Annotated in this window: 99 protein-coding genes, 1 rRNA gene and 3 pseudogenes (2 of these 103 cut by a window edge); 49 read left to right on the plus strand and 54 right to left on the minus strand. The window is 65.8% G+C overall.

Going from position 1 to position 115,343, the window contains the following annotated elements; translation table 11 throughout:
• The 6 genes in view from JYG32_RS37370 to JYG32_RS37395 are tightly spaced (at most 26 nt apart) and all read right to left on the minus strand, a layout consistent with a single transcriptional unit that may run on beyond the window.
• Positions 1-840 carry the 5' portion of an NAD(P)/FAD-dependent oxidoreductase gene (locus tag JYG32_RS37370; RefSeq protein WP_213267736.1) on the minus strand. It extends 453 nt beyond the left edge of the window, so only the first 840 of its 1,293 coding nucleotides appear in the window; its start codon is at positions 838-840; its stop codon lies off the left edge, out of view.
• 26 nt (positions 841-866) lie between these two features.
• Positions 867-2,432: a DUF3138 family protein gene (locus JYG32_RS37375; protein ID WP_213267737.1), complete on the minus strand. Its 1,566-nt coding sequence runs from the start codon at positions 2,430-2,432 to the stop codon at positions 867-869.
• A gap of 21 nt (positions 2,433-2,453) precedes the next feature.
• A complete protein-coding gene (locus JYG32_RS37380) occupies positions 2,454-3,386 on the minus strand; it encodes an ABC transporter permease subunit (RefSeq protein ID WP_213267738.1) in 933 nt (310 codons plus the stop codon).
• Positions 3,383-4,366 carry an ABC transporter permease subunit gene (locus JYG32_RS37385; RefSeq protein ID WP_213267739.1) on the minus strand — a complete coding sequence of 328 codons (984 nt, stop codon included), beginning with the start codon at positions 4,364-4,366 and terminating at the stop codon, positions 3,383-3,385. The genes JYG32_RS37380 and JYG32_RS37385 overlap by 4 nt, the downstream gene beginning before the upstream one ends.
• Before the next feature lie 10 nt (positions 4,367-4,376).
• Positions 4,377-5,510 carry an ABC transporter ATP-binding protein gene (locus JYG32_RS37390; protein ID WP_213267740.1) on the minus strand — a complete coding sequence of 378 codons (1,134 nt, stop codon included), beginning with the start codon at positions 5,508-5,510 and terminating at the stop codon, positions 4,377-4,379.
• A gap of 11 nt (positions 5,511-5,521) precedes the next feature.
• A complete protein-coding gene (locus JYG32_RS37395; protein ID WP_213267741.1) occupies positions 5,522-6,643 on the minus strand; it encodes a polyamine ABC transporter substrate-binding protein in 1,122 nt (373 codons plus the stop codon).
• Positions 6,644-6,883: 240 nt separating this feature from the next.
• Here JYG32_RS37395 and JYG32_RS37400 point away from each other — a divergent pair, with 240 nt between their 5' ends.
• Together JYG32_RS37400 and JYG32_RS37405 are read left to right on the plus strand one after the other, a co-directional pair.
• Positions 6,884-7,717 carry a helix-turn-helix transcriptional regulator gene (locus JYG32_RS37400; RefSeq protein ID WP_213267742.1) on the plus strand — a complete coding sequence of 278 codons (834 nt, stop codon included), beginning with the start codon at positions 6,884-6,886 and terminating at the stop codon, positions 7,715-7,717.
• 159 nt (positions 7,718-7,876) lie between these two features.
• A complete protein-coding gene (locus tag JYG32_RS37405; RefSeq protein WP_213267743.1) occupies positions 7,877-9,049 on the plus strand; it encodes a porin in 1,173 nt (390 codons plus the stop codon).
• A gap of 158 nt (positions 9,050-9,207) precedes the next feature.
• Here the strand turns inward: JYG32_RS37405 and JYG32_RS37410 are convergent, their stop codons facing one another.
• The 5 genes and pseudogenes from JYG32_RS37410 to JYG32_RS37430 form a co-directional block, all read right to left on the minus strand.
• Positions 9,208-9,708 carry a hypothetical protein gene (locus JYG32_RS37410; RefSeq protein WP_213267744.1) on the minus strand — a complete coding sequence of 167 codons (501 nt, stop codon included), beginning with the start codon at positions 9,706-9,708 and terminating at the stop codon, positions 9,208-9,210.
• A gap of 229 nt (positions 9,709-9,937) precedes the next feature.
• A complete protein-coding gene (locus JYG32_RS37415; protein ID WP_213267745.1) occupies positions 9,938-10,393 on the minus strand; it encodes a sodium:proline symporter in 456 nt (151 codons plus the stop codon).
• 112 nt (positions 10,394-10,505) lie between these two features.
• Complete coding sequence (locus JYG32_RS37420; protein ID WP_213267746.1) at positions 10,506-11,168, minus strand: nitroreductase; 663 nt, start codon at positions 11,166-11,168, stop codon at positions 10,506-10,508.
• Between the two features lie 170 nt (positions 11,169-11,338).
• A pseudogene (locus JYG32_RS37425) lies at positions 11,339-12,324 on the minus strand (LysR substrate-binding domain-containing protein).
• Positions 12,325-12,396: 72 nt separating this feature from the next.
• Positions 12,397-12,663, minus strand: a complete 267-nt coding sequence (locus JYG32_RS37430) for a hypothetical protein (protein WP_213267747.1) — start codon at positions 12,661-12,663, stop codon at positions 12,397-12,399.
• A 473-nt stretch (positions 12,664-13,136) separates the two neighbouring features.
• On the opposite strand from JYG32_RS37430, the gene JYG32_RS37435 reads away from it, so the two are divergent.
• Together JYG32_RS37435 and JYG32_RS37440 are read left to right on the plus strand one after the other, a co-directional pair.
• Positions 13,137-14,291, plus strand: coding sequence for a branched-chain amino acid ABC transporter substrate-binding protein (locus JYG32_RS37435; RefSeq protein ID WP_174377978.1), 1,155 nt, complete (start codon positions 13,137-13,139; stop codon positions 14,289-14,291).
• An 87-nt stretch (positions 14,292-14,378) separates the two neighbouring features.
• Positions 14,379-14,681: an XRE family transcriptional regulator gene (locus JYG32_RS37440; protein ID WP_174377977.1), complete on the plus strand. Its 303-nt coding sequence runs from the start codon at positions 14,379-14,381 to the stop codon at positions 14,679-14,681.
• 88 nt (positions 14,682-14,769) lie between these two features.
• On the opposite strand, the gene ydiJ is transcribed toward JYG32_RS37440, so the two are convergent.
• A complete protein-coding gene (gene ydiJ / locus JYG32_RS37445; protein WP_213267748.1) occupies positions 14,770-17,817 on the minus strand; it encodes a D-2-hydroxyglutarate dehydrogenase YdiJ in 3,048 nt (1,015 codons plus the stop codon).
• A gap of 164 nt (positions 17,818-17,981) precedes the next feature.
• Between ydiJ and JYG32_RS37450 the strand changes: the two genes are divergently transcribed.
• Positions 17,982-18,872 (plus strand): LysR substrate-binding domain-containing protein, encoded by an 891-nt coding sequence (locus JYG32_RS37450; protein ID WP_152863283.1) that lies wholly within the window; start codon positions 17,982-17,984, stop codon positions 18,870-18,872.
• A 22-nt stretch (positions 18,873-18,894) separates the two neighbouring features.
• On the opposite strand, the gene JYG32_RS37455 is transcribed toward JYG32_RS37450, so the two are convergent.
• Positions 18,895-19,746 (minus strand): LysR substrate-binding domain-containing protein, encoded by an 852-nt coding sequence (locus JYG32_RS37455; RefSeq protein WP_213267749.1) that lies wholly within the window; start codon positions 19,744-19,746, stop codon positions 18,895-18,897.
• Positions 19,747-19,851: 105 nt separating this feature from the next.
• Between JYG32_RS37455 and JYG32_RS37460 the strand changes: the two genes are divergently transcribed.
• Complete coding sequence (locus JYG32_RS37460) at positions 19,852-20,499, plus strand: LysE family translocator (RefSeq protein ID WP_213267750.1); 648 nt, start codon at positions 19,852-19,854, stop codon at positions 20,497-20,499.
• Positions 20,500-20,554: 55 nt separating this feature from the next.
• Here the strand turns inward: JYG32_RS37460 and sfnG are convergent, their stop codons facing one another.
• Entirely contained in the window at positions 20,555-21,658 is a 1,104-nt protein-coding gene (gene sfnG / locus JYG32_RS37465) for a dimethylsulfone monooxygenase SfnG (protein WP_213267751.1), read from the minus strand.
• 35 nt (positions 21,659-21,693) lie between these two features.
• The gene (gene msuE / locus JYG32_RS37470) at positions 21,694-22,254 is read right to left on the minus strand and encodes an FMN reductase (protein WP_174377970.1); all 561 of its coding nucleotides are present in this window, start codon (positions 22,252-22,254) and stop codon (positions 21,694-21,696) included.
• 229 nt (positions 22,255-22,483) lie between these two features.
• Between msuE and JYG32_RS37475 the strand changes: the two genes are divergently transcribed.
• The 4 genes from JYG32_RS37475 (at position 22,484) to JYG32_RS37490 (ending at position 27,083) form a co-directional block, all read left to right on the plus strand.
• A complete protein-coding gene (locus tag JYG32_RS37475) occupies positions 22,484-22,852 on the plus strand; it encodes a hypothetical protein (RefSeq protein WP_213267752.1) in 369 nt (122 codons plus the stop codon).
• The gene (locus JYG32_RS37480) at positions 22,849-24,081 is read left to right on the plus strand and encodes an acyl-CoA dehydrogenase family protein (RefSeq protein ID WP_213267753.1); all 1,233 of its coding nucleotides are present in this window, start codon (positions 22,849-22,851) and stop codon (positions 24,079-24,081) included. Before JYG32_RS37475 ends, JYG32_RS37480 begins: the two co-directional genes overlap by 4 nt.
• Entirely contained in the window at positions 24,078-25,166 is a 1,089-nt protein-coding gene (locus JYG32_RS37485; RefSeq protein WP_174377964.1) for a sigma-54 interaction domain-containing protein, read from the plus strand. Before JYG32_RS37480 ends, JYG32_RS37485 begins: the two co-directional genes overlap by 4 nt.
• Positions 25,167-25,382: 216 nt before the next feature.
• On the plus strand, positions 25,383-27,083 hold the full coding sequence (locus tag JYG32_RS37490) for a dihydroxyacetone kinase family protein (protein WP_213267754.1): 1,701 nt from the start codon (positions 25,383-25,385) through the stop codon (positions 27,081-27,083).
• A gap of 177 nt (positions 27,084-27,260) precedes the next feature.
• Here the strand turns inward: JYG32_RS37490 and JYG32_RS37495 are convergent, their stop codons facing one another.
• The 13 genes from JYG32_RS37495 to JYG32_RS37555 form a co-directional block, all read right to left on the minus strand.
• Positions 27,261-27,710, minus strand: a complete 450-nt coding sequence (locus tag JYG32_RS37495; RefSeq protein WP_213267755.1) for a hypothetical protein — start codon at positions 27,708-27,710, stop codon at positions 27,261-27,263.
• A gap of 255 nt (positions 27,711-27,965) precedes the next feature.
• Positions 27,966-28,253, minus strand: coding sequence for a DUF1330 domain-containing protein (locus JYG32_RS37500; RefSeq protein WP_213267756.1), 288 nt, complete (start codon positions 28,251-28,253; stop codon positions 27,966-27,968).
• 270 nt (positions 28,254-28,523) lie between these two features.
• Positions 28,524-29,327 (minus strand): HpcH/HpaI aldolase/citrate lyase family protein, encoded by an 804-nt coding sequence (locus JYG32_RS37505; RefSeq protein ID WP_213267757.1) that lies wholly within the window; start codon positions 29,325-29,327, stop codon positions 28,524-28,526.
• A complete protein-coding gene (locus JYG32_RS37510; RefSeq protein ID WP_213268327.1) occupies positions 29,324-30,700 on the minus strand; it encodes an MmgE/PrpD family protein in 1,377 nt (458 codons plus the stop codon). Before JYG32_RS37510 ends, JYG32_RS37505 begins: the two co-directional genes overlap by 4 nt.
• Before the next feature lie 23 nt (positions 30,701-30,723).
• Entirely contained in the window at positions 30,724-31,902 is a 1,179-nt protein-coding gene (locus JYG32_RS37515; RefSeq protein WP_213267758.1) for a CaiB/BaiF CoA transferase family protein, read from the minus strand.
• Positions 31,903-31,914: 12 nt separating this feature from the next.
• Positions 31,915-33,078: an acyl-CoA dehydrogenase family protein gene (locus JYG32_RS37520; protein WP_213267759.1), complete on the minus strand. Its 1,164-nt coding sequence runs from the start codon at positions 33,076-33,078 to the stop codon at positions 31,915-31,917.
• 31 nt (positions 33,079-33,109) lie between these two features.
• Positions 33,110-33,970 carry an FAS1-like dehydratase domain-containing protein gene (locus tag JYG32_RS37525; RefSeq protein ID WP_213267760.1) on the minus strand — a complete coding sequence of 287 codons (861 nt, stop codon included), beginning with the start codon at positions 33,968-33,970 and terminating at the stop codon, positions 33,110-33,112.
• A gap of 96 nt (positions 33,971-34,066) precedes the next feature.
• Positions 34,067-34,873, minus strand: a complete 807-nt coding sequence (locus tag JYG32_RS37530) for a citryl-CoA lyase (protein ID WP_213267761.1) — start codon at positions 34,871-34,873, stop codon at positions 34,067-34,069.
• A gap of 40 nt (positions 34,874-34,913) precedes the next feature.
• Positions 34,914-35,783, minus strand: a complete 870-nt coding sequence (locus JYG32_RS37535) for a MaoC/PaaZ C-terminal domain-containing protein (protein ID WP_213267762.1) — start codon at positions 35,781-35,783, stop codon at positions 34,914-34,916.
• A gap of 9 nt (positions 35,784-35,792) precedes the next feature.
• The gene (locus JYG32_RS37540) at positions 35,793-36,590 is read right to left on the minus strand and encodes an enoyl-CoA hydratase/isomerase family protein (protein WP_213267763.1); all 798 of its coding nucleotides are present in this window, start codon (positions 36,588-36,590) and stop codon (positions 35,793-35,795) included.
• A gap of 14 nt (positions 36,591-36,604) precedes the next feature.
• Positions 36,605-37,729: a lipoate--protein ligase family protein gene (locus JYG32_RS37545; RefSeq protein ID WP_213267764.1), complete on the minus strand. Its 1,125-nt coding sequence runs from the start codon at positions 37,727-37,729 to the stop codon at positions 36,605-36,607.
• On the minus strand, positions 37,726-38,928 hold the full coding sequence (locus tag JYG32_RS37550; RefSeq protein WP_213267765.1) for a phenylacetate--CoA ligase family protein: 1,203 nt from the start codon (positions 38,926-38,928) through the stop codon (positions 37,726-37,728). Before JYG32_RS37550 ends, JYG32_RS37545 begins: the two co-directional genes overlap by 4 nt.
• 46 nt (positions 38,929-38,974) lie before the next feature.
• Positions 38,975-39,895, minus strand: coding sequence for an SDR family oxidoreductase (locus JYG32_RS37555; RefSeq protein WP_213267766.1), 921 nt, complete (start codon positions 39,893-39,895; stop codon positions 38,975-38,977).
• A 222-nt stretch (positions 39,896-40,117) separates the two neighbouring features.
• Between JYG32_RS37555 and JYG32_RS37560 the strand changes: the two genes are divergently transcribed.
• A complete protein-coding gene (locus tag JYG32_RS37560) occupies positions 40,118-41,020 on the plus strand; it encodes a LysR substrate-binding domain-containing protein (protein ID WP_213267767.1) in 903 nt (300 codons plus the stop codon).
• Between the two features lie 13 nt (positions 41,021-41,033).
• Here the strand turns inward: JYG32_RS37560 and JYG32_RS37565 are convergent, their stop codons facing one another.
• From JYG32_RS37565 to JYG32_RS37610, 10 genes are all read right to left on the minus strand, one after another.
• Positions 41,034-41,735, minus strand: a complete 702-nt coding sequence (locus tag JYG32_RS37565; RefSeq protein ID WP_213267768.1) for an ABC transporter ATP-binding protein — start codon at positions 41,733-41,735, stop codon at positions 41,034-41,036.
• Complete coding sequence (locus JYG32_RS37570) at positions 41,728-42,468, minus strand: ABC transporter ATP-binding protein (RefSeq protein WP_213267769.1); 741 nt, start codon at positions 42,466-42,468, stop codon at positions 41,728-41,730. The genes JYG32_RS37565 and JYG32_RS37570 overlap by 8 nt, the downstream gene beginning before the upstream one ends.
• Positions 42,455-43,411: a branched-chain amino acid ABC transporter permease gene (locus JYG32_RS37575; protein WP_213267770.1), complete on the minus strand. Its 957-nt coding sequence runs from the start codon at positions 43,409-43,411 to the stop codon at positions 42,455-42,457. Before JYG32_RS37575 ends, JYG32_RS37570 begins: the two co-directional genes overlap by 14 nt.
• On the minus strand, positions 43,408-44,289 hold the full coding sequence (locus tag JYG32_RS37580; protein ID WP_213267771.1) for a branched-chain amino acid ABC transporter permease: 882 nt from the start codon (positions 44,287-44,289) through the stop codon (positions 43,408-43,410). Before JYG32_RS37580 ends, JYG32_RS37575 begins: the two co-directional genes overlap by 4 nt.
• A 58-nt stretch (positions 44,290-44,347) precedes the next feature.
• Entirely contained in the window at positions 44,348-45,547 is a 1,200-nt protein-coding gene (locus JYG32_RS37585) for an ABC transporter substrate-binding protein (RefSeq protein ID WP_213267772.1), read from the minus strand.
• A 77-nt stretch (positions 45,548-45,624) separates the two neighbouring features.
• Positions 45,625-46,800, minus strand: a complete 1,176-nt coding sequence (locus JYG32_RS37590) for an ABC transporter substrate-binding protein (RefSeq protein ID WP_213267773.1) — start codon at positions 46,798-46,800, stop codon at positions 45,625-45,627.
• Positions 46,801-46,904: 104 nt separating this feature from the next.
• On the minus strand, positions 46,905-48,434 hold the full coding sequence (locus JYG32_RS37595) for a class I adenylate-forming enzyme family protein (RefSeq protein ID WP_213267774.1): 1,530 nt from the start codon (positions 48,432-48,434) through the stop codon (positions 46,905-46,907).
• A 183-nt stretch (positions 48,435-48,617) separates the two neighbouring features.
• Positions 48,618-49,430, minus strand: coding sequence for a hypothetical protein (locus tag JYG32_RS37600; protein WP_213267775.1), 813 nt, complete (start codon positions 49,428-49,430; stop codon positions 48,618-48,620).
• A complete protein-coding gene (locus JYG32_RS37605) occupies positions 49,427-50,545 on the minus strand; it encodes an acyl-CoA dehydrogenase family protein (protein WP_213267776.1) in 1,119 nt (372 codons plus the stop codon). The genes JYG32_RS37600 and JYG32_RS37605 overlap by 4 nt, the downstream gene beginning before the upstream one ends.
• Before the next feature lie 9 nt (positions 50,546-50,554).
• Positions 50,555-51,751 carry an acyl-CoA dehydrogenase family protein gene (locus JYG32_RS37610; protein ID WP_213267777.1) on the minus strand — a complete coding sequence of 399 codons (1,197 nt, stop codon included), beginning with the start codon at positions 51,749-51,751 and terminating at the stop codon, positions 50,555-50,557.
• 539 nt (positions 51,752-52,290) lie between these two features.
• Between JYG32_RS37610 and JYG32_RS37615 the strand changes: the two genes are divergently transcribed.
• The 7 genes from JYG32_RS37615 (at position 52,291) to JYG32_RS39385 (ending at position 58,803) form a co-directional block, all read left to right on the plus strand.
• Positions 52,291-52,770: a MarR family winged helix-turn-helix transcriptional regulator gene (locus JYG32_RS37615; RefSeq protein WP_174384155.1), complete on the plus strand. Its 480-nt coding sequence runs from the start codon at positions 52,291-52,293 to the stop codon at positions 52,768-52,770.
• Positions 52,767-54,881, plus strand: coding sequence for an FUSC family protein (locus tag JYG32_RS37620; protein WP_213267778.1), 2,115 nt, complete (start codon positions 52,767-52,769; stop codon positions 54,879-54,881). The genes JYG32_RS37615 and JYG32_RS37620 overlap by 4 nt, the downstream gene beginning before the upstream one ends.
• A 34-nt stretch (positions 54,882-54,915) precedes the next feature.
• Positions 54,916-55,128 (plus strand): DUF1656 domain-containing protein, encoded by a 213-nt coding sequence (locus tag JYG32_RS37625; RefSeq protein ID WP_039369242.1) that lies wholly within the window; start codon positions 54,916-54,918, stop codon positions 55,126-55,128.
• 1 nt (position 55,129) lies between these two features.
• Positions 55,130-56,125, plus strand: coding sequence for an efflux RND transporter periplasmic adaptor subunit (locus JYG32_RS37630; protein ID WP_213267779.1), 996 nt, complete (start codon positions 55,130-55,132; stop codon positions 56,123-56,125).
• Complete coding sequence (locus tag JYG32_RS37635) at positions 56,122-57,621, plus strand: efflux transporter outer membrane subunit (protein WP_213267780.1); 1,500 nt, start codon at positions 56,122-56,124, stop codon at positions 57,619-57,621. Before JYG32_RS37630 ends, JYG32_RS37635 begins: the two co-directional genes overlap by 4 nt.
• 189 nt (positions 57,622-57,810) lie before the next feature.
• Positions 57,811-58,236 (plus strand): TOBE domain-containing protein, encoded by a 426-nt coding sequence (locus JYG32_RS37640; protein WP_213267781.1) that lies wholly within the window; start codon positions 57,811-57,813, stop codon positions 58,234-58,236.
• Positions 58,237-58,314: 78 nt separating this feature from the next.
• Positions 58,315-58,803: a hypothetical protein gene (locus JYG32_RS39385; protein WP_249744917.1), complete on the plus strand. Its 489-nt coding sequence runs from the start codon at positions 58,315-58,317 to the stop codon at positions 58,801-58,803.
• Between the two features lie 213 nt (positions 58,804-59,016).
• Here the strand turns inward: JYG32_RS39385 and JYG32_RS37650 are convergent, their stop codons facing one another.
• The 3 genes from JYG32_RS37650 to JYG32_RS37660 all read right to left on the minus strand — a co-directional run bounded on the left by JYG32_RS37650 (position 59,017) and on the right by JYG32_RS37660 (position 61,781).
• Positions 59,017-60,177 (minus strand): formylglycine-generating enzyme family protein, encoded by a 1,161-nt coding sequence (locus JYG32_RS37650; protein ID WP_249744918.1) that lies wholly within the window; start codon positions 60,175-60,177, stop codon positions 59,017-59,019.
• An 8-nt stretch (positions 60,178-60,185) separates the two neighbouring features.
• A complete protein-coding gene (locus tag JYG32_RS37655; protein ID WP_174380730.1) occupies positions 60,186-60,857 on the minus strand; it encodes a TetR/AcrR family transcriptional regulator in 672 nt (223 codons plus the stop codon).
• A gap of 153 nt (positions 60,858-61,010) precedes the next feature.
• A complete protein-coding gene (locus tag JYG32_RS37660) occupies positions 61,011-61,781 on the minus strand; it encodes an SDR family NAD(P)-dependent oxidoreductase (protein WP_174380729.1) in 771 nt (256 codons plus the stop codon).
• Between the two features lie 246 nt (positions 61,782-62,027).
• Here JYG32_RS37660 and JYG32_RS37665 point away from each other — a divergent pair, with 246 nt between their 5' ends.
• From JYG32_RS37665 to JYG32_RS37690, 6 genes are all read left to right on the plus strand, one after another.
• Entirely contained in the window at positions 62,028-64,325 is a 2,298-nt protein-coding gene (locus JYG32_RS37665; RefSeq protein ID WP_213267782.1) for an arylsulfatase, read from the plus strand.
• Positions 64,326-64,871: 546 nt separating this feature from the next.
• Positions 64,872-67,316 carry an arylsulfatase gene (locus JYG32_RS37670; RefSeq protein ID WP_213267783.1) on the plus strand — a complete coding sequence of 815 codons (2,445 nt, stop codon included), beginning with the start codon at positions 64,872-64,874 and terminating at the stop codon, positions 67,314-67,316.
• Between the two features lie 455 nt (positions 67,317-67,771).
• Positions 67,772-69,295: a DUF1302 domain-containing protein gene (locus JYG32_RS37675; protein WP_249744919.1), complete on the plus strand. Its 1,524-nt coding sequence runs from the start codon at positions 67,772-67,774 to the stop codon at positions 69,293-69,295.
• A 43-nt stretch (positions 69,296-69,338) separates the two neighbouring features.
• On the plus strand, positions 69,339-70,721 hold the full coding sequence (locus JYG32_RS37680) for a DUF1329 domain-containing protein (RefSeq protein WP_213267784.1): 1,383 nt from the start codon (positions 69,339-69,341) through the stop codon (positions 70,719-70,721).
• Between the two features lie 149 nt (positions 70,722-70,870).
• Positions 70,871-71,599 carry an SDR family oxidoreductase gene (locus JYG32_RS37685; RefSeq protein WP_349631822.1) on the plus strand — a complete coding sequence of 243 codons (729 nt, stop codon included), beginning with the start codon at positions 70,871-70,873 and terminating at the stop codon, positions 71,597-71,599.
• 30 nt (positions 71,600-71,629) lie between these two features.
• Positions 71,630-72,880, plus strand: a complete 1,251-nt coding sequence (locus tag JYG32_RS37690; protein WP_213267785.1) for an NADH:flavin oxidoreductase — start codon at positions 71,630-71,632, stop codon at positions 72,878-72,880.
• Positions 72,881-72,899: 19 nt separating this feature from the next.
• On the opposite strand, the gene JYG32_RS37695 is transcribed toward JYG32_RS37690, so the two are convergent.
• Together JYG32_RS37695 and JYG32_RS37700 are read right to left on the minus strand one after the other, a co-directional pair.
• Positions 72,900-73,976, minus strand: coding sequence for a DMT family transporter (locus JYG32_RS37695; protein ID WP_213267786.1), 1,077 nt, complete (start codon positions 73,974-73,976; stop codon positions 72,900-72,902).
• Between the two features lie 506 nt (positions 73,977-74,482).
• Complete coding sequence (locus JYG32_RS37700; RefSeq protein WP_213268328.1) at positions 74,483-75,145, minus strand: ProQ/FinO family protein; 663 nt, start codon at positions 75,143-75,145, stop codon at positions 74,483-74,485.
• A gap of 757 nt (positions 75,146-75,902) precedes the next feature.
• On the opposite strand from JYG32_RS37700, the gene JYG32_RS37705 reads away from it, so the two are divergent.
• Positions 75,903-76,487, plus strand: a complete 585-nt coding sequence (locus tag JYG32_RS37705; protein ID WP_213267787.1) for a DUF2889 domain-containing protein — start codon at positions 75,903-75,905, stop codon at positions 76,485-76,487.
• A 100-nt stretch (positions 76,488-76,587) separates the two neighbouring features.
• Here the strand turns inward: JYG32_RS37705 and JYG32_RS37710 are convergent, their stop codons facing one another.
• Positions 76,588-77,079, minus strand: coding sequence for a flavodoxin family protein (locus JYG32_RS37710; protein ID WP_174380720.1), 492 nt, complete (start codon positions 77,077-77,079; stop codon positions 76,588-76,590).
• Between the two features lie 220 nt (positions 77,080-77,299).
• A complete protein-coding gene (locus JYG32_RS37715; RefSeq protein ID WP_213267788.1) occupies positions 77,300-77,935 on the minus strand; it encodes a TetR/AcrR family transcriptional regulator in 636 nt (211 codons plus the stop codon).
• An 83-nt stretch (positions 77,936-78,018) separates the two neighbouring features.
• Between JYG32_RS37715 and JYG32_RS37720 the strand changes: the two genes are divergently transcribed.
• The 4 genes from JYG32_RS37720 (at position 78,019) to JYG32_RS37735 (ending at position 82,903) form a co-directional block, all read left to right on the plus strand.
• Complete coding sequence (locus tag JYG32_RS37720; RefSeq protein WP_213267789.1) at positions 78,019-79,146, plus strand: MBL fold metallo-hydrolase; 1,128 nt, start codon at positions 78,019-78,021, stop codon at positions 79,144-79,146.
• A 1,499-nt stretch (positions 79,147-80,645) separates the two neighbouring features.
• Positions 80,646-81,209, plus strand: a complete 564-nt coding sequence (locus JYG32_RS37725; RefSeq protein WP_213267790.1) for a hypothetical protein — start codon at positions 80,646-80,648, stop codon at positions 81,207-81,209.
• Positions 81,184-81,879: a ParA family protein gene (locus JYG32_RS37730; protein WP_069750801.1), complete on the plus strand. Its 696-nt coding sequence runs from the start codon at positions 81,184-81,186 to the stop codon at positions 81,877-81,879. Before JYG32_RS37725 ends, JYG32_RS37730 begins: the two co-directional genes overlap by 26 nt.
• On the plus strand, positions 81,872-82,903 hold the full coding sequence (locus tag JYG32_RS37735) for a ParB/RepB/Spo0J family partition protein (RefSeq protein ID WP_213267791.1): 1,032 nt from the start codon (positions 81,872-81,874) through the stop codon (positions 82,901-82,903). Before JYG32_RS37730 ends, JYG32_RS37735 begins: the two co-directional genes overlap by 8 nt.
• A 92-nt stretch (positions 82,904-82,995) precedes the next feature.
• On the opposite strand, the gene JYG32_RS37740 is transcribed toward JYG32_RS37735, so the two are convergent.
• The gene (locus JYG32_RS37740) at positions 82,996-84,312 is read right to left on the minus strand and encodes a replication initiation protein (protein ID WP_174380715.1); all 1,317 of its coding nucleotides are present in this window, start codon (positions 84,310-84,312) and stop codon (positions 82,996-82,998) included.
• Positions 84,313-86,935: 2,623 nt separating this feature from the next.
• Here JYG32_RS37740 and JYG32_RS37745 point away from each other — a divergent pair.
• On the plus strand, positions 86,936-87,244 hold the full coding sequence (locus JYG32_RS37745) for a DUF4148 domain-containing protein (protein ID WP_174380737.1): 309 nt from the start codon (positions 86,936-86,938) through the stop codon (positions 87,242-87,244).
• Between the two features lie 179 nt (positions 87,245-87,423).
• Here the strand turns inward: JYG32_RS37745 and gcvA are convergent, their stop codons facing one another.
• Positions 87,424-88,329, minus strand: a complete 906-nt coding sequence (gene gcvA, locus JYG32_RS37750) for a transcriptional regulator GcvA (RefSeq protein ID WP_213267792.1) — start codon at positions 88,327-88,329, stop codon at positions 87,424-87,426.
• A 140-nt stretch (positions 88,330-88,469) separates the two neighbouring features.
• On the opposite strand from gcvA, the gene JYG32_RS37755 reads away from it, so the two are divergent.
• The 3 genes from JYG32_RS37755 (at position 88,470) to JYG32_RS37765 (ending at position 92,285) form a co-directional block, all read left to right on the plus strand.
• Positions 88,470-89,768, plus strand: coding sequence for an adenylosuccinate synthase (locus JYG32_RS37755; protein WP_213267793.1), 1,299 nt, complete (start codon positions 88,470-88,472; stop codon positions 89,766-89,768).
• A gap of 299 nt (positions 89,769-90,067) precedes the next feature.
• Positions 90,068-91,009 (plus strand): LysR family transcriptional regulator, encoded by a 942-nt coding sequence (locus JYG32_RS37760; protein WP_174380711.1) that lies wholly within the window; start codon positions 90,068-90,070, stop codon positions 91,007-91,009.
• A gap of 304 nt (positions 91,010-91,313) precedes the next feature.
• Entirely contained in the window at positions 91,314-92,285 is a 972-nt protein-coding gene (locus JYG32_RS37765) for a sulfonate ABC transporter substrate-binding protein (RefSeq protein WP_213267794.1), read from the plus strand.
• A gap of 181 nt (positions 92,286-92,466) precedes the next feature.
• Here JYG32_RS37765 and JYG32_RS37770 read toward each other — a convergent pair whose 3' ends face one another.
• Complete coding sequence (locus JYG32_RS37770) at positions 92,467-93,180, minus strand: dienelactone hydrolase family protein (protein ID WP_213267795.1); 714 nt, start codon at positions 93,178-93,180, stop codon at positions 92,467-92,469.
• Between the two features lie 322 nt (positions 93,181-93,502).
• Complete coding sequence (locus JYG32_RS37775) at positions 93,503-93,814, minus strand: DUF4148 domain-containing protein (protein ID WP_174380708.1); 312 nt, start codon at positions 93,812-93,814, stop codon at positions 93,503-93,505.
• Between JYG32_RS37775 and JYG32_RS37780 the strand changes: the two genes are divergently transcribed.
• Positions 93,801-93,968, plus strand: coding sequence for a hypothetical protein (locus tag JYG32_RS37780; protein WP_174380694.1), 168 nt, complete (start codon positions 93,801-93,803; stop codon positions 93,966-93,968). The genes JYG32_RS37775 and JYG32_RS37780 overlap by 14 nt on opposite strands.
• Positions 93,969-94,153: 185 nt before the next feature.
• On the opposite strand, the gene JYG32_RS37785 is transcribed toward JYG32_RS37780, so the two are convergent.
• Complete coding sequence (locus JYG32_RS37785) at positions 94,154-95,119, minus strand: GlxA family transcriptional regulator (protein WP_213267796.1); 966 nt, start codon at positions 95,117-95,119, stop codon at positions 94,154-94,156.
• Positions 95,120-95,333: 214 nt separating this feature from the next.
• Between JYG32_RS37785 and JYG32_RS37790 the strand changes: the two genes are divergently transcribed.
• From JYG32_RS37790 to JYG32_RS37805, 4 genes and pseudogenes are all read left to right on the plus strand, one after another.
• A complete protein-coding gene (locus JYG32_RS37790) occupies positions 95,334-95,975 on the plus strand; it encodes an HD domain-containing protein (RefSeq protein ID WP_213267797.1) in 642 nt (213 codons plus the stop codon).
• A 91-nt stretch (positions 95,976-96,066) separates the two neighbouring features.
• A pseudogene (locus JYG32_RS37795) lies at positions 96,067-97,540 on the plus strand (catalase).
• Between the two features lie 614 nt (positions 97,541-98,154).
• Positions 98,155-98,610 carry a type II RES/Xre toxin-antitoxin system antitoxin gene (gene parS, locus JYG32_RS37800; RefSeq protein ID WP_174380706.1) on the plus strand — a complete coding sequence of 152 codons (456 nt, stop codon included), beginning with the start codon at positions 98,155-98,157 and terminating at the stop codon, positions 98,608-98,610.
• Positions 98,607-99,086, plus strand: coding sequence for an RES family NAD+ phosphorylase (locus tag JYG32_RS37805; protein ID WP_213267798.1), 480 nt, complete (start codon positions 98,607-98,609; stop codon positions 99,084-99,086). Before parS ends, JYG32_RS37805 begins: the two co-directional genes overlap by 4 nt.
• A 37-nt stretch (positions 99,087-99,123) precedes the next feature.
• Here the strand turns inward: JYG32_RS37805 and JYG32_RS37810 are convergent, their stop codons facing one another.
• The 3 genes and pseudogenes from JYG32_RS37810 to JYG32_RS37820 form a co-directional block, all read right to left on the minus strand.
• Complete coding sequence (locus JYG32_RS37810; RefSeq protein WP_213268329.1) at positions 99,124-100,062, minus strand: site-specific integrase; 939 nt, start codon at positions 100,060-100,062, stop codon at positions 99,124-99,126.
• A gap of 87 nt (positions 100,063-100,149) precedes the next feature.
• Positions 100,150-100,407, minus strand: a pseudogene (locus JYG32_RS37815) (DUF2165 family protein); the annotation flags it as partial.
• Between the two features lie 41 nt (positions 100,408-100,448).
• Positions 100,449-100,880 carry a solute carrier family 23 protein gene (locus JYG32_RS37820; protein ID WP_249744920.1) on the minus strand — a complete coding sequence of 144 codons (432 nt, stop codon included), beginning with the start codon at positions 100,878-100,880 and terminating at the stop codon, positions 100,449-100,451.
• Positions 100,881-101,132: 252 nt separating this feature from the next.
• On the opposite strand from JYG32_RS37820, the gene JYG32_RS37825 reads away from it, so the two are divergent.
• The 10 genes from JYG32_RS37825 (at position 101,133) to JYG32_RS37870 (ending at position 113,045) form a co-directional block, all read left to right on the plus strand.
• Entirely contained in the window at positions 101,133-103,118 is a 1,986-nt protein-coding gene (locus JYG32_RS37825; RefSeq protein ID WP_213267800.1) for a gamma-glutamyltransferase family protein, read from the plus strand.
• A gap of 58 nt (positions 103,119-103,176) precedes the next feature.
• Positions 103,177-103,566, plus strand: a complete 390-nt coding sequence (locus tag JYG32_RS37830; RefSeq protein ID WP_249744921.1) for a hypothetical protein — start codon at positions 103,177-103,179, stop codon at positions 103,564-103,566.
• A 311-nt stretch (positions 103,567-103,877) separates the two neighbouring features.
• Entirely contained in the window at positions 103,878-104,420 is a 543-nt protein-coding gene (locus tag JYG32_RS37835; protein WP_174380701.1) for a hypothetical protein, read from the plus strand.
• 378 nt (positions 104,421-104,798) lie between these two features.
• Positions 104,799-105,569: a hypothetical protein gene (locus JYG32_RS37840; protein WP_213267801.1), complete on the plus strand. Its 771-nt coding sequence runs from the start codon at positions 104,799-104,801 to the stop codon at positions 105,567-105,569.
• Between the two features lie 196 nt (positions 105,570-105,765).
• Positions 105,766-106,302 carry a hypothetical protein gene (locus JYG32_RS37845; RefSeq protein WP_213267802.1) on the plus strand — a complete coding sequence of 179 codons (537 nt, stop codon included), beginning with the start codon at positions 105,766-105,768 and terminating at the stop codon, positions 106,300-106,302.
• 78 nt (positions 106,303-106,380) lie between these two features.
• Entirely contained in the window at positions 106,381-106,923 is a 543-nt protein-coding gene (locus JYG32_RS37850) for a CbrC family protein (protein WP_213267803.1), read from the plus strand.
• 55 nt (positions 106,924-106,978) lie between these two features.
• Complete coding sequence (locus tag JYG32_RS37855; RefSeq protein ID WP_213267804.1) at positions 106,979-108,229, plus strand: metallophosphoesterase family protein; 1,251 nt, start codon at positions 106,979-106,981, stop codon at positions 108,227-108,229.
• A gap of 3 nt (positions 108,230-108,232) precedes the next feature.
• Positions 108,233-111,703 carry an ATP-binding protein gene (locus tag JYG32_RS37860; RefSeq protein WP_213267805.1) on the plus strand — a complete coding sequence of 1,157 codons (3,471 nt, stop codon included), beginning with the start codon at positions 108,233-108,235 and terminating at the stop codon, positions 111,701-111,703.
• Between the two features lie 121 nt (positions 111,704-111,824).
• Positions 111,825-112,349, plus strand: a complete 525-nt coding sequence (locus tag JYG32_RS37865) for an HD domain-containing protein (protein WP_213267806.1) — start codon at positions 111,825-111,827, stop codon at positions 112,347-112,349.
• Between the two features lie 9 nt (positions 112,350-112,358).
• Positions 112,359-113,045 carry a DUF429 domain-containing protein gene (locus JYG32_RS37870; protein WP_174380695.1) on the plus strand — a complete coding sequence of 229 codons (687 nt, stop codon included), beginning with the start codon at positions 112,359-112,361 and terminating at the stop codon, positions 113,043-113,045.
• A gap of 181 nt (positions 113,046-113,226) precedes the next feature.
• Here JYG32_RS37870 and JYG32_RS37875 read toward each other — a convergent pair whose 3' ends face one another.
• A complete protein-coding gene (locus JYG32_RS37875; RefSeq protein ID WP_407062103.1) occupies positions 113,227-113,664 on the minus strand; it encodes an ATPase in 438 nt (145 codons plus the stop codon).
• 785 nt (positions 113,665-114,449) lie between these two features.
• On the opposite strand from JYG32_RS37875, the gene JYG32_RS37880 reads away from it, so the two are divergent.
• A 16S ribosomal RNA gene (locus JYG32_RS37880) occupies positions 114,450-115,343 on the plus strand; it runs 639 nt beyond the window's last position.

Below are 115,343 nucleotides of genomic sequence, written 5' to 3' on the forward strand. Positions count from 1 at the left end.
GGCCGGCATCGTCTCGGCCGCGCGCGTGTCGCCGAGCGGCTCCGTCGCGATCAGGTAGGTCGCCACCGGGATGATCTTGCGCGCGAGCGCCGGCGCAAGCTGCCCGAGGTACGCATTGCCCGCCAGCACGACGTAGCGGGCGTCCACGTACCCGCGCGCGCATCGGACGCGGTGGTGCGGCGCGGCGCGCTCGAGCGCGAGCGCGGGCGTGTCCTCGTGGATCGTCACACCGGCCGCGCGCGCCGCCCGCGCGAGGCCGAGCGTGTAGTTCAGCGGATGCAGGTGGCCGCTGCCGTCGTGACGCAGGCCGCCGACGTAACGGTCGGACGCGACGAAGTGCTGCATGCCGGCACGTTCGACGATTTCGTAGCCGCGATAGCCGAAGCGGCTCGCCGCGGTATCGCGCCACTTGCGCAGCGCGTCGACGTGGCGCGGCTTGTTCGCGGCGGTCAGGTAGCCGAAGGTCAGGTCGCAATCGATGCCGTAGCGTTCGACCCGCTGCCTGACGATGTCGACCGACTCCAGCCCCATCGCCCATACGCGCCGCACGTCGTCGTCCGGCAGGTAGGCCGAAAACGTATCGATGTCGCATGCGTAACCGGCGATCAACTGGCCGCCGTTGCGGCCGCTCGCGCCCCAGCCGATCCTCGACGCCTCGACGAGCACGACCGAATGGCCGCGCTCGGCGAGATCGAGCGCCGCGGACAGGCCGGTGAGCCCGCCGCCGATCACGCAGACATCGGCGGTCACGGCCCCGTCGAGCGGCGGATGGCGCACACGGTTGTTGACTGTCGCTGCATAGTACGACTGAACATGTTGCTGGTTTTTGAACTTGAGCATGAGTGGGACTCGCGAACGGCGTCGGGTCAGAATGCGTAGATGAGTTGGGTCGCGAGCAGGTCGTTCGACTTCGCATACGATCCGTCGTGACGCAGGAAGACCTTGTTGCTCGCCCAGTCGTGCCGGTATTCGACCTTCACCGTCACCTGCTGGGTCGGGTAGAACAGCAGGTCGAACGCGGCGGCCTGCCGCGTCGCGCCCTTGCACTCGAAGCCGACGCCGCCGTTCGCCTTCGACAGCGCCAGGCAGTCCGCGTCGATGCCGAAGCCGTTGTTCGGATCCATCCCGTTGCCGTTCAGGCCGATCGACGAACCGCCGCCGCCGTTCTTCCGGTTCACGAGCAGGTCGTAACGCAGCGTCGCGCCCATCCGGCCGACCACCGGCGCGTTGAACTTGCGGTGCGCGAGCAGCGACAGCCCGAACCACTGCGCGAGCCCGCCGTTGAACGCGCCGTGCTGCTGCTGGCCGTAGTCGATCTCGGCGTTGTACTGCGCATCGGCGAGCGTGTAGGTTGCGTCGGCTTCGCCGAAGAAGAACGCGCCGTACGCGCTCGGCGCGTTGCCGCCGACGCCGTAGCGCACGTTGCCGGTCGCCGGATCGATCGCGCTCGGCAACGTCTGGCGGCCGATGTTGATCGAGCCGCCGACGTCGAGCGCGCTGCCGTGCATGTAGTCGACGCGCGCGGTGAAGGTCGGCACCTTGTTGCTCGTCGTGATCGGGTCGCCGAGCGCGTTGACGCCCGTCTGCGTGACCGCGCCCGCGCTGCGGAACTGCTCGTTACCGACGAAGAACTTCCACGCCCAGTGGCCGTCCGCGCTCTGGTAGTTGATGCCCGCGCCGATCGACGAGCCCGGATCGGAGAAGTCGTACAGCAGGTTGTGCGTCAGCGTGAGCATCTGGCTCGACTGCTGGTACTCGTAGCCGCCGAAGCCGAGCACGAGCCCGCCGACGAACGCCGTCGTGCCCGACAGCGGCACCGTGACGACCGCCGTGTTCACGATGTCGAGCCCGCTCGCGCCGCTGCCCGTCATCATCGACAGGCCCGCGCCGCGGTTCGGCATCAGCGTGATTTCCGCGGACGGCGCGGTCGGGCCGACGCCGAACGTCTTCTTGATGTCGAGGAATACGTCGCCGAACGTGCTGTTGTAATAGGTGTACGCGTTCTCATGGTTCGCGAACTGGAACGACGACGTGCCGCCGCCCCGGTTGTACAAGTAGGTCGGGTCGAGATAGCCGGTCACCGACAGCCCCGCGATCGGGCCCGTGCGCGCCGCGTCGGTCAGCGAATCAACCTTCAGTTGCTGGTTCGCGACCTGCTGGCGGATTTCCGTCACGTCGTCGTTGGTCAGCACGGCCGGCGCCTGCCCGTAGCCCGGCGCCGACGTGTCGGCCGCGGCCGTTGCGGTCGCTGCGGTCGACGCAGCCGGCGCGGCCGCCGGTTTCGCGGCGAGTTGCGATTGCATTGCGCTCATCTGCCGCTGCAGCACGGCGAGCTGCTGCTGCAGCGCCCTGATCTGGTCGGCGCTCGAATTCGCAACGGCGAGCCCCGGCAGCGCACCGGCGATCAGCGCGCAGAGATACTTCTTTTTCATGGAAAGTCTCCTTGTCGTTCTTCACTTCACGGGATGCGGTGCGGGATCGTGCCGAGGGTGCGCGGCCGACGGGCGCGCCGGCGGCGAAGCGGACGGGGAAGCAGGCGTGTCCGCCACGGATGCAGCGTGCCAAGCACGCACATCGCGCGCCTGCCGCCGCTCGCGGGCCAGCATCGCGCGGTTCACGACGACGACGCCGATCGTCACGACCGTGATGAACACCGTGGCGAGCGCATTCATTTCCGGATTGAGACCGAGCCGTACGCGCGAGAACACGACGAGCGGCAGCGTCGTCGAACCGGGGCCCGACAGGAACGCGGACAGGATCACGTCGTCGATCGACACGGTGAACGCGAGCAGCCAGCCGGACACCAGCGCCTGCGCGATCAGCGGCAGCGTGATCACGAAGAACACTTTCCACGGCCTCGCGCCGAGGTCGAGCGCGGCTTCCTCGATCGAACGGTCGAGCTCCTTCACGCGCGACTGCACGATCACCGCGACGAACGACAGGCACAGCATCACGTGGCCGATCCAGATCGTCAGCCAGCCGCGCCCGGCCGGCCAGCCGAACGCCTGCTGCATCGCGACGAACAGCAGCAGCAGCGAGATCCCCTGGATCACTTCCGGAATCACCAGCGGCGCGTTGATCATCGCGGCATAGAGCGTGAAGCCGCGAAAGCGCCCCATGCGGGCCAGCACGAAGCCGGCCCACGTGCCGATCGCGACCGACGCGGTCGCCGTCAGCAGCGCGATCTTCAGCGACAGCCACGCGGCCGCGAGCAGTTCGCCGTCTTGCAGCAGCGCGCCGTACCACTTCAGCGAGAAACCCGACCACACCGTCACGAGCTTCGACGCGTTGAACGAATAGACGACGAGACTGACGATCGGCACGTACAGGAACAGGAAGCCCGCGCCGAGCACGCACGCGGACAGGATGCGATGCGCGCGGGTCATTTCTGCGCCTCCGCTTCGGTCTGGCTGTAATGGAGCAGCGCCATCGGCACCAGCAGCAGCATCACCATCGTCACCGTCACGGCGGACGCCATCGGCCAGTCCATGTTGTTGAAGAATTCATCCCACATCACGCGGCCGAGCATCAGCGTGTTGGCGCCGCCGAGCAGCTCTGGAATCACGTACTCGCCGACCGCCGGGATGAACACGAGCAGGCTGCCCGCGACGACGCCGTTGCGCGACAGCGGCAACGTGATGCGCCAGAACGCGGACCACGGCGTTGCACCGAGATCGTTGGCCGCCTCCAGCAGCGTGAGGTCCATCTTCACGAGGTGCGCGTACAGCGGCATCACCATGAACGGCAGGTACGAATAGACCATCCCGATGTAGACGCCCGCGTCGGTGTGATACAGGCGCAGCGGCGTCGCGATCACGCCGAGCGCGGCCAGCGCGTGATTCAGCAGCCCGTCGTCCTTCATGATCCCGACCCACGCATACACGCGGATCAGGAACGACGTCCAGAACGGCAGCATCACGGCCATCATCAGCAGGTTGCGGCGGGCCGGCGCCGAGCGCGCGATGCAATACGCGACCGGATAGCCGGCCAGCAGGCACATCAGCGTGGATGCGGCGGCCATCTTCAGCGAGCTGACGTAGGTGTTCAGGTACAGGTCGTCCTGCAGCAGCAGCGCGTAATGCTTCAGCGACAGCACGAACTGCACCGTGCCGGCCTCCAGCCGCGCGAGCGCGGTGTACGGCGGAATGCCGAGCATCTGGTCGGCGAAGCTGATCTTCAGCACCAGCACGAACGGCAGCGCGAAGAAGGCCACGAGCCACAGGAACGGCACGCCGATCGCGACGTTGCGGCCCGACGGCAGGAAGCGCGACAGCGCGGCGAAGCGGCCCGGGCGGGACCGGCCGGCGCCGGTGCTCGCGGCACCGGTCGACACCGGCGCGGACGGAGTGGAAGCAGAGGTTCTCATCGTGTCGTCCTCACTGCGTCAGCACGACGCCGCTGGCCGGCGACCACGACACGAACACGTCGTCGTTCCAGGCGGGCGCCGCGTCGGTCATCAGGTGCGAGCTCGACAGGTTCGACACGACCGTCTTGCCGCTCGGCAGCCGCACGTGATACAGCGAGTACGCGCCCATGTACGCGATGTCGGTCACGACGCCGCGCGCCCAGTTGTGTTTCGAGCCGGGCTTGTCGCGCGATACGTGTACGCGCTCCGGGCGCACCGAGATGCCGACCGGCATCCCGAGCGGGCCCGTCACGCCGTGGCTCACGTACATGCGCGCTTCGAGGTCGTCGCTCTCGACGAAGATGTGGTCGGGTTCGTCCTCGACGACGCGCCCTTCGAACAGGTTGGTCGAGCCGATGAACTCGGCCGAGAAGCGGCTGTTCGGGAATTCGTACACTTCACCGGGCGCGCCGATCTGCACGATCTTGCCTTCGCTCATCACCGCGAGGCGGCTCGCCATCGTCATCGCCTCTTCCTGGTCGTGCGTGACCATCACGCAGGTCACGTCGACCTTCTCGATGATGTTCACCAGTTCGAGCTGGGTCTTCCGGCGGATCTTCTTGTCGAGCGCGGACATCGGCTCGTCGAGCAGCAGCAGCTTCGGGCGCTTGACCAGCGAGCGGGCCAGCGCAACGCGCTGCTGCTGGCCGCCGGAGAGCTGATGCGGCTTGCGCTTCGCATACTTGCTCATCTGCACGAGCGCGAGCGCGTCGGCCACGCGTTCCTTGATCTCGTGCTTCGGCGTACCTTCCTGCTTCAGGCCGAACGCGACGTTCGATTCGACCGTCATGTGCGGGAACAGCGCGTACGACTGGAACATCATATTGACCGGGCGGCGGTACGGCGGCAGCGACGCAAGATCTTCGCCGTCGACGAAGATCTTGCCGGAGGTCGCCGTTTCCAGCCCGGCAAGCATGCGCAGCAGCGTCGACTTGCCGCAGCCCGAGCTGCCGAGCAGCGCGAACAGTTCGTTTTTCGCGATCGTCAGGTTCACGTTGTCGACGGCGGTGCTGTCGCCGAACTTCTTCACGACGTTTTCGATGCGCACGAACGCGTCGTGGCGCGCGCCGGCCGCGGCCGGCGCATCGGGGAGTGACTGGATCATCGTCGTCGCCCTCAACCGCCCGACTTCAGTTGCAGCCACAGACGGTTCTGCATCCGTGCGATGTCGGCGCTTCGCGGCATCGCGAGCGACGTCTTCGCGAGCGTGCCGTCAGGCAGGTAGACGTTCGAATCCTGTGCGATCGCCGGCGTCACGAACGCGCGCGCAGCCTTGTTCGCGCTCGGATAGAAGATCTCGTTCGTGATCGCCGCGTTGGTCTTCGGGTCCTCGATATAGTTGATCCACTTCAGCGCGGCTTCCGGGTGCGGCGCATCCTTCGGAATCGCCATCACGTCGAACCACAGCAGGCCGCCTTCCTTCGGATTCACATAGCGGATTTCATACGAACGCTTCGCGTCCTGCGTGCGCCGCCGCGCGATGCTGACGTCGCCCGACCAGCCGAGCACGACGCACACGTCGTTGTTCGCGAGATCGTCCGCGTAGCCGGCCGAGCTGAACTGCGTCACGTACGGGCGGATCTTCTTCAGCACGTCGTAGGCCGCCTGGTAGTCGGCCGGATTCTTGCTCTCCGGATCCTTGCCGATGTACTGCAGCGCCGCCGCGAACGCGGCGTCCGGCGCATCGAGCAGCGAGATGCCGCAGCCTTTCAGCTTCGCCGCGTTCGCCGGGTCGAACAGCAACGCCCAGCTATCGGTCGGCGCGGTGTCGCCGAGCCGCTTGCGGACCGCCTCGACGTTGTAGCCGATGCCCGTCGTGCCCCACGCCCACGGCACGCCGTACTGGTTGCCCGGGTCGGCCTTCGCCATCATCTTCATCAGCGCCGGGTCGAGATTCGCGAGATTCGGCAGCTTCGACTTGTCGAGCTTCTGGTACACGCCGGCCTGGATCTGCTGCGCGAGATAGTTCGACGTCGGCACGACGATGTCGTAGCCCGAGCTGCCCGCGAGCAGCTTGGTCTGCAGCGTATCGTCGCTGTCGTAGCTGTCGTAGCGGACCTTGACACCCGTCTGCTTCTCGAAGTTCGGCACCGTGTCCTTCGCTACGTACTCCGACCAGTTGTACACATTCAGGTTGGCCTCGCCCGCGTGGGCGGACAGGCCGGCCGCGAGGGCGAGCCCCGCCGAGATGGCGAGCGCGGCGCGGAAGGCCGGACGACGACGGATACGGATGCGCATGGGGATTCTCCTTGTGATGGGGATCGGCCGTTGCGCCCGGTCCGGTCCGGACTCGCGTCAACGCCGTCAAGCGGTGTTCAGCACAAGGGTCAATGTAGAGATCGCGGCCTGCAGCGTCAGTCCCGAAAACCGGGACAAACGGCGACGTCGGTCGGGGCCGTTTGGGTAGATTCCCGCGTAGGCAGTCGAAAATATTCGTGATACCTGTAGCGCCACCTGAAATCTTCGAAACACGACGCCATGAGCGCTGCGCTTCCCGCCCCCGATCTCCCGCTGAGCCACGTCGCGTTCGTGACGGAAACGCTCGGCGACATCGCGCAAGCCGTCGGGACGCCGCAGTTCATGCGCGCCGTCTACGACACCCTCGTGCGCTACGTCGACTTCGACGCCGTGCATCTCGACTACGAGCGCAGCGCGTCGTCGGGCCGGCGCAGCATCGGCTGGATCGGCAGCTTCGGCCGCGAGCCCGAACTGGTCGCGCAGGTGATGCGCCACTACTACCGCAGCTACGCGAGCGACGACGCAACGTACGCGGCGATCGAAACCGAAAGCGACGTGCAGTTGCTGCAGGTGTCCTCGCAGCGCGTCGCGAGCGAGCTCCGGCATCTGTTCTTCGATGCCGGCGACATTCACGACGAATGCGTGATCGCGGGCGTGACGGGCGGCACGCGCTACTCGATCTCGATCGCGCGCTCGCGGCGGCTGCCGCCGTTTTCGCTGAAGGAACTGAGCCTGCTGAAGCATCTGTCGCAGGTCGTGCTGCCGATGGCGTCCACGCACAAGCGGCTGCTCGGCGCGATCTGCGCCGACGAAGGGCAACGCGACGAACTCGATCTCGATCTCGTCGCGCAATGGCTGCCGGAATGGCAGGAACGGCTGACCGCGCGCGAGATGCACGTGTGCGCGTCGTTCATCCAGGGCATGACGTCGGCCGCGATCGCGCAGGCGATGGGGCTCAAGACGTCCACCATCGACACGTATGCGAAACGCGCCTTCGCGAAGCTCGGCGTCGAGTCGCGCAGGCAACTGATGACGCTCGTGCTGAGAAACGCGTCGCGGCGGCACGACGCGTAGGTTCCACGCGCGCCGGGCGCCGACTGCCGGCCCGTTGCGCGCGCATCCATCTCCGCGCCGCCTCATAACGATTCGACAATTTGTTGGTTCCCTCGACGATGCGCTGTCCGTATCGTTCACCGACTCGTCAGACAAATCGACCAACGGGGGAATCCAGCAATGAAACGAATCCGCTCATTCGCGCTGCTCGCGCTGCCGGCCGCGCTCCATGCCGCCGGCGCGCACGCGCAAAGCAGCGTCACGCTGTACGGCATCGCCGACGCGGGCATCGCCTACGTGCACAACGCGCAGAACGCGAGCGGCGGCAACGCGTCGAGCCTCGTCAAGTTCAGCAGCGGCAACCTGTCCGGCAGCCGCTGGGGGCTGCGCGGCATCGAGGATCTCGGCAGCGGCCTGTCCGCGCTGTTCCAGCTCGAGAACGGCTTCAACATCGGCACCGGCGCGCTCGGCCAGGGCCAGCGCGAGTTCGGCCGCAAGGCCGTCGTCGGCCTCGCGAGCAGCACGTACGGCACCGTGACGCTCGGCCGCCAGTACGATCCGGTCGTCGATCTCGTGCAGGGCCTCACGCAGGACAACTACTTCGGCGGCGTATTCGCGACGCCGGGCGACCTCGACAACTACGACAACAGCCTGCGCGTCAGCAACTCGGTGAAGTACACGAGCCCGCTGATCTCGGGCTTCCAGTTCGCGGCGCTGTACGGCTTCGGCGGCGTCGCGGGCGCCACCGGCAACGGCCGCACGTACAGCGTCGGCGCGAGCTACGCGAACGGCCCGCTGTCGCTCGGCGCCGGCGTCTTCTACGCGAACGGCGGCACGACGGTCGCGAACGGCATACGCACGTGGTCGAGCAGCTCGGACACGCTCTTCAACACCGTGATCAACCAGGGCTTCTCGAGCGCGAAGTCGATCCAGATCGTGCGCGTGGCAGGCCAGTACGTGGCCGGGCCGGCGACCTTCGGCCTCGCATATTCGAACACGCAGTACGGCGCGGACACGCTGTCGGCGTTCAGCCAGAACGCGAAGTTCAACAACGGCTCGGCGTTCTTCAACTGGCAGTTCTCGCCGGCGCTGCGCGCGGGCGTCGGCTACAACTACACGTCGCTGACGGGCCCGGCTTCCGCGCACTACAACCAGGTCAACCTCGGCGCGGATTACGCGCTGTCGAAGCGCACCGACCTGTATGCGCTGTTCGGCTACCAGAAGGCGAGCGGCAACACGCTCAATGCGAGCGGCGCGACCGTGAAGGCCGCCGCATCGGTCGGCGCGTACGGCGTGAACTCCGGCACCGACACGCAGGAACTCGCGATCGTCGGGATTCGCCACAAGTTCTGATCGCGACGTCGCATCGCGATAGCGCTGCGGACGGGAGGGAGGGCATCACGACGGTGCGTGCCCGCGCCGCAATACACAAGCCGCGTTCCCGCTCAGGAGGTTCAGGTCGACTCGCGCTCGAACCGGGCAACGCGGTTGCCGGACGTCGAAACGCCGGCCTAATGCCGTCGCATTCCGCCACCCCCGCTCATGCCACCGAATGGATGCATGCCGCCGGACCCATGGCCCCCGCCGCCGATGAACGGGCCATGGTGAAAGCCTGACCCCACCGGCATGCCGAAGCGGCGATGATCCATCCGATTGAAGTGATTGAAGTGATCGAAGTGGTGGAAATGATGGAAGCGATCGACGAAGACGAAACCCACGCCCGCGCCGATGAAAAGCGGCGGCCCCCAATACCACGGGTCGGCATACGGATAGGCCGCCGCCGGGTACCACATCACGCTACCGTCAGGACTTTGCACGATCTGCCATGTGCCATCGCTTTGCAGGCACGCCCGCCCCACGATTTGCTGCTCCGTGCCGTCGATGTCCGCTTGCGCGACGACCGCACGGCAGTTCGTGCCGTAGTCCGGCACACCGTCATACATTTGCGCAAAGACAGACGCGGAAAAACCGAGACAGACGATGCCAATCCCGGATCGAATCAAGTTGCACATGATCGGCTCCTGCATTGTTGCCCCCGACCACTTGACCTTTGGCGCCACTGGCGGCGCCCGGCACATCGATTTGCTTGCGCAAGATTCATCGCGCGGCGCTAACGGCGTGCCGCTTCGTATCGGGTCTCCTGACGGCTAAACGATGCAGCACGCCACGTTATTCCAGGGGTCTGGATGCGAATGAACGAGGCGGGAAGCCCCGGCAATCGTTGCCGGGGTGGCGTCCGGCCTAGCGTCTGGCGAGGCGGTAGACAGCCGCTGCCGTGATCCCGAATACCAGGTGGGCCACCAGCGTAATCACGCCGCGCACCGGGATGAACCACGGGAAGATCGCCGTGAAGGCGTGCAGGTTGACGCCGTACAGGATGAGTCCGAACGCGCCGCCGGCGAGAAACGCGGCCCCGAGCGACATGTTCCGGACCACCTTCGCCAGCAAGGCCGCATACGCAAGCGACAGAGCGGCGTGCACGAGCGTCGCGACACCCATGACCAGCGGATCGAAGCCGGCGGACGAGCCGAGCACGCCGCGCCCCATCACGATGGCTGCGGTCAAGCGCGCGTCGCGAAACAGGTTCCGAATGGCGTCGTCGCCAACGATCGACCAGAGCAGCAGTTCGATGACGGTCGACCCGACTGCCGCGCCAAACGCTGCCCAGAGGATCGGAACCGGACTGGTTTCTTTCAATTGGCGTCCCCATGGCGACCGGCTGACGCATCGAAACGGCGGGCGACCCACCCGCTCCGATTCCGGTCCGGCAACGTTTGCCCGCGACACCGAACCGGGCGGCCACGCAAAATTACGACGCCCCTTCGCAGTCCGTCCAGTACGCAAACGGATCGCGATGTTTGGGATAGTTCTCGTCAAGCCATTGCAGCAACGTCGCGCGGGCATTGTCCATATCTGCCTTCAGCGACGAAGTCGTCAATTCATGCACTTCGAGGGACTTTTCCCGATCGATCACGAAGCAGTTCCAGTCGGGGCCATCGAGATCCGGATCGTCGGACGCCTTCGACGACTTTCCCCAGCCGAACCCCTTGCGAGCATCGATGTAGTACCGCGGGTTCACTTTCAGATACGACATCTCGCCGCCCTGCAGGCTGCTCTCCGCGCGCAGGACATCGTGTCCGTCGACGATCTGCGTGACTTCCGGAAGCCGGCGCGAGCGCCATCCGGCAGGCAGCCTGGCGATGGCCTGAACGCTGTCATACGCCCCCCACTCCAGACCCCACGCTTCGGCCATGCGCTTCATGAACGCATCCGCACCCGGATAGCCGCGCAACTGGATTCTGGTCGACAGCGTCACTTCAACTCGACCGCTGGCGTCGACGGACACATCGTCACCCGCCGCGTCGAACGGGTTGCCAGGGCGTGACGCGCTCTTCGCGTCCGCGGGCGCAATGCCCGAGAACAACTGATCAAGCGCTGCACGCGCTTTCGACGACTTGTCTGGTCTGTTCATCGTTGACCTCCTGTGCATCCGAACGGCTGCAAAATTGCTCGATTCTTGTTCATCTCTCCAACCTCATCGTTTTCCGCGGTCGCATTGTCGACGATCCTGCGGCCCATCTCCATGACCACACGCACAGGCCCCGAATGCCCCGCCGAAGCAGGCCACCACGGCCCCACCCTCTAACTCCGTTCTCCCAACGCCGCCCGCATCCGCTCCATCAACGCGAGCACCTCCTGCCGATTCTCCCCCTTCGCATGCACGAAGTGATACCGGAGCAACGAATCGACCTCATGGCGGCTCACCCGAACGAGCGCGCTGCGCTTCAGATACGCGTCCGCGAGCGGCGTCCGCGCCAACGCCACGCCGAGCCCCGCTTCAGCCGCCGCCAGCACCGGGTTGTAATCCTCGAAACGGCGATCCTGCGCACGCGGCTTGAACGGAATGCCCAGCGCGTCGAACCAGGTGCGCCATCCGGTCACGTCGGAATCGTGCAGCAGCGGCATCTCGGGCAGCGCGGCATCGCCGCGCGGCGGCGCACCTTTGCCAGTTGCGCGGCGAGCCACGGATGCGCGACCGGATAAAGCCGCTCCGGCATGAACGCGCGGGTTTCGAGCTGCCGCCAGTTGCCGCGGCCATACCGGATCGACCGATCCGCTTCGCCGCCGGCGATATCCACGTTGCGAAGCTCGATGCCGAGCTCGATGCGCAACGCAGGCGCTTCGCTCTCGAGCGCCTGCTGCCGCTCGAGCAGCCACAACTGCGCGAACGCCGGCACCACGCTCATCCTGACCAGTCGCGGCGTACGCGGCGAACGCCACTGATCGGCCGCGCTGTCGATGATCGCGAACGCCTGTTCGATCCGGCCGACGAAGCGCTGCCCGTCCGGCGTCAGTCGTACGCCGCGTGCATGACGTTCGAACAACGCCATGCCCAGCCAGTTTTCCACGGCGGCCACCCGCCGGCTGATCGCGCCGTGCGTCACGCCGGAGACGTCGGCGGCCGCCAGAAACGCGCCCTGACGCGCAACCGTACACACGGTCTCCAGGCTGGCGAGCGGCGGCCGCGGGCCGGGCGCCGACGCTGCAACCGGCAGCGCATCCGCAATCTGACGCGCACGCGCCGGACCGTCGGCTCGCCGCCGAACCGAGCTGCGAGCCATGGTCATACCCGGATGTTGATCCGTGCGCTAGCTTAGCATCTTGCAACACCGCACCCTTGCCGCATGAATACCCTTTCCTCACCGTCGTCGCGCGGCGCGCGACAACCGCTTGTCGCGGCAGGCGCGGTCGCGGCCTGTTGGCGATTGCAGGCGTGGTCTTCGTCGCCTTGCGCGGACGTTCGCAGGATCGCGGCTGCATCGGATGACCTTACCTGCCCGACGATCCCGCAGCGGGCAGGTCCAGGCGACCCCGACATGTGCGAAGCCGATCGGATTGTTCGGGCCGTCGACCTGCGCCAGTTCGTCGACGTCGTCGGGCTTGACCGTTAGTTGCATACGAGACATGTCGCGCTCGATGAAGCTTTTCCATGAACCGGGGCGCGCGATTGCGAGTGTCCAAACTGTGCAGACAAATCGACCGAACAGTTCCCGACTGACCGCGCATCAGTGTCCATGGCTTCGCCCCCGCGACCGGCCGAATAATGGATGCGGCCGTAAGGCCATCGACCGCGAACCGCAGCCTGGCCCGCCACGGCGCACGATCTCCGGCATCCGGAACCTTCGACATCCGGGTGCCGAACCGTGCCGTGCCCGCCCCGTTACGCGATTCGCCGCAGCGCGCAAAATCGGCTTCAGATATATTCATACGAATTGCATGGCGTCAGGCGTCGTCCACCCGCTCGCCCGGGCGGCCCGTCCCAGGGCCGGACGCGATGCAAGTGAAGCCCATGATGGGTATGGAGACTCGTCCGATCGCCCCGGCCCGCAGCCGGCCGGTCGGGACGTCAATAGAAAGACATTCAATTCGGAGATGGCAGATGGAACGAAGCATTGTCGGCATGCGCTGCAAACCCCTGATCACCGTTGCACTGGCTGCCGCCGCGTTTGCGGCCGCATCGACCGCGATGGCCGACCAGGTCGTGAAGATCGGCAGCGTCGAACCGACGACGGGCGGCATCTCGCACCTCGGCAAGGACAACGAGAACGGCGCGCGCCTCGCGGTCGAGGAAATCAATGCGAAGGGGCTGACGATCGGCGGCAAGAAGATCACGCTGCAGCTCGACGCGCAGGATGACGCGGCCGACCCGCGCCAGGCGACGCAGGTCGCGCAGAAGCTCGTCGACGACAAGGTCGTCGCCGTCATCGGCCACCTGAACTCGGGCACGTCGATCCCGGCATCGAAGATCTACAGCGACGCCGGCATCGTGCAGATCTCGCCGTCGGCCACGAACCCGACCTACACGCTGCAAGGCTTCAAGACGACCTACCGCGTCGTCGCGACCGACGCGCAGCAGGGCCCGGCGCTCGCGAGCTATGCGCAGGCGAAGGGCGTGAAGAGCGTGGCGGTGGTCGACGATTCGACCGCCTACGGCCAGGGCCTCGCGAACGAGTTCGAGAAGAAGGCGAAGGCGCTCGGCCTGAAGGTGCTGTCGCACGACGCGACCAACGACAAGGCGGTCGACTTCCGCGCGATTCTCACGAAGATCAAGGGCGAGAACCCCGACGCGATCATGTACGGCGGCATGGACGCCACCGGCGGCCCGCTCGCGAAGCAGGCGAAGCAGCTCGGCCTGCGCGCGAAGATCCTGTCCGGCGACGGCGTGTGCACCGACTCGCTGGCCGAACTGGCCGGCCCGGCAGCCGACAACGTGCTGTGCTCGCAGGCCGGCGCCGCGCTCGAGAAGATGCCGGGCGGCGCGGCGTTCGTCGCCAAGTACGAGAAGCGCTTCAACCAGGGCATCAAGTTCGATGCGCCGTTCGCGTATGACGCGGTCTACATCGCCGTCGACGCGATGAAGCGCGCGAACTCGACGGATCCGGCGAAGATCCTCGCGGCGATGCCGGCGACGAAGTACGACGGCGTGATCGGCACGACGACGTTCGATTCGAAGGGCGACCTGACGCACGGGATCATCTCGATCTACGGCTACAAGGGCGGCAAGAAGTCCTTCCTCGACCAGGTCAAGATGTAACCCGCGTTGGCGCCGGCACGACGGGAACGCCACCCGTCGGCGCCGGCGCCGCGCGGGCCGATTTCTGATTCACGGAGACGAAGCAACATGTGTGCAATGGCGTATACCGAATTTCAGCAGGAGTTGAGAAAAGCGCAACTGACGTCGCGCGAGTTCGCGCGTCTGATCCGGATGAACGAAAGCTCGATCACGAACTATTCGAGCAAGGGCACGGTCCCGTCCCATCTCGCGGTCATCGCGAAGCTGATCGGCGCGCTGGCCGCGCACGAAATCGACTTCCGGCGCGTGATCCGGCAGATGCGGATCGAGCCGAAACGGCCGCGCGGCGTCGGCGCGTTTCCCGCGGCCGACAAGCCGCGTGCGCGGAAACCCGCGAAAGCCGATTCCTGAGTCTTTCGCATGCGTCGACAGCGGCACGGAGCGTGCCGCTCGGCGCGCGATGTCGTCACACGGGCAGCGCAGCGCACGCCGCCCGACGTCACCCCGCCGCACGAACGTGATCGAGCAACGCCTGCAGCGGATGACGCAACTGCGTCGACGACATGCGCTTCACCTGGCTGCGACATGAATACCCGGTCGCCAGCGCCTCGCCTTGATCCTCCGGCGCATCGACGTGCGCCGCCCACGACTGCGAATAGATCGTCTTCGACGTCTGCAGGTTGCGCGCCTCGTGCCCATAGGTACCGGACATCCCGCAGCACCCGGTCGCCTGGACCTGCAAGCGCAGCCCGCGCCGCGCGAACACCTGCGCCCATTGCTTGCCGCTGTCGGGCGCATTGGTCTTCTCGGTACAGTGCGGCAGCAGCCGGTATGCACCGGATACGCCGCCCGCGCCGGTTTCCGGCAGCGCCTGCAGCAGCCATTCCTGCGGCAGCGCAACCTTCGGCACATCGGTAAGCCCCGTCACCTTCAGGTATTCCTGCCGATACGTGAGCGTCATCGCCGGATCGAGGCCGACCAGCGCGACGCCCGAGCGCGCCAGCGCGGCCAGTTGCGTGGCGTTACGAATCGCCGCCTTCTCGAACGCCTGCAGAAAGCCCTGCACATGCAGCGCCTTGCCGTTCGGCGCGAGCGGCGCGAGCCACACCTGAAAGCCCACGCGCGCCGCCAGTTCGATCAGCGTCGCCAGTTGCCCGGTATCGAAATAGCGCGTGAACGTGTCCTGCACGATGACGACGCTGCGCGCGCGCTGCGCGTCGCTCAGCGCCGCGAGCGCGTGCGGGTCGGCCGGCTTCACGCGCCATTGCCGGATCACGGCCGCGAGATCGAAGCGGCTCAGCAGCGGGCTGTCGACCATGCCGACCTGCCGCTCCAGCAGCGTGCGCACCCATCCCGCGCGCATCAGCCCGTTGTACAGCGCGGGCACCCGCGCCATCCACGGCATCGTGAATTCGAGCGACCCGATCAGGTAGTCGCGCAGCGGCCGCTGATAACGACGGTGATACAGCTCCAGAAAGCGCGAACGGAATTCGGGCACGTTGACCTTGACCGGGCACTGCCCCGCGCACGACTTGCACGCGAGGCACCCGGCCATCGCGTCGTACACCTCGTGCGAGAAGTCGGCCTCGCCGTTGCGCGCGGCGCGGCTGTTACGCCAGCGGGCGGCCAGGCCGCTCAGGAACGGCTGCCGCGCGCGTGCCGCCGCGACGACGTCGACCCCGGCCTGCCCTTGCAGGCGCAACCATTCGCGCATCAGCGACGCGCGCCCCTTCGGCGAATGCACGCGTTCGCGCGTCGCTTTCCACGACGGGCACATCGCGTCGTCCGGATCGAAGTTGTAGCACGCGCCGTTGCCGTTGCAGTGCATCGCGGTGCCGTAGCTCTGCCACACGCGCTCGTCGATCTGCCGGTCGTGGTCGCCGCGCGTCGGCACTTCGTCGATCTTCAGCAGCCGCATCGCGTGGTCCGGCGGCGTCGCGATCTTGCCCGGGTTGAACTGGTTGAACGGATCGAACGCGGCCTTCAGTTGCTGCAGCGACGGATACAGCTCGCCGAAAAAGGCCGGCGCATATTCGGAACGCACGCCCTTGCCGTGCTCGCCCCACAGCAGGCCGCCATGACGCTGCGTCAGCTCGGCCACCGCATCCGACACGGGCCGCACCAGCGCGGCCTGCCGCGGGTCCTTCATGTCGAGCGCCGGGCGCACGTGCAGCACGCCGGCGTCGACGTGGCCGAACATCCCGTACTGCAGCCCGTGGCCGTCGAGCAGCGCGCGGAATTCGGCGATGTACGCGGCGAGGTTCTCGGGCGGCACCGCGGTGTCCTCGACGAACGGCTGCGGACGCGCCTCGCCCTGCACGTTGCCGAGCAGGCCGACCGCGCGCTTGCGCATCGCATACACGCGCTTCACCGCATCGTCGCCGGCCGCGAGCGTATGGCCGAGGCGCTCCACGCGCGTATCGGTGCGCAGATGGTCGACGAACGCGCGCACGCGCGCATCGACGTCGTTCGCATCGTCGCCGCTGAATTCGATCAGGTTGATGCCGAGCGTCGGGCGCCGGTCGTCCTGTGGAAAATACTCGGCCACGCTGCTCCACACGAAGTCCTTCATCGCGAGCATCAGCACCTTCGAGTCGACCGTCTCGATCGACAGCGGCTGGTGCTCGATCAGTGCGCGCGCATCGCGCAACGCATCCATGAAGCCGGCGTAGCGCACGTTGACCAGCACTGAAACCTTCGGAATCGGCAGCACGTTGAGCTTCGCCTCGACGACGAAGCCGAGCGAGCCCTCGGCGCCGCACAGCACGCTGTTCAGGTTGAAGCGGCCGTCGGGTTCGCGCAGGTGCGCGAGGTCATAACCGGTCAGGCAGCGATTGAGTTTCGGAAACTTCGCTTCGATCAGTGCCGCCTTGTCGTCGCTGATGCGCCGCGCGGTGCGGTAGACCTTGCCGATCCGGTCCTGCCGCGCACAGCGGCGCTCCAGGTCGTCGCTCGCGAGCGCGGCGCTGTGCAGTTGCTCGCCGCCCATCAGCACGAAGTCCAGCTCGAGCACGTGATCGCGCGTCTTGCCGTACGTGCAGCTACCCTGCCCGCTCGCGTCGGTGTTGATCATTCCGCCGACGGTCGCGCGGTTCGACGTCGACAGCTCCGGCGCGAAAAACAGCCCGTGCGGCTTCAGCGCCGCATTGAGCTGATCCTTGACGACGCCTGCCTCCACGCGCACCCAGCGCTGCTCGACGTCGATTTCCAGGATCCGGTTCATGTTCCGCGACAGGTCGACGACCACGCCGTCGGTCAGCGACTGCCCGTTGGTGCCCGTGCCGCCGCCGCGCGCGGCCACCGCGACGTCGCGATGGGCGGGCTCCGCGAGCAGCCGGGCCAGCAACCGGACATCGCCCGCATGCGCGGGACAGATCACCGCTTGCGGCAGGCGCTGGTAGATCGAGTTGTCGGTGGCCTGGACCGTCCGGTTCGCATGGTCCGCGCGGATTTCCCCGGCGAACCCGGCGGCCTGCAGCGCGGCGAGAAAGTCACGGTACGCGTTCGCGGGCGGGCTGGCGGGGCGGGGCAACGGGGCGATCGACATGGGTAAAAGCGGGGACAAAAACGCAAGGTGGGTGGAGCCGGCGAGTTCGCGTGCTCCAAAACATGAGTTTTGAGCAAGTTTCCACCCAACCGGGAATTCCAGTATCTTTGGAAATTCCGCGAGAAACAAACGAATTCTCGCCCGACGAATATTGCATAAAACTCATGAATTACCGTCGCCTCACCCCGTCGATGTCGCTGCTGCTCGTGTTCGAGGCCGCTGCGCGGCACGAAAGCTACACGCGCGCTGCCGACGAACTGTCGCTGAGCCAGAGCGCGATCAGCCGGCAAGTGCAGACGCTCGAGGATCAACTCGGCGTGCCGCTGTTCCGGCGCGAGGGCCGCTCCGTGAAGCTGACCGAAGTCGGGCGCCGCTACTTCGTCGAGCTGAGCGGCGCACTGGGGCGCATCCGCGGCGCGACGCTGCAGGCGATGTCCCACCAGGCAGGCGCCGGCACGCTGCGGCTCGCGACCTTGCCGACGTTCGGCTCGAAATGGCTGCTGCCGCACCTGCACGACTTCTACGCCGCGCATCCGGGCGTGACCGTGCACCTTCATTCGCGGATCGGCGCGATCGACTTTCTCAACGACGACCTCGACGCGGCCATCACCGTCGGCGCGGACGACTGGCCCGGCCTGCACGCGCATCGGCTGTACAACGAGTTCCTGATCGCGATCGCGAGCCCCGACGCGGGCAGCCGCCGCAAGGCCGCAGCACGCACGCCGGCCTGGGCCGCGCAGCAAACGCTGCTGGGCGTAACGAGCAACCAGCAGGCGTGGGCCGAGTGGTTCTCGCACTATCGGCTCGACCATCGCCAGATGCGTATCGGCCCGAGCTTCGAGCTGACGTCGCACCTGATCCAGGCCGTGCGGGCCGGGATGGGGATCGGGCTGGTGCCGAAGGTACTGGTGGAAGACGAGTTGAGCCGCAACGAGCTCGTGTCGATCGGCGACGCGATTACCAGCCAGCGCAGCTACTACCTCGTCTACCCGCCGGGAAACGAGACGCTGCCGTCGCTCGTCGCATTCCGCGAATGGTTGCTGAAGTCGTGCTGAAACGCCGCGGGTAACGTGCCGGTCACGCGCGCCATTCGTCGAGAATCTGCTCGGCGAGGTAGTCGCACGGCGCACGCGCGGACTGCGCGCTGCGCGCGAGTACGACCTCGAGTTCGCCCAGCGGCGGCAGCCCGTGGCTCTCTGAAAGCTGGACGAGATGATCGGGAATGCAGCAGCGCGCCAGCGGCGCGACGGCGAGCCCGGCCTCGACCATGCTGAGCAGCCCGAGGTAGCTCGGGCTTTCGTATGACATCCGGAACGGGATGTGCTGCCGGTTCAGCGCCTTGATCGCGTGATCGCGCGCCATGCTGCCGCCGTGCGTGAAAAAGGCCACCGGCAGCGGCCGCTCTTCCCATACGTTCCGCTTCGGCGACCCGGTCCAGACGATCGGCTCCATCCGGATCAGCTCGCCGGTCACGCCCTTGATCCGCGTGAGGCACGCGAGGTCGACCGTGTTGTCCTTCAGCATCGGCACGAGCGCGCTGCTCGGCTGGCCGATCACGCGCACTTCCACACGCGGGTGCATCGCGGCGAATTTGCCGAGCACCTGCGGCAGCAGCGACGAAATGTAGTCGTCGGGCACGCCGATCGTCACGCGGCCGCGAATCTCCGGGCGCACGACCGACGCCCACGCCTCGTCGCGCATCGCCAGCATCCGGCGGCCGTATTCGGCGAACGTCCTGCCGTCGTCGGTGGCCGTCACGTTGCGCGTATCGCGGATGAAAAGCGGCTTGCCGAGCGCGTCTTCCAGCGCCTTGATCTGCATGCTCACCGCCGACGGCGACCGATGCACGGCCTGCGCGCCCTGCGCGAACGATCCGGATTCCGCGACAGCCACCACCATCGCGAGCACATCGAGGTCGAGCTTTTTCATATCATTCAGAAAATCTGATCAATCGATTCAGTTTATCCCGTTTTACTGTTCACCTCCACGGTCGGACAATGAATTCCGTCAGCACTCGTTGCAGGAAGCGGAAACATGCATACGTCCGGATCGCTCTACGGATTTCTCGTCATCGGCGGCATGCTCGCGGTCACGCCGGGGCCGAACATGGTCTACGTGATGTCGCGCTCGATCGCGCAAGGGCGCACGGCCGGGCTCATTTCGCTGGCCGGCGTGATGATCGGTTACCTGTTCTACATGTTCGGCGCAGCGTTCGGCATCACGACGCTGTTCATGAGCGTGCCCTATGCGGGCAGCGTGCTGGGCGCGGTCGGTGCGGCCTACCTGATGTACCTGGCATGGCAGGCGGTCAGGCCCGGCGGCCGCTCGCCGTTCGAGGTGCAGGCGCTGCCGAACGAGCAGCCGCTTCGGCTGCTGGCGATGGGCGCGACGACCAGCGTGCTGAATCCGAAGCTCGCGATGCTGTTCGTGTCGCTGCTGCCGCAGTTCATCGACTATCGGAGCGGCAGCGTGTTCGGCCAGTCGCTGTTTCTCGGTTCACTGCTGATCGCGGCATTCGCGTCGGCAAACGGGCTGGTGGCGATCTGCTCGAGCAGCATCGCGAAGTTCCTGCACGGACGCCCGACGCTGCTGCTCGCGCAGCGCTGGGCGATGGGCCTCATCCTCGGCGGCCTCGGCGTGCAGATGGTGGTCGAAGCATCGAAGATGGCGGGCGTGGCGTGAGTCTCGTGCTGGCGCGGGCTCACGCACTCGCGAGCCGCGCGCCGGCCAGCACGCGTCACGCGGCCACCGCCTGCCGCTGCGCCTCGAGTTCGCGCACGAGCGGCAGCACGCGCTGGCCGAAATACTCGACTTCCTCGATGAAATGCAGGAACCCCGCGAGCACGAGATCGACACCGATCGCCTTCAGCGCGACGATCCGCTCGGCGATCTGCTGCGGCGTGCCGATCAGGTTCGTGCGGAAGCCGTCGTTGTACTGCACGAGATCCTCGAACGTGGATTTCGCCCAGTTGCCCTCGCCTTCCGGCGACGCCTTGCCGGCCTCTTTCACCGCATCGCCGAACGCATGCACGGCCTCGACGTGCGCGTGCCGGACGATGTCGGCGAGCACGGCCCGCGCCTCTTCCTCGGTGTCGCGCGCGATCACGAACGCGTTGACGCCGATGCGCACGCGATGGTTGTTCGCGGCCGCCTTCGCGCGGATGTCGTCGATCTGCGCCTTCAGGTTCTCCGGCGTATTGCCGTTCGTGAAATACCAGTCCGACACGCTCGCCGCGTTGTCGCGCGCCGCGCGCGAGCTGCCGCCCTGGAAGATCTCCGGATGCGGCTTCTGCACGGGCTTCGGGCTCAGCGTGTAGTCGTTGAAGCGGTAGAAGTCGCCCTTGAACGTGAAGTTGTCCTGCGTCCAGATCCCCTTCAGCGCCTGGATGAATTCCTTCGAGCGCCGATAGCGTTCGTCGTGCTCGAGCCACGGCTCGCCGATCGCGGTGAATTCGCCCTTGAACCAGCCGCTCACGACGTTGATCGCGATGCGTCCGTTCGAAATATGGTCGATCGTCGCGAGCTGCTTCGCGACCACGGCCGGATGCCACGGCCCCGGCAGGATCGCGGCGAGCACCTTGAGCTTCGTCGTCGCATGCAGCAGCGCCTGGCTGAACGACACCGACTCGTGCTGGTATTCGGCGCCGTAGCCGGCCGTGAAGCGGATCTGGCTCAGCGCGTAGTCGAAGCCGGCCGCCTCGGCCGTGCGCGCGAGCTGCTGGTTGTATTCGAGGCTCCAGTCGGTACGCTGCTCGATCGTGCTGACGACGAGGCCGCCGCTGACGTTCGGTACCCAGTAGGCGAATTTGACGCCGTCGGCGGAAGGATCGGAAAGGCTCATGAAGGTGTCCTGATCGAAGGGGAAACGGAAACGGCCTACGCAGCCGCGGCGGACAGCGCATGCGGACGCAGTTGCGGCACGGCGCGATCCACGGCGAGCGCGATGCGCGCGCGCAGCGCGGGGTTCGCGATTTCGTATTGGTCGAAATCGCTTTCGGATGCGTACACGCCGATCGGCAGCGTGCGCGCCTGGAAGAAGCTGAACAGCGGCCGCAATTGATGGTCGATCACGAGCGCATGACGCTCGCTGCCGCCGGTGGCGGCGAGCAGCACGGGCACGTCGACGAGCGCGTCGTGACGCACGAGGTCGAACAGGTGCTTGAAGAGGCCCGTGTACGACGCGCGATAGACGGGGCTCGCGACGACGAGCGCATCGGCCGTCTCGATCGCGCGGATCAGCACTTCGAGGTCGGCCGGCACCTGTGCGCGCGTCAACGCGCCGGCCAGCCGGCTGCCGATTTCGCCGAGTTCGATCAGCCGCGTGTCGGTCGACAGCGCGGCGCCGAGCGCCGCGACGATCGCGTCGGTCAGCGCCAGCGTGCGCGACGGCCGTTGCAGGCCGCCCGATATCGCGACCACGTTGATTGCATTGCTCATCGGTTGCATTCCCATTGTCGAATCGGGCGCCAACGCACCCGTCACGTCATGGGTCCGCAAGGAGCGTGCCAGTGCTGCGATCGCCATGAAAAAATATCGTCTGCATGACGAAATGCGTTGCGATCGACGGCCTGTGGCGCCGTCTTCGCCGACCGCCGTATGTTGATAAGCGTGCCAGCCGCCACATCACAACCATATTCCGCAGCGAGATGAACTGCGGGAAACAACCATGCTGATTCGCTGCTGCCTGATCAGCAGCGCGGCGCATGCCGAAGGCGTCTTTCCGTTTCGGCGTGGAATCCGCAACGCACGCGGCACCCGTTCGCCGCGATCGCGCACAGCCGCAACGCGGCACGTCGTTGCAGCAGTGCCGAAGCTGCTGCTTCATCGACATCCGCACACCGCACTTCGCTTCACCGAACGACATCGCGTTGCGCAACTGCGTCCAGCGCAGCAATCCGGCATTGGTTATCAGAAATCGATGTTTCCCGCGTTGCGCAAAACGTTGAACACTCTGCTGAATACGCAGCACCCGGGCAGCAACGTCCAGCGTGGCCTGACCGATCCGTGCAGCGACCCGATGCCTACACAGCCATGACATCCATTTCCGTATCGCCTCGCGCGGCCGACCTGCGCGTCGTCACGCCGTCCCGCGACGAACCGGGCCCGCCTGACGCCCGGCAAACAGCCGAACGCCTCGCGGCCGGCTTCGCACGAACGGCGGCCGAACGCGACCGGCAGGGCGGCACGCCGAAGGCCGAGCGCGACCTGCTGCGCGAAAGCGGCCTGCTCGCGCTGAGCATTCCGGCCGCCTATGGCGGCCTCGGCGCGAGCTGGCGCGCGACGCTCGACGTCGTTCGCGTGCTCGCGGCCGCCGACAGTTCGCTCGCGCACGTGTTCGGCTTCCACCACCTGATGCTCGCGACCGTGCGGCTGTTCGGCGCGCCCGCGCAGTGGGAATCGTGGTTCGAGCGAACCGCGCGCCAGCAGTGGTTCTGGGGCAACGCGCTGAACCCGCTCGACGAGCGCACGATCAGCCGCTCGCGCGGCGCGTGGCGCGAATTCAGCGGCCAGAAGAGCTTCTGTTCGGGCGCGCTCGATTCGCAGATGCTGATCGCGTCCGCACACGACGCCGAGTCGCGCGCGTTCCTGATCGCGGCCGTGCCGACCCAGCGCAGCGGTATCTCGATCGCCGACGACTGGAACAACATCGGCCAGCGCCAGACCGACAGCGGCACGGTCACGTTCGAGAAAGTGCGCGTCGAGGATCACGAGCTGCTGGCGGACCCCGGCCCGCTGTCGACACCGTTTTCGTGCCTGCGCCCGCTCGTCGCGCAACTCGTGCTGACCAACGTGTATCTCGGCATCGCCGAAGCCGCGTTCGACGATGCACGGCACTACACGCTGCACGAGGCGCGGCCGTGGCCCGGCGCGCAGGTCGCGAGCACCGGCGACGATCCGTACATCCTCGGCCAGTACGGCGAATTCTGGATCGGGCTCGAAGCCGCGCGCGTGCTCGCCGACCGCGCGGCGGACCGTCTCGACGCCGCGTGGGCACGCGATTCGGCGCTCACGCATGCGGAGCGCGGCCAGGTCGCGCTCGCCACGGCAGGCGCGAAAGTGTCGGCCGCGCGCACCGGGCTCGATCTCTGCACGCGCATGTTCGATGTCGCCGGCGCGCGCGCCACGCACGGCGCACTGCGGCTCGACCGGCACTGGCGCAACCTGCGCACTCATACGCTCCACGACCCGCTCGCCTACAAGATCCGCGAGCTCGGCGAATGGGCGCTCAAGCGAACCTATCCGACGCCGGGCTTCTACTCATGAACCGTTCTTCTTCCGATGCCTGGCCCGACGCCGCGCCCGTCCTCACGCTACCCGACCGGCCCGCGCTCGCGACGTCGATCCGCGCCCGCGCACAGGTGTTCGTCGATCCGCGCTCGGTCGCGCTGCTCGAACGGATTCGCCTCGTCGCGCCGAGCGACGCGAACGTGCTGATCGTCGGCGAGACGGGCACCGGCAAGGAACTGATCGCGCGCCACGTGCACAGCCTCAGCCACCGCAACAACGGGCCATTCGTGGCCGTGAACTGCGGCGCGTTCTCCGAGACGCTGGTCGAGAGCGAACTGTTCGGCCACGAGAAAGGGGCGTTTACGGGCGCATTCAGCGCGAAGCCGGGCTGGTTCGAAGCCGCGAACGGCGGCACGCTGTTTCTCGACGAGATCGGCGACCTGCCGCTGTCGATGCAGGTCAAGCTGCTGCGCGTGCTGCAGGAGCGCGAGGTCGTGCGGCTCGGTTCGCGCACGAGCATGCCGATCGACGTGCGCGTGGTCGCCGCGACCAACGTCGACCTGCAGCAGGCGGTCGCGACCGGGCATTTTCGCGGCGACCTGTTCTACCGGCTCAACGTCGTGCAGCTCGCGGTGCCGACGCTGCGCGAGCGCCCGGGCGACATCCTGCCGCTCGCACGCCACTTCTTCGACGACTACCGCAGCCGCCTCGGCTACGGGCCGCGCAGCATCGATCCGCGCGCCGAGCGCAGGCTCGAGGCGCACGGCTGGCCCGGCAATATCCGCGAACTGGAGAACGTGATCCATCACGCGCTGCTCGTGAGCCGCCACGATTCGCTGCAGGACACCGACCTGCACATCGCGGCGCCAGGCGTGCCGGCCGCCGCCGCGCGTGCGCCGGAGCCGGCCGCCGGCGCGCAGGCCGCGCTCGAACGGGCGCTGCGCGACCTGTTCGACGAGGATCACGGCAACCTGTTCGAGCGCATCGAGGACACCGTGATGCGCGTCGCGTTCGAATTCAGCCACCGTAACCAGATCCAGGCCGCGCGGCTGCTCGGCATCAGCCGCAACGTGCTGCGCGCGCGACTGATTCGTGCGAAGGAGATCGCGGCAGCGAAGTAGCCGCATCCCGGGCGGGCCAACGCCCCGGCACGGCACGATCGCGCCTGCGATCCGTGCAGCGACGTTCCAACCTGATGTATCGTGGCGCGAAGCGCGCGGCCGGCGATGCCGCCCCTGCCTGCGACAGGGCGCCCGCACGATCGTCCGCTACACGAAAGCCGTCCGGCGCCCGCGCGGGCCCGACCGAGCCCCGTTCACCCGTCAGGAACCGTCGCCATGAAAAAGCTTGTGAACCGCCCGTCCGATGTCGTGCGAGAAATGCTGGAAGGCATCGCGCGACAGTCGCCGCATCTCGCGATCCTCGGCGACGAGCACGTGCTCGTCCGCCAGCCGTTGCCCGAGCCGGCGCAGCGGCCCGTCGCGATCCTCTCCGGCGGCGGCAGCGGCCACGAGCCCGCGCACGGCGGCTATGTCGGCGAAGGGATGCTGAGCGCGGCCGTGTGCGGCGAAGTGTTCACGTCGCCTTCCACCGACGCCGTGCTTGCCGCGATCCGCGCGAGCGCCGGCCCGAACGGCGCGCTGCTGATCGTGAAGAACTACACGGGCGACCGGCTCAATTTCGGGCTCGCCGCCGAACTCGCGCGGGCGGAAGGAATTCCGGTCGAGACCGTCATCGTCGCCGACGACGTGTCGCTGCGCGGCCGTGTCGAGCGCGGCCAGCGGCGCGGGATCGCCGGCACCGTGCTGATCCACAAGCTCGCCGGCGCAGCCGCCGCGCGCGGGCTGCCGCTCGCCCGCGTCGCGGGAATCGCGCGCGACGCGGCGGCCGAGCTCGGCACGATGGGGGTCGCGCTCGACGGCTGCACGATCCCGGGCGCCGACAAGTCGGGCTTCAGCCTCGCCGATCACGAGATCGAGCTCGGCCTCGGCATCCACGGCGAGAAAGGCGTCGAACGCCGCGCGCCGCTGCCCGCCGACGCGCTGGTCGACACGTTGCTGTCGAGCATCGTCGCCGATCTCGTGCTCGACAGCGGCGAACGCGTCGCGCTGTTCGTCAACGGTCTCGGCGCGACGCCGGACATGGAACTCGCGATCGCGCTGCGCGCCGCGTACGACAACCTGAGCCGGCGCGGCATCGTCGTCGCGCGCGCGTGGGCCGGCACGTTCCTGTCGGCGCTGAACATGCCCGGCTGCTCGATCTCGGTGCTACGGCTGAACGACGAACGCGCGGCGCTGCTCGACGCGCCGACGCAGGCGCGCGCGTGGCCGGGCGGCGGCGCCGTGAATACGCACATCCGCGTGACCGCGGCCGACTCGCACGACGCACCGCTGCCGCCGCTCGACGCGGCCGGCCGCGCGTGGGCCGCGCGCCTGCAGCCGGCACTGCACGCGGTCGCGCAGACGCTGATCGAGCACGAGCAGACGCTGACCGACCTCGATGCGGCAGCCGGCGACGGCGATCTCGGCGCGAGCATGCTGCGTGCCGCGCAGGCGATCCTCGAATTGCCCGACACCGCGTACGGCACGCCGGCCGGTGCGCTCGCGGCGCTCGGCGCCGCCTTGCGCCGCGCGATCGCGGGCAGTTCAGGCCCGTTCTACGCGACCGCGCTGCTGCGTGCGTCCCGACGGCTCGCCGATATCGCGGAACCGTCGACGCGCGACTGGGCCGCGGCATTCCGCGGCGCGGTGGATTCGATCAGCGAACTGGGCGGCGCGCATGCCGGCGATCGCACGATGCTCGACGCGCTGGTGCCGGCCGCCGATGCATTCGACCGTGCGCTCGACAGCGATCGAGATCCCGCGAGCGCATGGGCGGCGGCCGTCGAGGCCGCCGAACACGGCGCGCAGGCAACGGCGCGCATGACGCCGCGCGCGGGGCGTGCGAGCTATCTCGGCGAGCGCGCGATCGGCACGCCGGATGGTGGTGCGGTTGCGGTGGCGTACTGGTTGCGGGCGTTGCAGGCGCATGTGCGGTGAGCGTCGCTTCGTCGATGTGCCCGCGATACGCGACGACGGATGAAGCCCAGGCACGATTGCCGGTATTTCCGGTGGTGGCGGACCAACATCCGCCGATCATCCGCCGACACGACCGCCCGACCAGCGGTGCTTTGCCGACGACGCCGGGCGAGCCGGCCGGCATCCCACTTTCCCGACTCAGCTCGCGGCGCCCTGCCCTGCGCGGCCGGGCAGCAGCGCGGCGGCAACCAGCGCCGCGCCGAAGCTCGCGAGCCAGCACCAATAGCCAATCGCATCGAGATGCACGGGTTCGTAGGTGCCGCCTTCGTTGACCATGATCTGTCGCAGCGACAGGAAGCTCATGCCGGACAACAAGGCCAGCACGGCCGCGACGACCGCGGGGCCCCGGCGGCGATTCAGCGTCAGCACCCACGCGGCCGCCACCAGCGGATTCGCGAGCCACGCGTAGACGCCGGCGAGCACGCCCATCCAGCCCGTCAGCAGCACCTCCCAGCCGGCCGCCCACGGATGCGGCGGCGTGCCTGTCCGAAATGGCGTCGCGATCATCGCGACCAGATAGAGCAGCACGCTGATCGCGAACAGCCAGCGCGCCGCGCGGCTCATCGCAGGACGGTCGATCGTGTTCATGGGTGTTTCTCGGCCGACATCGATGTTTTCATTTTCTGCGCCTGACGTCCGATGGCAAGCAATGCCCGTGATTCTGCCGGACGCGGTTCCGTGAGTGATGCCCACGCAATACGTCGCCGATCGCCGGACATGGCGATGCCCTGTCCATTTGAGGGATCAACGCTCTCCCCGATGGCGGATCCGGCGCACGACGCCGAACGCCGTTCGAAAGCACGCCGCATGGCGCGATGCGCGACATTGCGGCGAACGCTTGCCTCAGGTGCCTTCGACCAGCACCGCGCGATAACGCGCGCCCTTGAACCGATGCTGGACGACGGTTTGATACTCCGGGCCGTCGTACCACGCGTGCGCGGCTTCCTTCGACGGAAACTCGACGATCACGACGCCTTCGGGACCATCGCCCTCGAGCGTCTCCTGCGGGCCGTACGCGGCGAGCACTTTGACGGGATGACCCGCAAGCGTCGCACCGACATTGCGGTGGTAAACGTCGAGCTCGTTCTGGTCCTGCGTGCTTTCACGGGTAAACACAATGTAGGTTGCCAAGGTGCGTGCTCCTGATGGGATTTGAAAGGCACTGGACGCGTGCGCGACCGTCCCGGCTGCGGTTGTGCGCGGCACAGCCAGGCCCGTAGATTACAGCTATTCCTGAGGTACGGCTCGACCTTCGCCAACGCGATCGCGACCGGCTCCGGCCCGCCGATCGCCTCGTGAGAGACGGGGAACGATCCCGCCCGCACGAACGAAAACGGCGAGATCAACGATCTCGCCGCCGTGTCGCTTCGCATCGCTGGTGCGCGCGGGCGCACCGCCCGCCTAGCCGCGCAGAATCCGCCGCGCCTTCAGGATCACCGGCATATCGACCATCTTCCCGTCGAGCGCGACCGCGGCGCCTGCGCTTGTCTCCACGGCGTCGAGCACGCGCCGCGCCCACGCCTGCTCGGCATCGCTCCACGCATACGCGCGGTGCACGGCGTCGAGCTGTTTCGGATGGATGCACAGCTTGCCGCCGAAGCCGAACTTTCGCGCATGGCGCGCGTGCCGTTCGATCGCGTCGGGATCGTCGATGACCGTCGACACGCCGTCGATCGGCGGCTCGAGCCCCGCCAGCCGAGACGCGAGCACGATGTGCGAGCGGAACGCGTTCAGTGCCTCGCCGTCGCCGTCGATGCCGAGATCCACCTGAAAATCGAGCGTGCCGAACGCGACGCGCGCCACGCGCGGCGCCGCACAGACTGCGTCGAGCCCCGCGATGCCGCGCGCGGTCTCGACGATCGGCAGCAACGCGAGCCCGTCATGCGCATGCGCGAGCACCGCATCGATCTGCGCGCGCGTTTCGCACTTCGGCAGCATCACGCCCGCGGTGCCCCGATGCGCGGCGATCGCCGCGACGTCGTCCGCAAACCATTCGGTGTCGGCCGCGTTCACGCGCACCCAGACGGGCCGCGCGGGATCCAGATGCGCGACGACGGCCTCGCGCGCAGCCACCTTGCCGGCCGGCGGCACCGCATCCTCGAGATCGAGAATCACCGCGTCGGCGCCGGCCGCGCGCGCCTTGCCGAAACGCTCCGGCCGATTGCCGGGAACGAACAGCCACGAACGTGCGGATGCGGCCGTCATGCTTCAACCGCCGGAAACAGCGTGCCGATCGTGTCGTGCGACGCGATCCGCCACGCATCGGCCACGAGCCGCGCAGCCTCGTCGGCCGACGCCGCGCCCGAGAATGCGGCGAGCCGGCGCACCTTCCCGGCGATCTCGTCGCGTGACAGAGTATTGCCCGGATCGCCCTTCGGCTCGTCGACGCGGCCCGCAATCGTGCGGCCGTCGCGCGTCGTCACGGTGACCTTGCCGATCCAGCGCGCCGGGTATGCGCGGTCGACTTCGTCGTCGTACGCCATCGTCACGCGATCGCGGAACCCCGCAACGTCGGCGGCCGTATAGCCGCGCTCGAACTCGTCGACGCCCGCATAGCCGTACAACGCGACGAGCGCGAGCACGGTGCCCATGTTGAACTTCGCCTGATGCACGGTGCTCGGCACGGCGACGGCGCCGAGCACGTCGAGCGCGCCCTGGTGCACGTGCGCGGTCACGGCCTCGATGTCCGACGCAGCGAGCCGCTCGCGCGTCATCGCCGCGAACAACGCGTCGGCGGCCGGATGCGTATGGCGGCACGACGCGTGATACTTGAACGACGTTTCCGCGGTCGCCCAGCGTTCGCCGAGACGATCGGTCAGGCGCCCGGGATCGGCGTCGCTCGACATCCCGGCCGCCATCCCCTGCGCGCCTTCGAGAATACGCGTCGCGCCGCGGAACCCGTCGCACGCCAGTTCGGCGGCCATCAGCCCGTTCGCGGCGGCCATCGCCGTATGAAGCTGCTTCGAATCGGCCGCGTCGCGCAGGAATTCCCACAGCCCGCTCGCCTGCGTGCCCGCCGAACCGAACGCGTCGAGCATCTGCGCCGGCGCCAGCCCGAGCAGCCGCCCGGCCGTCGCGGCTGCGGCCACGGTGCCCGCGGTGCCGGTCGTATGGAACACCTTGTAGTGCGAGCGGCCGAGGAATTCGCCGACGCGGATGCCGACCTCGTAGCCCGCGACCGCCGCCGCGATGAATTCGCCGCCGCTCGCGCCGCGCGCCTGCGCCAGTGCAAGCGCAACGGGAAACACGACGGTTGCCGGATGAAACACCGAACCGTTGTGCACGTCGTCCTGTTCGGCGAAATGCGACGCGGCGCCGTTCATCATCGCCGCGAAATACGGCGTCGCGCGCGTGCGGTCGATCAGCACGTCGGCCGTGCCGGGCCCGTACGGCGAGCCGCCCGCACGGCGCGCGAACGCGGCGATCGTCTCGACCGGGCGCGCGCCCTTGCCGGCCAGCGCCGAGCCGAGCCAGTCGACGTAGAGGTCGATGGTGCGCTCGACGACGTCGGCAGGAATGGCATCGAAGCGCAGGGTCGACGCGAAGGTCGCGAGCGCAAGGCTCGGGTGGGAACGCATATTCGTCATGATGTCTCGTTGCGTCAGATCGTGCCGTTCGCACGTAGCGCATCGATGCGCGCGCGGTCGTAGCCGAGTTCGGCGAGGATGGCATCCGTATGCTGGCCGAGCGCCGGCACCGCATTCATGCGCGGCTCGACGCCGTCGGGCAGCCCGGGCGGCAGCAGCGCGGGCACCGTGCCGGCCGCCGTCTCGACGGACCGCCAGCGCTCGCGCGCCGCGAGCTGCGGATGCCGCCACACGTCGTCGAGCGTGTTCATCTGCGCGTTCGCGATGCCGGCCGCGTCGAGCCGCCGCATCACGTCCGCAGCCGTCAGTGCCGAGAACGCGTCGACGATCAGCGCATGCACGGCGTCGCGCACCGCATGGCGCTTCGAGTTCGCGTTGAAGCGCGGATCGTCGGCAAGCGCGGGCTGCCGCAGCACCTGTTCGCAAAACACCTTCCACTCGCGCTCGTTCTGCAGCCCGAGCATCACGGTCTTGCCGTCGCCGGCCGGGAACGGGCCGTACGGATAGATCGTCGCGTGCGATGCGCCCGACAGCGCGGGCGGGCTCTGCCCATCGATCGCGTAGTAGAGCGGGTAGCTCATCCACTCGACCATGCTCTCGAGCATCGACACGTCGATCCGGCAACCCTTGCCCGTGCGGCTGCGCATCAGCAGCGCGCCGAGGATGTTCGTGAACGCGTACATGCCGGCCGAGATGTCCGCGATCGAGCAGCCGGCCTTCGCCGGTTGCCCCGGCGAGCCCGTGACCGACAGGAACCCCGACTCGCTCTGGATCAGCAGGTCGTAGGCCTTGCGGTCGCGATACGGGCCGTCGGCGCCGTAACCGGAGATGTCGCACACGATCAGGCGCGGATGCGTGTCCTTCAGCGCGTCGTAGCCGAGGCCGAGACGCTCGGCCGCGCCCGGCGCGAGATTCTGCACGAGCACGTCGGCGTCCGCGAGCAGCGCCTTCAGCACGGCCGCGGCTTCGGGCTGCTTGACGTCGAGTGCAAGGCTTTCCTTCGAACGGTTCACCCACACGAAGTGCGACGACAGCCCATGCACGCGTTCGTCGTAGCCGCGCGCGAAATCGCCGCTGCCGGGCCGTTCGATCTTGATCACGCGCGCGCCGAGATCGGCGAGCTGGCGCGTGCAAAACGGTGCCGCGATCGCATGTTCCAGCGTGATGACCTTGATTCCGTCGAGCGGTCGCATCGTTTCTCTCCGTCAGAACGACCGCGGCAGGCCGAGGATGTGCTCGGCCACGTACGCGAGAATCAGGTTCGTCGAGATCGGCGCGACCTGGTACAGGCGCGTCTCGCGGAACTTGCGCTCGACGTCGTATTCGCACGCGAAGCCGAAGCCGCCATGAAACTGCAGGCATGCGTTCGCGGCTTCCCACGATGCGTCGGCCGCAAGCAGCTTCGCCATGTTCGCCTGTGCGCCGCACGGCTCGTGCGCGTCGAACCGGCGCGCGGCCTCGAAACGCATCAGGCTCGCGGCCTCGACGTTGACGAACGCGCGCGCGATCGGAAACTGCACGCCCTGGTTCTGCCCGATCGGGCGGCCGAATACGACGCGCTCCTTCACGTACTGCGACACCTTGTCGATGAACCAGTAGCCATCGCCGACGCATTCGGCCGCGATCAGCGTGCGCTCGGCGTTCAGCCCGTCGAGGATGTACCTGAACCCCTGCCCTTCCTCGCCGATCAGGTTCTCGGCCGGAATCTCGAGGTTGTCGAAGAACAACTCGTTGGTCTCGTGGTTGACCATGTTCAGGATCGGCTGGATCGTGAGGCCATGGCCGAGCCCCTCGCGCAAGTCGACGATGAAGATCGACATCCCTTCGGATTTCTTCTTCACGTCGGCGAGCGGCGTCGTGCGCGCGAGCAGGATCATCAGGTCCGAATGCAGCACGCGCGAGATCCATACCTTCTGGCCGTTGATCACGTAGCGGTCGCCGCGTTTCTCGGCCGTCGTCTTGATCTTCGTCGTGTCGGTGCCCGCGGTCGGCTCGGTCACGCCCATCGACTGCAGGCGCAGCTCGCCGCTCGCGATCTTCGGCAGGTACGCCTGCTTCTGCCCCGCCGAACCGTGGCGCAGCAACGTGCCCATGTTGTACATCTGCCCGTGGCACGCGCCCGAGTTGCCGCCCGATCGGTTGATCTCCTCCATGATGATCGACGCTTCGGTGAGGCCGAGGCCCGAGCCGCCGTATTCCTGCGGGATCAGCGCGGCAAGCCAGCCGGCCTTCGTCAGTGCGTCGACGAACGCGTCGGGATAGCCGCGCGCCTCGTCGATCTTGCGGAAATACTCGCCCGGAAACTCGCTGCACAGGTCGCGCACCGCTTCGCGGATGTCCTCGTACTGATTCTGTTGCGTGGTTTGCATGGTCGGTCGTCGATGAATGGAAGGAGTCGCGTCACGCGAGGGTCGCCGTGGCCTGCATCGTCAGCCAGCCGTCGCGATCCTTCGCCCACAGCTCGATCGTCCTGCCGTCGTCCGACGGCCTGCCGCACAGCGTGAACGCCTGTCCGTCGAAGGTCGGGCGCACCGCGCAAAACGCGAAGCCGGCAAGCGTCGCATCGGGCCGTTCGCGATGCACGAGATCGACGAGCAGCGTCGCGATCAGCGGGCCGTGCACGACGAGCCCCGGATAGCCTTCCTCCTGCGTCACGTAACTGCGGTCGTAGTGGATGCGGTGGCCGTTGAAGGTCAGCGCCGAATAGCGGAACAGCAGCACGGCGTCGGCGGTGATGGTGCGCGACCAGGTTTCGCCCGCAGGCGCCGCGACGGGTTTCGGCGCGCTCGCGCCCGGCTGCGGCGCGTCGCGATAGACGATGTCGTGTTCTTCTTCGACGCACAACACGCCGTCACACTCGATCCGGTGCTGCACGGTCACGAACACGAGGCGGCCGCTGCGGCCTGTCTTGTCCTCGACGTTCGCGATCGTCGATTCGCGCGTCGCCTCCCGGCCCGCGCGCAGCGGCGCATGGAACGTCAGGCGGCCGCCCGCCCACATGCGGCGCGGCAGCGGCACGGGCGGCAGGAAGCCGCCGCGCTTCGGATGCCCGTCGGCGCCGACTTCCGCCATCGGCGCGACGGGCAGGAAGTACAGCCAGTGCCACAGCGGCGGCACGACGTCGCCGGGCGCCGCGCGGTCGAGCGTCGCGGCCAGTGCGTTCAGCGGGAACGCGGTGATGGAATCGCCGAGCGTTTCGGTCTTGCCGAGCCACGCGTCGAGCGGCGTCGATGCGGATTCCCGTGATGATGAAGTCGGCACTTGCGAATCTCCGGTGCGCTTGCAGGTAGCCCTACTATGAACCGCGTCGTCGCGTTTCGCGAAGTCGGCTTTTCCTAACCTCGACTTCGATTTTGCTTAAGGACCTTCGGCCTCGCCGCGCAGCACGGCCGATGCTTCGTCCTCGACGCGCTGCCACAGCTCGAACGCCATCGGACGCTCGGCCTCTTCGGCCAGGTGCCCGACCAGCCCGATCGCGCGCGCCATCACGCCGAAGCCGCGCACGATCCGCCACGGGAAACCGAATTCGCAGCAGATCGCGCCGATCGCACCCGTTGCGTTGATCGGCAGCGACTTGCCCGACACGCGCTCGGCTTCGGCGCCGATCAGTTGCATCAGCGTCACGTAATCGCCCGACAGGCCGTTCCGCGCGGCGATCTCGAAGAGCCGCGGCGTGCGCGGATCGACGGGCTTGTGCAGCGGATGGCCGAGGCCCGGCACCGCGGCGCCGCGTTCGCGCCACGCGGCGACCGTGTCGCGCGCGAGCTGCGCCAGATCATCGCGCTGCATGCCCTTCGTTCCGTAAGGCAGCGCATCGGACAACATCCGGCACGCGCCCTCCATGCTGCCGACGAATACCGAGCCGAGCCCGCACAAGCCGGCCGCGACGGCCGCCTGCAGCGACTCGGGCGCGCCCGCATACGTCATCCGCGCGACGATCGCGCTCGGCGTCATCCCGTGCTCGACGAGCGTGATCACGATCGCGTTGAACACGGCCGATTGCTCGGGCGTCGCGGCCTGGCCCGTGAGCTGCAGGAACGCGAAGTCGCCGAGGTTCATGTGGCCGAGGATTTCGTTCGGCAAATCCTTGCCGCGCACGACGATGCGATCGGGCAGGCTGTATGCGATGTCGGAACGCACGAGCGGTTTCGGTGGTCGGGCCATGAGAGTCATCTCCGTCAGGGTTGAGTCAATGCGCGCGGGTTCAGCGCAGTTCCGCGACGCCGTTGTCGAGCACCACGACGTCGCGTTCGATCACGCGCGAACGGAACTGCACGACGGTGTCGTCGCGCCACATCTCGGTGCGGATCGTCTCGCCCGGATACACGGGCGCCGTGAAGCGCGCGCGAAACAGCGCGAGCCGCGCGGGGTCGCTGCCGCATTGCATCTTCAGCACCGCGTGCGCGGCCACGCCCCACGTCGCGAGGCCATGCAGGATCGGCCGCTCGAAGCCGGCCGCGCGCGCGACGTCGGGGTCCGCATGCAGCGGATTGTCGTCGCCGGACAGCCGATAAACGAGCGCCGTTTCCGCGCGCGTCGGCAGGTCGCAGACGGCATCCGGCGCACGCTCGGGCACTGCGGGCGGCGCGGCCGGTGCTGCGTCGCTCGGGTCGCCGTTCGCGCTGTAGCCGCCGTCGCCGCGGCAGAAGTTGAGCTGCTCGAGGGTCGCGAGCCGCTCGCCCGTCGCCCGGTCGATCACCTCGCGCTCGATCAGCAGCAGCGCACCCTTGCCGGCGCCCTTGTCGACGATGCGCGCGATGCGCGAACGGCCGATCACGGTCGCGGCCGGCGGCAGCGGCCGGTGGATGCGCAGCGTCTGCTCGCCGTGCAGCATCCTGACCCAGTCGATGCCGCTGCGCGGATCCTTCGCCCAGAAGCCCGGGTAGCCGAGCACCGCCGCGAACGTCGGCGGCACGCGCAGGTGCTTCTCGTAGACGAACGCGAGCTCGTCGGGGCCGAGCGGATCGGCGCCGAATCCGACACCGAGGCTGTACAGGATCACGTCGCGATGCGTGTAATGTTGCTCGATGTCGTCGAACGGCCAGTTCTTCAGGGTGTGATAGTCGATCGTCATCGCGTGCGTTCAGGCGTCGGGCTGCGCGGGCCAGTTGAACAGCGGCGGCTGTTTTGCCGTGAAGCGCCGCACGGCTTCGCGGTGGTAGTCGGTCGTGAACGCGATCCCCTGCGCGAGCGCCTCCATCTCGAGCATCGCGCGCAGATCGCTCGCATGCGATTGATTGAGCGCGCGCTTCGCGAGGCCGAACGCGACCGGCGACGCGCCGGCCAGGCTCGCCGCGAGCTGCCGGGCGCGCGCGTGCAGCGCGTCATGCGGCACGATCTCGAACACGGCACCGAGCTGCCGCGCCTCCTCCGCACCGATCTCGCGCGCACTGAACACGAGGTCCTTCGCGCGCGGCATCCCGACCACGCGCGGCAGCGTGTAGAACGCGCCGCAATCCGGCACCAGGCCAACCTTCATGAACGGCATGCAGAAGCGCGCGCGCGGCGACGCAACGACGAAATCCGCCAGCAGCGCGAGGCTGAAGCCCGCGCCATACGCGACGCCATCGACCGCCGCAACCACCGGCCGGTCCAGATCGAGCAGCATGCCGATCCATCCGTGCAGATCGTCGATCCGGTCGCGTCCCGCCTGCGCGTCCGCCACGTTCATCGCGCGCAGGTCGCCGCCCGAGCAGAAATCGTCGCCCGCGCCGCGCAGCACGACCGCGCGCACCGACCGGTCGGCGCGGATCGCATGGACCGCGTCGCGCAACGCGGCGCGCATCGGCGCATTCAGCGCGTTCTTCTGTTGCGCACGATTGAGGATCAAGGTCGCGATGCCGTCGGCGACGTCCACGCGCAAAGTCGGCTCTTCGTTCACGGGTGCCGCTCCGGTCAGGTCGAAGGATCGGCGAGCGTCGCGAGCGCGCGTTCGAGCGCCGTCGTCAGATGGCTAGCCTCCAAGCCGGCGAATTCGACGTCGCCGCGCGCAAGAAACGCCTCGATATGGCGCTCGCACGCACTGCGTTCGGCCGGCAGCCCGGCGAAGCCGTCCTCGAGCCATTCGATCGAGCGGATCGGGCGCGGATGCCAGTCGCCGTTGACGATCGCACGCACGATCGTATTGTCGCGCACCAGCACGCTCAGCCAGATCATCCCGGCCGGCGCCTTTTCGCGGCCGCGCCCGATGCGGTCGCCCTCGCGCATCAACGGCGCATAACGCACCGCCTCGCTTTTCCCGGTGAACCATGCATCGCTCGCCAGCCGGCTCGCGTAGCCGGCCGCGAGTTCGACCTCGCGTGCGACCAGCTCGCCCGGCTGCAGCACGACGTCGCCGAATGCGCGCCGCGTCACGTCCTGCGCCCAGTGCACCAGCTCATCGTGCGTCACGCCACGCCCGAGTTCGCGTTCGAGAAACGTGTAGCGCGACCCGAGATCCTTGTGCTTCTTGTCGCGCACCTTCTCGGGCGGCATCGGCAACGCGCACGCGGCGATATCCGTATCGATCTCCGTCACGTTCAGCAGGATGCGGAACGTCAGCACGCCGTCCTCGATCTTCACCGATGTCGCGACCAGCTTGCGGCCGTCCATCTCGACGTCGTTGAGCGGCCGGTACGCGGCGGCGAGGCCGAACCGTTCGCGCAGGCTGTCGGCCACGTGGCCGAGCACGACCGGGAACGCGTCGGCCGCGGTCGGCGGCACGTGCGGCGCATCGAGCGGCAGATACAGCGCGAGAAACGCGGACCCGCGGCCCGCATAGATCGCGCCGCCGCCGTTCGTGCGGCGCAGCGCGGTCACGCCGCGGCTGTGGCAGAAATCCAGGTCCAGCACTTGATGCGGATCCTCGTTGACGCCGATCGTGATGCTGTCGCTGTCGAACACGTTCAGATAGACGGTCGGCGCGGCCGTGCGCTCCGCGACGGCGCGCTCGATCGCGGGCGACACCGAGATCGAGAAATCGGCGTAGCTGCGCCGGCCGGTCACGAAGCGCCACGGCGCCGGACGAATCGGTTCTGTCATGTCCCGCTCCTCAAGTCCTGGACGATCGCGTCCCCGTCGAGCGCCGCGACGCATTCGATCGCGTCCGCGCGGATCAGGGTCTGCTGCCGGAAGCGCGCGCCAAGCGCGTCGACGAGCGAAGCATCATCGCCGTGGCCCACGCGGCGCTCGATCCGGAACGTCAGATGATCGCCACCGTTCGCGTTGCGCGTCACGACCAGCCGATAGCGCCCCGTCGCGCCTTCGACGCCATCGAGCAGCCGGCGCAATTCCGACGGATACACCTTCACGCCCTTCGCCTTCACCATCGAATCGGTGCGCCCGAACACGCTGCGCGGCAGCGAGACGGTGCGGCCGTGAACCGGCGGCGTCGTCTCGAGCACGGTCAGGTCGCCGGTGCGGTAGCGAACGAGCGGCTGCAGCTCCTTCGACAGATGCGTGAGCACGAGCTCGCCGCGCGTGCCTTCCGGCAACGGCTCGCCGGTTTCGGGATCGACGACTTCGGCATGCAGCAGCTCGTCCATCACGTGCATGCCGCTGCCACCCGGAAAGGTGCGCGCCACCGGCAGGCATTCGGATAGCGAGTAGCTGTCGACCAGCAGCGTATCGGGCATCGCGTCGCGCACGCGCCGATAGACGTCCGCGTTGCTGGTGAACGCCTCGCCGCCCGCGAAGAACACGCGCGGCGCCGGGCATCCCGCGTCGATCAGCTTGAGCGCATGCGACGGATTCGCCGCGAGCACCGTGACGCCACAGCGGCGCGCGATGTCGGCGGCGCGCCCGGTTTCGCCGGGGCCGTGCGGGATGCACGCGACGCCGCGCGCTTCCATCTGGCTCTGGTAGAACAATCCGGCGACGAACAGGTGATAGCCGAACGTCACCAGGCAAACGTCGCCGGGACCGATCCCGCACGCGTCGAGATGGCGGCCGCACGCCGCCTCGATCGCGCGCAGGTCCGCCGCGCTGTGCAGGATCGGCACGAGCGACGCGCCCATCGGCGTCAGGTTCACGCGCACCGGCGGCACGTGCGGCCTGAATGCGCCGTAGCCGGGCTGCGACATTTCGGCAACGAGGTCGGCCCGCGTCATCGTCGGCACGCGTGCGGCGAATTCGTCGAGACTCGATACGCGGCGCGGCAGCCGCGCGGCATGGAACGGGTGCGCTTGCAGGCGCTCGAGCTGCGCGTTCAGGCGCTCGATCGGCATCGGGGCGGCCGTCATCGTGCGCACCCGGCAATCGCGTCGACGGCGTGCGTGTCGCGCGTAGTCATACGGGATCCCAACTGAATACGTCGGCCGACACGTCGAGCGAATGGAAGCCCGCGCGCAGCGCCGGCATCGCATGCTCGGCGATCGATTCCGGCGTCCAGCCATCGCCGCGATGCACGGAGCGCACCGGACGCGGCTGGCTCATCACGAAGATCTCGTTGTTGCGCACCGCGAAGATCTGGCCGTTGACCGCCTGCGCGGCGTCGCTCGCGAGATACACCGCGAGCGGCGCGATTTTCGCAGGCGTCATCTGCCTGATCTTCGCGACGCGCGCTTCCTGCTCGGGCGAATCGATCCGGATCGCGCTGATCATGCGGCTCCACGCGAACGGCGCGATGCAGTTCGAGCGCACGCCGAATTTCTGCAGATCGAGCGCGATCGATTTCGACAGGCCGGCGATGCCGAGCTTCGCCGCGCTGTAGTTCGCCTGCGCGAGATTGCCGATCAGGCCGGACGTCGACGTCATGTGCACGTACGCGCCGCCGCGCTGCACCTTGAAGTGGTCGGCCGCCGCGCGCGACACATGGTAGCTGCCGTACAGGTGCACCTTCAGCACCGCGTCCCATTCGTCGACGCTCATCTTGTGGAAGTAGCGGTCGCGCAGGATGCCCGCGTTGTTCACCACGCAATCGATGCGCCCGAACACGTCGAGCGCCTGCTGCACGATGCGCGCCGCGCCGGCCGGATCGGCGACGCTGTCCGTGTTCGCCGCCGCTTCGCCGCCGATGGCGTCGATCTCGTCGACGACCTGCTGCGCGGGACCGGCGTCGTGCCCCGCGCCTTCCAGCGACGCGCCGACGTCGTTGATCACGACCTTCGCGCCATGCGTCGCCATCAGCAGCGCGATGTCGCGGCCGATGCCGCCGCCCGACCCCGTCACGACCACGACCTTGCCGTCCATCGTCCGTTGCTCCGCCATACGTCCCGCTCCTTGTCCCGTTCTTCTCGATCACCTGGAGGCAGCTTGACGCATGCCCGCGCGCTCGACAATTTGCATCTCCCGAATCCGGGATTCGTCTCGCGTTAACCCATGCGCCCGCGCATCGGCTTTCGCTGTCGCGCCCGCCCGTAGTTCCGCTAATGGCTCGCGCCGCGGCGACGCGCGATAATCGACCACTCCATCCCGAGCGGGCATATCGTCATGCGCTTCGATCTGGTCGATCTCAACCTCTTCACGCATATCGCCGAAGCGAACAGCCTGACGCGCGGCGCCGAGCGCGCACATCTGTCCCTTCCCGCAGCCAGCACGCGCATCAAGAATCTCGAGGAACAGTTGGGCGTGAAGCTGTTGAGCCGCACGAGCCAGGGCGTGAAGGTCACCGCGCCGGGCGAGACGCTGCTCGCGCACGCGCGCCGCGTGCTGCGCCAGCTCGAACAGCTCTCCGGCGACCTGCAGGAATATGCGTCGGGCGTGAAGGGCCACGTGCGCGTGTTCGCGAACACCACCGCGATGAGCGAGTTCCTGCCGGCCGTGCTGCGCACCTATCTCGTCAACCATCCGGACGTGACGATCGACATGCACGAACGGCTGAGTCCCGACATCGTGCGCGCGGTGCAGGAAGGTGTCGTCGACATCGGCATCGTCGCGGGCAACGTGCACACCGACGGACTCGAAGTGATGCCGTACCGGCGCGACCGCCTGGTGCTCGCGACCGCGCTCAGCCATCCGCTCGCGAACCTGAAGTCCACGCCGTTCGTCGCCACGCTCGACCACGATTTCGTCGGCCTGCCCGAGGCGAGCGCGATCCACAATTTCCTGAAGCGCGCGGCCGCCGACATGCAGCGCACGCTGCACTGGCGCATCCAGGTCAGCAACTTCGAAGCCGCGTGCCGGATGATCGAGGCGAACGTCGGCGTCGGCGTGCTGCCCGAAGGCACCGCGCGCCGCCACGCGAAGACGATGGCGCTGCGCATCGTGAAGCTCGACGACGACTGGGCCGAGCGCAAGCTGCAGATCTGCGTCGCGGATCTCGGCGCGCTGCCGCTGTTCGCGCGCAAGCTCGTCGACCTGCTGGTCGAGGACGGGCTCGGCCGGCAGGACTGAGCCCGCCCCGGCGTCAGCGCGCGAAATACAGGTCGTGCAGCGCGTCCAGGCTGACGTGCTCGGCCCGCGACGACAACACCACCTTGCCGCCCTGCATCAGATACACCTGATCCGCGAGACGCAGCGCAAGCTGCGTATTCTGTTCGACGAGCACGATCGTGCGCCCGTCTGCCTTCAATCTCGCGAGGATCTCGAACACTTCCCTGACCATCACCGGCGCGAGTCCGAGCGACGGCTCGTCGATCAGGATCAGATCCGGCGACGACATCAGCCCGCGCCCGAGCGCGAGCATCTGCGCCTGGCCGCCGGACAGCGTGCCCGCCGGCAGCGCGCGCCGCGCCTTCAATACCGGGAACAGCGCATACACCTCGTCGAGCCGCGCGCGGGCGCCGTGCCGCAGCGCCTTCGGAAACGCGCCGAGCATCAGGTTCTCCTCGATCGACATCTCGCGGAAGATCATTCGCCCTTCCGGCACCATCGCGATCCCGCGCGCCGGCAGTTGCCACACCGGCACGCCCATCAGCGGCTCGCCGTCGAAGCTCACCTGTCCGCGCTGCAGCGGCAGCATGCCCATGATCGCGCGCAACAGCGTGCTCTTGCCCGCGCCGTTCGGCCCGACGATCGTCGTCACCTCGCCGCGCTTCGCCGCGAGCGACACGTCCCACAACACGTTGATCGCGCCGTAGCCGGCGCGCAGCCCCTGGACGTCAAGCATCGATCGCTTCTCCCGTATAGCTGCGGACGACCTCCGGATCGCGGAACACTTCGCCGGGCGCGCCGTCGGCGATCAGCCGTCCGTCGTTGAGCACGCAGACGCGGCGGCACAGGTTCATCACCGTCTCGATGTCGTGCTCGATCAGCAGGATGCCGACGCCGAACCGTTCGTGCACGTCCAGCAGCGTCTGCATGAAACGCCGCTTGGTCGAGGTTTCGAGCCCGCCCAGCACTTCGTCGAGCAGCAGCAGCTTCGGCTGCGTCGCGAGCGCCTTGCCCACTTCGAGCGCCTTCAGTTCGGTCAGCGCAAGCTCGGTCGCCGCATTGCGCTGCGCCTTGTCCGCCAGGCCGAGGAACGACAGGATCTCGTCGATCCGCGCGGCATCGACGGCGCCCGCGCCGAAGCGCTGCGCGACGACGAGGTTCTCGCGCACGGTCAGCTCGTGCATCGGCTGCGGCACCTGAAACGTGCGGCCGATGCCGCTGCGTGCGCGCCGATGCAGCGGCATGCGCAGCATGTCCGTGCCGGCGAAGCGAATCGCGCCCTGCGTCGGCCGCACGAGCCCCGAGATCGCGTTGAACAGCGTCGTCTTGCCCGCGCCGTTCGGCCCCACGAGCCCGACCACGTCGCGCGTACCGAGCGTCAGCGACACGTCGTTGACGGCCGTGACCCCGCCGAAACGGACGGTCACGTGCGACAGTTCGAGTGTGGCCGCCTCGTCAGTTCGCCGCATACGCACCTCGCTGGAAACGCCGCGCCGCGAGCGCGGACAATCCGGACGGACTGACGATGATCGTCGCGACCAGCAACATGCCGAGCACGATCTGATGGCCCGTCGGCAGCAGCGCCTTCAGCACGAGTTGATCGACGAGATACACCGCGACCGCGCCGAGCAGCGGCCCGGACAGCGTCCGGTAGCCGCCGAACATCGCGGCGATGATCGGCATCACCGCCCACGACGCGCCGAACGCGTAGTCGGGCTCGATGAAGTTGATGTAATGCGTGTTGAACGCGCCGACGAGGCCTGTCATCAGCGCAGACAGCATCAGCATCGACAGCTTCAGCATCACGCTGTTGACGCCGACGACGCGCGTCGCGTCCTCCGATTCGTGCATCGCGCGCAACGCCAGCCCGACGTGACTGCCGCGCAACTTCGCATACACGAGCGTGAACGCGCAGACGAGCGACAGGATCAGCCAGTACGCGCCCGTCTTCGTGCCGAAATCGACACCCATCGCGACGGGGAACGCCGGGATGCTCGACAGGCCGCCCGCGCCGCCCGTCACGCCCGACCACTCCGTCGTCAGGATCCGGAAGATCTCCGCATACGCGAGAATCGCGAGCGCGAAATACGGCCCCTTCAGGCGCAGCGCGGGCAGCATCGCGAGCGACGCCGCGACTGCGCCGACGCCGCCCGCGAGCATCGCGGGAAACACCGGCCAGCCGGCCTTCAGCGTCAGTACGGCGGTCAGATAGGACCCCACGCCGAAGAATGCGTTGTGTCCGAAACTCACCATGCCGCCGAGATTGCCGAGCAGCGACCACGCGAGCGCGAGCGCGGCGATCGTCAGCGTCGCGACCGCCAGACTCATCAAGTACGGATTGCGTCCGGCGGCCAGCGGCACGCCGGCGTAGAGCGCCAGCAGCAGCGCCGTCACACAGGCATTGCGTGTCATCCTCGTCTCCTCGCCACGCCGAACAGCCCGTTCGGCAGCACGTACAGCACGATCAGGAACAGCACCATGCCGGCCATCTGCTGCAGTGCCGAACTGTACAGCGTGACGGTCAGCGCCTCGACGATGCCGAGCAGCAGTGCGGCGAGCAGCACGCCCGGGATCGAGCCGATGCCGGCCAGCACGGTGATGATGAACGCCTTCACGGTCAATGCCTCGCCGATCGACGGCTGGATCGAACTGCTCGCATAGATTGCGACGCCGGCGCACGACGCCAGCACGCCGGCGACGAGAAACGCGGCCAGCTCGGTCCGATGCGGGTCGATGCCCATCAGCGCGGCGGCCGCGCGATTGCTCGAAATCGCACGCACCGCGCGGCCGTACCACGAGCGCGACAGCCACCACCACAGGCCCGCCATCAGCACGACGCTGATCGCGAACGCGAGCAGTTCGCTGCGCATGCTCATCACGTCGGGCAGGCCGGCGAGCGCAACGCTGTCCTGCATCCAGGCGGAACCCGTCGAGCGCACGTCGGCGGCCCAGATCAGCAGCACCGCGTTGGTCATCACGATGCCGATCCCGTAGGTGAGGATCAGCGAGTTCAGCTCGCGGTCGCGCTTGATGCGGCTCACCAGGTACCACGCGATCGCCGCGGCCGCGCACACCACCGGAATCGCCACGGGAATCGCGAACATCGGGTTGATGCCGGTGCGCGTCTCGAACGTGTACGCGATGTATGCGGCGAGCAGCACGAGCTCGCCGTGCGCCATGTTGATCACGCGCATCGCGCCGAACACCAGGGCGAGTCCGAGTGCGACGAGCGCGTAGCCGCCGCCCGTCAGCAGGCCCGAATACACCGACTGCGCTATCAGATCGATCATGTCCCACCTCCGAGGGCCGTGCGGCGCGACGCGGCGCGCGGCCTGCTCACGCGTGCCGTCACCACGGCAACGCCGGATACCGCGACGAGCCGGTCGCGCGCGCTTTCGGCCAGACGATCGCGAGCTTCCCGCCCTGGATCTGTGCCATGTTGTTGACGAATGCCGGATTGTCGCCACGGTCGTCGAAGCGGACGCTGCCGATCAGCGTGTCGAACGGACGGTTGCGCAGCTCGCCGGCGACGCCGTCGGCCGTCAGCGCGCCCTTGTCGGCCGCGCGCGCCAGTGCGTCGAACAGCAGCATCGACTGCACGTACGCAAATTCGGCCAGGTAGTCCGGCTCCTTGCGATATGCGCGCTGATACGCGGCGACGAACGCGCGGCCTTCCGGCGACGCGAACTGCACCGGATACGGCAGCATCGCATTGCCGTACACGTTGTCGACGAGATCGGGGAATTCGCTCGCCATCTTCGGCGTCGCGAGCGCCCACGCACCCACCACCGCCTTGAGCGACGGCTTCAACACCTTCGCCGCGCGCAGGATGCCGATGTAGTCGTTCTCGTAGCCGACCATCAGCATCACGTCCGGACGGTCCTGCAGCTTGATCTTGTTGACGATCGGCTTGAAATCCGTCATCGCCGCATCGTACGGATGCGCGGTCACCTTGACGCCCTGCGCGGCCAGCGCGACGGACAGGCTCCGCGCGAGATCGGCGGGCGCCTGCTTCGTCGACGCGACGATCGACACCGACTTCGCGCCCATCTCGCCGAGCAGCCCGGCGATCGCACGCACGTAACCCGACACCGGGCCGAGGCGGAAGAAGCGCTTGAGCCCGCGCGACGTCATCCCCGCATCGACGCCGCCCGACGTGATGTAGACGAGCCCCGCCTTGTCGGCGGCTTCCGACGCCGGGCTCACGAGGTTCGACCCGTAGCCGCCCGTGATCGCGAGCACCCGCTGCGATGCAAGCTGCTCGACCGCGGACACGGCCTTCGCCGGCTGCGCCTCGTCGTCGATCACGCTGAGCTTCACCGTGTGCTTGCCGCCGCGCTGGTTGAACAGCGACGCCGCGATCCGGATGCCCTCGAGCTGCGCGTTGCCCGCGCGCGCCATCGCCCCCGTCAGCGGCAATTCGACGCCCACCGGCAGTTCGCCCGCGCAAGCGAGCCGCGCGACCGCGAGCGCGGCGATCAGCAACGCCGGCATGGCGTGCCGCCACCGTCCGCGCGGCGCGCGCGCCTTCCTGTCCAAACCTGACATGCTCGTCTCCTGTCATGTTTCAACCGGCATCGCGTCGAGGCGATGTCGTTGCCCTGCGTGAAGCCGGCGCAAACCGCTTACCAGGGCACGCCGGGGAACTGCGGCTTCGCGGTCGCGCGAGCGGCCGGCCAGACCACCGACAACCTGCCGTCGCGGCCGAACTGGCCCATGTTCGCGACGTAGGCCGGGTTGTCGCCGTTCGCGTCGAAGCCGACCGGGCCGATGAACGTATCGTTCGCGGCGGTCTTGCGCAGCGCGTCCGCCAGGCCGCCCTTCGCGAGCGTACCGTCCTTCCGGGCGCGCGCGATCGCGCCGAACAGCAGTTGCGCATAGACGAACGACGTCTGTGACTGGTAGTTCGATTCGGTCTTGAACAGGCGCCGGTACGTGTCGGCGAAATCGCGCTGCTCGGCCGAGCGGAGGTCCGGCGGCGACGCTAGCACGGTCGCGCCATAGACGTTCGGCACGAGGTCGGGAAACGACGCGGCGACCCGCGGGCTCGCGAACGCCCACGGCGCGGCGATCGCCTTCAGGTTCGGCTTGAGCACGCGCGCCGCGCGCAGGATGCCGACGTAATCGTTCTCGTAGCCGATCATCGCCATCGCGTCCGGCCTGTCCTGCAATTTGACCTTGCTCAGGATCGGCTTGAAGTCGCTCGTCGACGGATCGAACGCATGCAGCGTCGTCGCGATGCCGCCCGCCTTCAGCGCCGCATCGAGCCGCTTCGCGAGATCGCTGGTCGCGTCCTTCGTCGAATAGACGATCGCGACCGACTTCACGCCGAGTGCCGCGAAGAGCCCCTGCATCCCCTTCGTATAGCCCTGCGTGTTGCTGACGCGAAAGAACGTCTTCAGGCCGCGCCGCACCAGATCGTCGCTGGTGCCGCCGGACGTCACGTAGACGAGCCCCGCCTTGTTCGCGGCCTCGGATGCCGGCCCCGCGCAATTCGAGTTCGCCGCGCCCGCGATCGCCACCACGTTCTGCGACGCGAGTTTCTCGACGGCGGCAACCGCTTTCGCGGGATTCGACTCGTCGTCGATCGCGATCAGCGAAATCCTGTCCTGCGGATGCTGCCGGTTGTAGATGTCGGCCGCGACCTGGATGCCGCGATACATTTCGGTGCCCGCCTGCGCGAGCGTGCCGGTCAGCGGCAGCTCGACGCCGATCCGCCACTCCGCCGCCTGCGCGAGCGCGGCCCATCCCAGCATCACGGCGGCGGCCGCCAGTCGGCCGCGTCCTGCAGCGTGTCTCATGTCTCCTCCGACGCGTCGCGCGCGCGATGTGGCGGCGCTTGCAGACCGAACGCGCCCGACGGCGCGGCCCCTGCAAGCGCCGGGATGCGGCGAGGTGAGCGCCGCTACTTCAGATCCGCGAGCATGGCCCGCAGTTGTTGCTTGAGCAGCTTGCCGCTGGCGGTGGTCGGAATCGCCGCGACGCGCACGATCCTCCCGGGGCGCTTGTACGGCGACAGGCGCTCGGCCAGGTACTCCTGCAGCATCGGCGCGTCGAATGCCTGTCCTTCGTTCAGTTCGACGAACGCGATCACTTCCTCGTTGCCGTCCGCCGACGGACGGCCGACGACCGCCGACTGACGCACCGACGGAAACGTGTTGATCACCGATTCGACCTCGATCGGATACACGTTGAAGCCCGAGCGGATGATCAGATCCTTGGTGCGGCCGACGATGAACAGCGCGCCGTCCGCCCCGAGACGGCCGATATCGCCCGTGTTGAGCCAGCCGTCCGGGCGAAATGCGTCGGCGGTCAGTTCGGGCGCGCGGTAGTAGCCGCGCATCACGCCCGGGCCGCGCACCCACAGCTCGCCCGGCTCGCCGTCGCGCACGGCCGCGCCGTCCGGCCCGACGATGCGCAGTTCCGCGCCATCGACGATCTCGCCCGACGAACAGTCGTTGCGCGGCCGGTCCATCCGCGTGATGAACAGCGACCCGGCATATTCGGTCATCCCGTAACCGTGATGCAGCGGCAGGCCGAACAGCGCCTCGACGTCCTGCTTGAGCGTCGGATCGAGCGGACCGCCGCCCGTGTACAGATAGCGCAATCGCGGCGACGCAATCGCGCAGCCGCTGTTGCGCACGTGCGCGGCGATCCGGTTGAACATCGTCGGCACGCCCTGCAGGATCGAGATCGCCTCGCGCCCGAGCGCCGCGCAGACGTCGGCCGCGTTGAAGCGCGGGCACAGATACAAGCTCGCGCCGGCCTGGAATGTCGCCAGCAACAGTGTCGCGAGACCGAAGATGTGCGACATCGGCATCACCGCGTACGCGCAGTCGTCGGGCTGCATGTTGCGCGACTCCGCCGATACGCGCGCGAAGTGCAACAGGCCGCGGTGCGTGACCATCACGCCCTTCGGCTGGCCGGTTGTCCCGGACGTGTAGATCAATGCGGCGACGTCGCGCGCGAGCGCGTCCTGCTCGCGTTCGCTCGTCTCGTCGACGGCGCTCGCCATCAGCGGACCGAGGCCCGGCGGCGCGATCTCGCGCGCATGGCAGCGCACGCCATGCCGCAGCGCGTCCGGCGACGCTGCATGGGTGAACAGCATCAGCCGCGGCCGGCAATGCGCGCGGATCACGTCCATTTCGCGCTCCGACAGCCGCGCGTTGACGATCGCCGGCCATGCGCCGAGTTCCGACAGCGCGAACAGCAGCGTGACGACCGCGAGACAGTTCTCGGCGGCAACCAGCACGCGATCGCCGGTGCCGACGCCTTGCGAACGCAGGTAGCGCTGCGCCGCTTCGACGTTCGCCCACAACGCGGCGAAGGTGACGATCCGCGCGTCCTCGAACACCGCCACGTTGTCGGGAGTCCGGCTCGCCCAGTAGCGGGGAATGTCGCTGATTCGTTGCGCCGGATAGCGGTCCAGTGGCATCTCGCGGAATTCCTTGTGCAATGCAGTCAACCAGGGCAGGCGGCAGATGCCGCTGCGATGGATGCCAGTGTGTTGGAGCCGGTATGGCGGCGCAATTTGTATTCGGTAAAGACGGAATTTGTGATTGGCGAAGTCGGGAACAGTACCGAGTTCGGGCCGCGGCGCGACAGTCCGGCGACGTCGTCACGACATCAGGAATCGCGCCGCGGCCGCGTCGCCCGACGGGCCACCGGATGCACCGCCCGTTCCGGCGATCGACCAGGTCAGCGCCGGACACCACGCCAGCCGCGCGATCCGGGACGCACTCGCGCCGAAATGCGCGTCGAACGCGTTGTCGAGGCACGACGCGGACGCGAATCCGACCTGGTCGGCCAACTGCGCCAGATCGCCGCGCGCGGACGATTGTGCAAGCAAGACCAGCAACGCGCGCATCAGGCGCTGCTCGCGCACGATCGCCGTCAATGCGGCGCTTTCGCGAAACAGCAGCGTCTGCAAGCGGCGCGCGTTCATCTGCAGGTGCTCGGCCGCCCGCGCGACCGACCACGCGCGGGCCGGTTCGCGAAACACCGCATCGGCGACGCACGCCGCGAGCGGACAACACGCGGCGACGCCCGGCGTTGCGCCGGCCTGCGCGCGATGCGCGAGCGGCCGCTCGTCGTGGATCAGCAGATGCAGCTCGTATCCCGTGCGCGGATCGATCGCCGTCGCGCCTTCGTAATGCACCGTGCGATAGCGATCGACAACCACCGTATCGCCCTGCGCGAGCACGCCGCTGCGCCGTTCGCCCGCGAGCCGGTGCCGCCCGCGCCGCGCAATCATCTGCAAGCGGAACGGCAGCCGCAGGTTGTAGAGCCGCAGCGGGCCGGCCTCGCGGCGCGCGGTTGCGTCGGCCCCGGGCGGCCAATCGACCGCGAGCGTCAGGCGCGACGCCCCGGGCTCGGCGACGCCTTGCGCGCGCGCGGTGCAATCCGGCCCGGAGGGCCGTCGCTCGCTCACGGCGCCATCGCGCCGCAATAGCGCGCGATGTGGTAATCGCTGTCGCCGAACAGCGGGTCGAACATCGTCAGGCGCTTGAAGTAGTCGCCGACGTCGAGCGCGTCGGTCATCCCCATCCCGCCGTACAACTGCACGGCCTGCTGGCCGACGAGGCGACCTGCTTTCGCGATCGTCACCTTCGCGGCCGACAGCATCCGCGTGCGTCGCGCGTCGTCGGCTTCGTCGAGCGCCTGCGCCGCGACGTAGGCCATCGACAACGCGAGCTCCTTTTGCACGAGCATGTCCGCCATCCGGTGCTGCAGCGCCTGGAACGCGCCGAGCGGCTTGCCGAACTGCCGGCGCGTGCGCAGATACTCGGCGGTCATCTCGATCAGGCGCTCCATCGCGCCGGCAGCTTCCGCGCAGAGCGCCGCGACGCCGTGATCGAGCCCGTGCTGGAGCGCGCGCAGCCCGCCGTCGATCAGCGTGTCGCCGCCCGCCACGACGCCATCGAGCGTCAGATCGGCGGCACGCAGGCCGTCCATCGTCGGATAGCCGGTCAACGCGACGCCCGCTGCGTCGCGCGGCACGATGAACAGGCCCACGTCATTCGATCCGCCGATGCGTGCCGTCACCAGCAGCGCGTCGGCCACCTCGCCATGCCACACCAGCGACTTCACGCCGTTCAGCACGTAGCCGCTGCCGCTGCGCTCCGCGCTCGCGCGCACCGCCTCCGTGCGGTAGCGCGACTGCGCTTCGAGATACGCGACCGACACGATCTTCTCGCCGCTCGCGATGCCGCCGAGCCACGCCGCCTTCTGCCCGGCGCTGCCGTAGGCGCCGAGCGTCGCGGCCGCCACCGCCGCGCACGGCACGACCGGCTCGACCACCAGCCCGCGGCCCAGTTCGCGCTGCACGACGAGGCGGCTTGCCGCCCCTTCGCCGAAGCCGCCGTATTCGGCATCGATCGTCAAGCCGAGCACGCCCAGTTCCGCGAACGCGGACCAGATCGCGCGATCGAACGCCCCGCCTTGCCGCGAGCGCTTGCGCCGGCGTTCGAACGTGTATTCGCTGTCGATGAACCGGCGCAGGCTGTCGGCGATCATCTGCTGCTCTTCGCTATAGGTAAAGTCCATGCCCGCTCCCTAGAAGCCGAGGATCGTCTTCGCGATGATGTTTTTCTGCACTTCGGTCGTGCCGCCGTAGATCGACGTCTTGCGCATGTCGAAGTAAGTCGACGCGGCCGGGGCCGCCCAGTCCGGTCCCGCGACCGGCTGCGTCGCGCCCGCCTCCAGCCACAGCGGCGAATACGGCCAGCTATCCGGCCCCGCGACTTCCTGCTGCAGCATCGCGATGTCCTGCTGTATCTCCGAGCCGCGAATCTTCACGATCGACGCCGCCGGGCCCGGACCCGTGCCGCCGTCTTGCGTCGCGACGCGCAGCAACAGCATTTCCAGCGCCATCACGTCCATTTCGACGCGGGCGATCTTGTCACGCATCCGCACGTCGTCGATCAGCCTGCCGCCGCCGCCGTCCGGCGTCCGTTCGGCGTAGTGCCTGAGCCGCCGCAGCTCGCGATGGCAATGACCGATGCCCGCAATGCCCGTGCGTTCGTGGCCGAGCAGGTATTTCGCATAGGTCCAGCCGCGGTTCTCGTCGCCGACCCGATTCTCGACCGGCACCTCGACGTCTTCGAACCACGTCTCGTTGACGTCGTGTCCGCCGTCGAGCGTCACGATCGGCCGCACCGTCACGCCGGGCGCCTTCATGTCGATCAGCAGCAACGAGATGCCTTCCTGCGCCTTCGCCTCCGGATCGGTCCGCACGAGGCAGAAGATCCAGTCCGCGAAGTGCGCCATCGTCGTCCAGGTTTTCTGGCCGGTGACGACGTACGTGTCGCCGCGCCGGACCGCGCGCGTCTTCAACGACGCGAGGTCGCTGCCGGAGCCCGGCTCCGAATAGCCCTGGCACCAGAAATCCTCGAGCGTCGGGATGCGCGGCAGGAAGCGCGCCTGCATCCCGGGCGTCGCATACTTCATCAGCACCGGTCCGATCATCGTCAGGCCGAACGGCAGCATGCGCGGCGCGCCGGCCTGCAGCGTCTCGATTTCGAAGATCAACCGCTGCAGCGCGTTCCAGCCCGTACCGCCGAGCACCCTCGGCCAGGTCGGCGCGCCCCAGCCCTGCGCGTGCAGAATCCGGTGCCAGCGCACGTAGTCGTCCTTCTCGACGCGCCGATGGTCGAGCACCTTGTCGCGTATGTCGTTCGGCAGCTTCGCATCGACGAACGCGCGCACTTCGTCACGAAACGCCCGCTCCACCGCGGTGTAACGCAAATCCATCCTGGTGTCCTCCCGCATGGGCGCGTCGCGACAGACGCCCGCGCCGTTCCTTCCCGAGCCGCGCGGAGTCACCGCGCGAGCCGCGCCGCGGCCGCCATGCTCCGCATTGCATGCGAGTGTGTTGGAGCCCGACTGAACCCGCAATTTGTATTCGGCGAACCGGGAATTCCGCATTCGCGAAGTCGCGGCGGCGCGCCGGGCTTCGTTCCGGGTCGCCCGTGCGGCGCGACAGGCTCAACCGGTCGCTTGTCACCGGCCGCATAGGTCAGATGAATGCGCAGCGGCTCAGCCACGCGACCACCGGCCCGGTTGCACGCCGGAGTCGCTTCGGTTGCGTTTTCGGTGGCGCCCGCCTGCGCGCAATGCCGCCTGCGCCGGCCCCGGACAGCACCCGGGGCGCCGCGCCGCCGATCGCCTTGACCAATCGCGGCTCCGACGCCTACATTGGCTGCTGCAGCCCTGCCGTGCCGGCGCCCGTGACATCCGGGTGAAAAACCGATAGTTTGCTATCGAATGTTTTTGCCCCTATCATCTCGCCCATGACCAATCTGCACGATCTCCGTCTCGCCGTCAGCAGCCTGCTCGTGCTGTCCGCGCGCAAGTGGCGCCGCACCAGCGATGGCGTGCTGACCGCGTACAACGTATCCGAGGCCTGCGCGACGCCGCTGCTGATCGCCGGCCGCCTCGGCGAAGGCGTGCGGCAGGGCACGCTCGCCGAACACGTCGGCATCGAGGGGCCGTCGCTCGTGCGCCTGCTCGACCAACTGTGCGCGGCCGGCCTCGCGCGCCGCAACGAGGATCCGCACGACCGCCGCGCGAAAACGATCTCGCTGACCGCCGCCGGACGCGCGGTCACCGCGAAGATGGAGGAAGACCTGCGCGTGCTGCGCGCGCAGGTGCTCAAGGGCGTCACGCGCGCCGATCTCGAAACGACGCTGCGCGTGCTGAACGCATTCAACGCGTCCGATGCGGCGCAGCCCGCGCCGCACCCGCCCCACGCTGCCGATTCCGCGTCATGACCTACCCGAGCCTTCGCGACTGGCTGTTCTCGGGCAAGACGTTCGCCGCGTCGATGCTGGCGCTGTACCTCGGCCTGTATTTCCAGTTGCCGCGCCCGTACTGGGCGATGGCGAGCGTCTACATCGTGTCGAACCCGTTCGTCGGCGCGACGCGCTCGAAGGCGCTGTATCGCGCGCTCGGCACCGCGCTCGGCGCGGCCGCCGCGATCTTCTTCGTGCCGCCGTTCGTCGAAACGCCGCTGCTGTTCGCGATCATCGTCGCCACCTGGTGCGGCACGCTGCTGTACCTCGCGATCTCCGATCGCACCGCGCGCAGCTACGTGTTCATGCTCGCCGGCTACACGATGCCGCTGATCGCACTGCCGACCGTGACCGATCCGTCCACGGTATTCGACGTCGCGACCGCGCGCACCGAGGAAATCGTGCTCGGCATCGTGTGCGCGAGCGTGGTCGGCAGCGCCGTATTCCCGAACCGGCTCGCGCCGACGCTGATCGAGCGCACCGACGCGTGGTTCAAGGACGCGGCGTTCTACGGCCGCGAGACGCTGTCCGGGCACATCGCCGGCAAGGCGCTGTCCGCGTGCCGGCAGCGCCTCGCGATGACGATCAACGGGCTCGAATTCCTGCTGAGCCAGTTGAGCTACGACCATGCGCACCCGCGCATCCTCGCGCGCGCACAGGCGCTCGCGGGCCGGATGCAGTTGTTCCTGCCGCTGATGTCGTCGCTCGCCGATCCGCTGATCGCGCTGATGCGCGACCTGCACGTGCGCCCGCCCGCGCTCGACGCGCTGCTGGCCGACGCCGCGAAGTGGTTCGACGCGCCGCTGCCGGCCGTGAAGTCCGGCTCCGACGGCGACATGGCCCACGATCCGGTCGCGGACGACCTGCGCGAACGCATCGCCGCACTGCAGCCCGCCGACAGCGCACTGACGAGCTGGGACGGCGCGCTGCTGTCGAATGCGCTGTGGCGGCTGCGCCAGGTCGTCGACATCTGGCAGGACTGCCGCTCGCTGCGCGCGCTGATCGCGAACGAGTCGGGCGTCTGGCAGCCGCGCTACCGGCACTGGCGGCTCGGCGGCACCGATCGCTTCTTCGATCGCGGGATGATGCTGTTCTCGACGCTGACCGTCGTGCTCGCGATCGTGTTCGCGTGCTGGCTGTGGATCTCGTCGGGCTGGCATGACGGCGCGGCCGCCGTCACGCTCGTGGCCGTATCGTGCAGTTTCTTCGCCGCGCTCGACGAGCCCGCGCCGCTGGTGTTCAAGTTCTTCCTGTCGACGGCCGCGAGCGTCGTGTTCGCGGGCCTGTACCTGTTCGTCGTGCTGCCGCACGTGCACGACTTCGCGATGCTCGTGCTGATGTTCGCGGGCCCGTTCATCCTGATCGGCACGCTGCTGCCGCGCCCGCAGTTCAACATGGTGACGATGCTCGTCGCGGTGAACACGGCCACCTTCATCAGCATCCAGAGCGCCTACGAAGCCGACTTCTTCGTGTTCCTGAACAGCAACCTCGCCGGCGTGGCCGGCCTGCTGTTCGCATACCTTTGGACGCGTGCCACGCGGCCGTTCGGCGCGGAGCTCGCGGTGCGGCGCCTGCTGCGCTCGGGCTGGGAGGACGTCGTGCGCTCCGCATCGACGCAGCCGCTCGACGACCAGCGCAACCACGCATCGCGGATGCTCGATCGCGTCACGCAACTGCTGCCGCGTCTGGGCGCATCCGACGACCATCGCCACCCGTCGATCGAAAGCTTCCGCGACTTGCGCATCGCGCTGAACGCGCTCGACCTGCGCCGCTCGCGCCGCCGGCTGTCGGGCGACGTGCCCGACGCGATCGACCGCGTGCTGGCCGGCGTCACCGACCACTACGCGCGCTGCGCGGCCGCGAACGCACGCCAGCCCGCGCCGCCGGCGCTGCTCGCGTTAATCGACGACGCGCTGCACCGCGTGGCCGGCCGCAACCTGCCGGGCGCCGCGCCGGCCGACGGCGGCACGACGCCCGCGACGCACCGCCGGCTGCGCGACACGCTGCACGCGCTCGTCGGCCTGCGCCTGTCGCTGTATCCGGCCGCGGCCACGCAAGCGCCGCAGGCACCGGACGGAGCACGCGCATGATCCGGCTTTCCAACCTGTCTTTCCGACCGCGACCATGATCGGCGAAATCGACATCTTCGGCGTATTCGTGCCGGCTCCGCTCGTGCTGATGCTGATCGCCTACCTGATCAACATCGTCGTGCGCGCGGTGCTCGAGCGCGTCGGCTTCTACCGCCTCGTCTGGCACCGTTCGATCTTCGACCTCGGCATCTACGTGTTCGTGTTGGCCGCCGTCGTGATCGTTTCCCACCATCTCGTGGCTACCTAACGTGAAAAAATCCTGGCTCTCGGCAGGGCAAATCCTGCTCACCCTGATCGTCGTCGTCGTGGCCGGCCTCGTGCTGTGGCGGATCATCAACTACTACATGTTCTCGCCGTGGACGCGCGACGGGCACGTGCGCGCCGACGTGATCCAGGTCGCGCCGGACGTGTCGGGCCTCATCACGTCGGTGCTGGTCGCCGACAACCAGGAGGTCAAGCGCGGCCAGGTGTTGTTCGTGATCGACCAGGCCCGCTACACGCTCGCGGAACGGCTCGCCGAAGCGACGCTCGCGCAGCGCCGCGCGACGCTCGCCCAGGCGAAGCGCGAATATGCGCGCAACCTGCAGCTCGGCAACCTCGTCGCGAGCGAACAGGTCGAGGAAAGCCGCACGCGCGTCGAGCAGGGCGAAGCCGCCGTCGCCGATGCGCAGGTGTCGCTCGATACCGCGAAGCTGAACCTGCAGCGCACGACGATCGTCAGTCCCGTAGACGGCTACCTGAACGACCGCGCGCCGCGCGTCGGCGAATACGTGCCGGCCGGCCGCGCGTTGCTGTCGGTCGTCGACCGCAATTCGTTTCGCGTCGACGGCTACTTCGAGGAAACCAAGCTGCGCGGCATCCATATCGGCCAGCCGGTCGACATCATCGTGATGGGTGAACCGCATGCGCTGCGCGGCCATGTGCAAAGCATCGTCGCCGCGATCGAGGATCGCGACCGCACACAAGGCGCGAACCTGCTGCCGAACGTGAACCCGGCATTCAGTTGGGTGCGGCTGGCGCAGCGCGTGCCGGTGCGCGTCGTGCTCGACGAGGTGCCCGACGATTTCCGGATGATCGCGGGCCGCACCGCGACGGTTTCGATGCGCGACGCCAACACGCGCCGTCACGACAACGCGAAGCCGGCTGCCGGCGCGTCGGCGGCAGCCGCCAGCGCGGCGTCCGCAGTCACGCCGGTAGCGACGGCTTCCGGTGCGGCCGCAAGCACGGCGGGAGCGTCGCAATGAAACGGCACGCTCTGCGCCTCGCAGCGGCGCTCGCGCCGCTCGCGCTCGCACTCGGCGCGTGCAAATCCGTCGGCCCCGATTACACGCTGCCGCAGCAGGCGTACGTGAATGCGCCGCTCGCGAACCATGCACTCGACGACGCGAATGGCATGCTCGTCTCGCGTGACCCCGTGCCCGGCAACTGGTGGCAGCTCTACGACGATCCCGTGCTCAACGAGCTCGTGCGCAGCGCGCTGAAGTCGAACACCGACCTGCGCGTCGCCGCGGCCAACCTCGCGCGCTCGCGCGCGGCGCTGGAAGTCGCGAATCAACAGGGCGGGTTCTCGGGCGGTGCTGAGGCGGGCGTACAGCGCGCGCAGGAATCGGCCGAGCAATACCTGCTCGAACACAAGCTGCCGGTCGTCAACGAAGGCGCGGTCGGCATCAACGTGTCGTACGAGATCGACCTGTTCGGCAAGCTGCGGCGCGGCGTCGAAGCCGCGCGCGCGGACAGCGACGCGGTCAGGGCAGCCGGCGACCTGGCGCGCATCACGGTCGTTGCGGATGTCGTGCGCGCGTATGTCGAATCGTGCTCGGCCGGCGACGAGCTGGCGATCGCGAAGCAGTCGCTCGCGCTGCAGAAGCAGCGCGTCGCGCTGTCGCAGCGGCTGCGCGATGCCGGGCGCGGCAACCAGACCGACGTGACGCGCGGCGTGACGCAGGTGCGCACGCTCGCCGCCGATATCCCGCGCTTCGAAGGCCGCCGCAAGGTCGCGCAGTACCAGCTCGCCGCGCTGCTCGCGCGCTCGCCGGCCGACCTGCCGAAGGCCGTCGCCGAATGCGAACGCCTGCCGAAGCTGCGCCAGCCGATTCCGATCGGCGACGGCGCCGCGCTGCTGCGCCGCCGCCCCGACGTTCGCGAAGCCGAGCGGCAGCTCGCCGCCGCGACCGCGCGAATCGGCGTGGCAACCGCCGCGCTGTACCCGTCGATCAGCATCGGCGCGTCGGCCGGCTCGGTCGGCGTCGCCGCCGACCTGTTTTCGTCCACGACCAATCGCTGGTCGTTCGGACCGCTGATCAACTGGTCATTTCCCGTCAACGGCCAGCGTGCACGTGTACGCGAAGCCGAGGCTGCGACGGGCGGCGCGCTCGCGCACTTCGACGGTATCGTGCTGAACGCGCTGCGCGAAACGCAATCGAGTCTCGCGACCTATGCCGCCGACGTGCAGCGCACCGACGCGTTGCGCACGGCCTACGAATCGGCACGCAGTTCCGCCGACGAAACGCATCGTCTCTATGCGGCCGGCCGCGAATCGTTCATCGCCGATCTCGACGCGACGCGCACGCTGACGAGCGTGCAAGCGCAGGTCGCGGCCGCCGAGGGACAGGTCGCGGCCGATCAGGTGAGGCTCTTTCTCGCGCTTGGTGGCGGATGGGAACCCGACAGCGCAGCGACCGCACCGGATGCCCGTCCCGCCACCACGCGTGCCGCCGCGACACCCGATGCCGGCGAGTAAGCGCTGCGGCGTTATCACCTTCGCCACATAACGCGAACCAGGCGAAACGCGCTGTGCCAGCGGGTTTTCCTGATTCGCGCCATAGCATCCGGAGAACGACGGACGCATGCGTTGACGGTAAACTGGTCGATGCACTTCCATTCATCTGCCGCTGCCGATCCGGCAGCGGCATCCACTCGGAGAGTCATCATGCGAACCAGCGCCCGCAACCATTTCGCCGGCCAGGTCAGCGCCGTCAAGCCCGGTGCCGTCAACGACGAAATCACGCTCCGCACGCAGGACAGCCTCGATATCGTCGCGGTGATCACCCACGGCAGCGCGGCTTCGCTGGGCCTCGCGGCCGGCTCGAAGGCGTTCGCGCTCGTCAAGGCATCGTCGGTCATCGTGATGGTCGACGTCGACAGCAGCAAGGTGTCGGCCCGCAACTGCGTCGCGGGCACCGTATCGTCGGTCGCGAAGGGCGCGGTCAATTCGGAAGTCGTGATCAAGGCCGCCGGCGGCGCCGAGATCGTCGCGATCGTGACCAACGACAGCGTCGATCGTCTGGGCCTCGCGAGCGGCACGGCCGCGTCCGCGATCTTCAAGGCATCGAGCGTGATCGTCGGCGTCGAGTGATCGCGTGACGCGCGCGATCCGGTTTGCGCCGCACGTTCACGCGGGCCGTGTCACCCGGCTGTCACGCGGGTGCGCACGATGAAAACCGCATTCGATCGCGCCGATCCGTCCTCGCATGAACGGGCGGTGCAGTCGCTGCTGCTCGCGGCGACCCACGCCGACGCTCCCGACGCCCGCCTGTTCGGCGCCCTCGTTGCGGCACGCGCGTGCCGCAACGAACTCGCGCTGCTCGGCCTGTCTCATGCACAACTGGCCGGGCTGCTTGCCCGGCAGTTTCCGCGCCTGCCTTCCGCCGATGCCGCCGTACGGCCCTGTACCTGCAGCGCGTGTTCCGGAAGGTCGCCGGTGACAGCACGGGATCGTCGCTCGATCAGGCATATGTCCCGGGTGCGCAGGATCTGTCGTCCACGTCGAAGCAAATGCTCGTGCGCGCGGTCATTCGGCATGTGTTCTGATTGGCGTAGCGAGCAGCGGGTTTCCCGAGATGCGGCGGCCACGATCCGGCAAGAACCGGATTGTGGCCGCTATCATGTTGCTTATCGCTCGCAGACTCCCCCGAACGTGTGAGCCGCGTTCTGAGTCATTCCGCCTCTCACCGCCCCACCACCATTCTTCTCAGGTGAGCTTGCGTGGCTCCGTCCAACTTTCGGACGTCAGTTTTCGTCTTCATGCCCATATAACGCACTACGCACTATTTGGTGCACGCATCAGTAATTGTCGCCTCGCACACGCAACCAGTAGATGGCAACGGTTTCCTGCTCGATGCGCTCGGTGAATCGCTCAAGACGTAGGCGGCTGCGCGTTGGACACGAGCCGAAAGCCCAAGTGCGACATGCCGGTATAGGGATCGGAACCGCGCCGAGCACTTGGGCGATAGCTCAAGCAGTAGCTCTCATTGCACAAAAACGATCCGCCGCGAATGACGCGCCTGGGTGCGTCGGCGGGCATGCCCGGTTCGTCCGGATCAAAACTCTCGGACGGGCCCCTGGGGTCAACAGGTACGCCTGAGCCTAATCGAGCGAAGGCATCCGATCGATACCAATCCGCAACCCATTGCCATGCGTTGCCCGTCATGTCGGAAAGACCGTAGGCATTCGCAGGGAACGTGCCGACCGGACTTGTCCCGATAGCACCGCCGGCCTTCGGGCTCACCACGGGGAAAGGCTGCTTCTGCTGACCTTCCCAGACATTGGCCATCTGCCGGCCATCCGGCGCGAAGTCGTCACCCCATGCATAGGTCGCTTGGGTAAGGCCGCCGCGTGCGGCGAATTCCCATTCGGCCTCCGTCGGCAAGCGCTTGTTCGCCCATTTTGCGTACGCTTGGACATCGTCGAAGGCGACCTGCACAACGGGATGGTCATCGAGTCCCTGGATGGATGTGTCGGGACCATGAGGATGGCGCCAGTTCGCGCCTGGCACAAAGCGCCACCATTGCGAATAATCCTCAAGGTTGACGGGGCGCTGCGTGCCGACGAAGACGAGCGCGCCGGGAACCAAATCAGCGTCGGCCGGCCGCGGGGTTCCGGGCGGCAGTTGCACGCTCAGCGTCTGCCAGTCAGGCTTGCGTTCGGCGACGGTAACGTAGCCGGTTGCCTCGACGAAGCGGCGGAACTCCGCGTTGGTGACATGATGCCGATCCATCCAGAAACCATGGATTCGCACGGGATGGGCGGGGCGCTCGTTGGGTTGAGCAAGCCTGCTCTCGCTACCCATCATGAACTTACCGCCTGGGATCCACATCATGTTGACTGGGCCGTGCGTTCCATCGCCCGAGATGGCCACGACCTGACGCTCCGTGTCATGGGACGCGCGCGAGCGTGAAAGAACGATGCCGAAGCCTGCGCCGAATGCTGCAATGGCGGTTGAAGTGGCGATCCAGAGAAATCGTCTACGATGCGCTGGCATTTGGAGTGGCTCACGAGAAGAAGCGTCGACCGACATGATGAGTATCAGGAAGCCGATGCGGGAGGCACGGCCTTGGTCGGCGCAGCCATTCCACCGCATAGAAATTCGATCAGACTTTCAACCTGGCTCCACTGGCGGAGCTTGTGCTGATGCGCATCCCGAAGATGTATTACCGATGAAGCGCATGCTAGCTCGGCGAGGCTCTGAAGCATCGCGTGAGCACAAAAACTTAGTCGGAGCCTGAGCACTTCCTTTGAGATGCCAGGCAAAACATCCTGAAGATCCCCAATCAGATGTGACGCGTTTTTGCCGAACGCCTCTTCGAAAATTTTGGCAATTTCCGGAGCGCGGTCGGTATTCAGGCGCGCCATGAATCGAGCGTAGCGTGCGCCGTCCTCACCATGATCGATGATCTTCCTGGCGAGAGGCATGACAAGTATTTCTACGACTGCGCGAACCGTGACTTGCGACGTGGAATGGAGTGCCGTGTACATCTGGACGCGCTCCGACATTAACGGGACCATGTGGCGCTCCAGCAGCGCGCTCACTACGTTGTCCAGTCCCCCAAAGTGGTAGTGGAGTATGCCGGCACTGACGCCAGCCGCAGCGTTGATGCTGCGAACCGATACGCCGTCCACGCCGTGTTTAGCTATCAGATCTTCCGCTGCCAGCAGAATGCGTTCCCTGGCCTCGCCTTTTGCCATGATTGGTTTCATTAATGATCGATTCGGTATCGGGGAGCGACCGCTCTTCAGCGGCCTCGTCGGCAAACTCGTACATGGTGGCCCGGATCTCCTCACCATCTACTACCGGATGCTACCGCAAGGCATGTTTGCGTAGCCCTCTTTGCATTCGACGGCGCTGTCGACTCACATACGCTGCGACGAGATGTTGCCGCCGTCCACGACGATTTCCGCCGCGGTAATGTAACTGGCCTCGTCCGACAAAAGGAAACGTGCTACGCGACCGATTTCCTCGGGCCGTCCCAACCGGGACAGGAGAATACGGCGCTCGAACGTGCCCGCCGGAAGACTATCTACCGCAGGTTGGAGCATTGGCGTCAGGATCTGGCCCGGCGAAATTGCGTTGATACGGATATTGTCACGGCCAAGTCCGTCCGCAAGGGAGCGGATCAGGGACAACATGCCGCCCTTCGCCGCGCTGTAGATGGGGTTGACGTGATTGCCCAGGGTGGCATTGATGGACGCGATACCGACCACCGCAGAGCTGGAATTCCTGCGGAAATCTGGCAGTAGCGCCTGCACCAGCAGCGCGAATGCGCGTAGATGAACGTTAATGCCATCGTCCCATGTTTCAGGGGTAATACCGTCCAAAGATCCGGTATCAACCGTGCCAGCCGCGTGCAGTAACCCACCGATCTTCGGCAACGCTGCGCGGGTGGTGCTCAACGCAGCCGGGAGTTCTGCCGGATCGCGCAAGTCGACACCCATGCCAACCGCGACGACGCCAAATTCCTTTCTGATTTCGGCGGCCTGGCATTGCGCTTTCTCGGCCTGAATGTCCCAGAGTGCTACGCCGCGGCCAACGGCCGCCAGCGCACGGGCCGAGGCAAGGCCCAGGCCGGACGCGCCACCAGTGACGATCACGGAGGTATTCGGGGACGCCAGCAGGGATTTCATTGTGAGCTCCTATACGTACTTGTGTGAAGGTAACGGTAGCAACGCGCCGTTGGACGACCCTCTCCAAGGTCGTAAGCGGTCCGGTCGTTGACTGGGGCAAATCTCATCTTGACGAAAAGCCACGACGCTCGCAGACTTTCATTCGATCAAATGATTCAATAACATGTTCGATGATTCTCTCATGCAGGCGTGACGCGATGCAATGCCATCGATGAGTGAAGTCAAACAGAGAAACGGGAGCTCCCCATGAGCAAGTCAGGCAATGTCTTGACCAAGATCCTATGCATAGGTCTTGGTTGTGTGGCGGCGAGTCTCGGTTGGCCCGCAACTAACGAGGTTCAGACTGGAGCTGCGCCTCCAGTCGTACCGATACTCCATGCTCCGGCCGGGGTTCCCAACGTGGTAGTCGTATTACTGGACGATGTGGGCTTCGGTGCTGCCTCAACCTTCGGGGGGCCGGTCATGACTCCCACGATGGGTAGCCTGGCCAATGAGGGCCTGCGCTATAACCGTTTTCACACGACAGCCGTATGTTCGCCTACCCGCGCCTCGCTGCTTACGGGACGTAACCCGCACGCTGTTGGCGTTGGCGCCGTGCTGAACGCGCCAAGCAGCTATCCGGGCTACCGAGGCGTACTGCAAAAGGACTCCGCAACTATTGCCGAATTGTTGCGAGAGCATGGCTACAGCACGGCGGCATTCGGCAAATGGCATCTCACGCCCGATTGGGAGGCGTCCCCGGTCGGCCCGTTTGACCGTTGGCCGACCGGCCAAGGTTTTGAAAAATACTACGGGTTTATCGGTGCCGAAACCGATCAGTTCAACCCCACGTTATACGACGGCACCACGCCTGTACTGCGATCTGCAGATAAAAACTACTCTTTGACCGAGGATTTGGTCACGCGCGCGATCAATTGGATGCACGTTCAACATTCAGTCGCCCCTGACAAACCGTTCTTCATGTACTTTGCGCCCGGCGGCACCCATGCGCCACTCCAGGCGCCCAAGGCATGGATCGATAAATTTCGCGGTCAGTTCGACGGTGGCTGGGACGAGATGCGAGGAGAAACCCTCGCCCGGCAGGAAACCCTCGGCGTCGTACCGAAAAACACGAAACTGACACCACGCCCCGATGAACTTCCAGCGTGGAATAGCCTAAGTGTCGATCAGAAAAAGGTGGACGCGCGGTTGATGGAAGTCTACGCAGCCTACTTGGCTTATACAGACGCACAGATTGGTCGGCTGGTGCAGTCGTTGAAGGAGAGCGGGCAATTCGACAACACGCTTTTTATCTACGTAATGGGAGACAACGGGGGAAGCCTGGAAGGTGGGTTGTACGGCCGCGAGAGCTATATGGGCAATCTGCAGGGCATGCCCGACACGCCAGCAGCCAGCCTGGTAAAGCGTCTTGACAACTTGGGAGGGCCGACCAGCTATGCGCAATATCCCGCTGGTTGGGCTTGGGCGATGAGTTCACCCTTGCCGTGGGCCAAGACAATGGCGTCGCATTTGGGGGGGACGCGCAACGGTATGGTGCTGTCATGGCCAGCACGCCTCAAGGATCATGGCGGACTGCGCAGCCAGTTCTCTCACGTGAACGATCTTGCTCCCACCATCTTGGAGGCCGCGGGGCTGAAGGCTCCGGCTGAAGTGAATGGCGTCAAGCAACGCCCGATGGATGGGACCAGTCTGATCTACACTTTTGCGGACAAGAATGCCCCGGAGCGACACAACACGCAGTACTTCGAGGTATTCGGCAACCGCGCGATTTATCACGATGGGTGGATGGCCTCAGCATGGCACAAGGACCGACTCCCGTGGCAGGCCGGTTGCCACCAACCGCCCAAGCGACTTGCGGATGATACTTGGGCACTCTACAACTTAAACGACGATTTCAGCCAGTCCACAGATCTGGCGGCCAAGGAACCGGAAAAGCTCAAGGAGATGCAGGCGTTGTTTCTGTCCGAGGCAAGCAAGAACCAGGTGCTCCCGCTGCAGGATACCGGGTGCATCCGGACACCTCTCCCCAGTTTGCCGGGTAACCGCACTGAGTTCAGCTATTTCACGGGGGCCGTAGGCATCCCTGAGGCAGACGCGCCACCGATAAAAAACCGCTCCTACAGCATCGTCGCCACAGTGAACATCCCGAAGGGCGGAGCCCATGGCGTCATCGCTACTATGGGAGGGACGGCCGCAGGTTGGTCACTCTATATGAACGATTCTGGCAAGCCGGTCTACGTACAGAAAGTATTCGATGTCGCGCGCATGGTAATCACGGGCCAAAAGCCGCTGGCACCAGGTAAGAACGTGGTGCAGTTTGATTTCGACTACGAGGGGCCAGGGTACGCAAAGGGCGGTACTGGCACGCTAAAAGTGAATGGCGCGACGGTGGGTACCGGCCATCTGCCGGTTACCACGCCAGGCACCTACTCAGCCGATGAGACGTTTGATGTCGGCACGGACACCGGCTCGCCGGCTGGGGATTACCCATTTGGATATCCATTCAGCGGCGCCATCGAGCGAGTGGATATTCGGCTACGCTGAGTATTTGCAGTCCATTGGCGTGGTTCCGCGGCTCGAGGTTAAACAGCGGCGGAACCGGTCAACAAACACTGGGGGCACATGTGAAGAAAATCGGCCTGTTCATTTGGTCTGTTGCAGTAACGAGTCCAGCGATTTCTGCCATGCCGGCATATGACCCGAAAGCCTATTGCCACTATATCAATCGTTCTGGTGGCCCATCTGCTCGCAAGCTTCGCCAGGTATGCCAAATCAACGAACGGGAGCAGTTCGACCGGCTTAAGAGCGAATGGGACTCACTGCCAGAGAGTGTCCGCGACACTTGCAAGAATTTGACGGCCTTCCAAGGGCATCCAGCCTATTCGATCCTGGCAGCGTGCGTCGAAAACGTTGCTGCTCCACCAGCGGACTGATCGCGCAGCGTTTCCGATTTTCGTGCCTGAGTCGTCAAATGACTTAGGTGTGCTATGCGATCAGCTATCCGCCGGAAACCGTTCATTGACGTCAATTCGTGCGGCGATACGCAGTGTTATCGAAAGGTGGTCGGCGACGTTCTGAAATCGAATCGGTATGCAATATAACGGGCAGGAATTCAAATCCCGTTTCGTCTATAGGGAAGATCCAAAAATGAAAGACCGTTTTGCATCGACGATTCTTGCGATGAGCGTCCAGGCGATGCTCGCGCTTGCCGTACCCGTCAGCACCGCAGCCCAGCCGAAGCCTGGGCCAACCGCCTCCGGCTCCATCCTGCCCATGCCAGAGGTAGAATCGGCGGGCGTCATTGGCCGCACGTTCAAGGATTCAACGCCGCCCAAGCGCCTATGGCTCAAGCCGGCCGCCGGCGCGCCCAATGTGGTTGTGGTGCTGCTCGATGACGTCGGTTTCGGCGCGGCGGGCACATTTGGCGGTTTGATCCCAACGCCGGCGCTTGACAAGCTCGCACAAGGCGGCTTGCGCTACAACCGGTTCCACACGACCGCAATGTGCTCGCCCACGCGTGCGTCACTGCTGACCGGCCGCAATCCGCACGCGGTCGGCTGGGGCGTGGTCAGCGAGTTGAGCACCGACTACGACGGCTACATCGGCATCATTCCGCAAAGCGCCGCAACCGTCGCCGAAATCCTGCGCCAGCACGGCTACGCTACATCAGCCTGGGGCAAATGGCACAATACGGCCGTGTGGGAAACCTCGGTCAACGGCCCCTTCGACCACTGGCCAACAGGCCAGGGCTTCCAGAAGTTCTACGGCTTTCTCGGCGGCGAGATAGACCAGTACGAGCCGGAACTGTTCGACAACACAACACTCGTGCAGCATTCCGACAAGCCCGGCTATTACCTCAACGAGGATCTAACCGACCACGCGATCGCGTGGATGCAGCAACAGAAATCGGTCTCGCCGGACAAGCCATTCTTCGTCTATTTCGCGCCAGGCGGCACGCACGCGCCGCTGCAGGTTCCCAAAGGGTGGATCGATCGCTTCAAGGGAAAGTTCGATCAGGGCTGGGACAAGGTTCGCGAACAGATCTTCGCCCGACAGAAGTCGCTCGGCGTGATCCCGGCAGATGCTGTGTTGACGCCGCGTCCGCAGGCACTGCCGTCTTGGGATAGCCAGTCGCCCGATGAAAAGAAAGTCGAGGCGCGGTTGATGGAAACCTACGCGGGCTACCTCGCGAATACCGACGCACAAGTCGGCCGGCTGGTCACCGCCTTGCAGCAGATGCAGCAGTTCGACAACACCCTGTTCATCTACGTCGTCGGCGACAACGGCGCGAGCGGCGAAGGCGGTCTGCACGGTCACTTCAACGAAATGGACGCCTTCAACGGCATACGCGAAGACGCGGCGTCAACCGTCGAGCACCTCGATGAGATCGGTGGCCCGACATCGTCGCCGCATTACCCTGCCGAATGGGCCTGGGCCATGAATACGCCGTTTCAATGGATGAAGCAGGTGGCCTCGCATTTCGGCGGCACGCGCAATCCGATGGTCATCAGTTGGCCGGCGGCGATCCGCGAGCCGGGTGGCCTGCGCTCGCAATTCGCCTACGTCGCGGACCTGATGCCGACTATCCTCGAAGCCACCAGGATTCCTGTGCCGAAGGAGGTCAACGGCGTCGTCCAACAGCCCGTCGACGGGAGCAGCCTCGTCTACAGCTTCAACGCGCCTGATGCGCCGAGCCTCGACCGAGCCCAGTATTTCGAAATGGTCGGCAACCGTGCCATGTATCGCGACGGCTGGATGGTCTCGACCACGCCGGCGCGGATGCCGTGGAACGTGCTGTCGTGGGGCCCTAGCGCGCTCGGCACCGAACATTGGGAGCTGTATCACGTCGACGGCGATTTCACGCAAGCGCATGACGTCGCCCAGCAGTACCCGGACAAGCTGCGCGAACTGCAGGACTTGTTCTGGAAGGAGGCCAGGAAGAATAACGTGCTGCCACTCGATGATCGTTTCGTCGAGCGTCTGTCGCTAACCAACGACGTGAACCAAGCCACGGCGCGCCCGAGCCTCACGGCCGGGCGCACGCATTTCGTGTATTACCAGGGGGCGGTCGGGATCAATGAGAGTAGCGCGCCGAACATCAAGAATCGCTCGTATGCGATCACGGTCAAGGCGCACATTCCGGACACGGGGGGCGAAGGCGTGCTAGTCGCCCAGGGAGGGGCCCACGCCGGATGGTCGCTCTTTGTGAACCACTCGGGGGATCCGGTCTACACCTATGTGTTCGCCGGCCAGCGCGTGACGCTCACCGCCCCGGCCCGCCTGCCGGTCGGCGATGCCATCATCCGCTTCGAATTCACCTACGATGGTGGTGGACGGGGCAAGGGAGGCACAGGCAGGCTGATCGTCAACGGCCAGTTGGCCGGTGAAGCACGTCTCGAGCGAACCGTGCCAAATATCTTTTCCATGAATGAGTCGTTCGACGTCGGAACCGATACGAAGTCGCCCGTCGGCGACTATCCGCGGAATTATCGCTTCAATAGCGCGATCCACAGCGTAGCGGTCGATTTACTGTGATTGTGACAGCGGTTGGCATGGCGGGCGGGCTCCAGCCTGCTGCAGCCGCAATTCTTCCGTGTCACGGCCCGCCTGATCCGGAGCCGCCACCTTTTCAGTTCGGTGTGAACACCGCTGCATACAGCTGTCCGCAATAACGACGTTATTGGGGTCGCGAATGCGGGCTCCGCTCACCACCCGGCTTGGGTGGCGCGCAGATGGGTGTCGTCCGTGTCACGGAAAACCACTTCGCCTGATCAAGAAGCACTACTACGTATTGATTTAAAATTTGTATTTCGTATTCCTATAGATATAGAAGCGAAAACTTCTAATCCATTTCGACGATTCGATGCATTTTTTACGCCACTACGCTTTGAATCAAAAGTGGCAGGAAATACGAAAAGAAGCAGACCATCACATCGTGAGGAGACAAAATGTGCATACACCGATCCTGTTCGTCCGTCGTTCCAGGCAAGATGAGAAGAGCAGTCATCGCCGCAGCGCTGGGCGCCATGTTCAACAACGTGTCCTGGGCAGGTAACACGGTACAGTTGGGCGCCGACACCACACTCGATTACACGGTTACGGCGAGTTATGGTGCGGCGCTCCGCACGCAGAACCCAAGTGGCAATCTGCTTAAGCCTGCCAACATCAACGGCGACGACGGGGACCGGAACTTCAGCAAGGGAAGTCTCACCGCGAACCGCTTCAGCCTTCTTGGCGAAGCGGACCTTCGGCACGGGGCCTTTGGCGTATTCATACGCGGTAATGCGTTCTATGACTTCGCCTACCACGGCACCAACGACAACAATGCGCCCAACACCGTCAATCACTCGGGGCCATTCAACCACTTCACCTCCGGCGCGCAGTACTACAACGGACAGCGCGCACAACTACTCGACGCATATGGCTACGGCACATTCAATCTCGGCGGAACGCGGCTGACGGTGAAAGCGGGCAACCAGGTCGTTGCGTGGGGCGAAAGTCTGTATTTCCCCAACATCGCAGGCGCACAGGGTCCGGTCGATGCGACCCAGTCGTTCGTGCCAGGCACCGAGGTCAAGGACATCCTCTTGCCCGTTCCGCAAGTGTCGACACAATGGCAGATCACTCCGAACATCAGCCTGCTGGCCTACTACCAGTTCAAGTTCGAGCCGAATCAGCTCAACGCCGCGGGCAGCTATTTCAGCTTCACTGACGTTGTCGGGCCGGGCGCGCAATTCATCATCGGCCCTGGCGGGCGGCACATTCCGCTCGGCCCGGACATCAGACCGTCGAACAGCCGGCAATGGGGGGTAGGCGGCCGCTTCCGGGTCGGCGGCGACACCGAAATCGGTCTGTACCGCTTACGTTATGACGACAAGAACCCAAATGTCGTGACCACGCTGTTCCCGTCGCTGATGTATCAACAGAAATACTTCGGCGGCATCGATCTGACTGGAGCAAGCTTTTCGACGCAGATGTATGGCGCGAATGTCGCCGGCGAAATCAGTTACAGGCAAGGTGCGCCGGTACTCGTGAGCGTCGCTGGCGCGGCGCAAACGACGCGCGGCAATGCGATCCAGGGCAATCTGTCGGCGATCTACTCGATCGGCCCCACTTTTCTCGCCGCGTCGCAGGCGCTCTCCGCCGAAGTCTCGTGGGTACACGTGACAAATGTCACGCCACTGTCCGGCTCGACGACCTTGGCCAACACGCGCGACGCCGCAGCGTATCAGATCGGCTGGACGCTGAACTACCTCAACGTCTTCGACGGCTGGGACATGGCGGTGCCGCTCAACTACGCGAACGACTTCACCGGCAAGTCCGCACTTGGCGGCGCACTGGGTTCGCTGACGGGCGTCGGCGACCAGCGGGTGAGCGTCGGCGTGACGTTGACCCGTTTAAGTAACCTGCAGTTCGGCCTGACCTACGCGATGTTCCTCGGACATGCGAACACCGTGAACCGGCCTCTTGCCGACCGCAGCTATGTGGCATTCAACGCGAAATACTCATTCTGACCGCATAGGATGCCTGACAATCCTGACGAAGGAGCGAAACGAGATGAAACAACGCAACACCCACCTTCTGCTACGCAGCAGCGTGCTGGCCGCAGGCATGGCTCTGGCCGCCGCGTCGATCGCCGGCGTCACAGCCGACGACCTGAAACAGCTCAACACCACGCTGACGCCCATGGGCGCACAGCGCGCCGGCAGCGCCGACGGCGGCGTGCCCGCGTGGAGCGGCAAGTGGCTCGGCGTGCCGCCGGGTATCCAATACAAGTCCGGTGAGCGGTACCCCGATCCTTATGCAGGCGAAAAGCCGATCGCGGTCATCACCGCCCAAAACATGACACAGTATGCGGACCGCCTGACCGACGGCCAAAAAGCGCTTTTCAAGAAATATCCAGACACGTTTCGCATGCCGGTTTATCCGAGTCATCGTGACTTCCGCTTCGACGAGGATACTTACCAGTCCATCCACACGTATGCGCCTAAAGTATCGATGACGCCTGATGGAAACGGGCTGAAGAATGCACCGCCGCAGGTGCCGTTTCCGATTCCCAAGACCGGCCTGGAACTGATGTGGAACCTGTGCCTGTCGCCGTCGATCGGTCAGGAGTCGGCGGTCTACGACCAGGCCGTGGTCTATCAGGAATCACAGATCGCGTGGGGCAAAACGAATTACCGGGTCTTCTCTCCTCGCAATACTGGCCGTTTCGACGCCAGCAATCCGCTGAACACTCGTTCGTTCTTCCGTAACCAGGTCGAGTTGCCGCTGCGCGATAGCGGTACGTTGACGGTCGGGTATCAATTGTGGGACCAGGAAGGTTCGAACACGCGCCGCACCTGGGTCTACAACCCGGGCACTCGGCGGGTGCGGCAGGCACCCGAGTATGGTTTCGACCAGCCGACCGGCGCCGGCGGATTTCGAACCGTCGACGACGACCGGCTCTTCAACGGCTCGGGAGAGCGCTACGACTGGAAAATAATCGGCAAGAAGGAATACTACGTCCCCTACGACAACTACAAACTGCTGAGTTCGTCGGTCAAGTACTCAGATCTGCTGACGAAGCACCATGCCAATCCGGACTTCATGCGCTATGAGCTGCATCGCGTATGGGTACTCCAGGCGACGCTCAAGCCAGGCTTCCGCCATATCTATGCGAAGCGCGTGCTGTATCTGGACGAGGATACGTGGATGGCGCTCGCCGCGGACAACTATGACACACGAGGGCAACTCTGGCGCACTAACCTCGCAACGACCGTATATGCATACGACGCGAAACGCTTCTACCCGTCCGCCGTCTTCTATCACGATCTGCTGTCCAACGCGTATTTCGCGGACCGGTTGACCAACGAGCAACCGATGCCGTTGCTCAATCGCAGCCCCGAGTTCAACGAGACGTATTTCTCGCCGGATGCCGCACGCGGCGCGGGTACCTGAATCGACGGGCGCACCTCGGCTTGCACACCGGCCCTGGCGGCGACCGCTCGCCGCCGCGCCGCCAACGATGACGAGGGATTTCACACACAGGAGACAACAACATGACAACCGCAGTCGTTACCGGCGCTGCATCGGGTATCGGCGCTGCCGTGTCGCGGCAGTTCAGGGCCGCCGGCATCAACGTGATCGGCATCGATCTTCAGAAAACCGACATCATCGCCAATCTCGCGACCGCCGCAGGCCGGAATCTCGCGGTAGACGCTGTGCTGCAACACACCGGCGGCGTAGTGGACAGGCTGATCTGCTGTGCCGGGCTGGGCCCCCAAGCGGAGCCGCCCGGCCTGACCGCAGCGGTCAACTACTTCGGCACGGTCGCGATGCTCGATGGATTGTTCAACGTGCTGCAACGCGCGACTCGGCCGTCGGCCGTCGTGGTCGCGTCGAACTCGGCCGTGCTCCAGCCATGGAACGGGCAGCCGCTGTGTGACGCCTATCTCGACGGGGACGAAGCCCGGGTGCAAACCTTGCTCGCCGGTGTGCCCGCCGAGCAGGCCGGTTACGTGGCCTATGCGAGTTCGAAGTACGCAGTGTCGGTGGCGGTGCGCCAGCGCACGGCGGTGTGGGGCCAGGCCGGAATCCGCCTGAATGCGCTCGCTCCGGGTGCCGTGCAGACGCCACTACTCGAAGCAGGGTTGCGCGATCCACGCTACGCCGACGCGATCCGCAATTTCGGCGCACCGCTTGGCCGCCGCGCCGAACCCGACGAAATCGCGTCAGTGATCAGCTTCGTGTCGAGCGAACAGGCATCGTTCATCCACGGCAGCGTGCTGTTCGTCGACGGCGGCCTCGACGCCAGCGTACGTCCATTCAAATTCTGACACCCCTTCCATCCGTTTCAGGAGCCTGCCATGCTCGACGGTCGTCCGACGCCTCCCGCTCACACTTCCCCCTTTTCCCCAGTTCGTATCGGCCCACTCACGCTTCGCAACCGTTTCATCAAGTCCGGCGCCAACGAAGGCATGATGCCGATCGGGCTGCCCACGCAAGCACTCGTCAAGCACCATCGCGACCTCGCGGCCGGCGGTGTCGGCATGACCACGGTTGCCTATGCGGCAGTCGCGCGCGACGGATTGACCTTCTCGCACCAGATGCACATGCACGCGGACGTGGTCCCGCATCTGCGCGTGCTGACGGACGCAGTACATCGGGAAGGCGCAGCCGCGTGCCTGCAGATCACTCATGCGGGATCGTTCACGATGATGCGCCATGGCGGGCGCCGCACCGCCCCCTCCGCGTCGCCCGGGCTGAACGTGTTCGGGATGCTGTACGGCGTGTACTTTCAGCGCGCGATGAACGAACGCGATATGACACGCGTCGCTGCACAGTTCGGCGATGCGGCGCGCCTCGCGCGCGAGTGTGGGTTCGATGCCGTTGAAATTCACATGGGCCACGGCTATCTGCTCAACCAGTTTCTGTCGCCGTTGAGCAATCGACGACGCGACGGCTTCGGCGGCTCGACCGAACAGCGCACGCGTTTTCCCGCGCAGGTGTTGCGTCAGGTAAAAGACGCAGTCGGTGCACACCTCGCGGTCGCCTGCAAACTGAGTGTCAACGACGGCGTGCCGGGCGGCAACCGACCGCAGGACTCTGCCGTGACCGCGCGCATCCTGGAAGCGGAAGGGGCAGATCTGCTCTCGCTGAGCGGCGGACGCAACGTCGAAAGTCCGTGGGTGCTATTCGGCAGCCCGATGCCCACTGCTCTCATGAAAGCTGCGGCGCCGCATGCGCTGGCTCGCTTCGGTGTGACGATGCTGGAAAAACGCACACCGCGCGACCTCGCATTCCGGGATCTGTATTTTCTCGACGATTCCAGAGTGATCCGGCAAGCGGTGCGTATGCCGCTCGCTTATGTCGGCGGCGTCAAAGCGCTTGCAAGTGTCGAGCAATTGATGGCCGAAGGCTTTGACTGCGTCGCGCTCGCGCGTGCACTGATTCACGACCCGCTGCTTGTCGAGCATTTTCGAACTGGCCATGTGAGGCGCTCCGAGTGCACCAGTTGCAACGCATGCGTGGCGAAGATCTACGATCCCGCAGGCGTCAGCTGCGTGCTCTGCTTACCTAACGACCCCGCGCTTACACAAGTGCTTGCCGCTGAGTGAGCCACTGCCTGACTGAACGTCATGGCTTATTCGCCGCATGCCGATGCCGGTGATGAATGTCCGGGAAATGTGCGTGACTATGCGTGATCGGCAGATGCACATGCGGATGCGAATGCGGTTCGTTGCCGTCGTACGGAAAGTCATGCGTATGCTCGTGATGTTCGTCGTGCCGATGCCGGTGCGTGTGCTCGAGCCGCTCGTGCGCATGCGTGTGTTCGTGCCGTTCGCGCACGTGCAGCCAGATACCGAGCGCCATCAGCGCGGCGGCGATCCAGAATGTCGCGGGCGGCAGCGCGGGCCAGATCAGCAGCGACAGCACGACGCCGAACAGCGGCGCAATTGAAAAATACGCGCCCGTACGCGCGCTGCCGAGATGACGCAGCGCGACGACGAACAGCACGAGGCTGATCCCGTAGCCGCCGAGCCCCGTCAGCATCGCAGCGGCCGTGACCGGCACGGCGGGCAGCGTCGCCCCGGTCGCCAGCGCGATGCCGATGTTCACGGGCCCGGCGATCAGCCCTTTCACGCACGCGATGATCATCGCGTCGTTCGCGGCGACCTTGCGGGTCAGGTTGTTGTCGATCGCCCAGCACAGGCATGCGCCGACGATCAGCAGCGCGCCGACCGGCACGCCGGTCCGGCCAGGCGTCCACGACAGCAGCGTGCCGCCCGCGACGATCGCGACCATCCCCAGGAACACCTGCGAATCCACGTTCTCGCGAAACACGACCCACGCGATGACGGCCGTCAACACACCTTCGAGATTCAGCAGCAGCGCGCTCGTCGCCGCCGGCGTGCTCGACAGCCCGAGCATCAGCAACGCCGGGCCGGCCACGCCGCCCGCTGCGATCGCGCCGGCCAGCCACGGCAGGTCGGCGCGCTGCAGCGGCGCGGCGTCCGCGGCCGGTGCACGACGGTTGTGCAGCCCGCGCAGCAGGATCCCGATGCCGAGCCCGAAGCCGCTGCCGAGATAGAACAGGCCGGCGACCATGAACGGCGACATCGCGCCGAGCAGCGCCTTGGCGAGCGGAGTCGCGGCGCCGAACAGCGCGGCCGCGATGAGCGCGACGGGAATCGCGGAATGTCTGGAGTTCATGATCCGGTTTGAATTGACGTTGAAAAGAGGCGGCCGTGGCTTCGGGTTGGGTCGGGACGTGTCGGAGCACGCCTCCCGGACCTTTCGAAATGCAAGCTGCATCGCAGCCGGACAACTTGCGCGTGACCTGACGATCCAGCCGGGATTATCGCGCGTCATCCTGTCACGATGGCCGGGCGGGATCGTTCACATGCCGATCGACGGTCCCCGTATCACTATTTTAGGAAACCGAATTATCTGATTGAAACGTCATCGCAATCAGGCATGCATGCCATCCATGCGCAAACTTCAAAGTCAACGCATCGCGCAGGCAGCATCGATTGACGGACATGCTTCGTCCGGTTGCGTTGTCTGTCCGACGTTGGAGGATGGGGTGCCGGCGGGCAACCGCCGGTGGAGACAGTCCTGACCTGCCCCTGTCGAGGCAGGTCAGTCTGTCGTGTGATTCGCCGCATGCGACATGCATGCGGGTGAGCGCCGTGCAGTCGACCGCGGCGCGGTGTGAGTTACTCGTTTCCTGCCGTTTGCTGCTCGACCTGCGGCGCGACGTCGGTCTGCGCTTCCGCGTTTGCCGGTTCCGGCGCGGCGGCGGCCTCGGTCTGCTGCTCGACCTTCGGCGGCTGCTGCGCACCCTTGGCCGATTGCGCCGCACCCTTGCCGCCCGGGCGGCGTGCCTTCAGCCGGCGCGCCCGTGCTGCGTCGTCATGCGTCACGCGCCCTGCTTCGTTGCCCTGCAGATCGACCCGCACCGCGTCTTCGACGAGGCACGACCAGTAGCGATTGCCGCGGCACCACGTCGACATCGCTTCGCGCAGTTCGGCTTCGTTGAGGCCCACGGCCTGTGCCTCGCGGGCGAGGTCGTCCCAGATGCCGACCTTGAGCGGCACTTTAGGGGCCGGATTCTTCGGAAACGCGTTCGGAAACTTCCGCTGCAGTTTGCCGATCGCAACGATGACCGGATCGACCGGCGCCGACGGCTTCGCCGAAGCGGGCTTCGCGCGATGCTGCGCTTTGGCGCCGGCACCCGGTTTGGCCCCGCGGGCCGGCCGGTCGCCGGACTTCGGTTTCGCACCGGCGTCCGTCGGCGCTGCCGGCCGCTTCTCGTTGCGCTCCTGCTTGGCCTTCGCTGCGAGTTGAGCCCGCAATTCGGCAAGTTGTTCAAAACCCATAAATTCAATCCACCAGGAATATAAGGTGTGGTTCGTGCGGCCGTTCCGCGCGGAGCAAAAAGCTTCGCCGCCCTGCGGGCGGCCCGTCTGCCGCCGATGCGGAACACTACGGGGCCGCATCGCGCACGCCACTCTGTTTTCAGGCACCCGGCCACGATGCCGGACAAGGCAGGAGTGGAAGTATACCGGTACGCGCGACGGCCGGCTGACTCGGCGGTCTGCATTTGCCCGATTCGGGGGATGGGAAATGCGTCCGTACGGTCGTGTTGCGCATTATATGGATACGTTTCCGGAAGTCACGTCGTTCACAGCCCCATCGGAAATCGGGCCAGTCTCGCGCAACACGATCGGCCCGGCAACGGCCGCCGAGCGACGCCCGACGCACGTGTCGGGCCTTGCGGAGGGAGCCGATACGATCGTGTCGCGCGAGCGCGACGCCGGCCACCGCGATGATCGCGGATCGTGGGCGGCGCCGTCGCCCCGTGCGAATCAACAATCGTGACGACGCAACGCACGTGGCGATGGACCGACGCGGCCCGCGACATTCAAGTACGCCCATCGATTGCACCGTTTATCCGTATACGACTCGTTGCGTCCGCATCGATCGCGTCGGGGACGAAGATGCCGGAAAGTGCGTAGTATGGCCGGGTCAACGTCGTCGGCAGCATACCTCGGCCCGTATCGCGACGCCCCGGGTCGGCCGGCGACATATTTCTTGCCGGCCCAACGAACCGGTTGTACGAAACGGAGCGGATACATGGTTCCCCCACACGACATCCCGCACGACGACATCACGCGCGAGGAGATTCACCATCGGCAGATCGACATGCGCGGCTATCGGCGCAGCGACGGCCTGTTCGAAGTGACGGCCTGCCTCGCGGACCGCAAGACCCGTGATTTCATGCCACCGGGCGGCACGCGGACGGTCGCGGCGCTGTCGCCGATCCACGACCTCGGCGTGACGCTGGTCTTCGACGCCGACATGGTCGTCCGCGCCGTATCCACGTTCATCCGGTCGCATCCGTATGCGCAGTGTCCGGGCGGCGGGGACTCGCTGCAGGCGCTCGTCGGATTGAGCATCGGTGCCGGCTGGAACAGCGAGATCCGCAAGCGCCTGCCGTCCTGCGATACGTGCACGCATCTGAAGGAATTGCTCGGCCCGGTCGCAACCACGGCCTATCAGACGATGGTCGGCGTGCGGCGGTCATCGCTCGAAGCCCGCGACAGCGAAGGCAAGCCGCTCAAGATCGACAGTTGCCACGCGTATGGCGCATCGCGCGATCTCGTGAAACGTCTTTGGCCCGAATACCACCGGCCTTCGGCGACGGCAAAAGGCAGCTAGGGTTTCGGCATTCGGCCGGTTCGGCGTCCGCAGGATCGGTATCGCACATGGATCCGTGCGTTATCTGCGCGGACCGGCACAGCTGCCGCCACGCCGCAAATCAGAAGACGCCCAGCGCGAGTCCCGCGGCCAGGCCCGCACCGAGTTCGGCGCAGCGGGCACGATCATCGTCGTCGATCGTCTTCGGCGCGAGGATGCGCTCCGGCGTTTGCGCGTGAGTACAGACGATCAGGCCGGGCGCCACGTTCTTCAATCGCCATCCGGTCGCGATCCGGTCGATCTGGCGCAGCGCGTTCTGTCCGTCGCTTCCCGCGCAGATCATCGCCGCGTACGGACGGCCGTTCACACGATCGAGCGCCGCGTAGTAGCAGCGATCGAAGAAGTCCTTCATCAGCCCGGACATCGCCGCGAGATTCTCGGGCGTCGCAAACAGGTATGCGTCGGCGGCCAGCACATCGTCTGCGCTCGTCGCGTCCGCGCGTTGCAGCCTGACGTCGACGCCGGGTTGCTCGCGCGCCGCGCCGGCCGCCGCTTCGGCCATCTGCTGCGTGCCTCCGGTCATCGTGTGATAGACGATCAACAGCGTCTTCATGCGTAGTCGCTCGCGTTCGGCTTCAGGTGCGCCGGCGGTATCGCCGGTTTCCGTTGGATGGCCAGTCATCACGTGTGTGGGGCGGTTCTGCACTCGCTTTTGCGGATCAGTCGGCTTACCGGCTCAGCATTGCCAATGCGTGCATCGATCGGTTGCATGATATCGGCTTTGATTCGAGCATGATCTTCCTGATGCCCGGTCAATCCGGCGCGGTGCGTCGTCATGCGTCGCCGTCGTCCGGACGCGCGTAGTACGCGAGAAACATGTCGGCAGCGGACTCCGCGACCTTCTGTTGCTCCGGCGCCGCGAGCGGCGACTGGCCCATCGTGACTTGCGGCCAGAACGCGAATGCCTTCACGACACCCTGCAACTGGTGCGCGGCGAACACCGGATCGGTGACCGACAGGCGGCCGGCCGCCGCTGCCGCACGCACCCAGACCGTCAGGTCTTCCTCGCGCTCGCCGAGGCGCTCGACCATGTCGCGCGCACGCTCCGGCGAATGGATGGCCGCGCCGATCGCAACACGCGCGAGCGCGAGAAACGCTTCGTCGTTCAGCAGGCGCAATTTACGGCCCAGCAATGCGAGCAGTTGCTCGCGCAGCGGCACGTCGGCGCGATACGTCGGGGAACTGCCGGTTTGGGTCGCATCCCACAGCTTGTGCAGGATCGCGGCGAACAACGTTTCCTTGCCGGGAAAGTGGTTGTAGACCGTGCGCTTCGACACGTCCGCGCGCGCAGCGATGCGATCCATGCTGGTCGCATCGTAGCCGGACGCGAGGAATTCCTCGATGGCCGCTTCGATAATGGCCGCACGCTTTCGATCGGTCAGGCGCTGAGGGGGAGTGCTGGTATCCATAAGGAAATTTTACACCGGGCAGTTTACTTATCCCAGAAATAAACTACACTGTTTAGTGTACTTTTCCCTTCGGACGGACCGACATGGCATCGCCTCTCGTTTTGATTCACCGCATTCTGGGTTTTGCGGCCGCCACGCGCGGCCGCGCGCTGTCCGGCGGGTCGCCGCAACACAATGGCGAGCGCTTCGGCAATGTCGCGCCGCGTCCTGCCGAAGGTATCGGCAAAACGCTAGGGATCGCCTGGAACATGCTGGTCAACAAGCCGCGCAATACCGTGCCCGCAGGCGCGCTGCCCGTCGATTCGCTGACCCGCGCACAGCTCGACGCGGTGCCCGATCGCAGCCTGTACCGGCTTGGCCATTCGACGCTGCTGCTCAAGCTGCGCGGCGAATTCTGGCTGACCGATCCGGTGTTTGCCGAGCGCGCATCCCCGTTTCGGCGCGTCGGCCCCAAGCGCTTCCATGCGCCGCCGATCGCGCTTGATGATCTTCCGCCGCTGCGCGGCGTGATCCTGTCGCACGATCACTACGATCACCTCGACCGCGACACGGTGCTCGCGCTTGCGGCCACCACCGATGTGTTCGTGACAACGCTGGGGGTCGGCGACCGCCTGATCGAATGGGGTATCGATGCGAACAAGGTCCGTCAGCTCGACTGGTGGCAGAGTGTCGACGTGGCCGGCCTGACGCTGACCGCGACGCCCGCACAACACTTCTCCGGGCGCAGCCTGTTCGACGGCAACAGCACGCTGTGGGCGTCGTGGGTCATCGTCGACGACGACCTGCGCGTATTCTTCAGCGGCGACACGGGCTACTTCGACGGGTTCCGGACGATCGGCGAACGCCTCGGGCCGTTCGACGTGACGCTGATCGAAACGGGCGCATACGATGCGCAATGGCCGTATGTGCATATGCAGCCGGAAGAAACCGTTCAGGCGCACATCGATTTGCGCGGACGCTGGCTGGTTCCGATCCATAACGGCACGTTCGATCTCGCGATGCATCGCTGGCAGGAGCCGTTCGAGCGCGTCACGGCGTTGTCGATCGTGCGCGGCATCGGACTGTCGACGCCGAGGATGGGCGAGCGCCTGGATCTCAGCGAGCCGCATCGAGGCGAGCGGTGGTGGCGCACGGTAGACGAACGCGCGAAGACGCCGGCAACAACGAAATCGCGCCGGTGGCAGTTATGTGCGTCGCAAGCGACGAAGTAGGTTCGCCTGTCGTGACCTTTTCCATTCGGGAGCGCGGCGATGCCGCGTTTCCGGACATGGCGTTGTCAGGGCACCTGCACGCTGGCAGTTTGTCCGCAGATCCGATCACCTGAATCGGAAGTGACGCACCCGGCGCCAGCCCGATATCTGCATTCGGCAATACGGGCGCGGGTCGACCAACCGCGGAAGCGGGCTTCGGCAGACGCTGACTGATCGCATCTGCAAATTCGGCTGAAGACGTTGAACGCATCGTCATTGCCGTTCCGAATCTGAGTTTCCATCGAAGGGAAGCACCGCCCAAGCCGATGGGCTGCATGGTCGAACCCGGTTTCGGTCTCGTCGTTCCGGGCACGAATCGGGCAATCCGAAGGCGCTTACCTTATATCGACCACTTCAACCACCCTCTACTCGGCGGTCATTACGAGTTAATGAGCTCGCACGCAAATTGAGGTGAGCGGTTCGAGCTTCCATCATCACATCCACCAGCTCACCAGCATGAGGCCGCAGAAGTAGAAACAGAGGCGGCCTTGCTGTCCAACCGATTTCAACAGCAGTTGGGCCGTTGGTCGGTTCTCGAAATCTCCACAACCCTACGTATCGCGCGATCGGTGAATTGCGTTGTCACGTGACAACTCGTGTTGAATGTTGGCGCTGGACATCAAATCAGTGACTCGACCGATCATCGTCATGCACCGGACCAACACTCACGGAGTCTTGTCCAACGCAGTGTCAAGCGCGGGATGTATAAAAAACTACCAATTACGTATCAAATAATACAAAACATGCTTGCGGACTGCCGTACGATGCCGATAGTGCCCGGAAATTTCATGCGCCCCCATTTCTGAGGGTGATCGTGTGCATTTTGCGTGAAACAACATGAAGAATCCCGCGCAAGCCATTGCTGAACAAGGATTTCCGAGAACACCCGATTTTTCACCAATGTTTCACGATTTGATTCGCTTGTCCGGACACGCCGCTTCTGACGTATGGATTTGCCTTCATTCTGGTCCTTTCGACGTCACGGCTGCCAATAGATAGCGCATAGCGCTCGTTGTAGCGCTGGATAGACCCGACGAGACCTCGCTCCCCTCCCCTATCAGAGAACGCACGCACCAAGCCGGTGATGCTCATCCGATATAAATGGGGCCATATCATTACATAGACAACAGCCTGCGTCTGAATGCGGCTCGCCACGCAATCAGAGCATTCAGCCTTCGCGAGGAGGCCGGACCGTCGCCCCAGCAGATCCAGAGCACAAAGACAGATGCAGTCGCGATCATTGGCAAAAGCTCGCGTCCTTGACGGCTACGACAACCTCGGGGGACGTCCTGTCTGTCGCTGCGAGATCCTGGTTGTCCCTGTTGTCACGTGACAACTCCTCGGCAGACACGCACGCGAACAGAGACTAGCAACAAGCATCACCTACAAATTCGCTCCGGTTTGATCCCCTTAACGCGTCCTCAATATGGCCGATCGCCATTGCTCTCGAGAAGCTGGCAATGGTGCTCAGTCGTGCCCTAAGTCACTTGTCACGTGACAACTCACCCAGCGGTCAAGTAATCGAATGGGCCAAGGTTCGCATATCAGCCGTTGAGATGTCCTCGCAACCCGGACTCGATCGAATCAAGGGTTTCCTGCCGACGCGCAATGCTGAACACAACACTGGCTGGAGCCAATCGCTGGCGACTTGTCACGTGACAACTACGCATCTCGACGACATCTGCGACCCGGCCAATCAGATTCGCAGCAGATTCCGTCAGAACCAAAGACAAAACCATCAGACCGATCTCTGCGTCCGAGCTTCATCATCGACACTAAAGACAATCGAATTTTCTTCAGCCGCCTGTGCATTCTTCGTAACCGTGACCGACGATTTTATTTTTACTCGGTCAATAACCACGAATGATTCGTTAGCCATTCGACCTACTTGTCACGTGACAACTACAACGATCACCAAGATATGCATCACGTCGAATGCTTTTCTGGACATTTCCATAACATCTGCATATATTACGCAAAACTCCTTGGAGGAATTTAATGGCTTTCAAGATCGCCGTCAGTAATCAAAAAGGTGGGACTGGAAAGACAACCATCTCCGTCAACATCGCGGCAGCGTTCGAGGCCGGTGGCAACAAGGTCGCGTTGATCGATGCCGACCCTCAAGGCACGTCCGTCCGCTGGGTGACGAGCGGCGAGAACACGCTGCCGATGACGGTCCTTTCGCTGGCCCCCGCCGGTCGCGGCATCGGCGGCGAAATCAAGAAGCAGGACGCGAACTTCGACGTGATCGTCGTCGACTGCCCCGGCAACCTCGAAGATCCGCGTATCGCGTCCGTGCTCGAAGTGGCCGACTTCTGCCTCGTACCGCTGTCACCGTCGCCGGCCGACCTGTACAGCACCGTCGCGATGATTCGCATGATCGAGTCGATGCGAGCCGTTCGTAACCCGAGTCTTTCTTCCGCATTAATGCTGAATAGTGTTAATGGAAAAACTAAAATGCGTGAAGAGATTTTAAAAATTCTAAGGGCAGAAGAAATAGGGGAGCATCTGCTCGACAGCCAGATCGCGCAACGCGAGGTCTACCGTCAGACGTTCGCACTCGGCACCACGATCCATCATCACAATCGATACCTGAAGGGGCTGAAGGAAGCCCGCGCGGAAATCGAAAGGCTGGTCACGGAAATGGCCCAATACATCGCGTCGACGCGCGCTACCGGAGCCGCCCATGGCTAAGGACACATCGAAAGACAAGAAGCCGACCGGCAACCTGCATCTCGCAGCCGGCCTGTTGCGCGGGCTCGCTCAGGAAAACGCGGCACTGGAAACCCGCTTGCCCGAGCCGCCGGCCGCACCGAACGTCGCCGCCGAAGCGGCGCCCGCCGTGCCCCCGGCCGTGGCCGCACCCGCCGGCACACCGGACCTTGGCGCGCCGCAGAAGGTACTGGTCAAGGACTGCATCCCGAACCCGTTCAACCCGCGCGTGTTCTATTCGGAGTCGAGCCTGCACGAGCTCGCACTGACGTTGAAACGGGAAGGGCAGATCGAGCCGATCAAGGTCACGCGGCTCCCGGAGTTTCCCGGCAAGCTCGTCGTGATCGACGGGCAACGCCGCCTGCGCGCGACGAGCATCAACGGCGACGACACCATCAACGCCACGTTCCGCACCGACCACACGCCCGAGCAGCTCTATACGATCGCGTATCGAGCGAACCACGACCACGAACGCCAGACGATCTTCGACGATGCGGTCGCGTGGAAGCGCCTCCTCGACGAGAAGGTCTTTTCCGACCAGAACACGCTGGCGGAGAAGATCGGCAAGGACAAGGCATCGATCAGCAAGACGCTGTCGCTCAATGCACTGCCCAACACGCTGCTGGAGCGGATGGCCAGTGCCAACGACGTGGTCGGCCTGCAGGCCGCGTACTTCCTGAAGCTGATCTTCGAGCGCCTGGGCGAGCCGACTGCCGACCGACTGCTCACGGCCGTGATCGACCGGAAGAAATCGGTCCGCGATCTCGAAAATTTCCTGCGTGCGCAGAACGACGGCAACAAGAAGGCAGGACGCACGCGTTACAGCGTTCGTCATGACTTCGCGCTCGAATCGCGAGCGATCGGCCAGTTGAAGACCTACCCGGACGGGCGTCTGGACCTGCAGCTCAAAGACGTCGACACGTCCCACCAGGAAGCGCTCGCCGACAAGCTCAAGACCGTCATCGACGCCTACGTCGCCGAACTGGCGGCCGCCGCGCAAAATTAACGCGCCAAAGCAAAAGGCCTCGCATCCGCGTTGCGTCGCGAAACCGGACGATGAAGTCCGGCGCACGACGCTCCCCGGTTGCGAGGCCTTGTTCAGTTGCTTGCGAGACTGCTCTTGAGCAGGAATTCCAGCAGGTCGTCCGAGGTCGGTTCGCCCCAGGTATCCAGCGCGAGCCATCGGAAGAAGCTGGTCTGCGCGAGCTTGCTCGCCTTCTTCTTCGGCGACAGCGTGAGATCCTTCGAGCCCGCCACCGTTTCGTTGTAGCGCTCGATCAGCTTGGTCTGGTCGTCGATCTCCAGCTCGCGGAAATACGCGCCGGCTTCCTCGACCTTGGCCGCCAGATATTTGTCGCGAATCTGCTCCTGCTTGCTCTGCGCGGATTCCTTCGCCGGTGCGGCCGCCTCCGCTCCCTGCCCGTCGGCCAGCGTGTAGCCGTGCGTCAGCGCCTTGCGGAAATACGCGGCCACGTTGTCGACCGGTGCTGCGTTCTTCTTCGTAGTCCGATTGAGCGTATAGGCAATCGCCGCCTTGATGCGCTGCACACCGTATTGCGTGATCAGCCGCCGCGCTTCCGAACGCGGAATGCCGAACTTCGCGACTTCCTCGACCAGCGCTTCGTTCTTGACGTCGCCGTCTTCGACCGTATCGGCACTCTGCTTGCGCGTCACCTTGAACTGAACGGCTTCCACGCTGCGGCCGGACTTGTGTTCGATCAGCTCGAGCGTGTGATCCGATACTTCGTTCACCTCCTGAATGCACGGCACCAGGACCTTGCTCTTGAACAGCTTGTATTCCTTGTACGACTGCGACGCCTTGTCCTGGCCGAGAATGAGGTCACGGAATTTCGGCAGCGGAATCTTCGCGGTGATGCCGATCCCTTCGTAGCGCACCGTGTTTTCCCACAACGCGAGCGAGTGCGAACGCCGAAACTCGCGGGCGATCCGCATATCGATCAGCGCGTAAATTTCCGGATTGAGCAGTTCGCTGCGAATCTGGTCGGAGAAGCTGTACTTCAGCACCGATTGCTCGAGCTCCGCGCCCGCGAGCAGGCCCGACGCTTTCCAGACCGTCGAACGATCCGCGGCCAGGTAATCCCAGTTGACGACGGTGCTGATCAGCGAGTTGACCGTGTCCTTCACGTACTTCGTGTTGTTGCTGTTCAGCCCGCTTTCGTGCGAAAGCGACGCGATCGAGATCGAGAAGCTCGTCCGGCCCGGCTCGAACGCCTCCTGCCGAAGCGCGTTCTTGATCAGCGAACTGAACATCTTGCGCTGCTGCAGACCGATCTTTCCCGACTTCGGCGCGATATGAATCGCCTGGACCGCCTTGCGCAGCAAGTCGGGAGGCTCTGGTGTCTGAAACAGCGAAACCTGTTTGTCTGAGCCTTTGCTTGCGGGCTTGCGCGGCATCGTAATGTCCGGATAAGGTGACCTTGTTGATGGCGGAATTTATACCTTTTCACGCCGCGGGGCAACGCCCTTGCTCCTGCATCACTTGCACTATCGCGGCTAACCTTCAGATATAAAAGGGAAATTCCTGATGAAGCAATCTGCACGGAACCCCATATCCATCTACCTTTTGGCCAAAAACCCTCCCAAAAGCCGCTACCTTTCATGTCCGGGCACAAAAACCCGGCACGAGATTTGCCCCCGGGAAGGTACCCATCCATGGGGGGCAAACGAGCAGAATCGCGATCGACGGCCGAATCCGTGGTGCCCTGCAGCACGGGTCCGGTTTTCTCCCATAACTTGCTACCTTCATTGCCTCCCATGAAAGGGTACCTGTCGACAGGCATCGGCATCGCTGGTTGCGTTACTTTCGGTCTTGAAGGTAGAAATCACTCCCATAAACGGCAACCATCCAGTTTCCCCATAAAAGGTTACCTGTCCGCTGCATCAATCCTGTCTATGGGAGCAGATAGCAGACGGGCCCCTGTGAAACGCGAAGCACCGGTTCAATTTGACACCCATAAACGGCTACCTTCGGAACGCCCCATAAACGACTACCCGAAGAAAATCACTGTGCTGCCAGGCATTCTCGAATCAAGAAAACCACCCCATAAAAGGCTACCTGCTTGCGTTCCCATAGACGACTACCCAATGCATTTCCGGGCGAATTTCCCATAACCGGGAACGTGTGCCCCATATCCACAGCCCCGATTCCCCACAACGCGGTACCCAAAACCCCAAATCCACAGACCTGAAGCCCCAAACCCTTCCACCTGTGCTCCCATAAATGGGTACCGAACACCGCTCAAACCCTTGTGGGATAAGGCTGTGAGCCGTCTAAAGGTAGTTAAAGAAGTAAACGTGGTTTACCAAAGATGTAAACACACGTGTGCCGACACAGAAAAACAAGCCCCATAAACCGCTACCCACGAGACCCGTCCGCGGTCCGTCAGGCCCCTCGGTGCTTCGATTCGGCCCTGCTGGACACCAGCCTGAAGCCTTGTTCCACCAAGCCTCCAGGCCCGACAAGGCTTCCCGGAGAGGTGAGTGCCTACTCACAAATACCTGAAAGTAGAAACCTATGGGAGGAAATCGGGCAGAAATCACCGGTTTCCACGTTCAGGTTCCCATCTATGGGACCGAAAAGCCGGGGCTGCGACCACCCGCGCTCCTGTGATCGCCGGGCAAATCGGATTGACAACCGGATGCGCGAACATCGTCGGTTTCACCCACGGCAGTTCGAAATCATCCCGGACTGCGCGCGAGTGGTTTTTTGTACTCATGCTTCCCGGTCTGTCGACAAGTTTTTTGCCGATCGCCTATCGACGCGCCTCGTCACAGTCAGCCTGTCGACTGTGCACAGAGAAAATGGGTGCCGCTCGCTTCGCCACCCGAGGTCTCGCGACTTTCTACCTTTGGATCAACCGGAGAGCAATGCTGTGCCCCGGGATGGCAACGAGAGGCCGGCACAGCCTCCCGGTAGCAAGCGTCGCCTGGGGCTCCCCACCACGGCACGGGTCGCCGGTTCCTGGGCCGATCTCGTGAAAGTTACGAGCGAACGTGAAGATGCTGTTGTCGACGAAGCTCACCGCAATCGGATTCGGACAATGATCCCGAACATTCTCACCTTCAAAAGCTTCCCGATCCTGTAAAGGCTCACCGACAAGGCGGCCCCACAGGTATATGCAAGCTGTGCGACCGTCACACAAGCACGGGAGACCCGATGGCCAAAATCATCGAACGAAAAATCTGTGACCCGTGTGCGCGTTGCCCGATGCGTTCGCCGGCAGAAGGGGCAACTGACAAGCGCTGTCGTAACGTCGATGCCATGCGCAACGTTCGCCGGACGAGTATCGCAACGCACTTGCGACCCTCGCCGCGCATTCGTGAGGTCGTTCCGGTCAACGTCTTCACTCTGCGCAAGACGTCTCTCCTTTTCGTCATACGCACCGAACGGCGATGAATTTCAGCGGCCAAGGTAACCATGCACGCCACAGTGCCGTGATCGGTTTCCCGACTGTCCACCGCCAGGTGTCGCGATACAAGACGATCGCATCGATCACCGGAGGACCGAATCGTGGTCATTTATGGGAGGAACCGTCGCTCGAGCCGCGTCGAGTGCCAACGTGGCGCACTGATCGACAACTGCTGCGGTGATTGTGCTTCGTGCGATGAAGCTCACGTCGAGCATGAGCGTATCGCCAACACCACCTATGAAACAGCCATCGGCATGCGAGCAGGACGCGACGAAACAAAGGTCATCGGAATCGACATCTCACCGCGCGTTCGATCCACTTTACCGAAGCATGCCGACCATCGGACGTTTCTACTGCCTCGACCACGCGATCTTCACGCGCGCAGAAACGCGATACACCGTTCCTGTCTCTGCCCGGCAACGGTGAAGCGACGTCCTCGTGTTCTCCCATACGTGTATCCCCAATTCCGTCTGCACGATGGCGCCACATTTTTCGCGACGCGGTTATGATGCACAGGTCCCGATCGCGACATGACGACCGATCGGGACAGGGGCGGTATCTCGATGGTCTTTCAATCCGTGATAATCATCAGAAAAGAGAGTTCAGCGATGCAAATCCAGATCAGAAAATTCACGCTGGCGGCTACCGCAGCCGCGTTCCTGTTCGGCTCGGCAGTTCCTGCGTTTGCCCAGACCGACGCCAGCGCACCCGCTGCACAGGACGCCAAGGCAGCGAAGAGCCAGGCACGCAAGGCGGCCAGAGCCCAACACAAGGCAGAGCGCAAGGCTGCGCGCGCGAAGAACACCGCCGAGCTGAAGAAACTCGAAGACGCTGGTTACAAGCCGGCGGCCAATGACCCGAACTATCCGCAGAACCTGCAGAACGCGGAGAAGAAAGCTGCCGGCGCAAGCCAGTAAGCGCCGTTCGGCGGCAAGCCGCGGTTCGATCCGCGGCTTGCCGCGTGCATCGCGGTCGCGCGATGCACGTCAAAAGCAGCATGCCCGTCATGAACGATCGCAAACCCGATCCGCGTGTTTGCGCCATTTGATTCGGAATCCTGCATTTCATGGCGGGCATGACCGGCCGGTCGAGACGGTCAGTGCCGCGGGCCCGTTGCGGCTGCGTTTCCCGTCACCTTCAGCCAGTCCTTGAACGCGCGCACCGCGTCGTCGTCTGCGCGCGAGGATGCCACGTACGTGAAGTAGCGCCACGGCGGCAACGCCGGTTCGCTGAACGGCTGCACGAGCCGGCCTTCGGCGATGTCGTCCGCGACGAGCGCGATCGGTCCCATCGCGACGCCAAGCCCGTCGAGTGCGCCTTGCAGCGTCAGGTAGAAATGCTCGAGCGTAAGCGAATGTCGCGGTGCGAGATTCGGATGCCCGGCCGCCGCGAGCCATTCGGGCCACATGCCGGGATAGGTCGCGGCGTGCAGCAGCGTGAAGCCGGCGAGATCGGCGGGTGTATGCAATGGCCGGCCATCCAGCAGCTTCGGCGCACACACCGGCAGCCGGACTTCGGACAGGAATTCTTCCGCGACGTAGCCGTCGATGGCTTGCGGGCCGCCTCGAACGATCAGGTCGACCTTGTCGCGCAGCTTTTCGATCGGCTCGTTCGACGTCGACAGCCGCACCTCGATCGTCGGATGGGCAACCTGGAACGACGACAGCTTCGGCACCAGCCAGCGCAACGAAAACGTTGCGGGCGCGCTGACGCGCAGCACGCGCTGCTGCGCGTGGCCGAAGTGCTGCGCGGTGGCGAGCGCGATCCGGTCGAACGACGCACCGACCTCGGCGAGATACGCGCGGCCGGCGTCGGTCAGTTCGACCCGCCGGTTGTGGCGTTCGAATAGCGGCCGTCCGAGCCACGCCTCGAGTTGCTGTACGTGCCGGCTGATCGCGCCGTGCGTTACGCACAGCTCGTCGGCGGCAAGCGTGAAGCTGCCGAGTCGTGCGGCTGCTTCGAACGCACGCAGCGAATTCAATGGAGGGAGACGTCGGGCCATTGCATCATTTCGCGTGATATTTACTCACACGATAGTTCAGGTTTAATCGTTTGATCGGGCGATCCAGCTCCGCCAATATGGCACACCAACGGCCGGCTTGGCCGAACGAGTGTCTGAATTTCTCACATGGAGTGCGGAACATGCCGAACGTGGTGGTAGTGGGTGCCCAATGGGGCGACGAAGGCAAGGGGCGCGTCGTGGACTGGCTGGCGGCACAGGCCGATCTCGTCGCACGCTACAACGGTGGCCACAACGCGGGCCATACGCTGGTCGTCGGCGGCAAGACGTACAAGCTTGCGCTGCTGCCGAGCGGCATCGTGCGCGGCAAGCGCGGCGTGATCGGCAACGGCGTGGCGCTCGATCCGGAAGCGCTGCTCGCGGAAATCGCGCGGATGGCCGAGCTCGGGTTGTCGGTGACACCGGACAACCTGTCGATCGCCGAAAATGCGACGCTGGTGTTGCCGATTCACCGCGCGATCGACCAGGCGCAGGAGCGGCTGCGTCGCGAACCCATCGGGACCACGCTGCGCGGGATCGGGCCGGCCTACGAAGACAAGGTCGGGCGCCGAGGGCTGCGCGTCGGCGATCTCGCGGAACCCGGCCGGCTCGCCGACAAGCTCGGCGTACTCGTCGACCATCACAACGCGTGGTTCCGTGGCCTGGGGCTCGACGAATGTTCGCGCGACGCGATGCTGGCGATGCTCGTCGATATCGCACCGAAGATCCTGCCGTTCGTGCGTCCCGTCTGGGCCGACCTCAACGACGCGAACGATTGCGGCGAACGCATCCTGTTCGAGGGTTCGCAGGCCGTGATGCTGGACATCGACTGGGGCACGTACCCGTTCGTGACGTCGTCGGGCACCGTCGCATCGGCGGCGGCAGCCGGCACAGGCCTCGGCGCGTCGAAGCTCGGCCACGTGCTGGGCGTGACCAAGGCGTATGCGACACGTGTCGGCGGCGGCCCGTTCCTCACCGAGCTGACCGACGCAACCGGCGAAACGCTGCGTGCGCGCGGGCAGGAGTTCGGCGTCAACACCGGCCGGCCGCGGCGCTGCGGATGGCTCGATGCCGCGCAGTTGCGCCAGGCGGTCAGGATCTCCGGCATCGATTCGCTGGCGCTCACCAAACTCGACGTGCTCGACGGCTTCGAGTCGCTCGAGCTGTGCGTCGGCTATGAACTCGACGGCGCGCGCGTCGACCATCTGCCCGCGAGCCTCGATGCGCAGTCGCGCGCGAAGCCGGTCTACGAACGGTTCGACGGCTGGCACGGCACCGTGAAGGGCGTGCGCGAGCGGGCGGCACTGCCGCGTGCCGCACAGGATTTCATTGCGCGCATCGAAGCGGTCGCGGGCGCGCCGGTATCGATGATCACGACTGGCGCGGAGCGCGACGACACGATCGTGTTGAGCAATCCGTTTGATGTGGCGGCCGCCAAGTAACGCGTCATACATGACGTAAATCGCGGATTGGCATCGCGGTCGTGAAGTAGATTTTGCCGACCCGATGCCGTTCGCGTACCGGCGTGTTCAATCGTGTACACGCCCGGCCCGGACGCCGCGCGCATGGAGGCGCCGCGACACGATTCGGCGTCCGGATCACGCCGCATACGGCGAACTGGACACGCCTGCGGCGCTGCTGTACTGTTCCGCACGATTCGCGCCAGACCGGCCTGCGCCGGAGCCGCCGGCACCAAGGCCGCACGGCGGCGCGACGCGATCTCAATCCCGGGGACAGGTCGATGGACACGTTACAGATGATGCGCATTTTCGTCCGGGTCGCGGAGGAGGGCAGCTTCACGAGCGCGGCCCAGCGCCTGGACATCACGACGGCGTACGCATCGCGTTCGGTCGCGCAGCTCGAAACGCATCTGCGCACGCGCCTGCTCAACCGCAGCACGCGCCGCATCGCGCTGACCGACGCCGGGCAGCGCTATCTCGATCGTTGCCAGCGCATCCTCGGCTATATCGACGAAGCGGAAGCCGAGGCGGCGGACGCACAGGCGAAGCCGTCCGGACGGCTGCACGTTCACGCGACGACGAGTTTCGGCCAGGCCTATGTGGTGCCCGCGGTCGTGCGCTACCGGCAGCGCTATCCGTCGGTTGCGGTCGAGCTGACGCTGTCGCAGCACGTGCCCGACATCATCGACGAAGGTTACGACGTGTCGCTGCAGCTGAGCGCGGCGGAGCTGCCCGATTCGGGGCTCGTGTCGCAGCGGCTCGGCGAGGTGCACAGCGTGCTGTGTGCTTCGCCTGCGTATCTGAAGGAGCGCGGCACGCCGCGCACGGTGCGCGAGCTCGAAGGGCATGCGTGCCTGCAGATCGTCACGTCGGTGTTTCCGCGCGATCGCTGGCATCTCGACGGCCCGGACGGCCACGAGACGTTCGACCTGCCGTTGCCCGATTTCCAGGTGAACATCGCCGATGCGCTGGGTGGCGCACTGCGCGCCGGCCTCGGGATCGGCTCGCTGCCGATGTCGTCCGCACTGCCCGCGCTCGCGAGCGGTGCGCTGGTGCGCGTGCTGCCCGAATACCGGTTGCAGAAGCTGACGGTCTACACGCTGTATGCGTCGCGTCAGTATCTCGATGCGAAGATCCGCACGTTCGTCGATTTCCTGCGCGAATGCGTGCCCGAAATGCTGGCTGCCGACGAGGCCGCGCTGAACGCGTCCTGCAAGTCCTGAGTCAGCACTGCCGCTGTATGCGTACGGCGCTTTGCTCCGGGAAACAAAATAATCCGTAGTCCTGCCTTTGAGGCAGGCGTTGACGATGTGCTCGCGATCGACTCGGGACACGACGCCCGGGCAACCGGCACGTCCTTATGAAATCGCTTGCTTTCGATATCGAACATCGTTGGTTCGACGCACGGCGCCAACCTCCTGGAATCGGTTCGACCTGCTTCATCGCGTTCGCGCGGCGGTGTTCGCCTCCGCGCCCCCGAAGCCTTCGTGCGCGAAGCCGCACCCTCTCCATCGAACCCGAAACGACATGGCAGATCGACTCTTCACAACCCGTCGCCGGCTCCTTCATGCCGGGCTGGCGATCGCGGCGGGCGCGGCCGCGCCTCCGGGCTTCACGCTGGCGAGCACGGCCGGTGCCCGCACGTTGCGTATCGGCTATCAGAAAGGACCGCTCAGCCTGCTGAAGGCACGCGGCACGCTGCAGGGCAAGCTCGCGACACTCGGCGTGAACGTCACGTGGACCGAGTTCCCGTCGGGGCCGCCGCAGCTCGAGGCGCTGAACGCGGGATCGATCGACTTCGGCGATGTCGGCGAGGCGCCGCCGATCTTCGCGCTTGCGGCCGGCGCGCCGCTCGTCTACTACGCACAGACGCCGGCCGGCCCCGCGGCCGAGGCCGTGGTCGTCGCGAAGGATTCGCCGGTCAGGACCTTTGCGGACCTGCGCGGCAAGCGCATCGCGCTGGTGAAGGGATCGAACACGCACTTCCTGCTGGTCCGGCTGCTGCAGGCCGCGAAGCTCGACTATGCGGACGTCACGCCGGTCTGGTTGTCGCCGTCCGATGCACGGGCTGCGTTCGAGAACCGCTCGGTCGATGCGTGGATCATCTGGGACCCGTTTCTCGCGGTGGTCCAGCAGGCGTTCGGCGCGCGCATCGTCGCGGACGGCACCGGGCTCGTCGAGAATCGCGGCTACTACTTCGCGTCGCGCACGTATGCGCAGCACAATGCCGACGTGCTGGATGCGGCCGTGTCGGAACTGACGACGATTCAGCGATGGCTCGATGCGAACCGCGCGCAGGGCGCCGCCGAGTTCTCGAAGCTGTGGGGGATCCCGGAGCCGGCCGTGGCGCTCGCGTTTCGCCGCGCGCGCTTCGGCGTCGAGCCCGTCACGCGCAACACGATCGCGTATCAGCAGCGCATCGCGGACGTGTTCTACCGGGCCGGCATCCTGCCGAAACGTGTCGACGTCAGCCAGGCAGCGCCGCTCGCGATCGCGTGACGGCACCGCAGGCCCGGTACGCGATCAACGGCGGAACGGCTGCGCGACGTCGTCCGGAATCGGGCACACGTACGGCCGGCCGCCGCGCCGCTCGACGGTAACCGGAAAACAAAAACGCCACGGATGAAAGTCCGTGGCGTTTCTTGTTGCGCCGGCTTATGGCAAGCGCGTCGGTTGCATATTACTGCGGCTTCGCCCAGAGCGTGCGACCGAAGAACGTCAGCGTGCGATCCCAAGCGATTTGCGACCACACCGGATCGAACTGCGTGGCGGAGATGCGGCCGGGGCCGACAGCCGTTTCGTTCGCGAATGCGTGATGCGCGAGATAGCGATGGAATTCGACACCGACCTTCGCATCGGTCAGCTTCCTTTCCAGCGCGGCGACCTGGTCGATCGCGAAGAATTCATCCTGCGTGGCCCAGTGGCCCATCAGCGGCACCTTGAGCTTCGCCGGATCGAGGTAGTCGAGCGGCGGGAAGCCGTACCACGTGACGCCCGCGTCCGCGTCGGCGAACTGCAGCGACAGCAGCGTCAGCGCGCCGCCCATGCAGAAGCCCGTTACCGCGACGCGCGGCGCCAGCGTCTTCAGATACGTGACGGCGCCGGGAATGTCCTGCGATGCGGCATCGCCGAAATCGAGGCCGGTCATCAGGTGGTGCGCCTCTTCTTCCTCGACCGTCGACTTGCCGCGATACAGGTCGGGCACGAGCGCGAAGTAGCCGCAGCGCGCGAGGCGATCCGCGACGCCGCGGATCTGGTCGTTCAGCCCCCACCATTCCTGGATGACGACGACCGCGGGCGCACCTTCGGTCTTTTCCGGCTTGGCGAGATAGCCCTGCAGTTCCTGGCCGTCCGGGCGGCGAAACGTGATCATGGAACCGGATGCTTGAGACATGAAACCGCTCCTTTTCGAAAAATGCGATGAGTGCGGCATCGGGCCGGCCAGCGGGCGCGGCGACGATCCGGCATGCCGGGCGTCGTGGTTCCGCTCGCGTTCGTTTGGGCCGACGCCGACCACGCGGCCATTCTATGCGCAAACGCCGGATGCCTGCGTGAACGTCGCCGCCCGGCGCGCGAGCGGCAGATGCGCGTCGATCGACGGTTGCGATCCGGTCGCGGAGCGGATGACCGAAAAGCGAACACCCCGCCCCCGATGAACGGGAGCGGGGTGTTTCGTTTGCCGCGCGCGGATCGGAATTCGCGCGCGTGCGTCCGGCTTACTGGCCGAAATAAACGGAGTCGCGGCCGTCCTGCTTGACCGCGATCGCGCGGCCGGCACGCACGCCGGCGGCGGATTGTGCGCCGTAGCCGGTTTCATCCGCGTTCGTCACGCGGGCCTGTGCCGCCTGCAGCGCGCGCGGGTAGTACTGATCGGAGACTTCGGGCTTGTAGCCGGCCTGTTCGAGCTGGACGAGCTCCGCGCGCACCTGGGCACGCGTCAACTGGCCCGACGGGTTCGATTGTGCGAATGCGCCGTACGAGGCGGACAGGGCGGTTGCGGCGACGACAGCGTAGATGAACGACTTCATGATGACCTCCGGTTTCGTTGATTTCGCGCTTCGCTTGTTGCGTTCAGCGGTTGATTGCATCGTAGCGATCGCGTTACCGGTCGGAAATACGCGTTCCAGCGAATCATTATTGCAACTGGGTAAACGATCCGCATGGATTGGTGGTTTTGTCTGATGAGTTTCGGTTTTTTAGAGGCCGGCCTGTCGGGGCACGTGGCATCGGGGCGTCAGTTGCTGTCTTTGGCGTCTCGATGTGGTCGACCGACCGGTGGCCGCGTGACGAACGATTGAGTCGCACTCCGAAGTATTTGAATGCGATCGCCGGCATCGCTTATACCTTATCGCGCATGCCCGCCCGTGTCACTCGGCCATGACTGCCTGCCGCTTCCGGTATTCGGCTGGCGTGATCCCGACGTGCCGGGTGAACGACCGCCTGAGCGTATCGACGTTCGCGAAGCCGCATTTCGCGGCGACCTGTTTCGGTGTGTCGTGCCCGTTCTCGAGCAAGTGGCGGGCCGCCGCGATGCGGGTCGCTTCGACCCACGCGGCCGGCGTCATGCCGACTTCCGCGCGGAACAGTCGCGCGAAGTGGCGCGGGCTCATGCCCGCATGCTTCGCCATGCCGGCCACCGAATGCTCGAGTTCCGGATTCGCCGCGATCCAGCGCTGGACTTCCTGCAGCACCGAACGTCCGGCGGGGCGCGCCTCGCCCTTGCGGCTGAACTGGAGTTGCCCGCCCGGACGCTTGAAGAACATCACCAGTTGCGCGGCGACGCGCCGCGCGATCTCGCGGCCGAGATCTTCCTCGACCAGGGCCAGCGCGAGATCGAGCCCGGCCGTGACGCCGGCGCCGGTGCGCAGCTTGCCGTCGCGTACGTACAGCGCGTCCGCGTCGACGGCGAGCGACGGATAGGCTTCGGCCAGCGCGTCGGCGGCGGCCCAGTGCGTGGTCAGGTGACGCCCTTTCAGCAGGCCGGTGGCCGCGAGGATGAACGCACCGGTGCAGATCGAGCCGTAACGCTTGCTTTGCACGGCGGCCGACCGCAGCCAGGCGAGGACGTCGGTGCGCAGCGCGATCCGGCCGGCATTCGGCGCGCCGGCAACCAGCAGCGTGTCGATGCGCTCCGGGATGTCGGGAGCGATCCAGTCGGGCAGCAGTTGTGCGCCGGATGAACAGCGGATCGGACCGGACTCGCTTGCGATGATCCGCAACGTGTAGAACGGCTTCCCGTATTCGGCATTCGCTTGCGCGAAGACGTCGAGCGGCGCTGAGACATCGAGCAGTTGGACGCCCGGTACGGCGAAAATACCTACGACCTTCAGCATGATCGGTTGCGAGTTGTATCGAACGTGACGCGTGCAGTATAGAGGCGCCGCTGGCCCATGGGGCCGAGCGGCGCAGCACATTTCCGGCGTCATTTTCGCCGCGCGGGCATCATGTCCGCCCGTCGCGCGAAATGGCAGGATTTGACATGATACGTCTATTGAAGACAGCTATCGAACTCCGGAGAATCGAGGGTGTTTTCAATGGAGGTCGATCATGACTGAGAACGTTGCAGGCATCACCATTCCCGATAGCCAACTGACGCGCGAGATCACCGAACTCGTTCGCGATACCGCGTCTCCGTTGCTGTTCCATCATTCCAGCCGCGTCTACTATTTCGCGGCGCTGGCGGGCCAGCGTCGCGGGCTCAAATACGATCCCGAGCTGCTTTACTGCGGCTGCATGTTCCACGACATGGGGCTCACGCACCGGCACAGCAGCGCGTGCGAGCGCTTCGAAGTGGAGGGTGCCAACGCCGCCCGCGATTTCCTGAAGGGCAAGGGTATCTCGCAGCAGGATATCGATGTCGTGTGGACCTCGATCGCGCTGCACACCACGCCGGGGATCCCGCAGCATATGCATCCGGTGATCGCGCTCGTCACCGCGGGCGTCGAAATGGACGTGCTGGGGCTGACGTATCCGGAATACAGCGATGTCGAGCGCGAGGCTGTCGTCCGTGCGCATCCGCGTACGCCGCACTTCAAGGAAGACATCATCCAGGCGTTCTACGACGGAATCAAGCACAAACCCGACACGACGTTCGGCAACGTGAAGGCCGACGTGCTTGCGGACAAGGATCCGCATTTCCATGCCGGCAATTTCTGCAGCGTGATCCGGTCGTCCGCGTGGGCCGGCTAATTTCTATCTGTACTACGAAATATCACTGGCATTGAGCGGGATCGTGTGCGCAACGCGCATCACGATTCCCACAGTATTCAGAAGAACGATCATGTCGGACCCATCGAACGATCGAAAGCTGGCCCATGCGAACGGCGCGCTGGTCAGCGACAACGTCAACATCCAGACGGCCGGCCCGCGCGGTCCCGCGCTGTTGCAGGACGTCTGGTTGATCGAGAAGCTTGCGCATTTCGATCGCGAAGTGATCCCGGAGCGGCGCATGCACGCGAAGGGTGCCGGTGCGCACGGCACGTTTGCCGTGACGCACGACGTCACGCGTTATACGAAGGCGAAGCTCTTCTCGGCAATCGGGAAACAGACGCCGATGTTCGCGCGCTTTTCGACCGTCGCCGGCGAGCGAGGCGCGGCGGATGCGGAGCGCGACATCCGCGGCTTCGCGCTGAAGTTCTATACCGAGGAAGGGAACTGGGACCTGGTCGGCAACAACACGCCGGTGTTCTTCTTCCGCGATCCGCTGCGCTTTCCCGATCTGAGCCATGCGATCAAGCGCGACCCGCGCACGGGGATGCGCAGCGCCGAATGCAACTGGGATTTCTGGTCGCTGCTGCCCGAGGCGTTGCATCAGGTGACGATCGTGATGAGCGAACGCGGCATTCCGCGTTCGTTCCGTCACATGCACGGTTTCGGCAGTCATACGTACAGCCTGCTCGATGCGGCGAACGAGCGCACCTGGGTGAAGTTCCACTTCCGCACGCAGCAGGGGATCGAGAACCTGACCGACGCGCAGGCCGAGGCGCTGATCGCGAAGGATCGCGAGACGCATCAGCGCGATCTCTTCGACAGCATCGAGCGCGGCGATTTTCCGCGCTGGACGCTGTGCATCCAGGTGATGACGGACGCGCAGGCGAAGGCGTTCCGCTTCAACCCGTTCGACCTGACCAAGGTATGGCCGAAGGCCGAGTTTCCGTTGATTCCGTTGATCGAGGTCGGCTACTTCGAGCTCGACCGCAATCCGGACAACTTCTTCGCCGAGATCGAGCAGGCGGCGTTCGCGCCCGCGAACGTCGTGCCGGGGATCGGCTACTCGCCGGACAGGATGCTGCAGGCGCGCCTGTTTTCCTACGGCGATGCGCAACGCTACCGTCTCGGGGTCAATTTCAATCACATTCCGGTGAACGCGCCGAAGTGTCCGTTCCACAGCTATCACTGCGACGGCGCGATGCGTACCGACGGCAATCTCGGCGGCACGCCAGTCGTACTGGCCCAACAGCAAGGGTGTGTGGACGGATCAGCTGCAATTGAACGAACCGCCGCTCGAACTCGACGGTGCTGCCGCGCATTGGGATCACCGCGTCGACGACGATCACTATCAGCAGCCGGGCGACCTGTTCCGGAAGATGAACGCCGGCCAGCGGCAGACGCTGTTCGACAATACCGCGCGACAGATTGCCGGGGTGTCGAAGGACATTCGACAGCGCCACATCAACAACCGCACGAAGGCCGATCCGGCTTATGGGGCTGGCATCGTGGCGGCATTTGCACGACTGGTTGCGGACGCGAAGTAACTGGACGGGCGATGCGGCACAGGTCGCATCGCCCGTCTGCAAGGTACCCGCGCATGGGAGCGTGGGTCGTTACGCTGCCGGATTTTCTACCCGATTCGAGTGTTTCGATGGCTTCCACGCTTTATGACATGGCCGACAGTCCAGGGAGTCGTGATCGGGTTGCAGCAGAAGTTTGGGCGCGCCCATACCGCATGAACGCCACGATCGACGCCCCCGGAGTCTGGCGATGTCGCTGGTGCAGTCCCGGGCGCGTCGACGCCTGGAGGCGGTGCCCTCGAAAGCGAAACAGGCGTAGCGACCACGCTCCGTCGAAGCGTGTTCGAGAACGCTTCGCGAGCACCGCCGCGGGCAGAAGCGACTTAAATCAGTAAAAGAGTTGTTACATGACAATCGCAAGAAGCTCTTTTGGACTTTATATACTGAATAATTGCATCGTCTCACCCGGGCGAATCTTCGATTCGCGACCACCGGAATCTGCTGCCAGACGGACGGGTCGCACCGCTGCCTCCTTTGCCGACTCCTTGGCGGACAAGCCACAGGCGTTTCCCAACCCCGCTCACGCAAGTCTCCGGCAAAACGCCTATAATGATTGGGCAAATTGCCGGAGAAAGGTCATGAGCACCATTGCTTTTCATCCTTCGGGCGTCGCGCATCCGCGTCAGGCCGAATTCACGATTCTCGAGCAGCTCCTGGCGATCCGTGTCCGATCGGGCGCTGATCTTGCCGAGCTGGCGAGCGCACGCGTCGACGTCTCGGTGATCGACCGGCTGTCGGAGCGCGGGCTGAAATCGGACGAGCTGGCCTTCATCATCCCGCGCCGCACGCTGAGTCATCGTCGCCAGGCGCACGAACGCCTGTCGCCGGAGGAATCCGACAAGGCGATCCGCCTCGCGCGCATCGTCGCGCAGGCGACGGCCACGTTCGGCGACCAGGACAAGGCGATGGCGTGGCTGCGCAACGGGCTCGAGCGCTTCGGCGGTCGCACGTCGCTCGACATGGCGAGCACCGAGCATGGCGCGCGGCTCGTCGAAGAGGTCCTCACGCAGATCGACGAGGGGTTCTTCGCTTGACGACGCTGTGGCGGATCAGCAATTACGCCGACCTGAAAGGCATCGGCGGGTTGCGCGCCGGCGGGCGCTGGCATTTTGCCGGGCAGCCCGTCGTGTATCTCGCCGAGCATCCGGCGCTCGCACTGCTCGAGACGCTCGTGCATTTCGAAATCGCTACCGTCGCGCAATTGCCGAGCGGATACCAGTTGCTTCGTATCGAGGTATCCGAATCGGTGGACGTCGCCGAAATCGCGGAAGGGGACGCGCCGGACGACTGGCGCACGAACGTCGACTGGACCCGCAGCGCCGGCACCGAGTGGCTGCACACGCAGCCGAGCGCGCTGCTGCGTGTCCCGAGCGTCGTCGTGCCGCACGCGCACAACTTCCTGCTGAATCCGTTGCATCCCGCCGCGTCCGAGGTCCGCGTCGCGGAAGTCATGCAATCGCCGTACGACACCCGGATTCTGCGGCTGATCGAGTCGAAGCCGGGCGAATAGGGAACAAAAAGGAATCGGGCTCGTGCCGTGCGCCGGATCAACGCTCGTGCGCGGCGCGATCCGCGGCCGCATCGGGCGGCAGCGTTTGCCGGATGCGCGTGACCGTTCGCGTACTGACGAGACCGAGCATGGCGCTGACATCGGCGTGCGCGTGGCCGGCGAGCAACTGGCGGCGCGCATACGTGTTGCGCAGCACGCGCGGGCTCATGTCCGCTGCGTGGAAACCGATCGAGGTCAGCGCGTCGCGCACCACGAGCAGCAGAAACATGTCGTTCATCGTGCCACCGCCGCGCGGCGCGGGAAACAGCAGCGCCGATGCCGGTGTATCTGCGGAGCGCGTACGCCATGCCGCGAGCGGTGCCAGCGCGAACGCGGCAAGTTCGATCCGGCGCGCCGGCCGCGCGCGATCGCGCGGCACGGACAGCGACGGCGGCAGCGCGTCGAGATCGGGTGCGTCATGCGTCGTCGCGCGAATCTCGGCGGACGTGATGCCGCTCGCGAGCAGCAGCGCGACGATCGCGCGATTCCGGCAATCGGCCGGCGTGTCGTCCGGTTGCGGTTGCACATGGCGCTGCAGCGCCGCGTCGGCGTCGAGCGGCAGGTAACACGGTTCGGGTTCGCCGGCCGGCCACGCGAGATGGCGCGTCGTCCGGCCGGCCGGATGAATCGTCCGCACGCCGGTGTCGACCAGATGCCGGCCCAGCCGGTCGATCAGCTTCGCGTAGCGCACGCGCGTCGATGTGCCGGGCGCGCAGGTGCGCTCGAGTTCCGCCAGGAAGGCCGCGACGTGGTCGGGCCCGAACGTGGCCAGCGACACGCGGTGCGCGATCAAATGGCGCAGGAACCGTTCGAACATCGCGACGTGCTGCACGACCGAGCGCGGCGCGAACGGCCGGCGGCCGGCGCCGGTTGCGGCGGTTTCCTGCCATGCGCGAAAGGCGCCGACGGGGTCGTGAATCCAGCGATTCGTATCCATCCACGATTTATAGCCGGACGCGATGACGCCGGCAATCGTCCCGATGTCCATCTCCATCCGGCCGCCTCGTGCGATGGAACCGGCGCGTCAGCGCGCGACACGCGTCTCGTCGACGCCGTCGTTGTGCATCGGCAGGTGAACGAGCACGAGCAGCAGCGTGATGAAGACGCGGAACGCATTCGGCATGCCGGTCCATTGCTTCGACATCCCCATCCCGAACCATTCGCCGCCGACCGACATGAACCCGGCCTGCCACGTGAGGAAGCCGACCGTCTGGTCGGTGATCGCATCCGACCTGGCTGCGCGGAACACCGCATCGTTGGCGCGTCGCGCGCGCAGTAGCCGGATTCTGCACATTCGGCGTCCACCGTTACTTGCCGTCGCCATTACGCGTCGCGCGAGGGTGCCTGCGCCGCAGGCATTCCCGCGCGCGTCTGTTCGCTGAACCGCGCGAGTGCGGCGAACGCCAGTTGCGTCGCGATGGCTGCGAGCGTGCCGGCCGCCATGCCGTTGCCGAGCACGATCTGCACGGGCGCGCCGAAATGGCGATACAGGTTCGGCACCACGATCGGTGCGAGGCCGACGACGAGCGCGGCCGCGAGCGTGTACTGGTTGGCGCGCGCATGCAGGTCGACGCTGGCGAGCAGCCGGATGCCCATCACGCCGATCATCGCGAACACGACCAGTGCGGTGGCGCCGACCACGGCGGCCGGAATCGCGTACGCGAGCCGCGGGAGCGTCGCGATGACGATGTTTCTCGAGTTCTTCTCCGACGCGATGGAGCACGGTTTCGTGCGCGACGGACGAGCGGCCGGCAAGCGCCGCCGGGCGGCAAGGTAACGACACCGGATCACGATACCGGCCGCGCACCCGCATTGCGCGCAGTGCAGCAAGCGAACCCGTATGCCGGTTCGTTGGCGTTGCACACGCAACGGTCACCCGCATTGCTTCATTTCCTTATTGCGGAAAAAAATTTGTTCATGGGACTATCGAACGCGTTGTCCGCGCACCGAGGGGGGCGCAGGCAGCGCGATGCCCATCGCAACGACCTAAAAGAACATCGACAGACAATGAACAGAACAGCGATTTTCCCGTATGCGTCCGCGTTGCTCGCGGCCGCCCTGTTGAGCGCATGCGGCGGCGACGTCGAGAACGAAGCGGGCCGCACGCCGACACCTTCGACCGACACGAGCTGCCTCGCGGTCGACAACAGCGGCGCGACGGTCGTGGTGGGCTCGAACCAGCCGGGCGATCCGTCGCTGCCGGAAGCGTCGTCGGGCTATCGCACCGGGATGAAGCCCGTCTACGCGAAGACCTACCTGGTGGCCACGTCGAATGCTTACGCGAGCGCGGCCGGCTGCGCGGTGCTGAAGAAAGGCGGCACGGCCGCCGACGCGGCGGTCGCCGTGCAGGCCGTGCTCGGCCTGACGGTGCCCGAGGCGACGGGCCTCGGGTCGGGCGGCGTGCTGCTCTACTACGATGCGCGCGGCAAGACGCTGCAGGCGTACGACGGCCGGGAAACCGCGCCGGCCGCCGCAACGGAGAACTATCTGCGCTACGTCGACGACACGACCGACCATTCGGCGCCGCTGCCGAACGCGCGCGCCAGCGGCCGCTCGATCGGCACGATCGGTGTGCCGCGGCTCATCGAGGCGCTGCAGCAGGATCACGGCCGGTTGCCGTGGCAGAACCTGTTCGGCGATGCGATCACGCTCGCGACCAACGGCTTCCCGATCGGCGGCCGGCTCGCCGACGCGATCGCGGCGAACGCAGCGAACCTGAAGCGCGACCCCGACGCCGCCGCGTATTTCCTGAATGCCGACGGCTCGCCGAAGACGCTCGGCACCGTGCTGAAGAACCCCGCGTACGCGCATACGCTGACGCTGATGGCGCAGTCGGGTGCGAATGCGCTGTACACGGGGCAGATTGCGCAGGACATCGTCGCGAAGATCGCGACGACGAAGGGCGCGGACGGTTCGACGCTCACTCCGGGCAAGACGACCGTCGCGGATCTGGCCGCTTATCAGGCGAAGCGCCGCGAACCCGTATGCACGACCTATCGCAGCTACTGGGTGTGCGGGATGCCGCCGCCGTCGTCGGGCGGTATCGCGGTCGCGTCGGCGCTCGGCATTCTCGAGAACTTCGACCTGAGGCCGCTGAAGCCGACGGCGATCGATCTCGAAGGTGGCAAGCCGACCGTCGCGGGCGTGCACCTCGTCACCGAGGCCGAACGGCTCGCGTATGCCGACCGCGACAAGTACGTGGCCGATACGGATTTCGTGCCGCTGCCGGGCGGCACGTGGGACACGCTGCTGAACAAGCCGTACCTGAAATCGCGCGCGGCACTGATCGACACGACCAAGAGCATGGGCACCGCGCAGCCCGGCAATCTCGGCGCCGTGCCGCTCGGTGTCGACACGACGCTGATCGAGCACGGCACGAACCAGTTCACGATCGTCGACGGCGACGGTAACGTGCTGAGCGCGACGACGACGGTCGAGTCGAGCATGGGCTCGTTCCACATGACCAACGGCTTCCTGCTGAACAACCAGTTGACCGACTTTTCCGCGAACCCGGTCGACAGCGCCGGCAATCCGGTGGCCAACCGCCTGCAGCCGGGCAAGCGGCCGCGCAGCTCGATGGCGCCGACGATCGTGTTCGGGCAGGCCGCTGACGGTTCGCGCGGCGCTTTCGTGATGGCGACCGGTTCGCCGGGCGGCGGTACGATTCCGCAATATGTGGTCAAGACGCTGGTCGGTGCGCTCGACTGGGGGCTCGATGCGCAGCAGTCCGCGGGGCTCGTCGATTTCGGCGCGAGCAACAGCCCGACGACCACGATCGGCGGCGAGCATCCGAACGTCAATGCGGCCAACAACGGTGCGAACGATCCGCTGATCACGGGGCTGCTCGCGCTTGGGCACAAGGTGTCGACCGCCGCGCAGGCGAGCGGTGTCAACACCGTGATGCGCGTGACGGTCGGCCAGTCGCCCGCGTTGCAGGGCGGCACCGATCCGCGTCGCGAAGGCGTCGTGCTCGGCGATACGTTCCGGCCGTAACCGGGCGGAACGCGCACGGCCCCGATCTGCCTGTATCTGCCAACAGGCGATCGGGGCCGTGTTTCTTGAAGAGGTTGCAATGACGAATGCGCACCTGCTTGAACTGGACGCAATTCTGTCGGCGCCGGGTTTTTTCGATTTCCTCGGCGATGTCGATTGCGACAGCGCGCTGGACAGGCGCGACGCCGAGCCGTTCGATGCGCAGTGGATGGCGGCATTCGACGCAATCGACGGCGATCCGGGTACTGCGATCGACAGGCCGGCAGTGGACGCATTGCGGGAAAAGGCGTTCAAACTGGCCTTCAGTGCATCGGGCAACGCGGGCGTGGCGGCGTGCGTGTCCGACGATATCGACCTGATCGCGAGGAGCCGGTTGTCGGGCCGCACCGACGGCTGGCCGACACGCATACTTTGGGATGCTTATAAAAACGGCCGGTTTCCCTGCTAGCCGTTTCGCGTGCGTGGTTTACCGATGCGTGGCGATCGGGCGAATCATGATCGCGGGGTGACCCGCGCCGCACGCCACCGGGTTCGCGCCTGCACGCCGGCGAGTACGCCGCCCGTTCCGCCGGAACCCCGATTGTCAAACAGTGTGAGTCAATCGTCAGCATTTGCAACGGAAGTAACAGTCCCTGCAAATCAATCGTTTTGCCCGTCGACGCCGCTACATTAGCTCCACCTGCCGCACTTCGCGGTGAGGCATGCGACAAGCCGCACGAAGGCGGCCCGCAGCAACAACGTCTTTTGGGGAGAATGACCATGAACAAGATTCGTACGATTCTGCTGGGTGCCGCACTGACGGCGATGGCGACGTCGGCTGCTTTCGCACAGACGGCCCAGACCGGCGCAGAGGGTTCCGCAGGCGTCGGCGCACAGGTCCAGACGCCGCTGCTCGGCGGCGGCGTGGGCGTGCAGGCTGGCGCCGGCGCGAATGCGGCAGGCTCGGGTTCGGGCGCAGGCAACCTCGTCGGCGGCGCGCTGAATGGCGTCGGCAAGACGGTCGGCGGCGTCGGCGCGGCAGCCGGCAATGCGGTGGGCGGCGCGACCCAGGCGGTGGGTTCGGCAGCCGGCACGGCGAAGGATGCCGCGGCATCGGCCGTACACTCGACGAAGTCGCACGTGAAGCACGTCGCAGGCACGGCGAAGAGCCACGCGCAAGGCGCGGTGTCGACGGCAGGCGACGTCGCGGGCGGCGCGAAGGCGAAGGCCGGCGAAGCGCTCGAAGGCGCGACGAACTCGGTGCAGGGCGGTGCATCGGTCGGCTTGAAGGGTTCGGCGTCGGCGCAAGGCGGCGCGCTGTAAGCAGCACGCAACCCGTCACGGCCCGGCCCGCTTCGATGCGGGCCGGGCCGTTTTTTTATCGGCGCGCGTAGCGCGTCGTTCGACGGTCCTCGAAATACAGTGATGCGTCGGTGTTCGTCGCGAATCCGACGACGCGATGCGCGCGGCCGCGCTGCCGGATGCCCCGGGCACGAGTCCGCGACAGGTGACGTGCGCAGCCCCTGCCCATTGCCCGTTCGCCATGCTTAAATAGCGGGGCTCCCGGTTGCCGGGCCGCCGCGATGGCAGCGCCGGCCGACGCGGGCAAGCATGTCCGATCGACATCGTGACGACAGACGACACCAAAATGCCGTTCCGGCCAGACCGGCGCGGTCCGATAACATTCCGAGGCATCACGTCATGACCATCCTGTTCCGTCTTTTTGCGCTCGCCTGCGCGCTGTGGCTGGCCGCCTGTGCAGCGCCGCCCCCGCCGTCCCCCAGTACCGCCGCGTCCGCCGCCGCACCGGACGCCAGCGAACGCCGCGGGCTCGGTACCGCGTGGGGCGAGCCGGTGCGATCCGAAACCCGCAATGTCGAATTCGAACGCGCGGATCCGGCGAAGCCGACGGATCTCGCGTCGGTCTACTACAACGACGCGCTGCCCGGACATCCTCCCGCATCCCAGGTGCGCCGGCTGCCGACCCGCGTCGCGCTTGCGAACGGCGACATCGCCCTGTCGTTTACGGACGAGAAGGGCGTGCCGCTGCGCCTTGCGCGCAGCAACGGCCGCTGGCACATGGCGGGCGTCGAGGGTTCGCGCTACATGATCGTGCTGCGCAACCAGGGGCGCCGCACGTTCGAAGTCGTGTCGACCGTCGACGGGCTCGACGTGCTGTCGGGGCGGCCGGGCAGTTATACGAACGGCGGTTACGTGCTGTATCCGGGCCGCACGCTGACGATCGAGGGCTTCCGCAAGAGCCGCGACGAAGTCGCCGCGTTCCGCTTCGCGGCGGTGCCCGACAGCTATGTCGCGAACTCGAAGTACGGCGATGCCGCGAACGTCGGCGTGATCGGCGTCGCGTTGTTCGCGAAGAAGGAGAACGACGAGGAAGCGCTGCGCCGCAACGCGAATCCGTTTCCCGGCAACGACAACGGCTTTGCGCCGCCGCCCGTGCCGCGCGGCGAGTAATGGCACACGGCGGATCGGCCGCGTTCGTCGCGACGAACGATGCCCGCGGCCCGATCCGGAAACGGTATCGCCCGGGTGGCATGCCGGCGCATACGACGAACCCCACGACGATCCCGCGCGATCCATGCGAATACGAAACACCCGGACGATATCGATTGCGTCGAGGGCCGCGGCGCTGGCGCTGTCGGTTTCCAGCGTGTCGGTTGCATGTGCCGAAACGCTGGCACCCGAATCGGTGCGTCTCGCCAACGGCCATGCGATCGAATGGGCGCGCCCGAGGTTGCTCGATGTCGACGCAACTGGCAAAAGGACCTCCGCGCTGAGCGTGCCGGCCGCGCTTCGGCGCGCACTGGCCGATGCATCGAGCGTCGCATTTCCATCGAACCGTTCGCAGCGGATCGACGGTAACGACTATGTGCTGGTCGTCGTCAACCGTTCGTCGAACAGCCGTCCGACCGGATATTGCGGTGCGGGCGAAGAAGGGGCGTTGTACGTGCTGGAACTGCGCGGCGCCCGTGCGGTGCCGCGTTTTTCGCTGCCGGTTCAAAGCTGTCTCGACTCCGTTTCGCTCGAAACCGACGGCGGCGCACAATCGCCGTATCTGGCGATCGCGTGGCGCGACGCACCGGCCGGCATCGACATCCGGTGGGAGTATCTCGCGCACGGCGGCGCAACGCATCGCGTCTATCGTTTCGTGAACGGCACGTTTGCCGAGGTCGAGGTTCCGCGGTAACACGGTCGCGCCACGGCACAATGGCCGTTCGAATTCGCATCGCGTGCTTCCCCTCCATCCGGATCGACGGAGAACCCCATGTCGTTACCCGCTTTCAGGTACCATCCCGACCCGCTGGCAACCGGCAGCGTGATCCGGTCGGACGCGCGCTGCGTATGCTGCGGCGACGCGCGCGGCTACGTCTACGCCGGCCCCGTGTATGCGGTCGACGAGTACGAGCAGTGCATCTGCCCGTGGTGCGTCGCCGACGGTTCGGCGCATGCGCGGTTCGATGCAAGCTTTACCGACACGTACGGTATCGGCGGCGGCGAATGGGACGCGGTGCCCGAAGCAGTCGTCGACGAGATCGCGTATCGCACGCCGGGCTTTCAGGGCTGGCAGCAGGAACGGTGGTGGACCCATTGCGGCGATGGCGCGCAGTTCATCGGCCGCGCGGGCGCCGACGAACTGAACGCGCATGGCCCGCAGGCCGTCGCGTCGATCCGGGCGTCGGCCGGGCTCGACGAGGGCGCCGACTGGGCCCGTTTTTTCGCTGCGCTCGACAAGGACGGCTCGCCGACTGCTTATGTGTTTCGCTGCATCCGTTGCGGCGAGCTCGGCGGCTACCAGGATTGCGATTGATGGCCAGGCCTGCGCGAGCGGCGTCGCCCCTTCGTCATGAAACAGAGGAATCTTCGTGAAGTTCATCCACGCGGCAGACATTCACCTTGACAGCCCGTTGCACGGCCTGAGCGCGTATCCCGACGCACCGGCCGCGCAGTTGCGCAACGCGTCGCGCGAGGCGCTGCGGCAACTCGTGGATCGCGCGATCGAAGAGGAAGTCGCGTTCCTCGTGATCGCCGGCGACCTGTATGACGGCGACTGGAAGGATCACAACACCGGCATCTTCTTCGGCCAGCAGATGGGGCGCCTGCGCAAGGCCGGCATCCGCGCGTTCGTCCTCGGCGGCAACCACGATGCCGAAAGCGAGATGACGAAGAAGCTGACGCTGCCCGACAACGTCACCGTGTTCGGCCACCGCAAGCCGGAAACCCACAAGCTGCCGGAATTCGACGTCGCGCTGCACGGGCAGAGCTTCAAGGACAAGGCCGTCGTCGACAATCTCGCGATCGGTTATCCGGACCCGGTGCCCGGGTACTACAACATCGGCGTGCTGCACACGGCCCTCGAAGGTTATGCGGCGCACGCGAACTATGCGCCGTGCACGCTGGCCGAACTGCACGCAAAAGGCTACGACTACTGGGCGCTCGGCCACGTGCACGAATTCCAGCAATGGACGGGGCCGTCCACCGTCGTGTTTCCCGGCAACCTGCAGGGGCGCCATATCCGCGAGACGGGCCGTCGCGGCGCGGTGCTCGTGACGGTCGAGCAAGGCCGCACACAGGTCGAGCGCCTGTATCTCGACGTGTTGCGCTGGGAAGCCGTGCCGGTCGACGCATCCGATTGCTTCACGGTCGCCGACCTGTCGAGAAAGATCGGCCAGTCGCTGGAGGCGCTGCTGACCGTCGACGGTCACGTGCCGCGCGCGGTGCGCGTGACGGTCACGGGGCGCACACCCGCGCATGGGCTCTTTTTCGGTCGCGCGCCGCAGTTGCGCGCGGAGGTGCTGAACCAGATCGGCATCATCGGCAACGAGCGGCTTTGGCTGGAGAAGGTCAGGCTCGCGACGTCCGCCGCCGATCATCAGCAGGGCGAGAGCGAGCAACTTGAAGCGCTGGAGGATCTGAAGCAGATCCTGGCCGAAGCCGCGCACGATCCGGATTTCCTCGCGCTGCTCGAACGCGACCTGAAGCCGTTCGTCGGCAAGGTGCGCAGCGATGTGAAGGAGGAAGTGCCGTTGCTGACGATGGCGCGCGCGGGCGAGCTCACGGCGCTGGTCGAGCAGGTCGGTCCTGCGCTGCTCGCGCGGCTGGCAAGGGGGGAGTAAACGATGCGCATCAGCCAGCTCGATCTGATCAAGTACGGCAAGTTCACCGACGAAACGCTGCGGTTCCCGTCGGCCGGCGAGGATTTTCATGTGATCGTGGGGCCGAACGAGGCCGGCAAGTCGACGATCCGCACGGCCGTGTCGGAGCTGCTGTTCGGGATGAAGCTGCAGACGCCGCTCGATTTCCTGCACAGCACGCCCGAACTGCGGATCGGCGGTGTGCTCGAAAACGGCACGGGCGAACTCGCGTTCCACCGCGCGCGGGGGCGCAGTCCGTTGCGCACGCCTGCCGACGACAGGCTGCCCGACGACTATCTGGCCGCGATCCTCGACGGCGCGACGCGCGAGTTCTTCGAGCAGATGTTCGGACTCGATCACGGGCGGCTGGTCGACGGCGGTCGCAGCATTCTCGACGCATCCGACAAGCTAGGCCAGGTGTTGTTCGAATCGGCCGCCGGTGTCGGCAGTCTCGGGCCGGTGCGCGAGGAGCTCGACGCGCGTTCGATCGAGCTCTGGGCGCCGCGCCGTAGCGGCAGCGCGTTTGCGCTGGCAGAAACGTCGTTCAACGAAGCCGTGACCGAACTGAAGACGGTCCAGGTGCGCACGCGCGACTGGGTCGATCGCAAGGACGCGCGCGAAGCGGTCGAACAGCAGATCGAGCACGCGCGCGCGGAGCAGCGCCAGCTCGAAGCGCTGCGCTCGAAGCTCGAACGCGTGCGGCGGCTGGCGCCGTATCTGAAGGAGTTGACGGTCAAGGATGCGGCGTTGGCCGAACTCGGCGAGGTCGTCGAGTTGCCGCCGACCGCGTATGCGGATTTGCTGAAGGCGCAGGGCGATCTCGCGGCCGAACAGAAGGTGCTCGAAGAACGGCGTACCGACCTGCTCGCGAAACGGCAGGCGCGTGATGCGATCGATGCCGACGCCGACACGCTGGCGCTCGAAGCCGACATCGAAGCGCTCGATCGGTTGCGCGGCGCCTGCATGAATCACGCGCAGGATCTGCTGCTGCTCGGCGCCGACGTCGAGCGGCACCTGTCCGCCGCGTTTTCGGCGGCCGCCCAGCTCGACTGGCCGACGGACGAAGCGTCGCTGCGCGCGTCGCTACCGACGGCGCTGTCGCTGAAGACCGTCGCGAACCTGCTGCGCGAACACGGCGCGCTGCACCAGGCGCTCGCCGGCGCGCGCGAATCGCTCGACGAACGCACGCGCGAGCTTGCGCAGGTGCAGGAGCAACGGGCGCGCCTGTCGACCGTCGACGTGCCGGAAGCGCTGCGCGCGGCGCTCGCCGATGCGCAGGGCTTTCGCAACAGCGGCCAGCGCGAACAGGCGCTCGAACACGAAATCGCTGCCGCCGAACGCACGCTGTCCGGCGCGCTCGATGCGCTCGGCCAATGGCGCATGCCGGTCGACACGCTGCGCGCGCTCGACGTACCGTCGGCGGCGCGGCTCGGCGCGTTGCTCAAGGAAGACAGCGAGCGCGCAAGCGCGGCTGCTGCCGCACGCGACGCGCGGGACGGCGCGCTCGAAGAGCTCGAGCGGCTCGAGCTGCAGGAGAAGCATTTCGCGGAGAACCACAAGGTCGTCACGACCGCCGACGTGCTGGCGGCGCGTGCGCGACGCGACGGCGCATGGGGCGATATCCGCAGCGGCGCCGTCGATCTGGCAACGGGCGCCCCGGCGGTCGACGACGCGATTCGCCTGGCCGACGAACTCGTCGATGCGCAACTCGGCGCCACGCAGGCGGCGGCGATGCTGCAATCGTTGCGTCAGCAGGTCGAATCCGCGCGAGCCGGCGTGTCGCGCAGGCAGGCTGCGCTGGACGAGCGTGAACGCGAGCTGGCCGCGCACCGCGACGCATGGGCCGAACTCGCGGCGACGGCCGCGGTACCCGGCATGCCGCTGGCGGCGATGGGCGACTGGCTCGCGAAGCGCGACGCGGTGTTCGCCGCGCAGGTCGATCTCGGCCGTCAGCGTCGCGAATTCGACACGATTCGCGACGCGCGGAGCGGCGCCGAAGCCGCGCTGCGTTCGGCGCTGCACACTGTGTCGCGAGGCGGCGAGACGGACGGACTGGCAGCGCTCGTCGCCATCGCCGAAACCTTCGTGCAGTCGGCCGAGAAAGCGATCGCGCAGAAGGACGGCCTCGACGATCGCGCGCGGGAAGCCGATCGCGGATGCGCGACGGCGCAGTCGCGGGCCGGCCACGCGCAAGCAGCCTACGACACGTGGCACGCGCAATGGCGCGACGCGCTGGCCGACGCGAAACTTTCCGCGAGCGCGGTGACGCTGGCCGCGGCGGAAGGCGCGCTCGGGCTCGCGAACGCGGTGGCGGCCGAACTGGCCGATGCCGATGCGCCGCGCAACCGGATCGCCGCGATCCGCGCTGAACTGGCCGCGCTCGAGGCCGGCGCGCGGCGGCTTGCCGAAGCGCTTGCGCCGGAATGGCTGACGAGCGGCGACTGGCCGGACGTAGCGCGCCGGCTGACGATGCGTCTCGCGGCCGCCAGGGAAATCGCGCGCGCGATCGCGCGTGCCGACGAGGCCATGCGGCAAGCCGACGGCAAGGTCGCGGACGCAGCCGCCGCGGTGGCCGGTGCCGATGCGCGCATCCAGCCGCTGCTTCATCTGGCCGGCGTGGCGTCGATCGACGCGGCGCTGCCGCTGGCCGAACGCTCGGATCGCCAGCGCCAGCTTCGGCAGGCGGTCGATGCCGCGCACGAGGCGCTGGTGCGCGACGGCGACGGGCTGTCCCGTTCGGCCGTCGAGGCGGAGGTCGCGGAACAGGACATTGCCGACGTGCCGGCGCGTCTGGAGGCGGTGAAGCAGTCGCTGGGCGATGTCGGCAAGCGACTGAACGAGCTTTCACGGCAGCAGGTCGTGGCGGACCAGGCGTTCGGCGCGATCGACGGCCAGGCCAACGCGGCCGTCGCCGAATCGAAGCGGCAGGAAGCGCTGGCGGCGATGGGCGACGCGGCCGAACAGTATCTGGAGGCGGCCACCGCGAGCCGGTTGCTGAAGTGGGCGACGGATCGCTATCGAGACCAGAAGCAGGGGCCGATGCTCCGGCGGGCGGGCGAGATCTTCGCCGGGCTCACGCTGGGCGAATTCGCGAAGCTGACCGTCGATGCCGAACGGACGCCGCCGGCGCTGTATGCGCGGCGCACGAAGGGAACGTCGGTCGAGGTCGCCGGGTTGAGCGAAGGGACGCGCGACCAGTTGTTCCTCGCGCTGCGGATCGCGGCGCTGGAGTTGCAGCTCGGCAGCAGGACCGCGCTACCGTTCGTTGCCGACGACCTGTTCATCAACTTCGACGATGCGCGCGCGAAGGCCGGGCTCGACGCGCTGCGCGATCTGTCGACGCGAACCCAGGTACTGTTTCTGACGCACCACGATCACCTGCTGCCGCTCGTGAAGGACGTATTCGGCGCGCGGGTCAACGTGGTCGAGCTGCAGCGCGTGCCGGCCGGCGCGTGATGCGGGGTGTGCGGGGATGCCGGTGCGCGGGAAGGGTCATCGTGTGCAGGTAGTATGTGCGGTTCCGAAACGCACGCGGCCGGTTCTGCCGGTCGCGGGACTGGCCACACGAGGGGGGAACATGAAAAAGCTGGTAGCTGCCATCGCGTTCGCGGCGGACAAGCATCGCAATCAGCGGCGCAAGGACGAAGAAGCGTCGCCGTACATCAATCATCCGATCGCGCTCGCCGACGTGCTGGCCAACGAAGCCGGCGTCGAGGACGAGCGTGTGATCGTCGCTGCCGTGCTGCACGACACGGTCGAGGATACGGAGACGAGCGAGCAGGAACTGCTGCGGCTGTTCGGCAAGGACGTGGCGGACATCGTGATGGAGGTCACCGACGACAAGTCGTTGCCGAAGGACGAGCGCAAGCGCCTGCAGGTCGAGCATGCGGCGACCATCAGCCGGCGTGCGAAGCTCGTGAAGCTGGCCGACAAGATCTGCAACCTGCGCGACATCGCGCGGCATCCGCCCGCGGACTGGCCGCTCGAGCGCAAGCAGGCGTACTTCGACTGGGCGAAGTCGGTCGTCGACCCGATGCGCGGCGTGCATCCTGGTCTCGAGGCGATCTTCGACGCCGCGTACGACGCACGGCCGGCCGACTGAGGCGCCCGCATGCGATCGACCCGATCCATCGGATCCGCCGCGCGGCAATCGGCTGCCGTGGCGGGGGTCGACGTCGGGGGCGACAAGAAGCTATGCGATCTCGTGATCCTGCGCGGGTCGACGGTCGTCTGTCGCGAACGGCGGATCCCGCCCGAGGCGTTGCCTGCGCTGTGTCTGGCCCATGACGTCATGGCCGTCGGTGTCGACGCACCGAGCCTCTGGTGGGCGGGTGCCGGACGCCGGGCAGCCGAACAGGCGCTCGCGCGCGAACGGATCTCGTGCTTTCCGACGCCGTCGCGGGAGCAGGCTGTCGCGAGCACGTCGGGCTTCTTCGACTGGATGTTCATCGGGGAGCGCGTGTATCACGCGCTCGCGGACACCTATCCGTTGCTGACCGGCGCGCGCTATGCGGGCGGGCGCGCGAGCTTCGAAACCTATCCTTACGCGATTACCTGCGCGATGCTGGGCAAGGCGGTTGCGTCGGCGAAGCAGAAGCGCAACCAGCGCCGGCAATTGCTGGAACGACTGGGGATCGACGTGTCGACGCTGCAATCCGTCGATGCGCGAGACGCGACCCTGTGCGCGCTGACGGCGCAATACGTCATCGACGGGAACGCGCATGCGTATGGCGATGCGGAGGGCGGATATATCCGTGTGCCGATCGTGAGCGAGACGATCGTGCTCGACTCGCTGTAGTTGCCGGTTGCCGCGCGCGGTGATCGCAGGACGGTTGCCACGACACGGTGAGCTTTTGCGGGAGAGGTGCGGTCTGCCTGACGTTGACGGAGTCAGGCAGGGATTGTCGACCGACAAACATGAGGATGGTGGGCGCACACGACATGAAGCCGGTGCGCCGCGCGATCCCGAGCGGCGCTGCTCAATCCTCGAGGATTGATTTCGGCACGCTGGACAGATCGCAGGCTTGCGCTTGTTCGAAGCAGTCTTCCGCGTCGTCGATCATCACGACTGCGACATCGATCAGTTCGTCGAGCCGTTGCAGCAGCGATTCACGCCACTCGATGTCTTCGTCGCGCTCGGGCGTCTTGTCCATCTGCTCGATGATCGAGTCGGCCGTCTGCAGGAAAGGAATCGCCTGCTGATAGTTTTCGATCGAGACCATTGCCGCATTGCGTGCGCCGACGAGCCGTTCGCGATGCTCGTCCGCGAGTTCGGATTCGCCGCTGATCCGCGGTAATACATCCGAGATGCGTTGCAGAAGCGGCGGAGCCTGTTCTTCAAGCAGGATGGCGCGCTCGCGCAGCGCTGCATATTCGTCGCGAAGATCGGCGTCGCCGGGTTGAGTGGTGCTGTCCATCGTCGATGTGAGTACGTGGTTCGGTCGCGGCATGATACTCGACAGCGCGAACCCCCTAGTCTGTTCCGCAGGATGGGTTGCGAAACGCATGAAGGCGCGAACGCGCGGTGTTGCAGCCGGGCGGCGTGACATCGCGTTCGGCGGCCCGGTGATTGGCGGGGATGCGAACCCGGAGCGTGCTCAGGCACGTCGAGCCGCTTTCGGCCTATAGATAGGAGGAAAGCGACGCGTGCCCCGTATCCATAGAGAGCGGCTCACGTTGCGACACCCGGTCCGTCGAGCCCCAAGCCAGCGTGCGCGCGAGCGCACGGTGGCTTTTTCAAGATATTTTCACAAAGGGGCTTGCGCGAAGGGGACGGGCTGCATAGAATCACGCCTCTTTCGCGCTCACGGAAACGCGGCGCGGGAGAGGGAAGCGGAGTCGGTGGTGTGCAGCAGGTTGGGCGCACGGCTGGCGACGGAAGATGGACCCCGCAGTCGCAACGAAGTCGTTCAGAAAGTTGTTGACGCGCTGCGAAACACGGTTCATAATCTCGCTTCTCTGCTGCTGAAAACGCAGCGCTGCCGGGAAACGAAGCCAACGCCGAATTTCTCGCAGAACCGCTCTTTAAAAATTAACAGCCGATAAGTGTGGGCGCTTGATGGAAGCGAGCTGATCTTCGGATCAGATAGCGAAAGTATCAAGAGTCTCACACTAAAGTAAGTCAGGTTTATGAAGTGATTCATATACCTGTCAGCTTTGAGTGAGCGACCGGTTCGAAAGAACCGAAAACAGTAACAGGTTTAAACTGAAGAGTTTGATCCTGGCTCAGATTGAACGCTGGCGGCATGCCTTACACATGCAAGTCGAACGGCAGCACGGGTGCTTGCACCTGGTGGCGAGTGGCGAACGGGTGAGTAATACATCGGAACATGTCCTGTAGTGGGGGATAGCCCGGCGAAAGCCGGATTAATACCGCATACGATCTACGGATGAAAGCGGGGGACCTTCGGGCCTCGCGCTATAGGGTTGGCCGATGGCTGATTAGCTAGTTGGTGGGGTAAAGGCCTACCAAGGCGACGATCAGTAGCTGGTCTGAGAGGACGACCAGCCACACTGGGACTGAGACACGGCCCAGACTCCTACGGGAGGCAGCAGTGGGGAATTTTGGACAATGGGCGAAAGCCTGATCCAGCAATGCCGCGTGTGTGAAGAAGGCCTTCGGGTTGTAAAGCACTTTTGTCCGGAAAGAAATCCCTGGTTCTAATACAGCCGGGGGATGACGGTACCGGAAGAATAAGCACCGGCTAACTACGTGCCAGCAGCCGCGGTAATACGTAGGGTGCGAGCGTTAATCGGAATTACTGGGCGTAAAGCGTGCGCAGGCGGTTTGCTAAGACCGATGTGAAATCCCCGGGCTCAACCTGGGAACTGCATTGGTGACTGGCAGGCTAGAGTATGGCAGAGGGGGGTAGAATTCCACGTGTAGCAGTGAAATGCGTAGAGATGTGGAGGAATACCGATGGCGAAGGCAGCCCCCTGGGCCAATACTGACGCTCATGCACGAAAGCGTGGGGAGCAAACAGGATTAGATACCCTGGTAGTCCACGCCCTAAACGATGTCAACTAGTTGTTGGGGATTCATTTCCTTAGTAACGTAGCTAACGCGTGAAGTTGACCGCCTGGGGAGTACGGTCGC

This window comes from Burkholderia pyrrocinia, assembly GCF_018417535.1.
In the GTDB taxonomy this organism is placed as follows: Bacteria; Pseudomonadota; Gammaproteobacteria; order Burkholderiales; family Burkholderiaceae; genus Burkholderia; species Burkholderia pyrrocinia_E.

Excerpts from the sequence above, each read along its gene's own strand:
- JYG32_RS37375 (WP_213267737.1), bottom strand. The coding sequence starts at position 2,432 with ATGAAAAAGAAGTATCTCTGCGCGCTGATCGCCGGTGCGCTGCCGGGG.
- JYG32_RS37380 (WP_213267738.1), bottom strand. The coding sequence starts at position 3,386 with ATGACCCGCGCGCATCGCATCCTGTCCGCGTGCGTGCTCGGCGCGGGC.
- JYG32_RS37385 (WP_213267739.1), bottom strand. The coding sequence starts at position 4,366 with ATGAGAACCTCTGCTTCCACTCCGTCCGCGCCGGTGTCGACCGGTGCC.
- JYG32_RS37390 (WP_213267740.1), bottom strand. The coding sequence starts at position 5,510 with ATGATCCAGTCACTCCCCGATGCGCCGGCCGCGGCCGGCGCGCGCCAC.
- JYG32_RS37395 (WP_213267741.1), bottom strand. The coding sequence starts at position 6,643 with ATGCGCATCCGTATCCGTCGTCGTCCGGCCTTCCGCGCCGCGCTCGCC.
- JYG32_RS37400 (WP_213267742.1), top strand. The coding sequence starts at position 6,884 with ATGAGCGCTGCGCTTCCCGCCCCCGATCTCCCGCTGAGCCACGTCGCG.
- JYG32_RS37405 (WP_213267743.1), top strand. The coding sequence starts at position 7,877 with ATGAAACGAATCCGCTCATTCGCGCTGCTCGCGCTGCCGGCCGCGCTC.
- JYG32_RS37410 (WP_213267744.1), bottom strand. The coding sequence starts at position 9,708 with ATGTGCAACTTGATTCGATCCGGGATTGGCATCGTCTGTCTCGGTTTT.
- JYG32_RS37420 (WP_213267746.1), bottom strand. The coding sequence starts at position 11,168 with ATGAACAGACCAGACAAGTCGTCGAAAGCGCGTGCAGCGCTTGATCAG.
- JYG32_RS37430 (WP_213267747.1), bottom strand. The coding sequence starts at position 12,663 with ATGTCTCGTATGCAACTAACGGTCAAGCCCGACGACGTCGACGAACTG.
- JYG32_RS37435 (WP_174377978.1), top strand. The coding sequence starts at position 13,137 with ATGGAACGAAGCATTGTCGGCATGCGCTGCAAACCCCTGATCACCGTT.
- JYG32_RS37440 (WP_174377977.1), top strand. The coding sequence starts at position 14,379 with ATGTGTGCAATGGCGTATACCGAATTTCAGCAGGAGTTGAGAAAAGCG.
- ydiJ (WP_213267748.1), bottom strand. The coding sequence starts at position 17,817 with ATGTCGATCGCCCCGTTGCCCCGCCCCGCCAGCCCGCCCGCGAACGCG.
- JYG32_RS37450 (WP_152863283.1), top strand. The coding sequence starts at position 17,982 with ATGAATTACCGTCGCCTCACCCCGTCGATGTCGCTGCTGCTCGTGTTC.
- JYG32_RS37455 (WP_213267749.1), bottom strand. The coding sequence starts at position 19,746 with ATGAAAAAGCTCGACCTCGATGTGCTCGCGATGGTGGTGGCTGTCGCG.
- JYG32_RS37460 (WP_213267750.1), top strand. The coding sequence starts at position 19,852 with ATGCATACGTCCGGATCGCTCTACGGATTTCTCGTCATCGGCGGCATG.
- sfnG (WP_213267751.1), bottom strand. The coding sequence starts at position 21,658 with ATGAGCCTTTCCGATCCTTCCGCCGACGGCGTCAAATTCGCCTACTGG.
- msuE (WP_174377970.1), bottom strand. The coding sequence starts at position 22,254 with ATGAGCAATGCAATCAACGTGGTCGCGATATCGGGCGGCCTGCAACGG.
- JYG32_RS37475 (WP_213267752.1), top strand. The coding sequence starts at position 22,484 with ATGCTGATTCGCTGCTGCCTGATCAGCAGCGCGGCGCATGCCGAAGGC.
- JYG32_RS37480 (WP_213267753.1), top strand. The coding sequence starts at position 22,849 with ATGACATCCATTTCCGTATCGCCTCGCGCGGCCGACCTGCGCGTCGTC.
- JYG32_RS37485 (WP_174377964.1), top strand. The coding sequence starts at position 24,078 with ATGAACCGTTCTTCTTCCGATGCCTGGCCCGACGCCGCGCCCGTCCTC.
- JYG32_RS37490 (WP_213267754.1), top strand. The coding sequence starts at position 25,383 with ATGAAAAAGCTTGTGAACCGCCCGTCCGATGTCGTGCGAGAAATGCTG.
- JYG32_RS37495 (WP_213267755.1), bottom strand. The coding sequence starts at position 27,710 with ATGAACACGATCGACCGTCCTGCGATGAGCCGCGCGGCGCGCTGGCTG.
- JYG32_RS37505 (WP_213267757.1), bottom strand. The coding sequence starts at position 29,327 with ATGACGGCCGCATCCGCACGTTCGTGGCTGTTCGTTCCCGGCAATCGG.
- JYG32_RS37510 (WP_213268327.1), bottom strand. The coding sequence starts at position 30,700 with ATGCGTTCCCACCCGAGCCTTGCGCTCGCGACCTTCGCGTCGACCCTG.
- JYG32_RS37515 (WP_213267758.1), bottom strand. The coding sequence starts at position 31,902 with ATGCGACCGCTCGACGGAATCAAGGTCATCACGCTGGAACATGCGATC.
- JYG32_RS37520 (WP_213267759.1), bottom strand. The coding sequence starts at position 33,078 with ATGCAAACCACGCAACAGAATCAGTACGAGGACATCCGCGAAGCGGTG.
- JYG32_RS37530 (WP_213267761.1), bottom strand. The coding sequence starts at position 34,873 with ATGGCCCGACCACCGAAACCGCTCGTGCGTTCCGACATCGCATACAGC.
- JYG32_RS37535 (WP_213267762.1), bottom strand. The coding sequence starts at position 35,783 with ATGACGATCGACTATCACACCCTGAAGAACTGGCCGTTCGACGACATC.
- JYG32_RS37545 (WP_213267764.1), bottom strand. The coding sequence starts at position 37,729 with ATGACAGAACCGATTCGTCCGGCGCCGTGGCGCTTCGTGACCGGCCGG.
- JYG32_RS37550 (WP_213267765.1), bottom strand. The coding sequence starts at position 38,928 with ATGACGGCCGCCCCGATGCCGATCGAGCGCCTGAACGCGCAGCTCGAG.
- JYG32_RS37555 (WP_213267766.1), bottom strand. The coding sequence starts at position 39,895 with ATGGCGGAGCAACGGACGATGGACGGCAAGGTCGTGGTCGTGACGGGG.
- JYG32_RS37560 (WP_213267767.1), top strand. The coding sequence starts at position 40,118 with ATGCGCTTCGATCTGGTCGATCTCAACCTCTTCACGCATATCGCCGAA.
- JYG32_RS37565 (WP_213267768.1), bottom strand. The coding sequence starts at position 41,735 with ATGCTTGACGTCCAGGGGCTGCGCGCCGGCTACGGCGCGATCAACGTG.
- JYG32_RS37570 (WP_213267769.1), bottom strand. The coding sequence starts at position 42,468 with ATGCGGCGAACTGACGAGGCGGCCACACTCGAACTGTCGCACGTGACC.
- JYG32_RS37575 (WP_213267770.1), bottom strand. The coding sequence starts at position 43,411 with ATGACACGCAATGCCTGTGTGACGGCGCTGCTGCTGGCGCTCTACGCC.
- JYG32_RS37580 (WP_213267771.1), bottom strand. The coding sequence starts at position 44,289 with ATGATCGATCTGATAGCGCAGTCGGTGTATTCGGGCCTGCTGACGGGC.
- JYG32_RS37585 (WP_213267772.1), bottom strand. The coding sequence starts at position 45,547 with ATGTCAGGTTTGGACAGGAAGGCGCGCGCGCCGCGCGGACGGTGGCGG.
- JYG32_RS37590 (WP_213267773.1), bottom strand. The coding sequence starts at position 46,800 with ATGAGACACGCTGCAGGACGCGGCCGACTGGCGGCCGCCGCCGTGATG.
- JYG32_RS37595 (WP_213267774.1), bottom strand. The coding sequence starts at position 48,434 with ATGCCACTGGACCGCTATCCGGCGCAACGAATCAGCGACATTCCCCGC.
- JYG32_RS37605 (WP_213267776.1), bottom strand. The coding sequence starts at position 50,545 with ATGGACTTTACCTATAGCGAAGAGCAGCAGATGATCGCCGACAGCCTG.
- JYG32_RS37610 (WP_213267777.1), bottom strand. The coding sequence starts at position 51,751 with ATGGATTTGCGTTACACCGCGGTGGAGCGGGCGTTTCGTGACGAAGTG.
- JYG32_RS37615 (WP_174384155.1), top strand. The coding sequence starts at position 52,291 with ATGACCAATCTGCACGATCTCCGTCTCGCCGTCAGCAGCCTGCTCGTG.
- JYG32_RS37620 (WP_213267778.1), top strand. The coding sequence starts at position 52,767 with ATGACCTACCCGAGCCTTCGCGACTGGCTGTTCTCGGGCAAGACGTTC.
- JYG32_RS37625 (WP_039369242.1), top strand. The coding sequence starts at position 54,916 with ATGATCGGCGAAATCGACATCTTCGGCGTATTCGTGCCGGCTCCGCTC.
- JYG32_RS37635 (WP_213267780.1), top strand. The coding sequence starts at position 56,122 with ATGAAACGGCACGCTCTGCGCCTCGCAGCGGCGCTCGCGCCGCTCGCG.
- JYG32_RS37640 (WP_213267781.1), top strand. The coding sequence starts at position 57,811 with ATGCGAACCAGCGCCCGCAACCATTTCGCCGGCCAGGTCAGCGCCGTC.
- JYG32_RS39385 (WP_249744917.1), top strand. The coding sequence starts at position 58,315 with ATGAAAACCGCATTCGATCGCGCCGATCCGTCCTCGCATGAACGGGCG.
- JYG32_RS37650 (WP_249744918.1), bottom strand. The coding sequence starts at position 60,177 with ATGTCGGTCGACGCTTCTTCTCGTGAGCCACTCCAAATGCCAGCGCAT.
- JYG32_RS37655 (WP_174380730.1), bottom strand. The coding sequence starts at position 60,857 with ATGAAACCAATCATGGCAAAAGGCGAGGCCAGGGAACGCATTCTGCTG.
- JYG32_RS37660 (WP_174380729.1), bottom strand. The coding sequence starts at position 61,781 with ATGAAATCCCTGCTGGCGTCCCCGAATACCTCCGTGATCGTCACTGGT.
- JYG32_RS37665 (WP_213267782.1), top strand. The coding sequence starts at position 62,028 with ATGAGCAAGTCAGGCAATGTCTTGACCAAGATCCTATGCATAGGTCTT.
- JYG32_RS37670 (WP_213267783.1), top strand. The coding sequence starts at position 64,872 with ATGCAATATAACGGGCAGGAATTCAAATCCCGTTTCGTCTATAGGGAA.
- JYG32_RS37675 (WP_249744919.1), top strand. The coding sequence starts at position 67,772 with ATGAGAAGAGCAGTCATCGCCGCAGCGCTGGGCGCCATGTTCAACAAC.
- JYG32_RS37680 (WP_213267784.1), top strand. The coding sequence starts at position 69,339 with ATGAAACAACGCAACACCCACCTTCTGCTACGCAGCAGCGTGCTGGCC.
- JYG32_RS37690 (WP_213267785.1), top strand. The coding sequence starts at position 71,630 with ATGCTCGACGGTCGTCCGACGCCTCCCGCTCACACTTCCCCCTTTTCC.
- JYG32_RS37695 (WP_213267786.1), bottom strand. The coding sequence starts at position 73,976 with ATGAACTCCAGACATTCCGCGATTCCCGTCGCGCTCATCGCGGCCGCG.
- JYG32_RS37700 (WP_213268328.1), bottom strand. The coding sequence starts at position 75,145 with ATGGGTTTTGAACAACTTGCCGAATTGCGGGCTCAACTCGCAGCGAAG.
- JYG32_RS37705 (WP_213267787.1), top strand. The coding sequence starts at position 75,903 with ATGGTTCCCCCACACGACATCCCGCACGACGACATCACGCGCGAGGAG.
- JYG32_RS37710 (WP_174380720.1), bottom strand. The coding sequence starts at position 77,079 with ATGAAGACGCTGTTGATCGTCTATCACACGATGACCGGAGGCACGCAG.
- JYG32_RS37715 (WP_213267788.1), bottom strand. The coding sequence starts at position 77,935 with ATGGATACCAGCACTCCCCCTCAGCGCCTGACCGATCGAAAGCGTGCG.
- JYG32_RS37720 (WP_213267789.1), top strand. The coding sequence starts at position 78,019 with ATGGCATCGCCTCTCGTTTTGATTCACCGCATTCTGGGTTTTGCGGCC.
- JYG32_RS37725 (WP_213267790.1), top strand. The coding sequence starts at position 80,646 with ATGGTGCTCAGTCGTGCCCTAAGTCACTTGTCACGTGACAACTCACCC.
- JYG32_RS37730 (WP_069750801.1), top strand. The coding sequence starts at position 81,184 with ATGGCTTTCAAGATCGCCGTCAGTAATCAAAAAGGTGGGACTGGAAAG.
- JYG32_RS37735 (WP_213267791.1), top strand. The coding sequence starts at position 81,872 with ATGGCTAAGGACACATCGAAAGACAAGAAGCCGACCGGCAACCTGCAT.
- JYG32_RS37740 (WP_174380715.1), bottom strand. The coding sequence starts at position 84,312 with ATGCCGCGCAAGCCCGCAAGCAAAGGCTCAGACAAACAGGTTTCGCTG.
- JYG32_RS37745 (WP_174380737.1), top strand. The coding sequence starts at position 86,936 with ATGCAAATCCAGATCAGAAAATTCACGCTGGCGGCTACCGCAGCCGCG.
- gcvA (WP_213267792.1), bottom strand. The coding sequence starts at position 88,329 with ATGGCCCGACGTCTCCCTCCATTGAATTCGCTGCGTGCGTTCGAAGCA.
- JYG32_RS37755 (WP_213267793.1), top strand. The coding sequence starts at position 88,470 with ATGCCGAACGTGGTGGTAGTGGGTGCCCAATGGGGCGACGAAGGCAAG.
- JYG32_RS37760 (WP_174380711.1), top strand. The coding sequence starts at position 90,068 with ATGGACACGTTACAGATGATGCGCATTTTCGTCCGGGTCGCGGAGGAG.
- JYG32_RS37765 (WP_213267794.1), top strand. The coding sequence starts at position 91,314 with ATGGCAGATCGACTCTTCACAACCCGTCGCCGGCTCCTTCATGCCGGG.
- JYG32_RS37770 (WP_213267795.1), bottom strand. The coding sequence starts at position 93,180 with ATGTCTCAAGCATCCGGTTCCATGATCACGTTTCGCCGCCCGGACGGC.
- JYG32_RS37780 (WP_174380694.1), top strand. The coding sequence starts at position 93,801 with ATGAACGACTTCATGATGACCTCCGGTTTCGTTGATTTCGCGCTTCGC.
- JYG32_RS37775 (WP_174380708.1), bottom strand. The coding sequence starts at position 93,814 with ATGAAGTCGTTCATCTACGCTGTCGTCGCCGCAACCGCCCTGTCCGCC.
- JYG32_RS37785 (WP_213267796.1), bottom strand. The coding sequence starts at position 95,119 with ATGCTGAAGGTCGTAGGTATTTTCGCCGTACCGGGCGTCCAACTGCTC.
- JYG32_RS37790 (WP_213267797.1), top strand. The coding sequence starts at position 95,334 with ATGACTGAGAACGTTGCAGGCATCACCATTCCCGATAGCCAACTGACG.
- parS (WP_174380706.1), top strand. The coding sequence starts at position 98,155 with ATGAGCACCATTGCTTTTCATCCTTCGGGCGTCGCGCATCCGCGTCAG.
- JYG32_RS37810 (WP_213268329.1), bottom strand. The coding sequence starts at position 100,062 with ATGGATACGAATCGCTGGATTCACGACCCCGTCGGCGCCTTTCGCGCA.
- JYG32_RS37825 (WP_213267800.1), top strand. The coding sequence starts at position 101,133 with ATGAACAGAACAGCGATTTTCCCGTATGCGTCCGCGTTGCTCGCGGCC.
- JYG32_RS37835 (WP_174380701.1), top strand. The coding sequence starts at position 103,878 with ATGAACAAGATTCGTACGATTCTGCTGGGTGCCGCACTGACGGCGATG.
- JYG32_RS37840 (WP_213267801.1), top strand. The coding sequence starts at position 104,799 with ATGACCATCCTGTTCCGTCTTTTTGCGCTCGCCTGCGCGCTGTGGCTG.
- JYG32_RS37850 (WP_213267803.1), top strand. The coding sequence starts at position 106,381 with ATGTCGTTACCCGCTTTCAGGTACCATCCCGACCCGCTGGCAACCGGC.
- JYG32_RS37860 (WP_213267805.1), top strand. The coding sequence starts at position 108,233 with ATGCGCATCAGCCAGCTCGATCTGATCAAGTACGGCAAGTTCACCGAC.
- JYG32_RS37865 (WP_213267806.1), top strand. The coding sequence starts at position 111,825 with ATGAAAAAGCTGGTAGCTGCCATCGCGTTCGCGGCGGACAAGCATCGC.
- JYG32_RS37870 (WP_174380695.1), top strand. The coding sequence starts at position 112,359 with ATGCGATCGACCCGATCCATCGGATCCGCCGCGCGGCAATCGGCTGCC.
- JYG32_RS37875 (WP_407062103.1), bottom strand. The coding sequence starts at position 113,664 with ATGGACAGCACCACTCAACCCGGCGACGCCGATCTTCGCGACGAATAT.